The 112472-nt window shown below is 72.4% G+C and carries 104 protein-coding genes and 1 riboswitch (2 of these 105 only partly in view); of the genes, 44 read left to right on the top strand and 60 right to left on the bottom strand.

What is annotated here, in order from left to right; all coding sequences use genetic code 11:
* Positions 1–252 carry the 5' portion of a YncE family protein gene (locus tag ACIP84_RS29895; protein WP_401801961.1) on the bottom strand. 744 nt of this gene lie to the left of the window's left edge, so 252 of the gene's 996 nt are visible here — the first part of the coding sequence; its start codon is at positions 250–252; its stop codon lies beyond the left edge, outside the window.
* A gap of 128 nt (positions 253–380) precedes the next feature.
* On the opposite strand from ACIP84_RS29895, the gene ACIP84_RS29890 reads away from it, so the two are divergent.
* Together ACIP84_RS29890 and ACIP84_RS29885 are read left to right on the top strand one after the other, a co-directional pair.
* The gene (locus ACIP84_RS29890; RefSeq protein WP_401801959.1) at positions 381–1229 is read left to right on the top strand and encodes an alpha/beta fold hydrolase; all 849 of its coding nucleotides are present in this window, start codon (positions 381–383) and stop codon (positions 1227–1229) included.
* Positions 1230–1408: 179 nt separating this feature from the next.
* The gene (locus ACIP84_RS29885) at positions 1409–2089 is read left to right on the top strand and encodes a GDSL-type esterase/lipase family protein (RefSeq protein ID WP_355969653.1); all 681 of its coding nucleotides are present in this window, start codon (positions 1409–1411) and stop codon (positions 2087–2089) included.
* 12 nt (positions 2090–2101) lie between these two features.
* Here ACIP84_RS29885 and ACIP84_RS29880 read toward each other — a convergent pair whose 3' ends face one another.
* Positions 2102–2503 (bottom strand): carboxymuconolactone decarboxylase family protein, encoded by a 402-nt coding sequence (locus ACIP84_RS29880; protein ID WP_401802240.1) that lies wholly within the window; start codon positions 2501–2503, stop codon positions 2102–2104.
* Positions 2504–2559: 56 nt separating this feature from the next.
* On the opposite strand from ACIP84_RS29880, the gene ACIP84_RS29875 reads away from it, so the two are divergent.
* Positions 2560–3099 (top strand): MarR family winged helix-turn-helix transcriptional regulator, encoded by a 540-nt coding sequence (locus ACIP84_RS29875; RefSeq protein WP_401801956.1) that lies wholly within the window; start codon positions 2560–2562, stop codon positions 3097–3099.
* Positions 3100–3121: 22 nt separating this feature from the next.
* Here the strand turns inward: ACIP84_RS29875 and ACIP84_RS29870 are convergent, their stop codons facing one another.
* Positions 3122–4111 carry an aldo/keto reductase gene (locus ACIP84_RS29870; protein ID WP_355969649.1) on the bottom strand — a complete coding sequence of 330 codons (990 nt, stop codon included), beginning with the start codon at positions 4109–4111 and terminating at the stop codon, positions 3122–3124.
* A 210-nt stretch (positions 4112–4321) separates the two neighbouring features.
* The gene (gene thpR / locus ACIP84_RS29865) at positions 4322–4921 is read right to left on the bottom strand and encodes an RNA 2',3'-cyclic phosphodiesterase (protein ID WP_401801953.1); all 600 of its coding nucleotides are present in this window, start codon (positions 4919–4921) and stop codon (positions 4322–4324) included.
* Positions 4922–4954: 33 nt separating this feature from the next.
* On the opposite strand from thpR, the gene ACIP84_RS29860 reads away from it, so the two are divergent.
* On the top strand, positions 4955–5461 hold the full coding sequence (locus ACIP84_RS29860) for a GNAT family N-acetyltransferase (RefSeq protein WP_401801950.1): 507 nt from the start codon (positions 4955–4957) through the stop codon (positions 5459–5461).
* Positions 5462–5536: 75 nt separating this feature from the next.
* On the opposite strand, the gene ACIP84_RS29855 is transcribed toward ACIP84_RS29860, so the two are convergent.
* The 3 genes from ACIP84_RS29855 to ACIP84_RS29845 form a co-directional block, all read right to left on the bottom strand.
* The gene (locus ACIP84_RS29855; RefSeq protein ID WP_401801948.1) at positions 5537–6919 is read right to left on the bottom strand and encodes a signaling protein; all 1383 of its coding nucleotides are present in this window, start codon (positions 6917–6919) and stop codon (positions 5537–5539) included.
* A gap of 242 nt (positions 6920–7161) precedes the next feature.
* Complete coding sequence (locus tag ACIP84_RS29850; protein WP_355969643.1) at positions 7162–8499, bottom strand: MFS transporter; 1338 nt, start codon at positions 8497–8499, stop codon at positions 7162–7164.
* A 26-nt stretch (positions 8500–8525) separates the two neighbouring features.
* Positions 8526–8969 (bottom strand): MarR family transcriptional regulator, encoded by a 444-nt coding sequence (locus tag ACIP84_RS29845; protein ID WP_355969642.1) that lies wholly within the window; start codon positions 8967–8969, stop codon positions 8526–8528.
* Between the two features lie 210 nt (positions 8970–9179).
* Between ACIP84_RS29845 and ACIP84_RS29840 the strand changes: the two genes are divergently transcribed.
* Positions 9180–9434: a hypothetical protein gene (locus ACIP84_RS29840; protein WP_355969640.1), complete on the top strand. Its 255-nt coding sequence runs from the start codon at positions 9180–9182 to the stop codon at positions 9432–9434.
* Here ACIP84_RS29840 and ACIP84_RS29835 read toward each other — a convergent pair.
* Complete coding sequence (locus ACIP84_RS29835; protein ID WP_401801945.1) at positions 9404–10855, bottom strand: NCS2 family permease; 1452 nt, start codon at positions 10853–10855, stop codon at positions 9404–9406. The genes ACIP84_RS29840 and ACIP84_RS29835 overlap by 31 nt on opposite strands.
* Before the next feature lie 150 nt (positions 10856–11005).
* On the opposite strand from ACIP84_RS29835, the gene ACIP84_RS29830 reads away from it, so the two are divergent.
* A complete protein-coding gene (locus ACIP84_RS29830) occupies positions 11006–11341 on the top strand; it encodes a DUF2530 domain-containing protein (RefSeq protein ID WP_401801943.1) in 336 nt (111 codons plus the stop codon).
* Positions 11342–11475: 134 nt separating this feature from the next.
* Positions 11476–13884, top strand: coding sequence for an HAD-IC family P-type ATPase (locus tag ACIP84_RS29825; protein ID WP_401801941.1), 2409 nt, complete (start codon positions 11476–11478; stop codon positions 13882–13884).
* A 14-nt stretch (positions 13885–13898) separates the two neighbouring features.
* On the opposite strand, the gene ACIP84_RS29820 is transcribed toward ACIP84_RS29825, so the two are convergent.
* The 3 genes from ACIP84_RS29820 to ACIP84_RS29810 all read right to left on the bottom strand — a co-directional run bounded on the left by ACIP84_RS29820 (position 13899) and on the right by ACIP84_RS29810 (position 20587).
* Positions 13899–14789, bottom strand: a complete 891-nt coding sequence (locus ACIP84_RS29820; RefSeq protein WP_401801939.1) for a hypothetical protein — start codon at positions 14787–14789, stop codon at positions 13899–13901.
* A 1185-nt stretch (positions 14790–15974) separates the two neighbouring features.
* Entirely contained in the window at positions 15975–19121 is a 3147-nt protein-coding gene (locus tag ACIP84_RS29815) for a sacsin N-terminal ATP-binding-like domain-containing protein (RefSeq protein ID WP_355963814.1), read from the bottom strand.
* A 536-nt stretch (positions 19122–19657) separates the two neighbouring features.
* Complete coding sequence (locus tag ACIP84_RS29810) at positions 19658–20587, bottom strand: DUF3027 domain-containing protein (protein ID WP_355963815.1); 930 nt, start codon at positions 20585–20587, stop codon at positions 19658–19660.
* Positions 20588–21024: 437 nt separating this feature from the next.
* Between ACIP84_RS29810 and ACIP84_RS29805 the strand changes: the two genes are divergently transcribed.
* The 4 genes from ACIP84_RS29805 to ACIP84_RS29790 all read left to right on the top strand — a co-directional run bounded on the left by ACIP84_RS29805 (position 21025) and on the right by ACIP84_RS29790 (position 24700).
* Positions 21025–22404, top strand: coding sequence for an MFS transporter (locus ACIP84_RS29805; RefSeq protein WP_355963816.1), 1380 nt, complete (start codon positions 21025–21027; stop codon positions 22402–22404).
* Between the two features lie 184 nt (positions 22405–22588).
* Positions 22589–23068, top strand: coding sequence for a DUF2771 domain-containing protein (locus tag ACIP84_RS29800; RefSeq protein ID WP_401801937.1), 480 nt, complete (start codon positions 22589–22591; stop codon positions 23066–23068).
* A gap of 7 nt (positions 23069–23075) precedes the next feature.
* Positions 23076–23849 (top strand): futalosine hydrolase, encoded by a 774-nt coding sequence (locus tag ACIP84_RS29795; protein WP_401801935.1) that lies wholly within the window; start codon positions 23076–23078, stop codon positions 23847–23849.
* A complete protein-coding gene (locus tag ACIP84_RS29790) occupies positions 23846–24700 on the top strand; it encodes a 1,4-dihydroxy-6-naphthoate synthase (RefSeq protein ID WP_401801933.1) in 855 nt (284 codons plus the stop codon). The genes ACIP84_RS29795 and ACIP84_RS29790 overlap by 4 nt, the downstream gene beginning before the upstream one ends.
* A 12-nt stretch (positions 24701–24712) precedes the next feature.
* Here ACIP84_RS29790 and ACIP84_RS29785 read toward each other — a convergent pair whose 3' ends face one another.
* A complete protein-coding gene (locus tag ACIP84_RS29785; RefSeq protein ID WP_015035334.1) occupies positions 24713–25096 on the bottom strand; it encodes a cold-shock protein in 384 nt (127 codons plus the stop codon).
* 138 nt (positions 25097–25234) lie between these two features.
* On the opposite strand from ACIP84_RS29785, the gene ACIP84_RS29780 reads away from it, so the two are divergent.
* Positions 25235–25513, top strand: coding sequence for a hypothetical protein (locus ACIP84_RS29780; RefSeq protein ID WP_198955923.1), 279 nt, complete (start codon positions 25235–25237; stop codon positions 25511–25513).
* Between the two features lie 9 nt (positions 25514–25522).
* Here ACIP84_RS29780 and ACIP84_RS29775 read toward each other — a convergent pair whose 3' ends face one another.
* Complete coding sequence (locus ACIP84_RS29775) at positions 25523–26155, bottom strand: HAD family hydrolase (RefSeq protein ID WP_355963822.1); 633 nt, start codon at positions 26153–26155, stop codon at positions 25523–25525.
* Positions 26156–26287: 132 nt separating this feature from the next.
* On the opposite strand from ACIP84_RS29775, the gene ACIP84_RS29770 reads away from it, so the two are divergent.
* Genes ACIP84_RS29770 through ACIP84_RS29760 form a run of 3 tightly spaced genes read left to right on the top strand, consistent with a single transcriptional unit; the run spans position 26288 to position 29216 of the window.
* Entirely contained in the window at positions 26288–27292 is a 1005-nt protein-coding gene (locus tag ACIP84_RS29770; protein ID WP_401801930.1) for a FecCD family ABC transporter permease, read from the top strand.
* Entirely contained in the window at positions 27289–28374 is a 1086-nt protein-coding gene (locus ACIP84_RS29765) for a FecCD family ABC transporter permease (protein ID WP_401801927.1), read from the top strand. The genes ACIP84_RS29770 and ACIP84_RS29765 overlap by 4 nt, the downstream gene beginning before the upstream one ends.
* Positions 28371–29216: an ABC transporter ATP-binding protein gene (locus tag ACIP84_RS29760; protein ID WP_401801924.1), complete on the top strand. Its 846-nt coding sequence runs from the start codon at positions 28371–28373 to the stop codon at positions 29214–29216. Before ACIP84_RS29765 ends, ACIP84_RS29760 begins: the two co-directional genes overlap by 4 nt.
* 117 nt (positions 29217–29333) lie before the next feature.
* Here ACIP84_RS29760 and ACIP84_RS29755 read toward each other — a convergent pair whose 3' ends face one another.
* Positions 29334–30455, bottom strand: a complete 1122-nt coding sequence (locus ACIP84_RS29755) for a hypothetical protein (protein WP_401801922.1) — start codon at positions 30453–30455, stop codon at positions 29334–29336.
* 72 nt (positions 30456–30527) lie between these two features.
* On the opposite strand from ACIP84_RS29755, the gene ACIP84_RS29750 reads away from it, so the two are divergent.
* A complete protein-coding gene (locus ACIP84_RS29750) occupies positions 30528–33053 on the top strand; it encodes a helicase C-terminal domain-containing protein (RefSeq protein ID WP_355963828.1) in 2526 nt (841 codons plus the stop codon).
* A gap of 145 nt (positions 33054–33198) precedes the next feature.
* Positions 33199–34839 (top strand): DNA repair helicase XPB, encoded by a 1641-nt coding sequence (locus ACIP84_RS29745; protein ID WP_030322109.1) that lies wholly within the window; start codon positions 33199–33201, stop codon positions 34837–34839.
* Positions 34840–34918: 79 nt separating this feature from the next.
* Here ACIP84_RS29745 and ACIP84_RS29740 read toward each other — a convergent pair whose 3' ends face one another.
* Together ACIP84_RS29740 and ACIP84_RS29735 are read right to left on the bottom strand one after the other, a co-directional pair.
* Positions 34919–35251 (bottom strand): hypothetical protein, encoded by a 333-nt coding sequence (locus tag ACIP84_RS29740; RefSeq protein ID WP_401801917.1) that lies wholly within the window; start codon positions 35249–35251, stop codon positions 34919–34921.
* 49 nt (positions 35252–35300) lie between these two features.
* Positions 35301–35489, bottom strand: a complete 189-nt coding sequence (locus ACIP84_RS29735; RefSeq protein WP_355963831.1) for a hypothetical protein — start codon at positions 35487–35489, stop codon at positions 35301–35303.
* Between the two features lie 260 nt (positions 35490–35749).
* Between ACIP84_RS29735 and ACIP84_RS29730 the strand changes: the two genes are divergently transcribed.
* The 3 genes from ACIP84_RS29730 to ACIP84_RS29720 all read left to right on the top strand — a co-directional run bounded on the left by ACIP84_RS29730 (position 35750) and on the right by ACIP84_RS29720 (position 38866).
* Positions 35750–37777, top strand: a complete 2028-nt coding sequence (locus tag ACIP84_RS29730) for a HelD family protein (protein WP_401802237.1) — start codon at positions 35750–35752, stop codon at positions 37775–37777.
* Positions 37774–38205: a VOC family protein gene (locus ACIP84_RS29725; protein WP_319311025.1), complete on the top strand. Its 432-nt coding sequence runs from the start codon at positions 37774–37776 to the stop codon at positions 38203–38205. The genes ACIP84_RS29730 and ACIP84_RS29725 overlap by 4 nt, the downstream gene beginning before the upstream one ends.
* An 88-nt stretch (positions 38206–38293) precedes the next feature.
* Positions 38294–38866, top strand: coding sequence for a dihydrofolate reductase family protein (locus tag ACIP84_RS29720; RefSeq protein ID WP_355963832.1), 573 nt, complete (start codon positions 38294–38296; stop codon positions 38864–38866).
* Here the strand turns inward: ACIP84_RS29720 and ACIP84_RS29715 are convergent.
* The 3 genes from ACIP84_RS29715 to ACIP84_RS29705 form a co-directional block, all read right to left on the bottom strand.
* Entirely contained in the window at positions 38863–39777 is a 915-nt protein-coding gene (locus ACIP84_RS29715; protein WP_401801913.1) for an aminoglycoside phosphotransferase family protein, read from the bottom strand. The genes ACIP84_RS29720 and ACIP84_RS29715 overlap by 4 nt on opposite strands.
* Before the next feature lie 243 nt (positions 39778–40020).
* Complete coding sequence (locus tag ACIP84_RS29710) at positions 40021–40719, bottom strand: copper homeostasis protein CutC (protein WP_355963836.1); 699 nt, start codon at positions 40717–40719, stop codon at positions 40021–40023.
* A 52-nt stretch (positions 40720–40771) separates the two neighbouring features.
* Complete coding sequence (locus tag ACIP84_RS29705) at positions 40772–41782, bottom strand: hypothetical protein (RefSeq protein ID WP_401801910.1); 1011 nt, start codon at positions 41780–41782, stop codon at positions 40772–40774.
* Between the two features lie 207 nt (positions 41783–41989).
* On the opposite strand from ACIP84_RS29705, the gene ACIP84_RS29700 reads away from it, so the two are divergent.
* The 3 genes from ACIP84_RS29700 to ACIP84_RS29690 all read left to right on the top strand — a co-directional run bounded on the left by ACIP84_RS29700 (position 41990) and on the right by ACIP84_RS29690 (position 45093).
* Positions 41990–42274: a cation transporter gene (locus ACIP84_RS29700; RefSeq protein ID WP_355963840.1), complete on the top strand. Its 285-nt coding sequence runs from the start codon at positions 41990–41992 to the stop codon at positions 42272–42274.
* A gap of 223 nt (positions 42275–42497) precedes the next feature.
* A complete protein-coding gene (locus ACIP84_RS29695; RefSeq protein WP_401801906.1) occupies positions 42498–44774 on the top strand; it encodes a heavy metal translocating P-type ATPase in 2277 nt (758 codons plus the stop codon).
* Positions 44775–44811: 37 nt separating this feature from the next.
* Positions 44812–45093, top strand: coding sequence for a metal-sensitive transcriptional regulator (locus tag ACIP84_RS29690; RefSeq protein ID WP_401801903.1), 282 nt, complete (start codon positions 44812–44814; stop codon positions 45091–45093).
* A 23-nt stretch (positions 45094–45116) separates the two neighbouring features.
* Here ACIP84_RS29690 and ACIP84_RS29685 read toward each other — a convergent pair whose 3' ends face one another.
* Positions 45117–45284: a hypothetical protein gene (locus ACIP84_RS29685; RefSeq protein ID WP_401801900.1), complete on the bottom strand. Its 168-nt coding sequence runs from the start codon at positions 45282–45284 to the stop codon at positions 45117–45119.
* An 83-nt stretch (positions 45285–45367) separates the two neighbouring features.
* On the opposite strand from ACIP84_RS29685, the gene ACIP84_RS29680 reads away from it, so the two are divergent.
* The 7 genes from ACIP84_RS29680 to ACIP84_RS29650 all read left to right on the top strand — a co-directional run bounded on the left by ACIP84_RS29680 (position 45368) and on the right by ACIP84_RS29650 (position 51444).
* Positions 45368–45760, top strand: a complete 393-nt coding sequence (locus ACIP84_RS29680) for a BlaI/MecI/CopY family transcriptional regulator (protein WP_355963844.1) — start codon at positions 45368–45370, stop codon at positions 45758–45760.
* Complete coding sequence (locus ACIP84_RS29675; protein ID WP_401801897.1) at positions 45757–46674, top strand: M56 family metallopeptidase; 918 nt, start codon at positions 45757–45759, stop codon at positions 46672–46674. The genes ACIP84_RS29680 and ACIP84_RS29675 overlap by 4 nt, the downstream gene beginning before the upstream one ends.
* A 160-nt stretch (positions 46675–46834) precedes the next feature.
* Positions 46835–47314: a GNAT family N-acetyltransferase gene (locus tag ACIP84_RS29670; RefSeq protein WP_355963848.1), complete on the top strand. Its 480-nt coding sequence runs from the start codon at positions 46835–46837 to the stop codon at positions 47312–47314.
* 203 nt (positions 47315–47517) lie between these two features.
* Complete coding sequence (locus tag ACIP84_RS29665) at positions 47518–48378, top strand: class I SAM-dependent methyltransferase (protein WP_355963850.1); 861 nt, start codon at positions 47518–47520, stop codon at positions 48376–48378.
* 286 nt (positions 48379–48664) lie between these two features.
* Positions 48665–49096 carry a transcriptional repressor gene (locus tag ACIP84_RS29660; RefSeq protein WP_355963852.1) on the top strand — a complete coding sequence of 144 codons (432 nt, stop codon included), beginning with the start codon at positions 48665–48667 and terminating at the stop codon, positions 49094–49096.
* Between the two features lie 143 nt (positions 49097–49239).
* Entirely contained in the window at positions 49240–50265 is a 1026-nt protein-coding gene (locus tag ACIP84_RS29655; RefSeq protein WP_401801893.1) for a LuxR C-terminal-related transcriptional regulator, read from the top strand.
* Positions 50266–50391: 126 nt separating this feature from the next.
* A complete protein-coding gene (locus ACIP84_RS29650) occupies positions 50392–51444 on the top strand; it encodes a LuxR C-terminal-related transcriptional regulator (RefSeq protein ID WP_401801891.1) in 1053 nt (350 codons plus the stop codon).
* 118 nt (positions 51445–51562) lie between these two features.
* Here ACIP84_RS29650 and ACIP84_RS29645 read toward each other — a convergent pair whose 3' ends face one another.
* The 6 genes from ACIP84_RS29645 to asnB all read right to left on the bottom strand — a co-directional run bounded on the left by ACIP84_RS29645 (position 51563) and on the right by asnB (position 58887).
* Complete coding sequence (locus ACIP84_RS29645; RefSeq protein WP_355963857.1) at positions 51563–51766, bottom strand: hypothetical protein; 204 nt, start codon at positions 51764–51766, stop codon at positions 51563–51565.
* 217 nt (positions 51767–51983) lie between these two features.
* Complete coding sequence (gene mshA, locus ACIP84_RS29640) at positions 51984–53297, bottom strand: D-inositol-3-phosphate glycosyltransferase (RefSeq protein ID WP_401802234.1); 1314 nt, start codon at positions 53295–53297, stop codon at positions 51984–51986.
* A gap of 200 nt (positions 53298–53497) precedes the next feature.
* A complete protein-coding gene (locus tag ACIP84_RS29635) occupies positions 53498–55063 on the bottom strand; it encodes a class I tRNA ligase family protein (protein ID WP_355963859.1) in 1566 nt (521 codons plus the stop codon).
* 106 nt (positions 55064–55169) lie between these two features.
* On the bottom strand, positions 55170–55916 hold the full coding sequence (locus ACIP84_RS29630) for an SDR family oxidoreductase (protein ID WP_401801887.1): 747 nt from the start codon (positions 55914–55916) through the stop codon (positions 55170–55172).
* Positions 55917–56018: 102 nt separating this feature from the next.
* Positions 56019–56957, bottom strand: coding sequence for a hypothetical protein (locus tag ACIP84_RS29625; RefSeq protein WP_401801884.1), 939 nt, complete (start codon positions 56955–56957; stop codon positions 56019–56021).
* A 112-nt stretch (positions 56958–57069) separates the two neighbouring features.
* Complete coding sequence (gene asnB, locus ACIP84_RS29620; RefSeq protein ID WP_401801881.1) at positions 57070–58887, bottom strand: asparagine synthase (glutamine-hydrolyzing); 1818 nt, start codon at positions 58885–58887, stop codon at positions 57070–57072.
* A gap of 149 nt (positions 58888–59036) precedes the next feature.
* Here asnB and ACIP84_RS29615 point away from each other — a divergent pair, with 149 nt between their 5' ends.
* Positions 59037–59780 (top strand): PIG-L deacetylase family protein, encoded by a 744-nt coding sequence (locus ACIP84_RS29615; RefSeq protein ID WP_355963865.1) that lies wholly within the window; start codon positions 59037–59039, stop codon positions 59778–59780.
* 155 nt (positions 59781–59935) lie between these two features.
* On the opposite strand, the gene ACIP84_RS29610 is transcribed toward ACIP84_RS29615, so the two are convergent.
* The 5 genes from ACIP84_RS29610 to ACIP84_RS29590 all read right to left on the bottom strand — a co-directional run bounded on the left by ACIP84_RS29610 (position 59936) and on the right by ACIP84_RS29590 (position 62679).
* Positions 59936–60244: a hypothetical protein gene (locus ACIP84_RS29610; protein WP_401801878.1), complete on the bottom strand. Its 309-nt coding sequence runs from the start codon at positions 60242–60244 to the stop codon at positions 59936–59938.
* 181 nt (positions 60245–60425) lie between these two features.
* Positions 60426–61055 (bottom strand): LysE family transporter, encoded by a 630-nt coding sequence (locus ACIP84_RS29605; RefSeq protein ID WP_401801875.1) that lies wholly within the window; start codon positions 61053–61055, stop codon positions 60426–60428.
* The gene (locus tag ACIP84_RS29600) at positions 61052–61387 is read right to left on the bottom strand and encodes a DUF2087 domain-containing protein (protein WP_401801871.1); all 336 of its coding nucleotides are present in this window, start codon (positions 61385–61387) and stop codon (positions 61052–61054) included. The genes ACIP84_RS29605 and ACIP84_RS29600 overlap by 4 nt, the downstream gene beginning before the upstream one ends.
* Positions 61388–61518: 131 nt before the next feature.
* Positions 61519–61797, bottom strand: coding sequence for an antibiotic biosynthesis monooxygenase (locus ACIP84_RS29595; RefSeq protein ID WP_355963872.1), 279 nt, complete (start codon positions 61795–61797; stop codon positions 61519–61521).
* A 123-nt stretch (positions 61798–61920) separates the two neighbouring features.
* Positions 61921–62679 carry a DeoR/GlpR family DNA-binding transcription regulator gene (locus tag ACIP84_RS29590; protein WP_401801868.1) on the bottom strand — a complete coding sequence of 253 codons (759 nt, stop codon included), beginning with the start codon at positions 62677–62679 and terminating at the stop codon, positions 61921–61923.
* A gap of 132 nt (positions 62680–62811) precedes the next feature.
* Between ACIP84_RS29590 and ACIP84_RS29585 the strand changes: the two genes are divergently transcribed.
* Entirely contained in the window at positions 62812–63486 is a 675-nt protein-coding gene (locus ACIP84_RS29585; protein WP_401802232.1) for an NUDIX domain-containing protein, read from the top strand.
* A gap of 49 nt (positions 63487–63535) precedes the next feature.
* Here the strand turns inward: ACIP84_RS29585 and ACIP84_RS29580 are convergent, their stop codons facing one another.
* Positions 63536–64699 carry a serine hydrolase domain-containing protein gene (locus tag ACIP84_RS29580; RefSeq protein WP_401801865.1) on the bottom strand — a complete coding sequence of 388 codons (1164 nt, stop codon included), beginning with the start codon at positions 64697–64699 and terminating at the stop codon, positions 63536–63538.
* Positions 64700–64848: 149 nt separating this feature from the next.
* Entirely contained in the window at positions 64849–65391 is a 543-nt protein-coding gene (locus ACIP84_RS29575; protein ID WP_355963878.1) for a GNAT family protein, read from the bottom strand.
* A 76-nt stretch (positions 65392–65467) separates the two neighbouring features.
* Between ACIP84_RS29575 and ACIP84_RS29570 the strand changes: the two genes are divergently transcribed.
* Positions 65468–66214: a dienelactone hydrolase family protein gene (locus tag ACIP84_RS29570; protein ID WP_401801861.1), complete on the top strand. Its 747-nt coding sequence runs from the start codon at positions 65468–65470 to the stop codon at positions 66212–66214.
* A gap of 86 nt (positions 66215–66300) precedes the next feature.
* Here ACIP84_RS29570 and ACIP84_RS29565 read toward each other — a convergent pair whose 3' ends face one another.
* From ACIP84_RS29565 to ACIP84_RS29495, 15 genes are all read right to left on the bottom strand, one after another.
* The gene (locus ACIP84_RS29565; RefSeq protein WP_355963980.1) at positions 66301–66972 is read right to left on the bottom strand and encodes a maleylpyruvate isomerase family mycothiol-dependent enzyme; all 672 of its coding nucleotides are present in this window, start codon (positions 66970–66972) and stop codon (positions 66301–66303) included.
* 2 nt (positions 66973–66974) lie between these two features.
* Complete coding sequence (gene ahcY / locus ACIP84_RS29560) at positions 66975–68372, bottom strand: adenosylhomocysteinase (protein ID WP_401801859.1); 1398 nt, start codon at positions 68370–68372, stop codon at positions 66975–66977.
* Positions 68365–69240 (bottom strand): methylenetetrahydrofolate reductase [NAD(P)H], encoded by an 876-nt coding sequence (metF, locus tag ACIP84_RS29555; protein WP_401801856.1) that lies wholly within the window; start codon positions 69238–69240, stop codon positions 68365–68367. Before metF ends, ahcY begins: the two co-directional genes overlap by 8 nt.
* A complete protein-coding gene (gene metH / locus ACIP84_RS29550; protein ID WP_401801853.1) occupies positions 69237–72716 on the bottom strand; it encodes a methionine synthase in 3480 nt (1159 codons plus the stop codon). The genes metF and metH overlap by 4 nt, the downstream gene beginning before the upstream one ends.
* A complete protein-coding gene (locus ACIP84_RS29545; protein WP_401801851.1) occupies positions 72713–73696 on the bottom strand; it encodes a carbohydrate kinase family protein in 984 nt (327 codons plus the stop codon). Before ACIP84_RS29545 ends, metH begins: the two co-directional genes overlap by 4 nt.
* Positions 73697–73699: 3 nt before the next feature.
* Positions 73700–74923: a methionine adenosyltransferase gene (gene metK, locus ACIP84_RS29540; protein WP_401801848.1), complete on the bottom strand. Its 1224-nt coding sequence runs from the start codon at positions 74921–74923 to the stop codon at positions 73700–73702.
* Complete coding sequence (locus ACIP84_RS29535) at positions 74920–75171, bottom strand: acyl carrier protein (protein ID WP_355963891.1); 252 nt, start codon at positions 75169–75171, stop codon at positions 74920–74922. The genes metK and ACIP84_RS29535 overlap by 4 nt, the downstream gene beginning before the upstream one ends.
* A 13-nt stretch (positions 75172–75184) precedes the next feature.
* The gene (acpS, locus tag ACIP84_RS29530) at positions 75185–75628 is read right to left on the bottom strand and encodes a holo-ACP synthase (protein WP_401801845.1); all 444 of its coding nucleotides are present in this window, start codon (positions 75626–75628) and stop codon (positions 75185–75187) included.
* 1 nt (position 75629) lies between these two features.
* Positions 75630–76529 carry a hypothetical protein gene (locus ACIP84_RS29525; protein WP_401801842.1) on the bottom strand — a complete coding sequence of 300 codons (900 nt, stop codon included), beginning with the start codon at positions 76527–76529 and terminating at the stop codon, positions 75630–75632.
* 42 nt (positions 76530–76571) lie between these two features.
* Positions 76572–77465 carry a diiron oxygenase gene (locus ACIP84_RS29520; protein WP_355963896.1) on the bottom strand — a complete coding sequence of 298 codons (894 nt, stop codon included), beginning with the start codon at positions 77463–77465 and terminating at the stop codon, positions 76572–76574.
* Between the two features lie 25 nt (positions 77466–77490).
* The gene (locus ACIP84_RS29515) at positions 77491–78534 is read right to left on the bottom strand and encodes a class I SAM-dependent methyltransferase (protein ID WP_401801840.1); all 1044 of its coding nucleotides are present in this window, start codon (positions 78532–78534) and stop codon (positions 77491–77493) included.
* A 180-nt stretch (positions 78535–78714) separates the two neighbouring features.
* The gene (locus tag ACIP84_RS29510; protein ID WP_401801838.1) at positions 78715–79563 is read right to left on the bottom strand and encodes a class I SAM-dependent methyltransferase; all 849 of its coding nucleotides are present in this window, start codon (positions 79561–79563) and stop codon (positions 78715–78717) included.
* A gap of 78 nt (positions 79564–79641) precedes the next feature.
* A complete protein-coding gene (locus ACIP84_RS29505; RefSeq protein WP_355963901.1) occupies positions 79642–80181 on the bottom strand; it encodes a MaoC family dehydratase in 540 nt (179 codons plus the stop codon).
* 64 nt (positions 80182–80245) lie between these two features.
* Entirely contained in the window at positions 80246–81451 is a 1206-nt protein-coding gene (locus tag ACIP84_RS29500) for a trans-sulfuration enzyme family protein (RefSeq protein WP_401801835.1), read from the bottom strand.
* A gap of 77 nt (positions 81452–81528) precedes the next feature.
* Entirely contained in the window at positions 81529–82965 is a 1437-nt protein-coding gene (locus ACIP84_RS29495) for an MFS transporter (RefSeq protein ID WP_401801832.1), read from the bottom strand.
* Between the two features lie 187 nt (positions 82966–83152).
* Between ACIP84_RS29495 and ACIP84_RS29490 the strand changes: the two genes are divergently transcribed.
* Positions 83153–83827 carry a hypothetical protein gene (locus tag ACIP84_RS29490; RefSeq protein WP_401801829.1) on the top strand — a complete coding sequence of 225 codons (675 nt, stop codon included), beginning with the start codon at positions 83153–83155 and terminating at the stop codon, positions 83825–83827.
* A 102-nt stretch (positions 83828–83929) separates the two neighbouring features.
* On the top strand, positions 83930–84661 hold the full coding sequence (locus ACIP84_RS29485; RefSeq protein ID WP_401801827.1) for a hypothetical protein: 732 nt from the start codon (positions 83930–83932) through the stop codon (positions 84659–84661).
* A 113-nt stretch (positions 84662–84774) separates the two neighbouring features.
* Here the strand turns inward: ACIP84_RS29485 and ACIP84_RS29480 are convergent, their stop codons facing one another.
* Genes ACIP84_RS29480 through ACIP84_RS29470 form a run of 3 tightly spaced genes read right to left on the bottom strand, consistent with a single transcriptional unit; the run spans position 84775 to position 92423 of the window.
* Positions 84775–85305 (bottom strand): hypothetical protein, encoded by a 531-nt coding sequence (locus ACIP84_RS29480; RefSeq protein WP_401801823.1) that lies wholly within the window; start codon positions 85303–85305, stop codon positions 84775–84777.
* Positions 85305–88523 (bottom strand): hypothetical protein, encoded by a 3219-nt coding sequence (locus tag ACIP84_RS29475; RefSeq protein ID WP_401801820.1) that lies wholly within the window; start codon positions 88521–88523, stop codon positions 85305–85307. The genes ACIP84_RS29480 and ACIP84_RS29475 overlap by 1 nt, the downstream gene beginning before the upstream one ends.
* A 42-nt stretch (positions 88524–88565) precedes the next feature.
* Positions 88566–92423, bottom strand: coding sequence for a hypothetical protein (locus tag ACIP84_RS29470; protein WP_401801817.1), 3858 nt, complete (start codon positions 92421–92423; stop codon positions 88566–88568).
* Between the two features lie 470 nt (positions 92424–92893).
* Between ACIP84_RS29470 and ACIP84_RS29465 the strand changes: the two genes are divergently transcribed.
* Complete coding sequence (locus tag ACIP84_RS29465; RefSeq protein ID WP_401802229.1) at positions 92894–94102, top strand: Cmx/CmrA family chloramphenicol efflux MFS transporter; 1209 nt, start codon at positions 92894–92896, stop codon at positions 94100–94102.
* Between the two features lie 61 nt (positions 94103–94163).
* Positions 94164–94697, top strand: coding sequence for a chloramphenicol phosphotransferase CPT (gene cpt, locus ACIP84_RS29460; protein WP_355963911.1), 534 nt, complete (start codon positions 94164–94166; stop codon positions 94695–94697).
* 18 nt (positions 94698–94715) lie between these two features.
* Here cpt and ACIP84_RS29455 read toward each other — a convergent pair whose 3' ends face one another.
* The gene (locus tag ACIP84_RS29455) at positions 94716–94988 is read right to left on the bottom strand and encodes a DUF4031 domain-containing protein (RefSeq protein ID WP_055600707.1); all 273 of its coding nucleotides are present in this window, start codon (positions 94986–94988) and stop codon (positions 94716–94718) included.
* Between the two features lie 121 nt (positions 94989–95109).
* On the bottom strand, positions 95110–95466 hold the full coding sequence (locus ACIP84_RS29450) for a hypothetical protein (RefSeq protein WP_355963924.1): 357 nt from the start codon (positions 95464–95466) through the stop codon (positions 95110–95112).
* A gap of 111 nt (positions 95467–95577) precedes the next feature.
* On the opposite strand from ACIP84_RS29450, the gene ACIP84_RS29445 reads away from it, so the two are divergent.
* The 3 genes from ACIP84_RS29445 to ACIP84_RS29435 all read left to right on the top strand — a co-directional run bounded on the left by ACIP84_RS29445 (position 95578) and on the right by ACIP84_RS29435 (position 99017).
* On the top strand, positions 95578–96495 hold the full coding sequence (locus ACIP84_RS29445) for a MurR/RpiR family transcriptional regulator (RefSeq protein WP_030321987.1): 918 nt from the start codon (positions 95578–95580) through the stop codon (positions 96493–96495).
* Positions 96496–96521: 26 nt separating this feature from the next.
* Positions 96522–97457 (top strand): N-acetylmuramic acid 6-phosphate etherase, encoded by a 936-nt coding sequence (murQ, locus tag ACIP84_RS29440; protein WP_355963925.1) that lies wholly within the window; start codon positions 96522–96524, stop codon positions 97455–97457.
* Between the two features lie 69 nt (positions 97458–97526).
* Positions 97527–99017 (top strand): PTS transporter subunit EIIC, encoded by a 1491-nt coding sequence (locus ACIP84_RS29435; RefSeq protein ID WP_401801813.1) that lies wholly within the window; start codon positions 97527–97529, stop codon positions 99015–99017.
* A gap of 73 nt (positions 99018–99090) precedes the next feature.
* On the opposite strand, the gene ACIP84_RS29430 is transcribed toward ACIP84_RS29435, so the two are convergent.
* Positions 99091–100614: an alpha/beta hydrolase gene (locus ACIP84_RS29430; protein WP_401801810.1), complete on the bottom strand. Its 1524-nt coding sequence runs from the start codon at positions 100612–100614 to the stop codon at positions 99091–99093.
* Between the two features lie 205 nt (positions 100615–100819).
* Here ACIP84_RS29430 and ACIP84_RS29425 point away from each other — a divergent pair, with 205 nt between their 5' ends.
* Complete coding sequence (locus ACIP84_RS29425; protein ID WP_401801808.1) at positions 100820–101764, top strand: aldo/keto reductase; 945 nt, start codon at positions 100820–100822, stop codon at positions 101762–101764.
* Positions 101765–101775: 11 nt separating this feature from the next.
* Positions 101776–102513: a transporter substrate-binding domain-containing protein gene (locus tag ACIP84_RS29420; RefSeq protein WP_355963932.1), complete on the top strand. Its 738-nt coding sequence runs from the start codon at positions 101776–101778 to the stop codon at positions 102511–102513.
* A gap of 23 nt (positions 102514–102536) precedes the next feature.
* Here ACIP84_RS29420 and ACIP84_RS29415 read toward each other — a convergent pair whose 3' ends face one another.
* Positions 102537–103796, bottom strand: coding sequence for a lysine 2,3-aminomutase (locus ACIP84_RS29415; RefSeq protein ID WP_401801805.1), 1260 nt, complete (start codon positions 103794–103796; stop codon positions 102537–102539).
* 328 nt (positions 103797–104124) lie between these two features.
* Complete coding sequence (locus tag ACIP84_RS29410; RefSeq protein ID WP_355963936.1) at positions 104125–104595, bottom strand: SRPBCC domain-containing protein; 471 nt, start codon at positions 104593–104595, stop codon at positions 104125–104127.
* Positions 104596–104807: 212 nt separating this feature from the next.
* Between ACIP84_RS29410 and ACIP84_RS29405 the strand changes: the two genes are divergently transcribed.
* Together ACIP84_RS29405 and ACIP84_RS29400 are read left to right on the top strand one after the other, a co-directional pair.
* On the top strand, positions 104808–106424 hold the full coding sequence (locus tag ACIP84_RS29405) for a hypothetical protein (RefSeq protein ID WP_401801802.1): 1617 nt from the start codon (positions 104808–104810) through the stop codon (positions 106422–106424).
* Positions 106414–108135 (top strand): hypothetical protein, encoded by a 1722-nt coding sequence (locus ACIP84_RS29400; protein ID WP_401801799.1) that lies wholly within the window; start codon positions 106414–106416, stop codon positions 108133–108135. Before ACIP84_RS29405 ends, ACIP84_RS29400 begins: the two co-directional genes overlap by 11 nt.
* A 105-nt stretch (positions 108136–108240) precedes the next feature.
* On the opposite strand, the gene groL is transcribed toward ACIP84_RS29400, so the two are convergent.
* The 4 genes from groL to thrC all read right to left on the bottom strand — a co-directional run bounded on the left by groL (position 108241) and on the right by thrC (position 112429).
* Positions 108241–109869, bottom strand: coding sequence for a chaperonin GroEL (gene groL, locus ACIP84_RS29395; protein WP_030321969.1), 1629 nt, complete (start codon positions 109867–109869; stop codon positions 108241–108243).
* Between the two features lie 319 nt (positions 109870–110188).
* Complete coding sequence (locus ACIP84_RS29390; protein ID WP_015035246.1) at positions 110189–110392, bottom strand: cold-shock protein; 204 nt, start codon at positions 110390–110392, stop codon at positions 110189–110191.
* 436 nt (positions 110393–110828) lie between these two features.
* Positions 110829–111104 (bottom strand): MoaD/ThiS family protein, encoded by a 276-nt coding sequence (locus tag ACIP84_RS29385; protein ID WP_055642141.1) that lies wholly within the window; start codon positions 111102–111104, stop codon positions 110829–110831.
* 14 nt (positions 111105–111118) lie between these two features.
* Positions 111119–112429: a threonine synthase gene (thrC, locus tag ACIP84_RS29380; protein WP_355963982.1), complete on the bottom strand. Its 1311-nt coding sequence runs from the start codon at positions 112427–112429 to the stop codon at positions 111119–111121.
* Positions 112423–112472: riboswitch (SAM riboswitch) on the bottom strand (it continues 148 nt past the right edge of the window). It overlaps the preceding gene by 7 nt.

Raw genomic sequence — 112472 nt, 5'->3', positions numbered from 1 at the left:
CTGCATGGTCAGGGTCGCGACCGTCTTCCCCGTGCGGGAGTCGATGCCGTAGATCAGGGGGGCGTCCTGGTCGTTGTGCGTCCAGTAGATCCCGGGGTGGGCGCGGCTCGCGGCGAGGCCGCTGGACTCGGTGACGCGGGAGTCCTCGATGGTGAAGTCCCGGTCCGGCTCCTGTCCTTCGGCACGGGCATGACCGGCCGGGAGCAGCACCAGGGCCGCCGCCGCGCCGAGGGCGCACAGAGCAGATCGCATGTCCCCCAGCCTGCCACGACGTGGCCGACGACACCGGACGGGAAGATCGTCCGCCGTCCGGAGACCCCCGCCCGCCCCCGGGTGAAACCCACTTGACCAGCCCCTCGGCCGCTGCCAGGGTCGCGCTCATGCCCACCCCGCAGACCTTCTCCGCGCCCGACGGCACGACACTCGCCTTCCATGTGTCCGGCACCGGCGCCCCGCTCCTCTGCCTCCCCGGCGGCCCGCTCCAGGACTCCGCCTATCTCGGCGACCTCGGCGGACTGACCGCGCACCGGCGGCTGATCCGGCTCGACCTCCGGGGGACGGGCGCGTCGGCCGTGCCGGACGACTCCTCCTCGTACCGCTGCGACCGGCTCGTCGAGGACGTGGAGGCGCTGCGCGCGCACCTCGGGCTGGACACCGTCGACGTCCTCGGGCACTCGGCGGGCGCGAACCTCGCCGCCCTGTACGTGACCCGGTACGCCGAGCGGGTCGACCGGCTCGTGCTCGTCACCCCGGGCACGGCGGCCGTCGGGCTCGACACGGCGCCCGAGGAGCGGCTCGCGGCGGCGCGGCTGCGGCGCGACGAGCCGTGGTTCGGCCCGGCGTACGCGGCTCTTGAGGACGTCACGGCGGGGCGTGGGACGGGCGAGAGCTTCCAGGCCGTGGCGCCGTTCTTCCACGGGACCTGGGACGAGGCCGCGCGGGAGCGGCACGCCGCCGGGGAGGGGCAGCGGAACCGTGAGGGCGCGGGTGTCTTCGCGGGCGAGGGGGCGTTCGACCCGGAGGCGACGCGCGCGGTGTTCGCGGAGTTCGCGCGGCCGGTGCTCGTGGTGGCCGGGGAGGGGGACGTGAACACCCCGGTCCCGACGGCGGCCGCGTACGCGGAGCTGTTCCCGAAGGCGGCTTTCGTCGTCCTGGACGGGGCGGGGCACTTCCCGTGGCACGACGACGCGGAGCGGTTCACGGGGGCGGTGTCCGACTTCCTGCGGTAGGCGTGTCCTGCGGCAGGCGCGTCCTGCGGCTGGCGTGTTCCTGCGGTAGGCGTGTCCTGCGGTAGGCGTGTCACCGGAGGCGTGTTCCTGAGCCCGTCGATCTGCCCCGGCGTTCCGGCGTTCGGCCCGTGTCCCGGATCACGTCGCAGGTCCGGGACGCCGTCCGCGATGATATGACCATGCGTTTTCTGTTCGTCGGCGACAGCATGACCATCGGACGCGCCGGCGACTGGACCTGGCGGTACCGCATGTGGCGGCATCTGGAGTCCACGCTGCCCGGCGGGTACGAGATCGTCGGCCCCCGCACCACCCTCTACGACCCCGCCGTCGACGCCCCGGCCTCGGAGACGTACGCCGACCCGGCCTTCCCCGCCCCCGCCCGGCGCCATCTGGCCGGCTGGGGCGAGGGCTGGCTGCACATGGCGCCCGTGATCGGTGACACGGTCGCGGCGACCGGTGCCGACGTGCTGCTGATCTCGCTCGGCCTGATCGACCTGGGTTTCTACACCAACAGCGAGCAGACCGAGGAGAACGTCCGGGCGTTCGTCGCCGCGGCCCGCGCCGCGAACCCCCGGGTCCGGGCCGTCCTTCTGCCGGTCATCCCCAACGTGCGCGCCGGGTACGACGCGCCCTTCGCCGTCGAGTGCGCCCGCTTCAACGAGCTGCTCGGGAAGGCGGTGGCCGACCTGGACACGGCGGCCTCGCCCCTCCTCCTGGCGTCGATATCGGAGTCGTACGACCTCGACGCGGACACCTACGACGGCACCCACCCGGGGCCCTCGGGCGAGCACAAGCTGGCGGCCGCCTTCGCCGGCGCGATGCACCAGGCGTGGGGCCTGGGCGGCCCGTACGCCGGGTAGCGCGGCCGGGTCTCAAGCGGCCCGGGTGAGGCGGTTCGCGAAGGTGGAGAGCGTGTACGCGCCGATGCCGAGGACGACCTCCAGGGCGTTGCGGCGGGTGTGGCCCGCGGCCTCGAAGGCGGCCAGCTCCTCGTCGCTCACCGCCCCCGCGGAGGCGAGGACCCGGAGGGTGAACAGGCGGACGGCGGCCAGGCGTTCGGCGTCGGGCGCGGGGCCGAGGGCGGCCAGCTTGGCCTCGTACATGTCGACGCAGAGGTGGCACTGGTTGCGTTCGGCGACGGTCAGGACGACCGTCTCGCGGGAGTGCGGGTCGAGGGTGGTGGACTCGAAGGTCTGGCTGAGTTTCAGGAAGCCGTCGAGGGTCTCGGGCGACTCCTTGAGGAGGGCGACGGCGTTGGCGGTACGGGCGGACATGTCCACGGACAAGGCGTCTCCTGGATCGGGCGGATGGAACGCGTAGAATCGACAACATGGTTGACTATGCGGCGAAGGAAAACGTAAACCAGGTTGTCGATAACGGCAAGGGAGAAAGCGCACCCGAGGGCGGCGGCAGGGGCTACGAACTCCCCCTGCTGCTCTTCGGCGGCTTCCGCACTCTCATCGACCGCCTCCACGCCCGCCTCGCCACCGAGGGCCATCCCGACCTGCGCCCCGCCCACGGCTTCGCCATGCAGGCCATCGGCGCGCGGGGCGCCACCGCCAGCGAGATCGGACGCCGCCTCGGCGTCTCCAAGCAGGCGGCCGGCAAGACCGTCGACCGGCTCCTCGCCCTCGGCTACGCCGAGCGGGCCGACGACCCCACCGACGCCCGCCGCAAACTCGTCCACCTCACCCCACGGGGGTACGCGGCCCTCGCCCGCTCCGCCGCGATCTTCGACGAACTGCGGGCCGAGTGGGCGGCGACCCTCGGCGCGGACCGCGTCCGGGACCTGGAGGCGGCCCTGCGGAACGTCGTCCCCGCGGAGACGGCGTTCCGCCTGGACGCCACCAGCTGGCTGGGAGCTCCCTGACCGGCACGACCGGTCAGGACGGTCACCAGGCGAAGGCCTCCGGCGACGGCCCCGGGCCCGGGAAGATCTCGTCGAGAGCCGCCAGGACCTCCTCGCTCAGATCGAGCTCCAGGGCGCGCAGCGCGCTCGCCAGCTGCTCGGGCGTCCGCGGGCCGACGATCGGGCCCGTCACACCCGGCCGGGTGAGCAGCCACGCGAGGGCCGTCTCGCCCGGCTCCAGGCCGTGCTTGTCGAGCAGGTCCTCGTAGGCCTGGAGCTGCGCACGGGACGCCGGGTCGGCGAGGGTGGCCGCCGCGCGGCCCTCCGTGCGCCGCTTGCCCTCGGCCTCCTTCTTCAGGACGCCGCCGAGCAGACCGCCGTGCAGCGGCGACCAGGGGATGACCCCGAGGCCGTACTCCTGCGCGGCCGGGATGACCTCCATCTCCGCGCGCCGCTCGAAGAGGTTGTAGAGGCACTGCTCGCTGACGAGGCCGACCGAGCCGCGCCGGGCGGCGGTCTCGTTGGCCTGGGCGATCTTGTAGCCGGGGAAGTTGGAGGAGCCGGCGTAGAGGATCTTGCCCTGCTGGATGAGGACGTCGACCGCCTGCCAGATCTCCTCGAAGGGGGTCGAGCGGTCGATGTGGTGGAACTGGTAGAGGTCGATGTAGTCCGTGCCGAGGCGCTTGAGGCTGGCCTCGACCGCGCGGCGGATGTTCACCGCGGAGAGCTTGTCGTGGTTGGGCCAGGCCTCGCCGTCGGCGCCCATGTTCCCGTACACCTTGGTGGCGAGAACAGTACGGTCGCGACGGCCGTCGCCCTTCGCGAACCAGGAACCGAGGATCTCCTCGGTCCGGCCCTTGTTCTCACCCCAGCCGTACACGTTGGCGGTGTCGAAGAAGTTGAGCCCCGTGTCCAGCGCCGTGTCCATGATGGCGTGGCTGGTGGCTTCGTCCGTCTGGGGTCCGAAGTTCATCGTCCCGAGGACGAGTCGGCTGACCTTGAGTCCGGTGCGTCCGAGCTGCGTGTACTCCATGGACGCCAAGCCAACTGCTTGGAGTGCGCTCGAAGCAAGGGGGTTCCCACGGGGTGGGCAGAGGGTGCTCCGGGCGAGGAGTACGGGCTACAGGCCGGTCACCGACGCCACCGCGATGATCGCGAACATCAGTACGAGTACGCCGGCCATGATGCGGTTACGGGTCTTGGGATCCACCCTTCGAGGTTACCCGGCCGTTCACCACGGCCTTCACCCCGGCTCCCCGGGCCGCCTCCCCCACCCCGCCCCCTCAAGCGGCCAGCCGCCGACCCTCTCGTACCTGGGCTGCTCGCCCCGCACCCCGCTCACCGGCAGGTTCGACCGCACCAGGACCAGCTCTGCCACCTCCCAGCGGGCGCCCTCGAAGGTCCCCATCCCGTCCAGGAAGGGATGCAGGTCCACCTCCTCCCCCCGCGCGCGGGCCACCGTCAGATGCGCCTGGTAGCGGCGGTGCTCGTCCATCGCGACCCCGGACCTGCGCGCGGCCGCGTCGGCGCGCTCGGCGAGCAGCCGCAGCTCGTCCAGACCACCGGCGACCCCGGCCCACAGGGCGCGCCGCCCGAAGTGCCCGCCGCCGTGGAGTCGCAGCGGGAAGGGCGGTGTGCGGTGCGCGGCGCGGGCGAGCCGGACGCGCAGCTCGGGCAGCAGCTCCTCGTCGACCTCTCCCATGAACGCGAGCGTGAGGTGCCAGCCGGGCCGGGAGGTCCAGCGGAGCGCGTCCGCCCCGGGCAGCCGGTGGAGCCGGTCGACGACGTGTCCGAGTTCGTCCAGCCGCTCGGGCGGCGGCAGGACGGCGGCGAAGAGCCTCATGAGGCGAGTGTGGCAGCGGTTAGCCTCTGCGGCATGAAGATCTCCATCAGGAAGGGCGGGGCGGCGGACCTCCCCGCGATACTCGACGTCCTCGACGGCGCCGTGGTGTGGCTCAACGGCAGGGGGATCACCGCGCAGTGGGGCACCGAGTCGTTCTCCGGCCGCCCCAGGGCGGTGAAGCAGGTCGAGGACACGATGGCCGCGGGTGATCCGTGGATCGCCGAGATCGACGGCGTACCGGCGGGGACGATGACGCTGACCCCGTTCCCCGGGCAGCACATCGCACCGGCGGACGAGCCCGAGGTGTACGTACGGCTGCTCGCGACCGACGCGCGGTTCCACGGCCACGGGGTGGGCGCGGCGCTGCTCGCCCACGCGGCGGAGGAGACGCGGCGCCAGGGTGTCTCGCTGCTGCGGGTGGACTGCTTCGCGGGCAGCGAGGGCCGGCTGGTCGCGTACTACGAAGGCCAGGGCTTCACCCCGACGGAGACGTTCCTGGTCGGCGACTGGGCGGGCCAGGTGCTGGAGCGGCGGGTCTGAGGACCCGCCGCTCCGGTGTGCGGGCGGTCGGGCCCGCTCGCGTGATCAGGCGGTCACGCGGCCGGCCCGGCGGGGTCAGCTGGTGAAGTAGCCGGCGTCGAGCGCGATCCAGCCCTTGAACCCGCGCTCGTCGTAGATGCGCAGGGAGCCGTCGGGGGTGACCTCCCAGCGCACGGTGAGGGGGCCGGTGATGTCTCCCGCGCCGGTCGCCGTGCCCACCATGCCCTGGGTACGGATGGGGTGGAGGTGGTCCGGGAGCGTGAGGATCGTCTCGCCGCTGGTCCACGGGGTGTTGGTGTTGCGGGTCACCCGAAGGCGGAGCTCGACGCGGTCGCCCGTTCGGCGGTACTGCGGCTTGTAGCTGTTGGTGGCCCCGTAGACGTTCTCGTCGTAGGTCAGAGGGGTCCACGGGGTGGTGCTGGAGAGGCCGTAGAGGGCCATGCGTCGATCTCCTTGGGTGGCGAAGCCGAACACGAGCTGCGGCCCGTCGGACGTTCGGCGGACGGTGATGGCTTCGGTCTCCCGGTGCGCGAGATCGAGGGCGGTGCGGTTGAAGATCCGCTCGATCACTGCGCCCGAGGCGACGTCGTAGACGGTCCACCAGGAGTTGCCCGGGGACGGGTTGTCCGCGTCGTAGGCGGTGCCCGCGTTCTGGTAGACGAAGTTTCCGTACAGGCACCAGGACTGGATGCTGTGCTTGCCCGGGAAGTCGACCAGGGTGGTGAAGTCGTGGCGCTTGAAGGCCTCGAGTTCGTAGACGCGGTACTCGGCGGTACCGGCCGTCACGTGGCGCACCGCGATGTGGCCGTGGTCGAGGTCCAGGGAGGGGGTGACCGCGGAGTCCTCGCCGACGGGCTTGAACACCTCGACGGGGCCCTCCTTGGCATCGACGAGGGCGCCGGGCTGGAAGGCGAGTCGGCCGATGTACTTGCCGTGGGCGTTCTTGCCGGGGGCGGCGATGTCCGCGTGGGTCTCCAGCCACAGCCACACGGTGCCGTCGACGTTCTCGACTCCGAACCCGGCGCCGTGGCCGAAGCCCGTCAGGTGCATGACGGCGAGGACGGTGCCGTCAGGCGCGACCTGGTTGACGCACAGGTCTCCCCGCCCGTCGTGGTCCGCGAGGCTGACGACGGTGTCGCCGGCGGAGAGCCTGACCCCGTCGCTGATGCCCTGCACGGCGTAGGTGAGGCCGGTCACCGGATCGAAGGCGACCTGCTGGTGCACTCTCTTGTAGTGGAGCCGGACCTCCCTGCCGAGGAGGTCGACGGGCTCGTCCCTCAGGCTGAACCTGTACCCCGGGGACAGGCCGGGCCCCGCCGGGACGGCGGCCGGCGAGGGGCCGGCGAGGGGCGCGGCGCCGGGAGCGACCTTCGGCGCGGCCGCCCGGGCGGGTCCGACGGAGGCGAGGAGCGGAGTGGCGGCCGCTGTGGTCAGGAGGCTGCGGCGGGTCAGTGACATGTCGGAACGGCTCCGTTCCGACGGCACGAAGGCGCGGCGGTGACCGCCGGCTCCCGCGCCGGGCCGTAGCCCGGTATACGGGCGAAACGCATGGTCATGGGTGTGCAAGCCCCCCCTTTTCAAGATCTTTGCCTGCACGGCGCCGCGATCTTCGCACACAGGTGCGAGGGGGTGAAAGGGGAGACTCGGGGGCCCGCACGGGAGGCGGGGCGGAGGCACGGCCTCCGCCACCGCCCCGGACGTCACGCCGCCGTCGCCAGCCGTTCCCGCGCCACGAACCGCACCTGCGGGTGCCCGTGGCGCCACGCCCAGGCGACCTTGAGGCCGCCCACCCGGGCCAGGACGAGGCCCACGACGACCGCCGCCGCCAGGGAGATCACTCCGCCCGTCGCGAAGCCGACGCGGGCGCCGTACGTGTCGGTGACCCAGCCGAGGAGCGGCGCGCCGATCGGCGTGCCACCGGCGAAGACCATCATGTAGAGGCTCATCACCCGGCCCCGCATGGCGGGGTCCGTCGCCATCTGGACGGCCGAGTTCGCGGTGATGTTGACCGTGAGGCCGATCATGCCGATCGGGACGAGCAGCAGCGCGAACAGCCAGAACGCCGGCGACAGGGCCGCCGCGATCTCCAGGACGCCGAAGACCGCCGCCGCGATCACCAGCATCCGCAGCCGGGTCGAGCCGCGCCGGGCCGCCGCGAGGGCGCCCACGAGCGAGCCGGCCGCCATGAGGGTGTTGAGGAAGCCGTACGCGCCCGCGCCGACGTGGAAGACGTCGCCGGAGAAGGCGGTGAGCCAGATCGGGAAGTTGAACCCGAAGGTGCCGATGAAGCCGACGAGGACGATCGGCCAGATGAGGTCCGGTCGCGCGGCCACGTAGCGCAGGCCCTCCCGCAGCTGGCCCTTGCCGCGCGGGGCGCGCTCCACCTTGTGGAGTTCGCTCGTCCGCATGAGCAGGAGGCTCACGAGGGGGGCGAGGAAGGACAGGCCGTTGAGGAGGAAGGCCCAGCCGCTGCCGACTCCGGCGATGAGGACACCGGCGACGGCGGGGCCGACGAGCCGCGCGGACTGGAAGTTCGCCGAGTTCAGGGAGACTGCGTTGCGCAGCTGGTCGGGGCCGACCATCTCGGAGACGAAGGCCTGCCGGGCCGGGTTGTCGACGACGGTCACCATGCCGAGGAGGAAGGCGATCAGGTAGACGTGCCAGACCTGGATGTTGCCGGAGAGGGTGAGGACGGCGAGCGCGATGCCGCAGAGGCCGAGGGCTGCCTGGCTGACGAGCAGCAGGCGCCGCTTCGGGTAACGGTCGGCGATGACTCCGCCGTAGAGGCCGAACAGCAGCATCGGCAGGAACTGCAGGGCCGTCGTGATGCCGACGGCGGCGGCCGAGCCGGTGAGGCTCAGGACCAGCCAGTCCTGGGTGATGCGGGCCATCCACGTACCGGTGTTGGAGACGATCGCGCCGGTGAAGAACAGCCGGTAGTTACGGATCCTGAGCGAGGAGAAGGTTTCCCCCCGCCCGCGGGTGTCGAGGGTGGGTTTGTGGACGGGTGCGGAGTCTGCTCCGGGTCCCGTACTCAAAGTGCGTCGCCTCCTTGGCGCGTGGATTACAGGTGGGCGAGCTTCTCCAGGACGGGAGCGGCCGCGCGCAGCTTGGCCCACTCGTCCTCGTCCAGACCCTCGGCGAGGGAGGCCAGCCAGGCGTTCCGCTTGCGGCGGGACTCTTCGAGCATGGCTTCGGCCTGCTCGGTCTGGCTGACGACCTTCTGCCGGCGGTCGTCGGGGTGAGGCTCCAGCCGGACCAGTCCCTTGGCTTCGAGCAGCGCGACGATGCGGGTCATCGACGGCGGCTGGACGTGCTCCTTGCGGGCGAGTTCGCCGGGTGTGGCGGAGCCGCAGAGCGCGAGGGTGCCGAGCACCGACATCTCGGTGGGGCTCAGCGATTCGTCGACACGCTGGTGCTTGAGGCGTCGGCCCAGTCGCATGACGGAGGAGCGGAGCGCGTTCACGGCCGCGGCGTCGCCGGCTGTGCCGTGGGACAGGTCAGGCATGTTTGTTAGCCTAACTCATTACTCTTCCTAAATACCAACGGGAACGCGTCGACGTCGCACGGATCACACCCGTGTACCCCCGCACGCCTGCCCCCGCGCGTGAACCGCACGCACGCAGATCACGCTTCAGCATCCATGTATCACCCAAACGAGTGAGTCGGATCCAGAAAGTGACGCAAAGGAGCCCCGGCTGCCCCGACCCTGAACGACATGGGATCGACAGTGCTCAGCCTGCGCATCGACGGTGAGCTGCTCGACCGGCTCAGAAGTCACGCCGCGAAAAGAGGAATGAGCGTCCAGGACTATGTCGTCCGGACGCTCATTCGCGAGGATTTCGACGAGCGGTTCAAGACCGCCGTCGACGAGACGGAAAAGTTCTACGGGGAGGCGGACGGGGAACCGGTGGCCGACACGGCCACCGACACCCCCCGCGATCACGTGAGGCCGAGCGCCGGCATCGCGTAGTAGAAGACGAAGACCGCCGACACGATGTACATGGCCACCGGGACCTCACGACCCCGGCCCGCCGCGAGCCGCAGCACGCTGAACGCGATGAAGCCGATGCCGATGCCGTTCGTGATCGAGTACGTGAACGGCATCATCACCATGGCCAGGAACGCCGGCACCGCGATCGTGTAGTCGCTCCAGTCGATGTCCTTGATCGAACCGGCCAGGATCAGGAAGCCGACCGCGAGCAGCGCGGGCGTCGCCGCCTGGGACGGGACCATCGTGGCCAGCGGCGTGAGGAACAGCGCCACCGAGAACAGACCACCGGTCACGACCGAGGCGAGCCCCGTGCGCGCGCCCTCGCCGACGCCCGCCGTGGACTCCACGAAGCAGGTGGTGGCCGAGGAGGAGGTCGCGCCGCCGGAGGCGACGGCCAGGCCGTCCACCAGCAGGACCTTGTTGATGCCCGGGAAGTTGCCGTCCTTGTCGATCAGCTTGGCCTCGTCACCGACGCCGAGGATCGTGCCCATGGCGTCGAAGAAGCAGGACAGCAGCACCGTGAAGACGAAGAGGACGCCGGTCAGGTAGCCGACCTTCTCGAAGCCTCCGAAGAGGCTGACCTCGCCGACCAGACCGAAGTCGGGCGAGGCGACCGGGTTGCCCGGCCACTCCGGGGTGGTCAGACCCCAGGACGGGACGGTCGCCACCGCGTTGACCACCATCGCCACGATCGTCATGACGACGATCGAGATGAGGATCGCGCCCGGCACCTTGCGGATGATCAGCGCGAGGGTGAGGAGCGTGCCCAGGATGAAGACGAGCACCGGCCAGCCGGTGAGGTGGCCGTCGCCACCGAGCTGGAGCGGGACGGTGGTGTGCGCGGCGTCGGGGATGCGGGAGACGAAGCCCGAGTCGACGAGGCCGATCAGCATGATGAAGAGGCCGATGCCGATCGCGATGCCCTTGCGCAGACCGACCGGGACCGCGTTCATCACGCGCTCGCGCAGACCGGTCGCGACGAGCAGCATCACGACGACACCGGCGAGGACGACCATGCCCATGGCGTCCGGCCAGGACATCTTCGGCGCCAGCTGGAGCGCCACGACCGTGTTGACGCCGAGGCCGGCGGCGAGGGCGATCGGGATGTTGCCGATGACGCCCATGAGGAGCGTCGAGAACGCCGCCGTGAGGACGGTGGCGGTGACGAGCTGGCCGCCGTCGAGCTGGTGCCCGTACATGTCCTTGGCGCTGCCGAGGATGATCGGGTTCAGCACGATGATGTAGGCCATCGCGAAGAAGGTGGCGAGACCGCCGCGGACCTCACGGGCGACGGTCGAGCCGCGCTCCGAGATCTTGAAGTAGCGGTCGAGGCCCGAGGTCGGCTCCTGGGGAGCGGAAGGCTCGGGGGGCATGGCCTTGGCGGTGGCCGTGGTGCTCATGGGGTGGGTTCCTCTTCGGGAGAGACGTCCGTTTGGCGGTTCATACGAAGGAAACCCGCCAGAGGCAAACCGTTTCAGTATGAACACATGAACGAGCGAGCGTCTATCTCCGCGCGTAGATACGATTTCCCGCCACCTAGACTGACCCTCATGGCGAAGTGGACACCGAAGCACGAGGCACCCGAGCCCCTCGAAGGGCCCGTCGTCGCCACCATCACCGGCGGAACGATCCTGTGGTTCGTCCTCTTCCTCGTCCAGGTCCCGTTCTACGGCTGGTTCGACGACCGGGACCTGACCTGGTGGGTGTGGACCTGCCTCGCCGGCGCCGGACTCGGCCTGATCGGCATCTGGTACGTACGCAAGCGGGACGCGGCGATCAAGCGGCACGAGGCGGCGCGGACCGCGGAGGCCGCAGCGGGCACCACGGCCGGAACCGCCGCCGGTCCGGAGTCGCCCCAGGACCCCGAGACGCACCCCGGCACGTAACACCGAGGGGCCCCGGCGCGTAACACCGAGGGACCCCCGCGCGTAGCACCGGGGGACGATTCCCCTCCTCCCCCGGTCTGATCTTCGCCCTTCTCGGCAGGTGAACGGTCGATTCCGGTCGTACCGTCGAAAACATGACTCAGCGGGCGAAGATCGACACCGACGGCAGCGAGGCCGAGGCGGTGGGGCCGCCCGTTGTCCACCGCCCCGCCGGACTCACCTCCGCAGAGGTCGCCGAACGCGTCGCCCGCGGCGAGGTCAACGACGTCCCCGTACGGAGCTCCCGCTCGACCACGGACATCGTCCGCGGCAACGTCTTCACCCGCTTCAACGCCATCATCGGCGTGCTCTGGGTGATCATGTTCTTCGTCGCGCCCATCCAGGACAGCCTCTTCGGCTTCGTGATCATCGCGAACACCGGCATCGGCATCATCCAGGAACTCCGCGCCAAGAAGACCCTCGACGGCCTCGCCGTCATCGGCGAGGCGAAACCCACCGTCCGGCGCGACGGCGTCGCCGCCGAACTCTCCACCTCCGAGATCGTCCTCGGCGACCTCATCGAACTCGGACCGGGCGACAAGGTCGTCGTCGACGGCGAGGTCGCGGAGGCCGACAGCCTGGAGATCGACGAATCCCTGCTCACCGGCGAGGCCGACCCCGTCGTCAAGAAGCCCGGCGACCGGATGATGTCGGGCTCGTTCGTCGTCGCCGGCGGCGGCGCGTTCACCGCCACCAAGGTCGGCCGCGAGGCCTACGCCGCACAGCTCGCCGAAGAGGCCTCCCGCTTCACGCTCGTCCACTCCGAACTGCGTACGGGCATCTCCACGATCCTCAAGTACGTGACGTGGATGATGATCCCGACCGCGATCGGGCTCGTCGTCAGCCAGCTCGTCGTCAAGGACAACAACTTCAAGGACGCGGTCGCCCGCACGGTCGGCGGCATCGTCCCGATGATCCCCGAGGGACTCGTCCTGCTCACCTCGGTCGCCTTCGCGATCGGAGTCGTCCGTCTCGGGCGCAAGCAGTGCCTCGTCCAGGAACTGCCGGCGATCGAGGGCCTCGCGCGCGTGGACGTCGTGTGCCTGGACAAGACGGGCACGCTGACCGAGGGCGGCATGGACGTCACGGAGCTCCGCCCCCTCGACGGCGCGGACGAGACGTACGTCCGCAAGGTCCTCGGCGCGCTCGGCGAGTCGGACCCCCACCCGAACGCCTCCCTCCAGGCCATCATCGACGCCTACCCGGACACGGTGGAGTGGCGGTGCACGGAGGCGCTGCCGTTCTCGTCCGCGCGGAAGTACAGCGGGGCGGCGTTCAGCGAGGGCAACGGCGAGAACTCGACATGGCTGCTGGGCGCCCCGGACGTCCTCCTGCCCGCCGGGGACCCGACGCTCACCGAGATCGACCACCTCAACGAACAGGGCCTGCGGGTCCTGCTCCTGGCGCGGACGGCGAACGAACTCGACTCCCCCGAGGTCGCGACCGGCGCCCACCCGACGGCCCTGGTCGTCCTGGAGCAGCGGCTGCGCCCGGACGCCGCGGACACCCTCGCGTACTTCGCCGACCAGAACGTCGACACCAAGGTCATCTCCGGCGACAACGCGGTCTCGGTCGGCGCGGTGGCCGGAAAGCTCGACATGCCGGGCGCGGCGAACACGGTGGACGCCCGCACGCTCCCCACCGACCGGGAGGAGATGGCGAAGGTCCTCGACGAGAACGCCGTCTTCGGCCGGGTCACACCGCAGCAGAAGCGGGACATGGTGGCGGCGCTGCAGTCCCACGGGCACACGGTCGCGATGACGGGCGACGGCGTGAACGACGTCCTGGCCCTGAAGGACGCGGACATCGGCGTCTCGATGGGCTCGGGCTCCGAGGCGACGAGGGCGGTGGCCCAGATCGTCCTGCTGAACAACAGCTTCGCGACACTCCCGTCGGTGGTGGCGGAGGGCCGGAGGGTCATCGGCAACATCACCCGAGTGGCCACCCTCTTCCTGACGAAGACGGTCTACTCGGTCCTCCTGGCGGTCCTGGTGGTGTGCTCGCAGGTGGAGTACCCCTTCCTCCCCCGCCACCTGACCCTGCTCTCCACCCTGACGATCGGCGTCCCGGCCTTCTTCCTGGCCCTCGCCCCCAACAAGGAACGGGCGAAGCCGAACTTCGTACGCCGGGTGATGCGGTACGCGATCCCGGGCGGCGTCATCGCGGCGGCGGCCACGTTCACGACGTACCTCCTGGCCCGCCACCACTACAGCGGCGAAGGCGCCCTGGAGGCGGAGACGAGCGCGGCCACCCTGACCCTCTTCCTGGTCTCGATGTGGGTCCTGGCGATCATCGCCCGCCCGTACACGTGGTGGCGCCTCGCCCTGGTCACCGCGATGGGAGGCGCGTTCCTCCTGGTCCTGGTCGTCCCCTGGCTCCAGGACTTCTTCGCCCTGAAGCTGGTGGGCACGACACTGCCGTGGGCAGCGGTGGCGATCGCGGGGGCGGGCGGGCTGCTCCTGGAGGTCGCATGGCGCTGGGTGGACCGGAGGTTCCCGGCGTAGGGCCGAGCGAGGGCTCAGGCGGCGGCCCGGCAGTCGGCACAGCCGGCATCCGGGTCGTGACTGCGGAAGGCGCGGTCGCATCCGTCGCAGTTCACGAGCGGTGCGGGCCCGTCGGTCACCGACGGCGGCGGTACGGCGGCCAGCGGAGGCGGCAGGAGCGCGGAGAGCCGGAACTCGACGAACCGGCCCGGATGGTGGATGGGCACATGCGCGGGCGGGAGGGCGGCCGTGAGCGTGCGGAGCACCTGCGCGGGGCTCGCCGACCTGGCCAGCCACTCCTCGACAGACGGGGCGAGCCGCAGGACGTCCCGCCAGGAGAGCAATAACCGGGAGTCGACGGTCCGGAGGCGGGTGAGGATGTCGGCGGCGGGGCTGTGGAGCACGGACGACTGAGGTGGCGCGGGATCCGGGGCGGGGGCGTGCGCGGCCGCGGGGGCGGACTCCGGGGCGGCGGTGTGCTCGGCGGCCGGGGCGGGCTCCGGATCTTGTACGTCCTCGGAGGCGGCGGGCGTCCGGCGCCGCCGGGCCCCACACCCGGGCTTGTCGTACGACAACGTCCGGGTGGCGAACCGTCCCCCGCCGAGCGGCACACGGCGACGCTCCAGGTACCCCTCGGCCACCAGTTCGTTGAGAGCCCGTCGAATGGTGATCTCGCCCTCGCGGAACCGCAGGGTGAGCGTCCTGACGGTGACGTCGGCGCCGTCGGGGAGCGACTGGATGTACACGCCGAGCCCGATCGCGACGGCCGAGAGGCGGGGATGCCGGACGAGGTGGTTCCCGACGACCGTGAACCGGTCGGTGTGCCGGTGCCGTACGCGGATCACCCCGGAGGAAGGCGCGTCGGCGGGAATCGCGAACGGGACGGACTGCGCGGACGGGGCCGCGCTAGACTGCGGATCAGCCATGGGGAAGCGGTACTTCCTACTTGGTCAGGCCCTCGCCAGGATGCCAGTCCTGTCGGGGGCTGATTTGTCATATGCCGCTGTTACGAGGCCGACCGTACCGCACCCACTCGCCACCTGTTCGCCATCCGGACACTCCTTCACCCAATCGTGTGGCCAAGGGAGTTGGGGAGCGGGAGGGGTTGGTTTGGCAGTCCTCTCCCGTTAATTGCAGGGGGTCGAGCAGAACCGAGACGTGGGGACCCACGCCCCGGCCAGAGCGCCCGCCCCTCCAGAACAAGGGTCTCGGGGTGGGCCGGGTGTATGGGCTTCTGGTGGGACCGCCCTCTTTCCGAGAGTCGCTCCTTCCGGTGGTGCGTCAAGGGCGCTCCTTCGTCGCGTCGGCTTCGCCGATTCCGCTGCGCTCCACCCTTGACCCACCACCTCCAGGAGCGAAAACACTCTCGGAGGGCGGTCCAGGGGACCGGGTCCACGCCGGGCTTCGGGCAGTAGTGCTCGCCACGTGCGTGTGCCGGTCGGTGGGTGGGGGCTTGGTTTGCGGCCGGGGTGAGTGGGCTTCCGTCGGTGGGTTCGGGGTGCGCGGTTGTTGAATGGGGCGGCTCGGCACGGCTTAGCGAGTCTCGGTCGCACGTGGTGGGGCTTCAGGCCCCGCTGGTCACTGCCGGTGGGTGGGGGCGTGGACAACTGCGCACTACTCCGAGTAACACCCCCCGGAATAAGCCCCACAAGGGGCGAATCGCCCTTATCGGGCGATGAAAGTGCAAGAAACTCACGCCGACCGCTCCTCACCACCCACCGGGAGTGACCAGCGGGGCCTGAGTCCCAGCCAACCGGCTACCGCGACTCGCCAAGCCGAGCCGGGCCGCCCCATTCAACAACCGCGCACCCAGAACCCACCGGACAGAAGCCCACCCCGCCCCGCCACAAACCAAGCCCCCACCCACCGACCAGCAGACGCAAGCGACGCCCGGCCACTACCCGAAGCCCCGCGTGGCCACGCCCCCCGGCCGCCCTCCGAGTGTGAAAAGGCGGCCTCCGCCGCCGGGTCAAGGGTGGGCGCAGCCCATCGCGCAGCGACGCCGGAGGCGCCCTTGACGCGGTGGTGGAGGCCGCCACACTCGGAAAGAGGGCGGCCGCACCAGAAGCCCACTCGACACCCCCACCCCCAGAACCCCACCCCCGCTGACCTCAGTCGAACCAGCGGTCCCTCGCCAGTTCCGCCGTCCTCGACGGGTCCTCCAGCAGGGCCGCGACCTCGAAGCGGCGCGGCCACTGGCCCGCCGACCAGGCCAGGCCCGCCGCCACGCCCTCCAGGGTGGAGGCGTGGACCACGCCGTCCGCCGTGCGGCGCCAGTCGAGTTCCGTGTCCGCCGCCCGGAGTTCCTCGTGTTCGACGTACGTCGTGGGGGTCGTCGGGCCCAGGAGCGTGCGGACCGAGTCCGGCACCTCGTGCTCCTCGCCCACCGTCGCCACCTCCGCCTCGACCGCCTCGCTCAGCCGCCTCACCTGGAACAGCTCCGCCAGGTCCGCCGCCCGCGCCGGGGACACCGGCAGCAGCGGCACCCCGCCCGTCAGCGGCAGCAGGTCCGGCGCGTCCGCCACCATCGCCTCCGCCGCGTCCACCACGACCACCTCGCCGTCCACCACCGCGCGCAGTTCGTCCGGCAGGGTCACCTGCTCCGGGTCCAGGTCGGCGAGGGCCGTGTACAGCGCGTGGAGCTGGGCGTCCGTGACCTCGCGGGAGGGGTCCGCGAGGCGTGTGAGGAGTTCCGCCGCCCCGCCCGGCTCGTCGAGCAGCGCCGCCACCGACGTGCGGACCCCCAGGGCCCGCAGGACCTGCTCGTCCTCGAAGCCGGTCGCGTCGGCGGAGTCGTACAGACCGATCAGGAGCGGGTCCGTGCCCGCCGCGCGCAGGCCCGCCGGTCGGCGGCCGTCCAGGACGGGGTGGTCGCGGAGCCACCACGCCGTGTACGAGCGCACCGTCTCCGTCGTGCCGTCCGGCAGGAGGATCCGTACGGGCTGGGTGAGGGCGTCGCGGAGCGGGGGCTGCGCCAGCAGGGCCAGCGCCTGCGGCCAGGCGTCGTCGTCGACCAGGTCCAGGTCCCGTACGGCCACGATCTCCGTCGCCACCGGCGGCACCGGCGTCTCCGGCAGCCGGTCGAGGACGTCCTCGCACCACACGTCGACCGCGTCCAGGAGCCCCGCGTCGTCCGGCTCCGGGTAGTCGCCCTCGCGCGGCTCGACCTCGTCCGGGTCGAGGAGCAGGTCGGTGGCGCGGACCAGGGCGAAGGTGGCCAGCACTCCGCAGGCGGCGAGGGGCTGTTCGCCCCAGCGGGCGGCCAGTTCGCCGTCGACGTAGGCCAGTTCGTCCTCGCGCATGACGGCGGCGAACGCCGAGCCCGGCATCACCAGCTCGCCCGCGGGGGAGAGTTCGCCGTCCTCGTCGGGCAGTGCCAGCGCGCCCAGCCAGGGCTCGTCGCCCGGGTCGAGTTCCGCGTCCCGGACCAGGGCGAGGACGGTCTCGACGAGTTCGTCCGCGTCGAGGGTGTCGGCGTCCTCGTCCCAGATCTCGCCCGCGTCGAGGGAGGCCGCGACCGCCGCCCGTACCTGCGGGGTCGTCAGGACCGCGCGGGGCGTGGCGGGCAGGGCGCCCAGCTTCTCCAGGAGCGGGTGGGCGGCCTCGGGGTGGGCGACCTTCAGGCCGAGCCGGGTCAGCTCGGCGGGGGTCCTGTCCTGGGGCAGGAGGACCTGGCGGGGGCCGATCGCCGTACGGATCCGGGCCCCCTCGGCGGTTTCCGCGAGCGGCACCGGGAGGCCGGACAGGCGGTCCGGGTCGACGCCGGCGAGGGAGTCGTACAGGCGCCACCACCACGTCGGGGGGCGGTCCACCCCGGCGAGGCGGTCGATCGCCTCGGTCAGGGGCACGCGGCCGACGCCGAGGGTCCGGAGTTCGGGGCGGCGCTCCAGACCGGCGGGGAGCAGGGTCGGGAACACCTCGGCGAGGACCTCGACCGTGTCGGCGCCCGCGCCCTCCGCGACCTCGGCCTCGATGGGGCGGAGGGCGGGGAGTTCCTCGGTGGGGGCGGCGGGTGCCAGGAACGCGACCCTCGGCAGCCGGTCCAGGATCGCCTCGCGCAGGGCCCCGTCGAGGGGGCCCTTGCCGAGCGGGCCGGGGACGAGGTCGAGCGTGGCGGTCGTCACCGGCTGCCACTCGGCGAGGAGTTCGGCGTACGCGTCGGCGGCGCGCTGCACCAGGAAGTCGGTGAGCCGGCCGGGCGCCGGGTGCCGCCGCGCGGTGTCCAGGGGCAGGGAGGCGATGAGGAGCGCGGGGATGCCGAGGGGTTCGTCGGTGGGTGTGGGGGCGTGCACGACCGGGGTCGTACGCGGGTAGCGCGGGGCTCCCTCCGGGTCCACGGGTACGGCCCAGGTGACGGCCCAGTGGGGGCGCAGGCGCTCCTCGACCGGGCGGTCCTTGAGGAGTTCGGCGTCGAGGGGGCCGCCGTGGGAGACGGTCCGCCAGCGGTGGGTTCCGGTGGCGGAGTCGGTGATCTGCACGTATCCGTCGTCCTCGGAGCGGCGGAGGGTCCGTACCCCTTCCGGGGTCTCCACGACGATCTCCGCGAGCCCCGGAAGGGTGAGGAGGAGCGCGTCGTCGACGGAGGCGAGGAGCCGCTCGGCGAGGTCGAGGGCGGCGGTGTCGCGGAGCGGGAGGACGACGACGGTGTCGTAGCCGTCGGGGGCGGTTCCCTCGGCGGGCAGCGGGAGCCGGAGCAGGGGTACGTGGCCGTCGCGGCGGCGCAGTTCGTCGCCGAGGCCGGGGCTGTACCGGGCGGAGTCGGCGGCGAGTTCGCGGGCTTCGGCGAGGGACCAGCGGACGCCGCCGTGGCGGCCGAGGACGGCGGGCTCGTCGGTGACGGCGAGGACGGCGGCGAATCCGACGCCGAACCGGCCGACCGCGCCGTGGGCCTGCTGCTCGCGCTTGGCGGAGGCGCGGAGGGTCGACAGGGACTCGACGCCGGTGGCGTCCAGTGCGGCGCCGGTGTTGGCGGCGGCGAGGACGGCGGGGCCCTCGGGGTCCGCGGGGTGCAGGGTGAGCCTGAGGCGGCCGGGGACGCCGGCGCGGTGGGCGGCGTCGGCGGCGTTCTGGGCGAGTTCGACGACGAGGCGGTCGCGGTAGCCGCCGAGGGCGAGGTCCTCCTCGGCGTTGGCGTCCTCCCGGAACCGGGCGGGGGACGCACCCCAGGCGTCGAGCACACCCCGCCGCAGCCGGGCGGTGCCGAAGGGATCGGTTCCGTCGGTCGTCGTCCGGACGCTGACGCTCACGTCTGACTCCACTCTGCGGGGCGGTGATGGTGCGGGACCCGGGCCGGGGGCGAGGGTGTGAGCCCTTGGACCTGGGGCCCGAAGGTACCGCGCTCGGGGGCGGGGCTTTTGCCGGGGCGCGGTCGGGGGTGGGGGCGTGCGGGGGTGTGTGCGTGGGTCCGGGGTGCGTGGGGGCGGCGCGTCACGGCGCGACTTCCGGTCACCACGAGCCTCCCTTTGGCCGGGCGCCGACGCGGGCCCCGCTCGCCCGGGCGGTGACCCGGCCCTGTCGCGGGCCATCGCCCCCCGGGCCCCGGCGGTGCCCTCGCCCGGTCACGAGCCTTCGCCCCCGGGGGGCCGCCGGTCTCCCGGGGCCGCGCCCGCACCCTCGCCCGTCGTGTGGGCAATCGTCCCGCAGGGCCCGGGGGTCCCCCCGGACGGAGTCTGGGGGAGGGTGCGGACGCGGGAGGGGCCGGGATCGGCGGTGCCACGACCCCGGTCAGCGGCGGAGGCCGGCCGGGGTCGGGTGGGGAATCGGCCCGTGGGGCGTGGAGTCCGGGGCCGTCGGGTTACGAGTGGCCCAGGTCTTCCGAGGTGGCGTCCGGTTCTGTCGTCGAGCCGGAGTCCTTCGCCGGGCGGAGGGGGAAGGCGTCCGCGCCCATCGAGTCCAGGACCGGCGGCGCCGGCCGCGGCGGCTTCGGCATGATCGCGGCCTCCGAGTGGCCCCCGCAGCCGTACGCGAGGGACACGACCCGCCCGTCCGCCGGGGCGAACTCGTTGGCGCAGATGCCGAAGGTCTGCTTCAGGGAGCCGGCCAGCGGCACCAGGAACGCGCAGGACTCGCAGGTGGCCGGAGCCGCCTGGGCCATCGGCGTGCCGGCGCCGAAGGACTCCTCCCAGCGGTCCGCGGCCAGGTGGAGCCCGTACCGGGAGAGGACCCTGGCCCGGCGCATGCCGAGCTCCTCGGCAACCGCGGCGATCGCGCCCCGCGAAGGGGTACGGGTGACGATCTCGGCGTCCTCGACGTCGAGGTGGTCCGCCAGCTCCTCCGACACCACGGAGTTCGGCGGCGGCGCGTCCTCGCCCGTGTAGCCGGGCTCCAGGCGCAGGTCGTCCGCCTCGGTCGGCAGGAGGTCGCCGGGGCCCATGTCGCCGGGTCGCAGCCGCTCGCTCCACGGCACCCACTCGGGGGCGAGGAGGGCGTCGGACCCGGGCAGCAGGACGGTTTCGTCAAGCGTGACGTTCTTGGCGCGGGAGGCGCGGGTGACCGTCACCGCCCAGCGCCAGCCGCGGTAGCCGGGTTCCTTGGACTCGAAGTAGTGGGTGACGACCCGGTCACCCTCGGCGATCACTTCGACGTGGGCGCCGACGATGCCGGGGAAGGCCGCCTCCTCGGCAGCCTCCCGCGCAAGGTCTACGGCCTCGGCACACAGGCGGTCGGGGATACGCGTGGCTCGCGGGGTACGCGGGGTACCGCTTCGCGTCGTCGCAGCACTCACAGGTCTCGCTTCTCTCCTACGCCGTCTCACGGGTGCGCCGGCCGAGGGGCGGGAGCGAAGCCACGGGCGGCGGGCGGAGCGGACCTGTGGGCCGCATCGACGTCCGCGCACCCGACCTGTCTCGCGTGTCTCGGGCACACCTATCGCCATCCATTCTGCGGGATGCCGAAGAGGCGCGCGGCCGAGAGCTTCCGCCGGTGACGCGCTACGCACGCTACCCCGTTCACGGGCCTCAGCCCACCTGCCCGCCCCAAGTGGCCCGGATCGCGGACGTCCGGGGAGGGGCCGGAGCGCTGTTCCGGGGGTGGACGGGAGGGTGCGAAGGCGGCCCACGCCCCCCTCCTGCCGCCCCTGACGCGGCCGATGACATCGCCCGAAGTCGCCGTCCCCCGCCGCGCCACGGTTCGTCCGGCGCGCCGGTGGGGCACTATGACGGAGTGGCAGCCGCACGGTCCCCCGCACGATCCGAAGATCATGCCGGGCCGCTCCGCCGAGCGGGCCGGAAGGTCGGTCGCGCCCTGCACCTGCCGTTCACGGGGACCGCGAAGGGCATCCGCAAGGCCACGCACGCCCATGGCGCGGGCGAGTCGGGGCTCGGGAAGCTGATCGAGCTGCACGCGGTGAACGGCGCCGGCGATGTCATGATCACCGTCGCGCTCGCCTCCACCGTCTTCTTCTCCGTCCCCACCGACGAGGCGCGCGGCCGCGTCGCCCTCTACCTCGCCGTCACGATGGCGCCCTTCACCCTGCTCGCTCCGGTGATCGGCCCGCTCCTCGACCGCATCCCGCACGGGCGGCGGGCCGCGATGGCCGGCGCGATGCTGACCCGGGCGGTCCTCGCGATCATGATGTCGGCGGCGGTCGTCACCGGCGGCGTCGAGCTGTATCCGGCGGCGCTCGGGGTCCTGGTGGCCTCGAAGGCGTACGGGGTGGTGCGCAGTGCGGTCGTGCCCCGGCTGCTGCCACCGAACTTCTCGCTGGTGAAGGCGAACTCCCGGGTCACCCTGGCCGGGCTGCTCGCGACCGGTGTCGCCGCGCCCATCGGCGCGGGGCTCCAGGTGCTCGGGCCGCGCTATCCGCTGTACGGGGCGTGCGCGCTGTTCCTGCTCGGGGCGTTCTGGGCGCTGCGGATGCCGCCCAAGGTGGACTCGGCGAAGGGTGAGCGGCGGGCGCATCTGCTGACCCACGGCGAGCGGAAGCCGAGTCTGCGGACGGTGGGGCCTTCGGTCCTGCACGGTCTGCAGGCGAACGCGGCGCAGCGGATGCTGTCGGGTTTCCTGATCTTCTTCCTGGCGTTCCTGCTGCGCGAGCATCCGCTGTCGGGGCAGAGCGCCGCCGTCTCGCTGGGGATCGTGGGCGTGGCGGCCGGGGTGGGGAACGCCTGCGGTACGGCGATGGGCTCGCTTCTCCGGGACCGCGGGCAAGGGCCGGAAGTGATCATCGCCACGATGATCAGCGTGGTCTGCGCCACGGCGATCTGTACGGCGATCTTCTTCGGCGGGCTGATGGTGGCCGTCCTGGGCGCGGTCGCGGGCCTCACCCAGGCCTTGTCGAAGCTGTCCCTTGACGCGTTGATCCAGCGGGACGTGCCGGAGGCCGTACGGACGTCCGCGTTCGCGCGCTCCGAGACGGCGCTGCAGATGGCGTGGGTGGTGGGCGGCGGGATCGGCATCGCCCTGCCGCTGAACGGGGCCCTGGGGATGGCCGTCGCGGCCGGAATCCTGGCCACGGGTGCGCTCCTCGCCGTACGGGGGCTGCTCGCGGAGGCCCGGCGGAGGCCGGGGCCGAAGGGCCGGTCGAAGACGCGGGTGGCGTAGGGATCGCGTGCACCGGCCGCTTCCGCACCGCTTGCCCGCCGCTTCCCCGCCGCTTCGTCCCCGCTCCCTGCGTGCTCCCCCGCCGCCACCTGCGCGCTCCTCCGCCGCCCTCGTTCCGGTACCGGACAGCGGCACGCCGTACCCCCGCGTGGCGCGGGCGCGGCGGCCCGATAGCCTTCGGCTCATGACCGTTGCGTTCTTCTCCGGCTCGCGCCGCCGGGCCGCCGTCGCCCTCGGGGCCGTCTCCGCCGGGCTCCTCGTTCTCTCCGCCTGCGACAAGCCGACTCCGATCGCGACCGTGACGGTCGGGTCCGACTCGATCCACTCCGAGGCCGCCTGCTACAACGACGGCGACGCCATCAAGGAGTCACAGATCCAGCAGTGCCTCAACAAGAAGGCCGAGAAGTCCATCACCGTGGCGATGGACGACAAGATCCGCTTCGGGGTCGACCCCGAGATCGCGGACAACGGCTGGACCATCTTCCTCGGCGGCCAGCAGGCCGAGCCCGAGCCGTACAAGAAGACGTACCGGACCATTCCGGCCAGCGCCTTCTTCTCCAGCCAGACCGGCGAGGCCACCGACAACTCGCAGGTGACCATCGTCGAGAACACCGGCAAGAAGCTGACCGGTGTCTGGCACTTCCAGCTGAAGAAGGAATCCTGATCCTCCGGTGGTCCACCGGATCCTGATCGTGACGGCCGTTGCGGCGGAGGCGGACTCCGTCTCCGCCGGCCTCGGCCTCGGCGCCCCCGAGCTGCTTCCGCTGCCGGGGGGTCTCGTCCTGCGTCGGCACACGGACGCGCCGGACGATCGCGTACTGATCGACGTACTCGTCGGCGGGGTCGGACCCGCCGCCGTCGGCGCCTCGACCGGGACCGCGCTCGCGTACGCGGCGCTCACCGGCACCGGTTCCAGTACCGGCTCCGGCACCTCCTACGGTCTCGTCGTCTCCGCCGGGATCGCCGGCGGGTTCCAGCCCCTCGCGCCCCTCGGGTCCGTCGTCGTCTCCTCGGCCGTCGTCGCCGCCGACCTCGGCGCCCAGACCCCCGACGGGTACCTCACCGTCGACGAGCTCGGCTTCGGGCGGTCCGTCCACCCCGTGCCGGAGGCCCTGACCGGCCGCATCGCCGCCGTCCTGGAGGCCGCCGGCCGAACGCACACCGTCGGACCCGTGCTCACCGTCTCCACCGTCACCGGAACCGCCGACCGCGCCGCCGAACTGGCCGGGCGTCATCCCGGGGCCGCCGCCGAGGCCATGGAGGGCTTCGGTGTCGCCGAGGCCGCCGCCGCCTACGGCGCGCCCGTGGTCGAGATCCGGGCCGTGTCGAACGCCGTCGGCCCCCGCGACCGCGCCGCCTGGCGCATCGGCGAGGCCCTGCACGCGCTCCGGCACACCTCCGATCTGCTCAGCAAGACCGTCTTCCTGGAGCTGGAGCCGTCGTGACCAAGCTGAAGATCGCCTACTCGCCCTGCCCGAACGACACCTTCGTCTTCGACGCCTGGGCCCACGGCCGCGTCCCGGACGCCCCGCGGCTCGACGTGACCTTCGCCGACATCGACATCACCAACGGGTGGGCCGAGAGCGGCACCGACGGCCACGACGTCCTCAAGGTGTCGTACGCCGTGCTGCCCTGGATCCTCGACGAGTACGCGCTGCTGCCCTGCGGCGGCGCCCTCGGCCGGGGCTGCGGGCCGCTCGTCCTCACCCGGGAGGACGCGACCGGCGCGGACCTCGCGGGGAAGACGGTGGCGGTGCCGAGCGAGCGCTCCACCGCGTATCTGCTGTTCCGGCTCTGGGCGGCGGAGAAGGTGCCGGGCGGGGTCGGGAACGTCGTCGTGATGCCGTTCCACGAGATCATGCCCGCCGTGCGCGACGGCAAGGTCGACGCCGGGCTCGTCATCCACGAGGCCCGCTTCACGTACAAGGACTACGGGCTGTACCGCCTCGCCGACATGGGCGAGCACTGGGAGTCCACGACCGGTCTGCCGATCCCGCTCGGCGCGATCGTCGCCCGCCGCTCCCTCGGTGCGCAGACCCTGCGGCGGCTCGCCGAGGCGGCCCGTACGTCGGTGCGGATGGCCTGGGACGATCCGGCGGTCTCCCGCCCGTACGTCATGGAGCACGCGCAGGAGATGGACCCGAAGGTCGCCGACCAGCACATCGGGCTCTACGTGAACGAGTTCACGGCCGACCTCGGCGAGCACGGGTACGCGGCGGTCCGCGGACTGCTCACCCGCGCCGCGGCCGAGGGACTCGTACCGCCCCTCGGCCCGGACGCGCTCGCCTTCCCGTAGCGGGCGACGAACTCAGACGTCCAGCTGGTCCGCGACCGCGCGCAGCAGACCCGCGATCTTGGCGCCCTGCGCCTTGTCGGGGTAGCGGCCGCGCTCCAGCATCGGCGTGATGTTCTCCAGGAGCGTCGTCAGGTCCTGCACGATGGACGCCAGTTCGTCGGGCTTACGGCGCTGCGCCGCGGCGACGGACGGCGTCGGATCGAGGATCGTGACGGACAGTGCCTGGTCGCCGCGCTGGCCTGCGACGACTCCGAACTCGACCCGCTGCCCCGGCTTCAGTGCGTCGACTCCGGCAGGGAGTACCGACGAGTGGACGAAGACGTCGCCGCCGTCGTCGCGGGAGAGAAAGCCGAAGCCCTTCTCGCTGTTGAACCATTTGACCTTGCCGGTAGGCACGTCTGTCCTCGTCCTCGTCCTCGTCGGGGGATAGCAAACAGCGGGTCGACCGACCCGCCGGGACCAGGCTAATGGTCCGGAGGCCGGTGACAAGACGTCGCCGATGTGTTCCTTCGGCCTGGGAACTACCCTGGCCGGATGCGTAGTGAAACCCCTGCCGCACAGGCGAACGACAGCGCTCCGGGTGACGGCCTCGTCAAGGCCGGTGTCATCCTCTTCGCCATCGGCGCGGTGGCGACGCTGGTCACCGTGGCTCCGCTGTTCTTGGGGACGGACCCGTTCCCCACGGTCGCGTACACCGTCTCCATGCTCATGGGCGTCGGATTCGCCGTCGCCGCCGCCGGAGTGCTGCGCTCGATCGCGGCTCAGCGGCGGCAGGCGCGGGAGGGTGCGGCCTCGCCGGTTCGGGCCGGATAGCGCCCTCGTTCAGGCCAGGTACCCCTCCCACCAGGCGCGGAAGTCCGTCAGGTCCGTGAGGACGACGTCGGCGCCGGCCTCCGCGAGTTCCCCGGGGGCGCAGGGGCCGGTGGCGACGGCCACCGAGAGGGCGCCGGCCGTGGCGGCGCCGCGGACGTCGCCGATGTGGTCGCCGACGTACACCTGGGCGCCGTGGGCGCGCAGGGCCTCGGCCTTGCCCTCGGCCCACAGGCCGCCGACGAGCGCGTCGGGCTCGATGCCGAGGTGCGCGAGGTGCAGCTCGGCGTGCGGGCCGTTCTTCGCGGTGACGACGATGGTGCGGCCGCCCGCTTCGCGTACGGCCTGGATCGCGTCCCTCGCGCCCGGCATCGGCGCCGAGGGCTCGATCGCGTACGCCGGGTAGAGCGCGCGGTAGCGGGCCACCATCTCGGTGACCTGGTCCGCGGGGACCCAGTGGGCCATCTCGTGCTCCAGGGGCGGGCCGAGGCGGTTGACGACGAGGTCCGCGTCGACGGGGACACCGGACTCGGCGGAGAACGCCTCCCAGGCGGCCTTGATGCCGGGGCGGGTGTCGACCAGCGTCAGGTCGAGGTCGAAGCCGACGGTGAGCGGGGCGGAGGCGTTGTCCGTGGAGCGCGTCATACCGCCATTCTCGGGGAGCCTTCCGGGGGACCTACGGCCCGGGTGCTCGCATATGGCTGCTGCTTACACTGAGCCGAGCCTCACCCGACCGAACCCGCGCCACCCGCTCCCCGCACCACCCGATGGGTCCTGATGCCAGCCGCTTTCCGTTCCAGACGGGTCCTCGCGACCTCGGCGGCTCTCGTCGCCCTGCTCCTCGCCGTGCTCCTGAGCCTCGCCGTCGGCGCCCGGCCCATCGCCCCGTCCACGGTGTTCGACGCCCTGCTGCACGGCAGTACGAGTCCCGACGCCGAGGTCGTGCGGCAGCTCCGGGTGCCCAGGACCGTCATCGGCCTGATGGTCGGCGCGGCGCTCGCGCTCGCCGGTACCGCCCTCCAGGGCATCACCCGCAACCCGATCGCCGACCCCGGCATCCTCGGCATCAGCCAGGGCTCCTCGGTGGGCGTCGTCCTCGCGATCGCCTTCTTCGGGGTGCACTCGCTCACCGGGTACGTGTGGTTCGCCTTCGCCGGCGCCGCGCTCGCCGCGGTCGCCGTCCACGCCATCGCGTCCAGCGGGCGCGGCGGGGCGACCCCGGTGAAGCTGGCGCTCGGCGGGGCCGCGATCAACGCGCTGCTGCTCTCCGTCACCACCGGCATCCTCACCACCAAGGCCTCCGCGCTCGACGAGTTCCGGTTCTGGCAGATCGGCTCCCTCGACGGGCGGGACGCCCAGATCGTCGGCCAGATCTGGCCCTTCCTGCTGCTCGGCGCGGTCCTCGTCGTCTCCGTGGCGCGCGGACTCGACGCGCTCGCGCTCGGCGAGGACGTCGCCAAGGGACTCGGGCAGCGGGTCGCGACCGTGCGGATCGTCGGCGGGATCGGCGCGACCGTCCTCACCGGCGCGGGCGTGGCGGCCGCCGGGCCGGTCGCCTTCGTCGGCCTCGCCGTCCCGCACATCGCGCGGGCCGTCGTCGGCTCCGACCACCGGTGGGTGCTGCCGATGGCCGCGGTCATCGGACCCGTGATGCTGCTCGTGGCGGACGTCGCCGGGCGGATCGTGTTCCCGCCGGGCGAGGTGCCGGCCGGGGTGATGACGGCGCTGATCGGGGTGCCGTTCCTGGTGATGCTCGTCCGCCGCAAGGCGGTGGCGGCGTGAGCACCCTGTCCCCCGTGCGGCCCGCGAAGGGCACGCTGAGGCCCGCCGGGTACGGGCTCGTGCGCGCCGGGCGCGCCTCGTTCCTGGTGCACCGGCGGTCCGCAGTCGTCACCGTGGGCCTGCTGCTGCTCCTGGCCGCGGCCTCCGTGGCGTACCTCTGTGTCGGTGAGCGGTTCGTCGCCCCCTCCGAGGTCGTACGGATCCTCCTCGGGGAGTCGTCGCCGTCGACGTTCGTCGTGGCGGAGCTGCGGGAGCCGCGGCTCGTCGTCGCCCTCGCCGTCGGCGCCGCGTTCGGGGTGGCGGGCGCGCTGATCCAGACCGTGGCCCGCAATCCGCTGGCCAGTCCCGACATCATCGGCATCAGCCAGGGCGCGGGGGCGGTCACCGTCGCCGCGATGACCTTCGGGCTCACCTCGTACACCGTGCTGCCGTACCTCTCGATCGCCGGCGGGGTCGTCGCCGCGGCGCTCGTGTACGTGTTCGCGTGGCGCGGCGGGCTGCACGCGACGCGGTTCGTCCTCATCGGCATCGGGTTCGCGATCGCCCTGCGGTCGCTCACCACCCTCTTCATGACCAAGGGCGACTTCCTCGTCGCCCAGCAGGCGCAGATCTGGATGACCGGCTCGCTCAACGGGCGCGGCTGGGACGAGTCCGCGCCGATCCGCTGGACGCTGCTGCTCATGCTGCCGGCCGTGCTGTGGGCGGCCCGCGCCCAGCGGACCGTCTCCCTCGACGACGACACGGCGACGGCGCTCGGCGTACGGCTCGGGCGGGTCCGGCTGGGGCTCGTCGCGGTGGGGGTCGTGCTCGCGTCCGTGGCGACGGGCGTCGCGGGCCCGGTCGACTTCGTGGCGCTGCTCGCGCCGCAGATCGCCCGCCGGATGACCCGTACGGCGCAGATCCCGCTGCTCGCCTCGGCGCTGACCGGCGCCGCGGTGGTCGTCCTCGCCGACCTGCTCGGCCGGCGGCTCCTGTCGCCGATCGAACTACCGGTGGGCGTCCTCACGGCGGCCGTCGGCGCCCCGTACCTGATCTGGCTCATCGTCCGGAGCCGTACCGCATCCGCAGGAGGCAAGGCGTGAGCAGGCTGACCGCGCGCGAGCTGACGCTCGCCTACGAGGACCGCACCGTCGTCCACGAGCTCGACCTGGCGATCCCCGACGGCGAGGTGACCGTGATCGTCGGACCCAACGCCTGCGGCAAGTCGACCACCCTCCGGGCGCTCGGCCGGCTCCTCAAGCCGGCGGGCGGCGCGGTCCTCCTCGACGGGGAGGAGCTGGCGAAGCTCCCGACGAAGCGGATCGCCCGCTCCATCGGGCTGCTTCCGCAGACGCCGGTCGCGCCGGAGGCGATCACCGTCGCCGACCTGGTCTCCCGCGGCCGCCAGCCGCACCAGGCCTGGTGGAGGCAGTGGTCGGAGGAGGACGAGCGGGCGGTCGTCGAGGCGATGGACCGCACGGACGTGGCCGCGCTCGCCGACCGCTCCGTGGACGAGCTGTCGGGCGGGCAGCGGCAGCGGGTGTGGATCGCGATGGCCCTCGCCCAGGAGACGGACCTGCTGCTCCTCGACGAGCCCACCACCTATCTGGACATCTCCCACCAGGTGGAGGTCCTCGACCTGGTCCGCCGCCTCAACCGGCTGCGCGGCCGGACGGTCGTCCTCGTCCTCCACGACCTGAACCAGGCGGCCCGGTACGCCGACCACCTGATCGCCATGAAGGCGGGCCGGGTGGTGGCGGAGGGGCCGCCGGGGGAGATCGTGACGGAGGAGCTCGTGCGGGACGTCTTCGGGCTCGCGTCGGTCGTGGTCCCGGACCCGGTGACGGGGTCGCCGCTGGTGGTGCCGGGGGCGCCGTGGCATGCGGATGCCGATGCGGACGCGGGCGCGGGCCTGGAGGACGGTGCCGAGGTGCGCGCCGGCTGAACCGGGCAGCCCACCCCGGTCGGTGCCTGAGCCGGGCTCCCGGTCGGTGACCGAGCCGGGCCCACCCGGTCGGTGCCTGAGCCAGACTCCCGGTCAGTGCCCGAGCCAGGCCCCCGGTCAGTGCCTCCTGGACCTCCACAGCAGGAACAGGGCGGACGCGACCGCCGCGCCCCGGAGGACCCAGGGCCAGGTCTCCGAGATCGCCGCGCCCATCGCCTCGCCGCCCGCGGCCACCGGCTCGCCCCAACGGCCCTCCACCCGGCCCCACAGCCAGGCCATGCCGGAGGCAGCGGCCAGGCCCGGGATCACCAGGACGGCGCCCTTGACCTCACCGGGGGTCAGCCGGCGGGAGGCGTACGCGATGAGCCAGCCCGCGGCCAGGGCGACGAGGGAGCCGAAGAGCGCACCGCCGAGCAGGAGGAGCGCGGCGAGCAGGACGAAGGGGTTGGCGAGGCGGAGCCGGGAGCCCGGGGCCGCTTCGGGCCCGGTGTCCGCGTCCGCATCCGGCTCCGCCCCGGGGGCCGGCCGCTTGCGGCGGAGGAGGACACGGGCGAGGCGGCGGCGCTTCCCGGAGGACGGGTCCGGTTCGTCTCCGGCGCCCTCGCGGTCCTCGTCGTCCTCGTCCTCGTCGTCCTCGGCGACGGGTTCCCTGAACAGGTCCGGCCGCTCGACGCCGCCCACGAAGCCGGGGAGGCCGTCGGCGGCGTCGACCTGCCACCAGTCCGTACCGAGGTCGGAACCGGCTCCGGCTCCGGCCAGGCCGAGGGTGCCGGTGGTGTCGGGGGTGTCGGCGACCGCGGCGTCCGGGGCGGGAGTCGGCTTCGGCACCGCCGCCGGGGCCGCTGCCTCGCGGGACCGGCGGCTGCCCGGCACCCACGGGAGGCGCTTCCTCTCGGGCTTGCCCTCGCTCTTCGGCGTCCGCTCCCCCGCGCGAGGCTTCGGCACGGGCTCGCCCGCCGGCTTCTTCGCCGCTGCCGGAGGCGCCGCCGGGGCCGACGGCGGCGCCGCGCCCGGGCCCTCCGCCCGTTCCACCACCTCGTCCGGGGTTCCCAGCGCGCCGAGGATGCCCCGTATCGCCGCCGGGCTCTCCTCGCCGTGCGTGGCGCGGCGGCGGTCGATCTCGTTGCGGAGGGTGGACACCAGCCGCATCCGGTCGCTCGCCGGCAGCTGGCGCTGCTGGGCCAGATCGCCGACCCGGCTCAGATAGTCGTAGACCAACTGGTCGCTCTCGATCCCCACGGTGCCCCTCCACGGCCGGTTCGCCCGGTACGGCCCGACGTTAGCGCCTGCGCAGCGGCTAACGTGGGGCGGATGGGGATCGGTGAGCTCGACCGGGAGGCGCACGTGCCCGAGGTAACTGGCGCCGCCGCGGCGCCCCGCACACTCGCTGAGGCGCTGCGCGCGCGGGGCGACGAGGGGCTCGCCGCGCTGTTGCGTGCCCGGCCCGATCTGTTGAGTCCGGTGCCGAACGACCTGACGCAGCTGGCGACGCGCGCCGGGACGCGGGGTTCGGTGGTGCGTGCCCTGGAGCGGCTCGACCGGTTCGCCCTGCAGACGGCCGAAGCGCTCGCGGTGGCTCAGGACCCGGCGCCGTACCCCGTACTCCTGGGGCTGCTCACCGGCGACGAGGGCGACCCGGAGATCGAGGCGGCGCTGCCGGGTGCGGTGGCGCTGCTGCGCGAGCAGGCGCTGGTGTGGGGCGAGGACGACCGGCTGCGGCTGGTGCGGACGGCGCGGGAGCTGCTCGCGCCGTCGGCGCAGCATCCGTCGCCGACGGGTCTGGGGCCGACGGTGGCCGAGGCGACGTCGGGGATGTCGCCTGGCCGGGTGCAGGAGATCATCGCGGCCGCGGGGCTGCCGGCGACGCACGATCCGGTGTCGGCGGTGGCGGCGCTGACCGGGCTGTTCACCGACCGGGACCGGATGGGGGCGCTGCTGGACACGGCGTCACCGGACGCGTTGTCCGTGCTCGACCGGCTGGTGTGGGGTCCGCCGTACGGCGAGGTGACGGCGAAGCCGGCGGCTCCCGTGCAGTGGCTGCGCGACCACGGCCTGCTGCTTCCGGTGTCGCCGCGGACGATGGTGCTGCCGCGTGAGGTGGCGCTGCATCTGCGGGGCGGGCGGGCGCACCGGGCGCCTGAGCCGGTCGCGCCGGTGCCGGCGGTGCTGCGGGAGTACCGCCCGCAGGTGGTGGACAGTGCGGCGGCCGGGCAGGCGCAGCTGGCGCTCGCGACGGTCGAGGAGCTGCTGAAGTCCTGGGACCGGGGCGGGCCGCCGGTGCTGCGGGCCGGCGGGCTGTCCGTACGCGACCTGAAGCGGACGGCGGCGGCGCTCGACGTGTCGGAGGAGACGGCGGCGTTCTGGCTTGAGCTCTGTTACGGGGCGGGGCTGCTCGCGTCGGACGGTGAGGCGGACGAGCGGTACGCGCCGACGCCGGCGTACGACGACTGGCTCGACCTGCCGCCGGCGGAACGCTGGGCACGGCTCGTCACGCCGTGGCTGACGGCGACCCGGACGCCGGGCGTGGCCGGCGGTCAGGACACGAAGGGCCGGACGCTGTCGGTGCTCGGCCCTGATCTGGACCGGTCGCCCGCGCCGGAGGTCCGGCACCGGGTGCTCGGACTGCTCGCGACGCTGCCGCCGGGTTCGTCGGTGGAGCCGGAGTCGCTGTTCGCGCGGCTGCGGTGGGAGCGGCCGCTGCGGGGGGCGTCGGCCGCGGAGGAGGGCGGCGACCTGCGGTCGCGGCTGGCCCGGTGGGCGCTGGCGGAGGCGGAGCTCCTCGGTCTCACGGGGCGGGGTGCCCTGTCGGGGCCGGCCCGTGCGCTGCTGAACCTTCCGCTGGCGGAGGCGGCGTCGGCCGGGGCGCTGGGCGGGGGCGTGGAGCTGTCGGTCGCGGCGGAGCGGGCGGCGACGCTCCTGGCCCCGCTCCTGCCGGAGGCCGTCGACCACATCCTTCTGCAGGCGGACCTGACGGCGGTGGCGCCGGGGCCGCTGCGGCGGCCGCTCGCCGACGCGCTCGCGGTGCTCGCGGACGTGGAATCGAAGGGTGGTGCGACGGTCTACCGGTTCACACCCGGGTCCGTACGGCGGGCGCTCGACTCCGGGCAGACCGCCACCGACCTGCACGAGTTCCTCAAGGCGCACGCGCGGACGCCGGTCCCGCAGCCGCTCGCCTATCTGATCGACGACGTGGCGAGACGCCACGGCCATCTGCGGGTCGGGGCGGCGTCGGCGTATGTGCGCTGCGACGACGACACGGTGCTGGGCGAGATCCTGGCGGACCGCCGCTCGTCGTCCCTCGGCCTGCGGCGCCTCGCGCCGACGGTGCTCGCGGCGCAGACGGACCCGACGTCGCTGCTCGACGGGCTGCGGTCGATGGGGTACGCGCCGGCGGCCGAGTCGACGACGGGCGACGTTCTGATCACGCGGGCGGACGCGTACCGCACGGGCGCGCGGACGGCCCCGGTGCCGGTGCCGGACGGCCCGCCGGCCCCCGACACGACGCTGCTCGGCGCGGCGGTCAAGGCGATCCGCGCGGGTGACCGGGCGGCGACGGCGGTCCGCAAGGAACCGACGGCCGCCCCGACGGCGGCGGGCGCCCTGCCGCGCACGTCGGCGGCGGAGACGCTGGCGACGGTCCAGGCGGCGGCGATGACGGGCTCGGCGGTCTGGATCGGCTATGTGAACGCGGAGGGCGGCGCGAGCCAGCGGGTGATCGCCCCGGTGCGGGTGGAGGGCGGCTTCGTGACGGCCTACGACCACACGGCGGACGAGGTCCGCACCTACCCGCTGCACCGGATCACGGGCGTGGCGGAACTGGCGGACGACCAGGTGTGACGGACGCGGCCGGGGGCGGGCCGAGGGCCGCGCCGGGGGCCGTGCCGAGGGCCGCGTCGGGGGCCTTCGCAGCATTCACCCCGGTCAGGCACACTGGAGGATTGGCCGTTACGGGAACGGCACGGTGTCGGAAGGACCTGATCACGTGAATGGACCTCTTATCGTCCAGAGTGACAAGACGCTGCTCCTGGAGGTCGACCACGAGCTCGCCGATGCCTGTCGGCGGGCCATCGCGCCGTTCGCCGAGCTGGAGCGGGCGCCCGAGCACATTCACACGTACCGGCTGACGCCTCTCGGGCTGTGGAACGCGCGGGCCGCCGGCCACGACGCCGAGCAGGTCGTCGACGCGCTCGTCGAGTACTCGCGCTATCCCGTCCCGCACGCGCTGCTCGTCGACATCGCCGAGACCATGGCCCGCTACGGGCGTCTGACGCTGTCCAAGCATCCGACGCACGGGCTCGTGCTGACCAGCACCGACCGGCCCGTCCTCGAGGAGATCCTGCGGTCGCGGAAGGTGCAGCCGCTCGTCGGGGAGCGGATCGACCCCGACACCGTCGTCGTGCACCCCTCCGAGCGCGGGCAGATCAAGCAGACGCTGCTGAAGCTGGGCTGGCCCGCCGAGGACCTCGCCGGTTACGTCGACGGCGAGGCCCACCGGATCGACCTCGCCGAGGACGGATGGGCCCTGCGGCCGTACCAGAAGCAGGCGGTGGAGGGCTTCTGGCACGGTGGGTCGGGCGTCGTCGTCCTGCCCTGCGGTGCGGGAAAGACGCTGGTCGGGGCCGGTGCGATGGCCCAGGCGAAGGCGACCACGCTGATTCTCGTCACCAACACCGTGTCCGCCCGCCAGTGGAAGCACGAGCTGGTCAAGCGGACCTCGCTCACCGAGGACGAGATCGGCGAGTACAGCGGTACAAAGAAGGAGATCCGGCCGGTCACCATCGCCACGTACCAGGTGCTCACCACCAAGCGGAAGGGGATCTACCCCCACCTGGAGCTGTTCGACTCCCGCGACTGGGGGCTGATCGTCTACGACGAGGTGCACCTGCTTCCCGCGCCCGTCTTCAAGTTCACCGCCGATCTGCAGGCCCGCCGCCGCCTCGGGCTCACCGCCACCCTCGTCCGCGAGGACGGCCGGGAGTCGGATGTCTTCTCGCTCATCGGGCCCAAGCGGTTCGACGCGCCCTGGAAGGAGATCGAGGCGCAGGGCTACATCGCGCCCGCCGACTGCGTCGAGGTCCGGGTGAACCTGACCGACTCCGAACGGCTCGCCTACGCCACCGCCGAGGCCGAGGAGAAGTACCGCTTCTGCGCCACGACCGCGACGAAGCGGAAGGTGACCGAGGCCCTCGTGAAGAAGTTCGAGGGGCAGCAGATCCTCGTCATCGGGCAGTACATCGACCAGCTCGACGAGCTCGGCGAGCACCTGGACGCACCCGTCATCAAGGGCGAGACGCCGAACGCCCAGCGCGAGAAGCTCTTCGACGCCTTCAGGACCGGCGAGATCAGCGTGCTCGTCGTGTCGAAGGTCGCGAACTTCTCCATCGACCTGCCCGAGGCGACCGTCGCCATCCAGGTGTCCGGCACCTTCGGCTCCCGCCAGGAGGAGGCACAGCGCCTCGGCCGGGTGCTCCGTCCGAAGTCCGACGGCCACCAGGCGCACTTCTACTCGGTGGTCGCCCGCGACACCATCGACCAGGACTTCGCCGCCCACCGGCAGCGGTTCCTCGCCGAGCAGGGGTACGCGTACCGGATCGTCGACGCGGACGAGCTGCTCGCGCCGTAGGACGGCCGCGTGAGCGGTCGCGTGGAGCAGCGGTCGCGTGGAGCCGCGGTCCCGTCCAGCGGTCGCGTAGAGCCGCCGGCTAGTCCATGAGCGCCAGCACGGGGGCCGTGACCGCCAGGACGTACTCGGCGACCACCAGGCCCTTGCGGGGCGCGATCAGGGCCGCCACTCCGGTGAGGGCTCCGGCGAACAGGGTCCAGAACGCCGCCGTGACGAACCCCTTGGCGACGCCGTCCCCCTCGACGGCGTCGCCGAGCACCACCACGACGGTGGCGACGAAGCATGCCGCCAGGAGGAGGAATCCGCAGCCCGCGATGACCCGCAGGGCGCGGGGGCTCGGGGCGTGGGGGTCGGTGAGGTCGGTGCCGTGGGGGCGGTCGGTCAGCGTCGTCGGCGTCGTCGGCGTCGTCATGGGTCGATCACATCAGCCGGCGGACCCGTGGCGGCAGGCGTTCTCGTACTCAGTCGGGGCCGGGCGCGTACTCAGGGCGCGGGTTCCTGACGCCGGCCTCCGGCGGGCCGTAGTCGCCCAGGAGGACGACGCCGGCCGCGGCGCCGCCGAAGGCGCGTATCGCGCGCAGGGCCGTGTGGAGGGGGCGGACCCGGGGGCGGGTCACGGTGGTCACGAGGGTGAAGGTCGTCGCGGTCATGTCTCCATGATGGAATTCGGACATTCATGACACATCGGTCTGGGGGGTGAACCGGGCCGGGGGCCGTGTCCGACGTGAGGCGGACCCCGTCCCCTACGGGATGGAGAAGGGTCGAAACCGTTCGCCCCCAGCCCCGCTCAGGAGTTACACTCGCCAGCTTCCCCGCCTCCCTCCGTGGAGAGCCGCCGCCCGGTCGGTAACCGGCGGCCACCTCGACGTGTCCGCGCACTACCCCCGGAGGCTCCGCCGTGTCCGTGTCCGTGCCCGTTTCCGACGATCCCCTCGCGCGCGAGCGGGCCCACCTGACGTCCTCCCGCGCCGCCCTGCGCGCGATGCGCGAGGACGTGGAGGCGCTCGACATCAAGGACGTCACCGCGAACTGGGTGAACTCGCTGGTGCTCGGGCGGCAGATCGAGGACCGGATCAAGGCGCTCGCGGACCTGTCCCACACCCCGCTGTTCTTCGGGCGCCTGGACTACCTGCACACCACGCAGGAGGGGCAGCGCTTCTACATCGGGCGGCGGCACGTGCACGACGCCGACGGCGACCCGATGGTGATCGACTGGCGTGCGCCGGTCTCGCAGCCGTACTACCAGGCGTCGAAGAAGGACCCGCAGGACGTCGGGCTGCGCCGGCGCTTCGGTTACACGGGCGGCGAGCTCACCGCGTACGAGGACGAGCACCTCTCCGACCCGGAGGAGCTCGAACAGACCAGCCGGCTGCTCCAGGCCGAGATCGAGCGGCCCCGCGTCGGCCCCATGCGCGACATCGTCGCCACCATCCAGCCCGAGCAGGACGGGATCGTCCGGTCCGACCTCTCCGGGACCGTGTGCGTCCAGGGAGGGCCCGGGACCGGTAAGACCGCCGTCGGCCTGCACCGTGTCGCCTATCTGCTGTACGCGCACCGGGAGCGGCTGGCCCGGACCGGGACGCTGGTCATCGGCCCCAACCGGTCCTTCCTCCACTACATCGAGCAAGTCCTCCCCGCCCTGGGCGAGTTGGAGGTCAAGCAGGCCACGGTCGACGATCTCGTCGGCGGGCAGGTCGAGGTGCGGGGCACGGACGAGGCCGCCACCGCCGTCGTCAAGGGCGACGCCCGGATGGCGGAGCTGCTGCGACGCGCGGTGCGTTCGCACGTGGCGCTGCCCAAGGAGTCCCTCATGGTGGTGCGCGGCTCGCGCCGCTGGCGGGTGCCCGCTTACGAACTGGAGGAGATCGTCCAGGAGTTGCTGGACCGTGACATCCGCTACGGGGCCGCCCGCGAGGCGCTGCCGCAGCGGATCGCGCACGCGGTCCTGGTGCGGATGGAGGAGGCCGGCGAGGCGCCCGACGACCGGGTGCAGAACGCCGTCGCGCGCAACACGGCCGTGAAGGCCGTCGTGAAGGAGTGCTGGCCGCTGGTGGAGCCCGCGAAGCTGGTGCTCCGGCTGCTCGGCGACGCGGAGTTCCTGGCGGAGCACGCCGAGGGGCTGTTCACCGAGGACGAGCAGAAGCTGCTGCTCTGGGCGAAGCCCGCCCGGAGCGTGAAGACGGCGAAGTGGTCGGCCGCGGACGCGGTCCTCGTCGACGAGGCGCGGGACCTGGTGGAGCGGACGCACTCGCTCGGCCACGTCGTCCTCGACGAGGCGCAGGACCTGTCCCCGATGCAGTACCGGGCGGTGGGCCGGCGCTGCACGACCGGCTCGGCGACCGTCCTCGGCGACCTCGCGCAGGGCACGACGCCGTGGGCGACGGCGAGCTGGGCGGAGGCGCTCGGACACCTCGGGAAGCCGGAGGCGGTGGTGGAGGAGCTGACCGCCGGTTTCCGTGTGCCGCGTGAGGTCATCGCGTACGCCTCGCGGCTCCTTCCGCACATGTCGCCGGGGCTCGCGGCCGTGGAGTCGGTGCGTGAGAACCCGGGCTCGCTGGACGTACGGCACACGGACGCGCTCGACCGGGACGTCGTCGCGGCCTGTGTCGAGGCGCTGGGCCACGACGGCTCCATCGGGCTGATCGCCGCCGACGCGCGGATCGCCCCGCTCGCGGAGGCGCTGACGGACGCCGGGCTCGCGTACCTCTCCCCCGGCGAGGAGACCACGGCCGAGTCCCGGCTGACGCTGGTCCCGGCCTCGCTCGCGAAGGGCCTGGAGTACGACTACGTGGTCCTGGACGAGCCCGCGGCCGTCGTCGACGGCGAGCCGGACGAGCGGACCGGCCTGCGCCGGCTGTACGTGGCGCTGACCCGTGCCGTGTCCGGGCTGACCGTCCTTCACTCCGCGCCGATCCCGCCGCAGTTGGCGCAGGCGTGAGCCGACCGGGTGCGCCGCATCACGTCGAGGTGTGGGTGGGGGATCTCGCGGTGGCCGAGGCCAGTTTCGGCTGGCTCCTCGGCGCCCTCGGGTACGAGCCCTTCCAGCGGTGGGAGGGCGGTCGCAGCTGGGCGCTCGGCTCCTTCTACCTCGTCGTCGAGCAGTCCCCGGCCCGCACGTCGGACCGGCACGACCGGCTGAGGCCCGGCCTGAACCACCTCGCGTTCCACGCCGGCGACCGGGCCGCCGTCGACGCGCTCGTCGACGCCGCGCCGTCGCACGGCTGGCGGCTGCTGTTCGCCGACCGCCATCCGTACGCGGGAGGCGAGGGCGTCTACGCGGCCTATCTGGAGAACGCCGACGGGTTCGAGGTGGAGCTCGTCGCCGCGCCGGAGAGCGACGCGGACGCGTCGGCCGGCGACCGATGAGTTTCTTCCGGAGCGCCGGTCTATAGGTTGTGTTCGCTGCTGAGCGCCAGGGCTGAGCGGCCGTCATGAACCCTACGGGAGAACCCAGATGCGCACGCTGATCAGCTCCGCCTTCGTCTCGCTCGACGGTGTCGTGGAGGCTCCGGGCGGCGAGCCCGGTTACCGGAACTCGGGCTGGACCTTCAAGGAGGTGGAGTTCGTTCCGGAGGCGTACGCGCTGAAGGGCCAGGAGCAGGAGGAGGCCGGCGCGATGCTGCTCGGCCGGGCCAGCTACGAGGCGTTCAGCGCCGTGTGGCCCGACATGGAGGACTTCGCCCGCTACAAGACGCTGCCGAAGTACGTGGTGTCCACGACCCTCACCGAGGACGACCTGGTCGACAACTGGGGCGAGACCACGATCCTGCGCTCGCTCGACGAGGTCGCCGCGCTGAAGGAGACCGAGGGCGGCCCGATCATCATGCACGGCAGCGCCACGCTGGGCCGTGCGCTGTCGGACGCCGGTCTGATCGACCGGTACCACCTGCTCGTCTTCCCGCTGCTGCTCGGCGCGGGCAAGCGTCTCTTCAGCCAGACGGACAAGGACGCGCAGAACCTGCGGCTCGTCGAGCACGAGGCGTACTCCAACGGCATCCAGAAGAACGTGTTCGACGTCGTCCGCTAGGGGGTGACCGACGCCGCGTACTCCGCGAGTGCCTCGGTGCGGGTGCGGCGGGCGACGGCCGCGAGCACCGGGTTCGTCTCCCGGTAGTAGTGCTCGGTCACCAGGCCCCAGGCCAGGGCCCAGCCGCGCCCCCGCGCCCAGGTCGCGTCGTCGACGCGGGCCGCCTCGCGGAAGAGCGGGCGGGTGGCGGCGGTGAACAGGGTCCAGGCGGGCATCGTGTCGCAGGCGGGGTCGCCCGTACCGACGCCGCCGAAGTCGATGACGGCGCTGAGACGGCCCTCGCGGCCGAGCAGGTTGCCCGGCAGCAGGTCGCCGTGGACCCAGACGGGCGGGCCGTCCCACTGCGGGAGCCGCAGGACGGCCTCCCAGGCGGCCGTGGCGAGGTCGGCGTCGATCAGGCCCTCGGCGCCGAAGTCGTGGATCACGCCCGGCAGGTGGCCCTCCTCCCAGCCGGTGACGTGACCGCCCCGGAAGGACGTGGGCCCGTCGCTCGCGTCGACGGCGCGCAGGGCGGCGCCGAAGCGGCCCAGTGCGACGGCCGCGTGGGCGAGGTCGGTGAGCGGGGCGTCGTAGGTGTCGTCGCCGTCGAGCCAGCGGTAGACCGACCAGGGCAGCGGGAACTCGGCGCTCGCCCCGGCCCGTCCCACCGGGACCGGGACGTCCAGCGGCAGGTGCGGGGCGAGCAGGGGCAGCCAGCGCTGTTCCTTCTCGACGTCGCGCGCGGCGTACGGGACGCGGGGCAGCCGTACGACGAGGTCGTCGCCGAGGCGGTACATCGCGTTGTCCGTGCCCGCCGAGGTGACGCGCCGTACCGGAAGGCCCGCCCACTCGGGGAACCGCCCGGCGACGAGCCGCGCGACGAGGGCGGTGTCGATGTCGAGTTCGCCGGGTCGCGTCGGGGTGGCTGCCATACCGGGGAGGCTAACGAGCGTTCGCCGCCAGAGGCGAGGCATTTTGGCGCCCGCCACGAGCCGGTCCCGGGCCTTACGGGCCGCGATCCGGTCCCGGGCCGCCCCGAGCCGTGCCCCGGGCCGGTCCCGGGCCGTCCCGAGCCGTACCCCGGGCCGGTCCCGGGCCGTCCCGAGCCGTACCCCGGGCCGGTCCCGGGCGCCCGCCGCCCCGAAGCCCCGCCGGCCCCGCCCCCGCCGGAACCCCTACGCGTCCAGCGCCTCGCGCCACGTCCGTACCGCGTCCGCCGAGACGGGGGCGGCCCAGCCCCGGGGGCGGGCCGCGCCGCCGATGTGGAAGGCGTCCAGGCCCGCCGCGCGCAGTCCGGGGAGGTGGTCGAGGCGGAGGCCGCCGCCGACGAGGATCCGGGCCTCGTAGCCGGGCTCGCCCGCGCGGGCGGCCTCGGCCTTGAGGGTGGCCAGGCCGTCGTCGACGCCGGTGGCGGCGCCCGCCGTCAGATAGGTGTCGAGGCCGGGCAGGTCGGCGAGCCGCTTGCGCAGTCCGTCGCGGTCGGCGGTGCGGTCGATCGCCCGGTGGAAGGTCCAGCGGCAGCCGTCGAGGACGGCGATGAGGCGCTCGACGGCCACGAGGTCGGGCTCGCCGTCGGGGGTGAGGAAGCCGAGGACGAACTCGTCGGCGCCCGCCTCGCGCAGGTCGAGGGCCCGGGTCACCAGGGCGTCGACGCCCTCGGGGCCGCCGGCGGCGAAGCCGTCGGTGAGGCGGAGCATCACGCGCAGCGGGATGTCGACGGCGGCGCGGATGGCGGCGAAGCCGGTCCGGGACGGGGTGAGTCCGTCCGCCGCCATGTCGGTGACGAGTTCGAGCCTGTCGGCTCCACCGGTCTGGGCAGCGACCGCGTCTTCCTCGTCGAGGGCGATCACCTCAAGGACTGCACGGTTGCTCATCGAGCCCATTCCTCCATGAATGCGTCTCTACAGGTCTAGTCCAATGACCAGCCTAGCCGTGCGCGTGGTCTCCCGCACCGTGCGTGGCCTCACCGGCTGCGGGTGCGGGCGCCTCGCCGCCGGTCGTGGGCCCGGTCCCGGCCGTGCCCGCCGTCACCGTGAAGGCCGCCGTCCGCACCTCGCCCTCGTGCTGGAAGTCGAGGAACAGGCGGTACGTGCCCGCGCTGGGTGCCGTCGCCGTGAAGGAGACGTCGGGGCCGGGGCCGCCCTCGTTCGGGTGCACATGGAGGTAGGCGAGGTCGCCGTCGCGCAGGGCGACGAGGTGTCCGTACGCCCCGAGGTACGGCTCCAGGTCGGTGACCGGCTTCCCGGCCCTGGTGACGGTGAGCCGGAGCTCGCCGGCCTTGCCGGGGTTCAGGGTGCCGCCGAGGCGGACCTGGTAGCCGTCGACGGTGGCGGTCGGTGCGACGGCGGGCAGCGGCTTCGGCGCGTACGCCCCCGGTACGGAGAGGTCGACGCCGAGTGTGATGCCCCGGGCGCCGGGCGCGGCGGGCTTGAAGTCGGCGAAGGCCTTGTAGCCGCCGGCGCGGGGCAGGTCCGCGACCACCGACCAGGTGCCGTCGGCCGCCTTCACGGGGTGCAGGTGGCGGAAGGTGTGGAGGTCGCGCGAGGCGACGATGAAGTGCAGTTCCCTGCCGTGCTCGGTGGTGAACGCGGTGACCTTCCGGCCGGCCGAGTCCTTGATGGAGAACTTCAGGGTGCTCCTGCCCGCGGCGGGGGCGGGCGTCTCCATGGCCAGGGTGTAGCCGCCCTCGGAGACCTGGAGGCCGCCGGGGGTGTCCGCGGCGGCGGTGTCGGGGGTGTCCGCGGGGGCGCCCTCCTCGTGCCCGCCGTGGCCGTCCGCCGCCGCGCTCTCCGTCGGCGCGGGCGCGGCCGCGTGCTCCCCGTGCCCGGCCTTCTTCGGCTCCTCGACGGGGCCGACGCCCGTGCCGACCCCGTACGCGGCCCCGAAGGTCGCGGCGAGCGCGGCGGCATAGGCGGTGATCTTCACTCCGGTGTTCATGGCTGCTCTCCCGTAGGTGGTGGCGGCGGCGTCGGTAGCCGTTCGCGGCACTTCGGTAACCGTTCGATGCACTTCACCATACCCCTGGGGGGTATCAAGTCAAGCCGGGGAGCTGCTTGCGCGTAATACGGGAGGGGGGTATACATGGAAGGAAGCCGATACCCCCCGAGGGTATCTTGCCCCATCGGAACCGACCGAGGAGAAGCCATGGGCTCCTGCTGCACCCCCGACAACAGCTGCTCGACCACCACGGAGGCCACCGCCGTCGCGGTCGCCGACAGCACCACCACCGTCTACGCCGTCTCCGGCATGACCTGCGGCCACTGCAGGACCGCGATCACCAAGTCCGTCAGCGCGCTCGACGGCGTCATCTCCGTCGACGTCGACGTCGACGGCGGCCTCGTCACCGTGACCACCGGCGGCGAGCCCGACGACGCGGCGGTCACCGCGGCGGTCGACGACGCGGGCTACGAGCTCACCGGCCGCGCCTGACCGACAGCCCCCTCGGCCGCCGTGCTCGCACACCCGCCCGCCCGCGTACCAGCGCCTCCACCCCCGGGGCCGGCGAGTGAGCCGAAGGGGCGCGCCGGGGGAACGGACCCGAGCGCGCGGAGCCTCCCGAGGAACGAGGCAGGCGAGCACGGTCGGGTCCGTGAGCCCGGCTCCAGCGCCCCGGAGGCGGACCGAGCCCCGAAATGAGGAGCAGGAAGAGCTAATGACAACGACGACACCGGGCAGCGCCCAGGTCGAGCTCGCCATCGGCGGCATGACCTGCGCCTCGTGTGCGGCCCGCATCGAGAAGAAGCTCAACCGGATGGACGGGGTCGAGGCCACCGTCAACTACGCCACCGAGAAGGCGAAGGTCACCTTCGACGCCGACATCGACGTCGCCGACCTCATCGCCACCGTCGAGGCCACCGGCTACACCGCCGCCGAGCCCGCGCCCCCGCGGTCCGAGACCCCCGGCGCCCCCGACGGCCCCTCCGACGAGGAGAGGGCCGACGAGGAGCTGCGCCCCCTCAAGCAGCGGCTGATCACCGCCGTCGCCCTCGCCGTGCCCGTCATCGCCATGGCGATGGTCCCGGCGCTGCAGATCGAGTACTGGCAGTGGCTGAGCCTCACGCTCGCCGCGCCGGTCGTCGTCTACGCCGCCTGGCCGTTCCACCGCGCCGCCTGGACGAACGCCCGGCACGGCGCCGCCACCATGGACACGCTGATCTCGGTCGGCACGATCGCAGCCTTCCTGTGGTCCCTGTGGGCGCTGTTCCTCGGGACCGCCGGCACGCCGGGGATGACCCACCCGTTCGAGTTCACGATCGCCCGCACCGACGGCGCCGGGAACATCTACCTGGAGGCCGCCGCCGGTGTCACCGCCTTCATCCTCGCCGGCCGCTACTTCGAGGCCCGCTCGAAGCGCAAGGCGGGCGCCGCGCTCAAGGCGCTGATGCAGCTGGGCGCCAAGGAGGTCACCGTCCTGCGCGGCGGCCGCGAGGTCACCGTGCCCACCGCAGAACTCCAGGCCGGCGACCGCTTCCTGGTCCGCCCCGGCGAGAAGATCGCCACCGACGGCACCGTCGTCGAGGGGTCCTCCGCCGTCGACGCCTCCATGCTCACCGGCGAGTCCGTCCCGGTCGAGGTCTCCGTCGGCGACTCCGTCACCGGCGCCACCCTGAACGCCGGCGGCCGCCTCGTCGTCGAGGCCACCCGCGTCGGCGCCGACACCCAGCTCGCCCGGATGGCCAAGCTCGTCGAGGACGCGCAGAACGGCAAGGCCGCCGCCCAGCGCCTCGCCGACCGGATCTCGGCCGTCTTCGTCCCCGTCGTCATCGCGCTCGCCCTCGGCACCCTCGGCTTCTGGCTGGGCACGGGACAGGGACTGACCGCCGCCTTCACCGCAGCCGTCGCCGTCCTGATCATCGCCTGCCCCTGCGCCCTCGGCCTGGCCACCCCGACCGCCCTCATGGTCGGCACCGGCCGCGGCGCCCAGCTCGGCATCCTCATCAAGGGACCCGAGGTCCTGGAGACCACCCGCAAGGTCGACACGATCGTCCTCGACAAGACCGGCACCGTCACCACCGGCCGGATGACCCTCCTCAAGGTCCACACCGCCGAGGGCGTCGGCGATGTCAGCGAGAGGGACGTCCTGCGGCTCGCGGGCGCCCTGGAGCACTCCTCCGAGCACCCGATCGCCCAGGCCGTCGCCACCGGCGCCGCCGCCAGGGTGGGCACCCTGCCCACTCCCGAGGACTTCGCCAACATCCCCGGCCTCGGCGTCCAGGGCGTCGTCGACGGGCACGCCGTCCTCGTCGGCCGCGAGAAGCTCCTCGACGAATGGGCCATGGCGCTCCCCGCCGGCCTCAAGTCCGCGAAGGACACCGCCGAGAAGGCCGGCAGGACCGCGATCGCGGTGGCCTGGGACGGCGAGGCCCGCGCGGTCCTCGAGGTCGCCGACGCGGTGAAGGAGACCAGCGCCGAGGCCATCAGGCGGCTCCGCGCGCTCGGCCTCACCCCGATCCTGCTCACCGGCGACAACAAGGCGGTCGCCGAGGCCGTCGCCGCCGAGGTCGGCATCGACGAGGTCATCGCCGAGGTCATGCCGCAGGACAAGGTCGACGTGGTCAAGAGGCTGCAGGCGGAGGGCCGTTCGGTCGCCATGGTCGGCGACGGCGTCAACGACGCGGCCGCGCTCGCCCAGGCCGACCTCGGCCTCGCCATGGGCACCGGCACGGACGCCGCCATCGAGGCCGGCGACCTGACCCTCGTACGGGGGGACCTGCGGGCCGCGGCCGACGCGATCCGGCTCTCCCGCAAGACGCTCGGCACGATCCGCTCGAACCTCTTCTGGGCCTTCGCCTACAACGTGGCGGCCCTGCCGCTCGCCGCGGCCGGACTGCTCAACCCGATGATCGCGGGCGCGGCCATGGCCTTCTCCTCGGTGTTCGTGGTCGGCAACAGCCTCCGCCTGCGGGGCTTCCAGGCCGCCGACAAGTGATCCGACGCCGACTCAGCGATGTGACGGGGAGACTGCCATGGCCGGTTACGGACAGCACAAGGAAGACGTCATCAGACGCCTGCGCCGGATCGAGGGCCAGGTCAGGGGCGTGCAGCGGATGGTCGACGAGGACGTCTACTGCATCGACGTCCTGACCCAGGTCTCCGCGATCAACGCGGCCCTCCAGTCCTGCGCGGTGGCCCTGCTCGACGAGCACCTGAGCTGCTGCGTCACGGAGGCCATCGCGCAGGGCGGGGACCAGGCGAAGGTGAAGGTGAGCGAGGCGTCGAGGGCGATCGCCCGGCTGATCCGGACGTGACCTGACGGACTAGGCGGGCGGTGTCAACCGCCCTTGCGTGAGGGACAGTCGGCGGACAGCGTGAGACTCAGCCGGAGACAGAGGCCGAGCAGCCGGCGGAGGAGCACCAGCTCCACCGTTCCGGGAGGACCGGAGTCGCAGACCTTCACGCAGGGGCGGTTCCGCGTAGGCGTCCTCAGGAGGGTCGACATCCCGCCACCGTACCCCTAGGGGGTATATCTGAGCGAGGGGACCGGCCCGTACGATGAGCCGCCCGTAGGGGGAGGGGATGCACGTGCGCCGGCTGGGAGAGCTGGAGGCCGAGATCATGGACCGACTGTGGGCCTGGCAGCGGCCCGCCACGGTCCGCGAGATCGTCGACGACATCAACCGCGGCCGACGGGTCGCCTACACGACCGTCATGACCGTCGCGGACATCCTGCACCGCAAGGGCTGGCTCCGCCGCGAGAAAGCCGGACGGGCCTGGCTGTACGAGCCCGTCCGCAGCCGCGAGGAGTACACCGCGGGCCTGATGCGGGACGCCCTCGGCGACAGCCAGGACCGCCCCGCCGCCCTCCTCCGGTTCGTCGAGGTCATCTCGGACGAGGACATGGACGCCCTCGACGCGGCCCTGCGCGCCGCCCGCGGCGACCACGACCCGCACCCCGGTGGCGGGAGCGGCGTGTGAACGTGAACCATCACGTCCTCGTCCCGCTCGGCCTCGTCGTCCTCACCGGCTTCCTCGTCCCCTGGCTGCTCGTCCGGGCGCGCTGGGCCCAGCAGGCGCCCCGGCTCGCCCTCGGCGTGTGGGCCGCGTGCGGCGCCGCCTTCGCCGCCGCGACCGCCCTGCTGTCGGCCCAGCTGGTCCTGTCCAGCGCCAGCAGCCATCGCCTCGCCGACATGATGTTCGCGTTCCGGCCGCCCACGGTCGAGCAGCTCCTGGGGCTCGACGGGCGGGAGCGGTTCGCCTTCGCGCTGTCCCTCGCCGTGCTCTCGATGCCCGCCGCCGCGTTCGTCCGCCGGCTGGCCAGGGCCCGCCGCGTGCGGGTGCGGCACGCGGGCGTGCTGCGGCTCGTCGGACGGTACGACCCCGCGCTGCGGGCCACCGTCCTCGACGACGAACGCCCCGCCGTGTACTGCCTGCCGGGCCGCTCGCGCCGGGTCGTCGTCTCCTCCGGCGCGGTGGACGCCCTCACACCAGCCCAGCTCGCGGCGGCGCTCGCGCACGAGCGGGCCCACATCGCGGGGCGGCACCATCTCCTCGTCGCCGCGGCGGAGGCCTTCGCCGCCGTGTTCTCGCGCCTGCCGCTCGCCCGGCACGGGGAGGGCTCCGTACCGCTGCTGCTCGAAATGGCCGCGGACGACCGGGCCTTGCGCCGGTGCACCAGGGACGCGCTGGCCACGGCGCTGTACGCGCTCGCCTCGGGGCGGGCGCCGCGGTCCGCGTTCGCGGCGGGCGGCCCGTCGGCGGCGCTGCGGATGCGGCGCATCCTCACCCCGCACAGCGCCGGACATCCCGTCCTGCGCGGTCTGCTGACCATCGCGGCCGCGGGTCTCGCGATGACGCCCTTGATCGTCGCCTGCTGTTCCTTCCCCGGTTAATCGACTCGCTTCAGTACCTGCGATCAGTACGTCCGACCTGCCGAACAGCGCTATTTACTAAGCGAATTCGTAGATTTCGCATCGGTCACGAACAACTGAATTCCCCGCTATTGTGGGTATGTTGGGGTTCGGGCTCGGCACGTCGAAGGGTACAAAACCGATGCAGCTGGCTGGCGTTCGGACGGCCGCGGCCGGCGATGCGACGACGATATCCAGGCTGCTCGCCGACGTCATTCGGAGCAGCTACGCGGGAATCCTGGACGAAATCCCGATGCGGCGACTGATCTCCGCACAATGCGCACTCCCCCGCATACGCGCGGAAATTGAAATTCCCGGGGGCGCGCCCGGCTGGCTCGGCTGGCTCGTCGCGACCGACGCGGAGGGCGCGGTCGTCGGTGTCGCCGCGGGCGGTGTCCCGGTGCCGGGCGAGGGCGAGGTGTACGCCCTCGCGGTGGCGTCCGGCTCCCGCCGCCGGGGGGTCGGTACGGCGCTCCTCGCGGCGGCCACGGACCGGATGCGGAACTTCGGGGCGCGGGACCAGCGGGTGGAACTCCCCGCGGAGGCGGACCCGGCACTGCCCTTCTACACCCACCTGGGCTTCGCCGCGCTCTCCGCCCGGCGCTGGAGCAGAACGCTGTAGCGGCGGCCGCACTCCGGGGCGTGGCAGATCCACGCCATCGCGTGTTCACGCAGCCCGATCCGGTGGATCGGGATTCCTCCCCCAGGTCAGGATGGGTCCAGCGACGCGGGCCCCGGCGGCACGGGTACCTCGTCCGGACGGCATGGACCGAGCGAGCCCCTGGAGGAGCGATGCACACACCGAGCGGCACTTCCCTGCACGTCGTGCCCGCAGCGTTCGCTCCGGTCCTGCCGTCCCGGTACGGCCGGGAGCCGGAACCCGCCCCCGGTGCCGGCGTCCGGGTCACCTCGGACACCCTGCCGGGACTCGAGTCCGTCTCCCCCGCCGACGAGAACTCCGTCTGGCTGCACGACGCCCTGCTCGGCCCCCACAGCGCGGACATCGTCCGGTATCTCAGCCTCGCCCGCTCCACCGGCGGACCCGTTCTGGACCTCGGCTCCGGCGCCGGGCGGCTCGCCGTCCCGTTCGCCCGGCACGGCTTCGCCGTGGAAGCCGTGGACCGGGACGCCTCGGCCCTGGAGCGCCTCGACGGCTGGGCCCGCCGGATCGGTCCCCAGGTGGCCGGGCTCGTCGTCACCCACCGGACGGACCTGACCGAGCTGCGGCTCGACGGCAGCTACCGGCTCGCGCTGCTCGCGGGCGCGATGGTCGCCGCCGTACCCCCGGCACGGCGGCCCGCGCTGCTGCGGGAGGTGGCGTCCCACCTGCAGACGGGCGGGGCGCTCGCCCTCGACTACACGGCGCACCAGCTGCCGGGACTCATCGCGGAGCCGCGGCGGACCTGGGCGTTCCAGGTGCCCCGCTTCGACGGCGTCGACGAGTGGGTGGTGGCCCGGCAGGTCTTCGACCTGCCGTCGATGAGCGAGCGGATCACGTACTACGCGGCGAGGACCGGGAAGCTGTCCACCGAGCGGGTCGTGCTGACCACCGACAAGTGGATCGTCGATCCCGAGCGGCTCGCGGCGGAACTGCACTCGGCGGGCCTGCACATCGAGGGCCGGCGGCGGCACCGGATCGACGAGCGGACCGAGTCCGTCCTGCTCGTGTGCCGGACGGAGGACTGACCGGACGGAGGACTGACCGGACGGACGGCTGACGGGACGGACGACGGTACGGACGGACGGCTGGGCGGACCGGCGGCTGGGCGGACCGGTGGCTGGGCGGACCGGTGGCTGGACGGACGGCTGGGCGGACCGGTGGCTGGACGGACGGCTGGGCGGACCGGCGGCTGGACGGACGGCTGGGCGGGCGGACGAAGAGCCCTGACGAGGTTGACGAGCAAGAGGTACGATGCCCACAAAAGTTTGAGCCGACCAGATGGCGGGCGGGCGGGCGGAGAAGATGGCAGTCGTGGAAGAGCTGACGGGCCGCGAGGCGGTGATCCAGCGCCTGCGCGACGTCGGGCTGCGGGTCACGGGTCCGCGCCTGGAGGTGCTCACGGTGCTCGCCGCCGGCGGCCATCTCGACGTCGAGGCGATCACCGCCACCGCCCGCGAGCGGCTCGGCACCCTGACCAGCCAGGCCGTGTACGAGATGCTGCGGCACTTCCAGGAGACGGGCCTGGTCAGCAAGTTCGACCGGCCCGGCCTGCCCGCGGTCTTCGAGATCTCGGGTCCCGCGCACCAGCACGCCCTGTGCACGGTGTGCGGCCGCGTGGAGAACGTCGCGGCGGCCGCGCCGAAGGCACCCGAGAGCGCCCTTCCGGAGTGGCGCCTGGACGACGCGGAAGTCGTCTTCAAGGGCCTGTGCCCCGACTGCCGGGCGAGCGCCCCCGCCGCCTGAGCCGCAGCCGGGCGCACGCGAGCGGCCGGCCGCCGGGCGCGCACGACGGCGGTCAACTCCGTGCGTGTCGTTCGAATATGTGGCAGGGTCTAGCGGGGCGATTCAACAGGGTCCGCGTGGATCCGAGGGGAGTCTGCTGCGCCGTGTCCAGAAACGCCGCCGTGTCCCGCGCGGGCAGCGAGCAGGCTCTCGCCGTGTACCAGGAGCTCCGCACCCGCCCCGGCACCACCTTCGACCAGGTCGCCGACGGCCTGCAGCTCTCCGCCGAGGAGCGGGAGCGATGTCGTGAGGAACTCGCCGCCTTGGGGCTCACCACCGCGGACCGCTCCGGCGCCCGGACCGTCGTCGACCCCGACGTCGCCCTGCTGCGGCTGCTCCGCCGGGAGCGCGACCGGCTCCAGGAGCGCCTCGCCGCGACCAGCCGCGCGCACACCGCCCTCGAATCCCTCGCCGGACCGTTCCTGCGCGCCGGAGCCACGCCCCGCTCCGAGGTCGAGGTGGAGATCGTCACCGACCCGCAGCGGGTGCTGCGCGAGCTGACCGAGCTGACCGAGTCCGTCCGTACCGCCGTCCACGTCATGCACACCGGGTCCGTACGCCGTGAGGACATGGCCGCCGAGCTGGACCGGGACCGCTGCCGGGCCGCCCGCGGGGTACGGGTCCGCGCCATGTACAGCCGACGGGTCGGCACCGTGCCCGAGATGACGCAGCACCTGGCCGACCGGGCCGCGCTCGGCGTCGAGCTGCGGCTCTCCCCCGTCGTACCGATGAACATGGTCCTCGCCGACGAGAACTTCGCCCTGCTGCCGACGGACCCGCACGACCCGGACTCGCCCACCATCCTGGCCCGCGGCCCCGGCCTCGTCCGCTCCTACCTCGCCCTGTACGAGTACTGCTGGCAGGCGGCGTCCCGGTACGGCGAGGAGCCCGGCGAGAGCGGGGGTGACGGCGACGGGCTGTCCGACCAGCAGCGGGCCGCGCTGCACATGCTGGCGTCGGGCATCAAGGACGAGCAGATCGCCCGGAGCCTCGGGGTGTCGCTCAGGACCGTCAGCCGGCTGCTCTCGGAGGTCATGCAGGAACTGGGCGCGGCGAGCCGCTTCGAGGCCGGGGTGAAGGCGGCGCGGCTCGGCCTGCTCGACGGCGAGGGGCCCGAACAGGGGGCCTAGTACGAGGAGTTCCGGTGCGAGACGGTAGGTGCAGGTACGGGTACGGGCACAGCAGGACGGACTCCCGCCGAGCCGTATGACAAGGTGAGGGCGGGGCGACTCGGAGGATGAGGGGGTCACTTCGCCATGGTCACTGGGGGCGACGACATCGGGGACGGCACGACCGAGGTCCTGCTTGCCGTGTACCAGGAGCTGCGCCGTCGGGGCGTCTCGGACTTCGAGGAGGTCCGCAGGGAACTCGGGCTAGCCGCCGAGGAGTACGAGCGATGTCGCGGCGAACTCCTCACCCTGGGACTGATCGTGCCGACCGGCCAGGCGCACGCCACCGTCACGGCCGTGCGGGACGGCAGCTGGCGTTCCGAGACGGACACGGTGGCGGCGATCGACCCGGAGATCGCGCTGCTGCGGCTCCTGGAGCGGGAGCGTGAGCGGCTGCGGGAGCACCTGGCGGAGGCGGACGAGGCGTACAGCACGCTGGAGATCCTCGCGGGTTCCTATCTGCGGGCCGAGGCGCTGACGAAGGCGGAGGCGCACGTCGAGGCGCTGACCGACTACCGCAGGATCCAGCAGGCCATCGAGGACATCACCGATGTGATGCAGGAGAGTTCGGCGGCGCTGCACCCGGGGACGCCGGGGCGGCAGAACCCGGACCGGATGCTCGACCGGGACCGGCGGCAGATCGCCAACGGGGTGCGGGTGCGGGCCATCTACGGCCGGCAGGAGGCCACGGACCCGCAGATGGAGAAGTTCCTGGGGCAGCGCGCGGAGCTGGGTGTGGAGATCCGTCTGGCCCCCGTCGTCCCGATGAACCTGATCATCGCCGACCAGCAGTTCGCCCTGGTGCCGATCCGGCCCGAGGAGCCGGGCGAGGGCGCGATCCTGGCGCGGGGCACCGCGCTCGTACGGCCGTATCTGAGCCTGTACGAGCACTGCTGGCACACGGCGACGCCGTACGGCAACGAGGCGACGGCCGAGGCGGGCGGCGACGGCCTTTCGGAGCAGCAGCGGGCCGCGCTGCACATGCTCGCCTCGGGGATGAAGGACGAGCGGATCGCGCGCACGCTCGGGGTGTCGCTGCGGACCGTCAGCCGGATGATCTCGGAGCTGATGCAGGAGCTGGGCGCGACGAGCCGGTTCGAGGCGGGGGCGCGTGCGGTGCGGCTCGGCTGGCTGGACTGACCGCCGGAACGGGGGAATGGGCGGAGGTCGTGGAAATACCGGGGCCCCACAATCGTGGCAGCGATTGCGGGGCCCGGCGGCGCGAGAACTTGTCTGGTGAAATGCGCTCGGAATGACGTCAGTTGGTCGGGGTCGGCTTCGGCGGAACGACCGGCCAGCCGTTGTCCTCGGCTACTCCGGCGATGGTCTGCGGGGTGACCGGGTGGTCGATGCCGGAGCCGACGGCGAAGGTGGCGCCGCCCGCGACGGCGGTACAGGCGGCCACCGCGACCAGGAGCTGACGGACGGCCTTGCGGATTCCGGTGTTCTGCGCAACGGACATGATTCCTCCAGGACTTGGAATGTGAATTCCGCCTTCCGGGGGCCCGTGCCGCCGGGCGTTCCCTGAAGACGTCTCCATTCTGTCCCGGCCCCCGAATCGAATCCATAGTTCGTCTCTGCGTGGACCCGCCATGGCGTGGATGCGTCAATCCGCCGTCCCCGCAACGGAATTGACGCATCCGGAGCTCTCCATATCTTTGGTCGAACCAAAAGAGATGCTAGACTTGTGCTACGGCCTTCTCGTTCCTCCAGGAGAGAGGGGCCGACGGGGCAGGGGCGTGCCGCCGCCCCTGCCCCACCACCCCTTCCCCGCCCGGCGACACCGGCCGGCGCGTCTCCGCCCGCGCCTGCCGGTACACCTCGACGGTGCGCGCGGCCGACGCCCGCCAGCTCATCCCCTGCGCATGCCGCACCGCCGCCTCCCCCATCGTCCGCACCACCTCCGGGTGCGCCGCGAGCCAGCCCAGCCGGCGCGCGTACTCCGCCGGGTCGTGACCCCGCACCAACAGCCCCGTCACCCCGTCCCACACCGCCGTCGGCAGCCCGCCCACCGCGGCCGCGAGCACCGGAGTCCCGCAGGCCTGCGCCTCAAGGGCCACCAGCCCGAAGGACTCGCTCCGTGAGGGCACCACCAGGACGTCCGCCGCCCGGTACCAGTCCGCGAGCCGCTCCTGCGGTACGGGCGGGCAGGACCGCAGCACGTCCGTCACCCCCAGATCCGCGGCGAGCCGCCACGCCGACCCCTCACGGGTCGCGCCCGAATGCCCGCCGACCACCGGCACCAGGAGCCGGCGGCGCAGGTCCGGGGAGTCCCGCAGCAGCTCGGCGACCGCCCGTACGAGCACGTCAGGCCCCTTCAACGGCTGTATGCGACCCGCGTACAGCGGCACGAACGCCCCGGCGGGCAGCCCGAGCCGGGCCCGCGCCGCCGCCCGCCCGTCCGCCGGGTGGAAGGTCCGCAGATCGACCCCCGGACGCACCACCTCGGTCCGCTCCCCCACCGCCCCGTACAGCGACCGCAGCGCCTCCGCCTCGTCCGCCGTGTTCGCGATCAGCCGGTCGGCGGCGCCCACCACCTGGCACTCACCCCTCACCCGCAGCTCCGGCTCCGGGGTGTCACCGGCGGCCAGCGAGGCGTTCTTCACCCGGGCGAGGGTGTGGGCGGTGTGCACCAGCGGGACCCGCCAGCCCACCGAGGCGATCCGGCCCGCCTGCCCGGAGAGCCAGTAGTGCGAGTGGACGAGGTCGTACCGCCGCTCCTCCTTGAGCAGGGCCAGCGAGAACGGCACCACCAGATCGGGCATGGCCTCCTTGGGCAGCGCCCGACGCGGCCCCGCGTGCAGATGCCGGACCCGCACCCCGGGGGCGAGCTCGACGAGCGGGGGCAGGCCCTCGCCCCGGCAGCGGGTGAACAGATCCACCTCCGCGCCCTGTTCGGCCAGGGCGCGGGAGAGCTCGACCATGTAGACGTTCATGCCGCCGGCGTCCCCCGTCCCGGGCTGGTGGAGCGGGGAGGTGTGGACGCTGAGCATGGCGACGCGCAGGGACACGAGAGGCTCCTGGGGGGAGGGAAGCCACGTGCCCCTGCGCGTCGCTCGCGCGCGCACGGTCACGCGGCAGGGTGGGGGATCGGACACGGAGGTGCTGGAGTGCTGATGCACTGGGCTGTGGGGCTGGGCTACTGCTCTACTGGCCTACTTAGTTGCTTAGTAGTGGGAGGCCGGAGGGAACGTCAGAATCCGAAGACCGGGCCCGACGGGGGTGCGAGCCGGGTCCCCGGGAGGGGTGCCGTCAGGGCGTGCCAGTCGACCGGGCGGCCCGGCGCCGCCTGGAGCGCCGCCGCCAGCCGGTCCGCACCCTCCGGCATCACCGGCCGCGACCACGCCGACAGGGCCGAGGCCACCGCCAACTGGGCTGCGAGCGCCGGGAGATGGCGGCAGGAGGTGCTGGGCCGGCAGCGTTCGTGGGCGTTGACGTGACCGAAGTCGGCGGCCGAGCGGACCATCTCGTCCAGGACGGCGACCGCCCGGCGCGGATCGAAGGCATCGGGGCCGTACGCCTCACGCAGGTCGTCGACGCCCCGGTGCAGCCGCCGCTCCAGGATCTCCCAGCCGGTGCCCCCGGGCAGCGCCTGCGGGGCGAGTCCGCCGCACTCCTCCCGTACGGCGGCGAAGAGCCGGGACAGCCAGCTGTTCCAGTTCTCGTCCAGCTCGCGGCGGGCGGTGGCGAGCCGCTCCCGGTGGAAGACGGTGCGGCGGCCCAGCGGGCGGGCCTGGAGGACATGACGGCGCAGGGTGTCGGAGCCGTACTCGGTGAGCAGGTCGAGCGCCCAGACGTTGCCCTCCTGGACGCCTTCCTCGATGACGTACGACTCGTTGACGTTGAAGTCCTGCGGCAGCTTGACGTCCTGCGCGAGGAGCAGCACCGGCAGCAGCACGGCGTGGCAGAAGGCGTGCCCGAAGCCGCAGAAGTGGATCGCGCGGCGGGGCAGCGGGCCGGTCACGTCGTAACCGAAGAGGTGCATCGCGGCCGCCTCGAAGCAGCCGTCGATCCGGTGGTCGGGGAAGCCCTCGACGGGCACCTGCAGGCCCCACTCGGCGGGGTGGCCGACGGCGATGTCCGGCAGCCCGTCCTCGACGAGCGACTCGCACAGCGCGGCCAGCCGCGGCGGCAGCCCGGCCGTCGCCCAGTAGTCGGCGAGCGTCTCCCGGAACGGCTCCAGGGGTACGTAGAGCCGGCGGCAGCGGCGGGCCACCGCCGGGGTGTCGCAGAGCGCGCAGCGGGCGCCGATGAGGTCGCCGCCGTCGTTCGGCCGCGCGCACTCGTGGCACATCCCGCCGTCGCTGACCGCACCGCAGTGCGGGCAGGTGCCGGTGGCGTGCGCTCCGTACAGCCAGCGGTCGCACGGCTCGCAGTACGGCAGGAGGCGGGTGCGGGGGGCGATGACGCCCTGTGCGAAGAGCCGCCCGAAGAGGTCCTGCACCCAGCGTCCGTAGCCCTTGTCGCGGCGCGGACGCACGATGTGGTCGAACTCCACGCCCGACCGCAGCCAGTCCGCGGTGATCGCGGCCCGGTAGCCCTCGGCGACCTCCTCGGGCTTGCGGTTGTGGCGCAGCGCCCGGACCTCGACGGAGCTTGCGTGGTCGGCGGTACCGGTGGTGAACCGGACGGCCTCGCCCTCGGCCCGCAGATAGCGGGTGAGGACGTCGGCGGCGACGTACGGCCCGGCGAGATGGCCGATGTGGAGTTCGCCGTGGGTGGCGGGAGGGGTCGCGGTGATCCAGACAGGGGTGCTCATGGGACCTCCTTGACGCTGTGGTGCGGTGGGCTTCAGCGGTCGCGTGCGGCGGAGCGCTGTCGGCGCAGGGCGGGTCAGCGGGCTCGGGCTCGAAGGGGTGGCGGGGTCAGCGGGGCTCGAAGTGGAAGGAGCGGATGAAGCAGTCGCGGGGCTGCTCGACGGCGTAGACGACGCATTCGAAGAGCGCCTGCGTCGTCAGCTTCTCGTCGGGAGCGATTCCGTCCGGGTTCGAGCCGTCCCATTCCGCGAGGCGCGGGTCGGAGGTCGAGAAGTCGGGCGGGAAGAGGGAGAACACGCGGACGCCGGAGGGGCGGAGGCGGCGCGCGAGGATGTCGGCGAACCCGGCCTGGGCGCTCTTCGCCGCCCAGAAGGCCTCGTGGGCGGCGCCGGCGGCCGCGGCGGAGGCGCCCTCGGCGTCGCGGACGGCGACCATGTTGACGATGTCGGGCCGCAGCGAGCCGCGCAGCAGGGGCAGGAAGTGCTTCACCATCAGGACCGTGCCGCCGGCCGTCGACTCGATCGTCTCGACGATCTCGGCGTCACTGGCCGCCTCCAGGTCCATGCCGTCGAGCCAGCGGGCGCCGTTGTTGACCAACAGGTCGACCCGGTCGGTGTGTTCGCCGACGCGGGCGGCGAACTCCCGGATCTCGGCGGGCCTGCTGAGGTCGCAGCCGAAGGCGTGGATACGGTCGCGGGCCGAGCCCATGACTTCGGTACGGGTGCGTTCGGCGGCCTCGACGGTCCGCGCCGAGACGTAGACCTCGGCGCCGAGATGCGCGAATCCGACGGCGAGCGCGCGACCGAAATAGCGGGACGCTCCGGTCACGACGACACGCAGGTTCTCGAATTTCATGTGCGTCTGCACTCCCCACGGAACGGATACCGATACCGATTGCCGGTCCGTTTCAGCGTGGCAGAGGAAGCGGACTCCGGGCCTGGTGAGAGGGGTGCGCGTTCACGCCGTTGCGTGGATACGCCACGGCAGCACGAGCCTTTCCAGGAGCTCGGCGCGCTTGTGGTGGACGCGCACGCGGTCGGGTCCGGTGGAGACGGTGACGGTACCGCCGGGGGTGCGGACCTCGCCCTCCACGGGCGGCACGACGGTCCCGTCGAGCGCACCGGCGGCGGCGAGGGCGGCGGCGCCGGTGAGCGCGAGCCGGGGGTGCCAGCCGCCGACGGTGAGCGCCCGGACGGCGATCCCGCCGGGTCCGGCGGTGAACGTGGCGATCTTGGGAAGGGCGGAGTGGGGCGGATGCCCGAGCAGCCGGGCGGCGTGGGCGCGGAGCCCTTCGAGCCGTTCCCGGAGCCTCTCCTCGGGCAGGTGCCGGGCATCGACGAAGACGTACGGGTTGCCGTACCGGACGAGCGACACGGGGATGTCGTCGAGGACGTCGACGGGGTGGCCGGTGGGGAGGGTGCCGGGGGCGGTGGGGGCGCGGAGGAAGTGCAGGGTGTACGCGTCCCGCCCCGGCTCGGGCACGCAGAGGACGGTGTCGCCGGTGGTCACGGCGCGGACGGTGACGGGCCCGGGGCGACCGTCGGCGACGACGCAGGCGAGGAGGGAATGGCCGCAGCCGGCACGGAAGTCGAAACCGCCGGCGGGGAGGGCCTGGACGAAACGGTGGTCGAGCCGGGCGGGGTGCGTGGCCCCGTACAGGGCGATCTTGCCGATCCCGGCGTAGGGCGTGCCGGCGAGGGCCCGCCGCAACCACGCGAGCTCGCCACCGAGAGCAAGCGCGCCGGGGGGCAGGTGGTCGAGACGGAGGACGAGGGTGGGGCCGGGGGCGTCGTGCGCTCGGACGAGGGCGGCGGTCGTGACGCCTGTGGCGCGTGCGCCACGCCCCACCGCCATCGTGGGCACCAGGGCGTCGGCGTCACCGCCCATCCCCGTCACGGGCGTTCGATCCGCTGGGGCGGTGCGGGGACCCCCCGCCGCTGGGGCGGTGGGGCTCCCCCCGGGCGGAGTCTGGGGGAGGACGGGGGCGGGACGCGGAGGGCCCGGGGGGTCAGGCCGCACAGCCGGTGGGGATGCGCATGCCCTGGACCACCTCCGTCCACAGTTCGTGGACCGCCAGGGCCCAGAGCGCCTGGGCGTCGTGGTGCGACGGCCGTTGCTCGTGGCGGGTGAGGAGGCGCCGCACGCGGTCCGCGCGGACCTTCCCGCCCAGGACGAGGCGGGCCGGGGACAGCAGTTCCCTGACCGTGTCCAGGAGCGGGCTGCCGGGTGCGAGCATCGCGGAGAGCGGCAGGGTGAAGGGCTGCTTGGGGCGGCGCAGGACCGCGGAGGGCAGCAGCTCCGCCCCCGCCGCGTACAGCGCCCGCTTGCCCGTCCGCGCCGCGGTCGGCAGACCGCGCGCGTGCGTCACCACCGCCGGCTGGCAGAACGGCATGCGCGCCTCGACCGCCCACGCCATCGACAGGTGGTCCACACGCCGCAGGTGGTACGCGGGCAGCCGCCAGCGCGTCTCGAAGGCCGTCATCGCGGTGAGCCGGTCCTCGCCGACGGCTTCCGCGGAGCGCAGTTCCTGCTCGATGCGATCGGCCGCGGACCCCTGATCGGCGATGTGTGCACGGTAGTCGGCGGTGTAGAGGTGTTCGCGGAGCAGCCGCGGCGCCGCCGAGAGGGCGTCCGCGTACGTCCCCGCCCAGTCCGTGCCCGCCGGCGCCGCGAGTGCCGCCCGCATCCGGTCGTACCCGCCGAAGAGCTCGTCGGCGCCGTCGCCGGTGAGCGCGACGGTGAAGCCGCTCTCGCGGACGGCGCGGAACAGCGCGTACGTGGAGAGGGTGATGGGGTCGGCGTTGGGCTGGCCGAGGTGGCGGACGGTCCGGGTGAGGAGGGAGCCGAGTTCGTCGGGGTCGACGGCCACCTCGTGGTGCACGGTCCTCGTGCGGCGGGCGACGGAACGGGCGTACGCCGACTCGGAGTCGGGCCATCGCCCCCGGTAGGTGAGGTGGAAGGTGTGCAGCGGCGGTGCGTCGGTCTCGCGGGCGTGTTCGGCGGCGAGCGCGGTGACGAGCCCGGAGTCGAGCCCGCCGCTGGCGATGGCGCAGACGGGCACCTCGGCCTCGGCCAGCCGCCTCACCTCGTGCCTCAGGACGTCCTGGGTGTCGCCGACGGGTGTGGTCCGGTGCGGCCCCCGGCGGCGGACGACGGGTGCGGCGCCGGGCCGTACGAGGGCGGTGGCTCCGGGCGGCAGGACGCTGACGCCGTCGAGCGCGGTGTGCGTGGAGAAGGACGTACGGGTGGCGAGGACGGTGTCGAGGGAGTCGTCGCGCGGAGCGATCCGTACCCCTTCGAAGGCGAGGAGCGCGGGGATCTCGGAGGCGAACCGGGTGGAGCCGTCGTACGGGTCGTGGTGGAGGTGGATCGGCTTCATGCCCATGTCGTCGACGGCGAGGACGAGTCGGGTGCTGCCGGGGCGCAGGTCGAGGACCGCGAGGGCGAACATGCCGTCGAGGTGCTCGGCGAACGCGGGCCCGTACTCGGCGTAGAGCGCGGGCAGCAGCGTGCCGTCGCAGCGGTCGGGGAACCGGTGGCCGCGGGCGGCGAGGGTGCGGCGCAGCTCGGCGTGGTTGTAGATCTCGCCGTTGAGGACGGCGAGGACGCCGGGGAGGTGCGGCAGCCGGTAGGGCTGCTGCCCGCCGCGGGGATCGGTGACGGCGAGCCGGTCGCAGCCGAGGGACCAGCCGGGTCCGGTGAGCACGGCGTGCTCGTCGGGTCCGCCGTGGCGTTGGCGTGCCGATGCGGCGGCGAGTTGCGCCGGGTCGGGGCGGTCGGCGTGGGCCGCCGCTCCGGCGGCGAAGGAGCCGAGAATCCTGCACACAGCGGTCACCCTCCAAGCACGTCACTCACTTACCCAGTTGAACCAATGATTTGAATCTACCAACTTTTTGAATGGCGCGTAAGCGCCATGTCCTGTTCACGCCACGGCGTGGCCTTGCGACGCCCCCGCCGCCCCAACAGGCTGACCTCATGAGGGACATGGAGGACTTCGACCACGCCGCCCGCACCGCGCCCGAATCGCTGCTCGTCGTGGCCGCGCACCCCGACGACATCGAGTTCTGCGTCAGCGGCACCGTCATGCAGTGGATCGAGCGCGGCACCCGCGTCACGTACTGCATCGTCACGGACGGCGGCGCCGGCGGTTACGACGACAGACTCCCCCGCCAGGCGATGGCGGATCTGCGCCGCGCCGAACAGGTCCACTCCGCCAAGCTCAGCGGTGTCGCGGACGTCCGCTTCCTCGGCTACCCCGACAGCTTCGTGGAGGCCTCCGTCGAACTCCGCCGCGACCTGTGCCGGGTGATACGGGAGGTACGGCCGCAGCGCGCGATCATCCCCTCCCCCGAGATCAACTGGGCGCGGGTCGCCGACCTCCACCCCGACCACCGTGCCGTCGGCGACGCCTGTCTGCGCGCGGTCTACCCCGAGGCCCGCAACCCCTTCGCCCACCCCTCCCTGCTGAAGGACGAAGGCCTTGAGCCATGGATCGTCCACGAGCTGTGGCTGATGACCGGCCCCACCCCGAACCAGTACGTGGACGTCACCCCGGTCTTCGAGCGCAAGGTCGAGGCGCTGCGCATCCACACCTCCCAGACGGCCCATTTCGACGACCTCGCGGGCCTCCTGCGCACCTGGCTCGGCGAACACGCGACGGCGGGCGGGCTGCCGGCGGGGCGGATGGCCGAGGCGTTCCAGATCGTGCGCATCGACTGAGCTTCACCCTTGTCGTCACGTCGGGCGGGTGGGAGGCGTACCTCGCGGTGCTGCGCTTCGGAACCCCGGGAGGCCTGGAGTACCTGCCGGCCTGCGCGGGTTGAGGCCGCGCGTTCGCGCACCCGCATCGCCCGCGCACGCTCCCCGGAACGCCCCTACGATCGAGACATGACCTCTCGCCACGGTTCGTCGCTGTCGCTCTGGTCGCGGGACTCGTTCCTGTCCGTCGCCTCGGTCGGGTCGACGCTCTCGATCGGCTCGGTCGGGTCGTTCCTGTCCGTCGGCTCCGTCGGTTCCGCGATGTCGGCCGTCTCCATCGGCTCCTGGGCGAGCGCCGGCTCCCTGCTCTCCGCCCAGTCGTGCGGGTCGGTGCTCTCATGGCGCTCGCGCGGCGGCGTGCTCGCGGCGGGCGCGGCCCTCGCGGCCGCCTTCACGGTCGCGCGAGCCGTGGCCGTGTCGGCCACGGCCCCGGCACCTGCGCCGGGCCCGCTCAGGCCGTCGCGCCGATCTTGTCCTTGAGCGCGGTCAGCAGTCCCTGCGCGAGCCCGATCGGGCTTCACGACCACGTCGGCGTCGATGCGGACGACAGGCTGTGGACGACGGACCGCTGGAGGTCGAGCCGGTCTCGCGCGCTGGCACGCTCGCTCAGGAGCGCGCCACGAGCCGTACCGCCAGGACGACGATCAGCGTGCTCGACGCGAGCACCGTGGTCAGCCGGCCCCGGGCCCCCGTCAGGGTCCGGCCGAGCAGCGTCCCGCCGAGGGCGAGGAGCAGCTGCCAGCTCGCCGAGGCGACCAGTGCCGCGAGCACGAAGGCCGTCCGGTCGGGGAGCGTCGCGGGCGCCGAGGGGCCCGTCGCGAGGATGAGCGCGACGAAGTAGATCACCGTCATCGGGTTGAGGATCGTGATCCCCAGGAACGTGAGGTACGCGCGGGCCGGGCCGAGAGCCGTCCCGTCGTCGCGGGAGGCGAGCCCGCCCGTCCGGTACGTGGAGAGGGCCACGTACGCCGCCCGTACCGCGAGCACCACGAGCACCACGGCCGACGCCCACCGCAGCGGGGTCATCACGGGCGTCAGCAGCGGAACGAGCGCCGAGCCGCCCGCCACCGCGAGCACGGCGTACACGCCGTCCGCCGTGGCCACCCCGAGCGCCGCGCCCGCGCCCGTACGCCAGCCGGTACGGGCCGTCACGGCCACCAGGTACGCCCCGACCGCGCCGACCGGGATCGCGATTCCGTAGCCGGCGAGCAGGCCGGCCACCACCGCGGCGGTCACGCGACGGCGGGGATCGCGCCTCCGGGGGAGCCGGGCTGCTGCTGTCGGCGGTACGCCGAGCCGTCCTTGGTCCGGGCGAGGAAGCCGCCGGTCACGAGATACCGCCGCAGGGCGGAGAAGTCCTCGTGGACGGTGAGCAGGGCCTGGTTGACCTCGGGCTCGCGGTAGTCCCGGTCGGGAGCGAAGAGGCTCTCGGTGAGGTGCGCGAGGAGGGCCTCACGACGGGCCGGCTTGCGCGGGATCGCCTTGAGGCGCCCGTCGGCGGCGAACAGGTCCGCGACCGGGCGGGAAGGACGGGCCGCGTCGGAGGGACGGGAGGGATGACTGGTCATGGCGGAGAAGCCTGACGGCCACGGGGCCGCCCCGCAAAGGGTTTTCGGCCCTCCCCTGCCCGTCCTCCGCCCGTCCCGTACTCGTCAGCGCCCGTCAGCGCCCGTCCGCACCCGGCCCCGCGCCCGTCCCCTCACGTCAGGATGACGTTCACGGCCTCCTGCACCGTGGGCAGGATCGTACGGAGCCCGGCCTGTTCGAAGATCGGCCTCGCCTTCTCCACGAAGGCGAGGAAGGCGTCCTCGGAGTCCCAGAAGTCCACGACCCGCCATCCCCCGGTCCCGTCGGGCCCTGCGGCGTGCGCGAGGAACCCCTCCGCCGGGAACCAGTCGGTGGCCTCCAGGAGCCGGATGGTCTCCTCGTACTGCTCCTGCGTGCCGCCGGGGATCTCGACGGTGACGATGACAGCCATGCCGCTGCTCCTGTACGTGGGGGATTCGGGCGCGGATGCGGGGAATCCCGACCAGCACACCAGCGGGCGGGACACCGCGCACGGCAGCGCGCCCCGAACGGGCGACGCCGCAGCTCCGGGACGTCAGCCGGCGGGGAGGATCTCGACGCCCCGCGCGGCGAGCTGTTCGATCACCGGGTCGTGGGGGTCCGCGTCGGTGATCAGTCCACTGGTCTCGCCCCACGGCAGGACCCGGAAGCGCGAGGCGGTGCCGACCTTCTCCGACGACGCGAGGACGTACGTGTCCGCGGCCCGGGCCGCGAGGGCGCGTTTCATGGCGGCCTCCTCGGCGTCACCGGTGGTGAGTCCCGCGTCGGGGTGCACGCCGGTGACGCCGAGGAGACAGAGGTCTGCGGAGACGTTCTGCGCGGCCTCGACGGCTGCGGCGCCGCACGCGACCGCGGAGTGCTTGTAGATGCGGCCGCCGATCAGGAAGACCTCCACCTGCGGGTGGTCGATCAGGGCGGCGGCGATCGTCGGGCTGTGGGTGATCACGGTGCAGGCCAGGTCCCGCGGGAGGGCGTGGACGACGGCGAGCGCGGTGGTGCCGCCGTCGAGGATCACGGCGCCGCCCGGCCGCACGAGGCCTGCGGCCACCGCGGCGACCTTCCGCTTGCCGTCGGGGGCGACGGACCGCCGGGTCCGGTAGTCCACCACGGCCGGCGAGACGGGCAGCGCCCCGCCGTACACCCGCTGGCACAACCCCTCGCTCGCGAGATCGCGCAGGTCGCGCCGCACGCTGTCCTCGGAGATGCCCAGTCCGGCGGCGACGTCCTTGGCGACGATCTTGCCCTCGCGGGCGAGCAGTTCCAGCAGGTGGTCACGCCGCTCGGCAGCCAGCATCCTCATTCCCTCCTGTTCTTGCACGTTTCTGCAGTATCGTAGCGCGGCATGGACGACCAGCGGACGCCCGACAAGCCCAAGCCCAAGCCCAAGGCCGAGACCGAGGCCGAGGCCGAACCCCTGCCCCTGCACATGCCCGCGCCCCTGCCCCTACCCGGCGTCGACGTCCCCGATCACCGGGGCCGGACCGGGCTCGACCGCGCCGGACGCGACCTCGACCGGAACCCCGGCGTCGTGATCCGCGACGTCGAGCTCACCTCCCGGGGCTGGCACGTCCTGCGACGGACCACCTTCGACTACCGCCGTCGCGACGGGCGTTGGGTCACCGAGCAGCGGGAGACGTACGACCGGGGGAACGGCGCCGTCGTCCTGCCGTACGACACCGAACGCCGCACCGTCCTGCTCACCCGGCAGTTCCGTTACCCGGCGTACGTCAACGGCCATCCCGACGGCATGCTCGTCGAGGCCGCGGCGGGGCTGCTCGACGCCGACGACCCGCTGACCGCGGTCCGCCGCGAGAGCGCCGAGGAACTCGGTGTCGCCCTCGGCCCCCTGACCCCTGTCCTCGACGCGTACATGAGCCCCGGGTCCGTCACCGAACGCCTCCACTTCTTCGCCGGCCCCTACACGCCGGCCGACCGCACCGGGAGCGGCGGCGGCCTGGAGGAGGACGGCGAGGACATCGAGGTCCTCGAACTGCCCTTCACCGAGGCCCTCGCGATGACCCGCGACGGCCGGATCGCCGACGGCAAGACCATCCTGCTGCTGCAGTGGGCGGCGCTGGACGGCCCGTTCGCCACTGCCTGATCCTCCTGACCCTCGCGATCCGCCTGATCCGGTGCGGCCGGGGCCGGGGTCAGTCGACGAGGGCCGCGCCGACCACCTGCTTGATGTGCTGGAGAGGACTGGCCGCCCCGGTCGAGTTCAGCGAGTACGCGACACGGTGCCGGAGGTCCTTGGTGGCGAAGAAGCCGTTGTCCCAGCCCGGCCGGGACCCCGTCTTGCCCCAGACGACCTCCTGGTCGCCGAGCCGGTAGCTCATGAGGCCGCCGACGCTGAAGCAGGCGGGCCCGCCGAAGCAGTTCGTGTTGCCGGCGGCGCTCTTCACCTGCGGCACGTGGAAGACCAGCTCCTGCTGGGCCGGCGGGAGCAGGCGCCCCCGGAACAGTGCGGTGAAGAACCGGTCCAGGTCGGCGGTGCTGGAGATCATGCCGCCCTCCGCCCACGGGTAGGGGCTCTGCTCCGTGACGTCGTGCCCGTCGACGTACACCGTCGCGTGGGGCGAGGGGATGCCCAGGTCGTCGGCGGCGGGGAGGCTGGTGTGGTGGAGGTGGAGGGGCCGGATGATCCGCCGCTCCAGCTCGTCGGCGAAGGAACGGCCGGTGACCTTCTCGACGAGCAGGCCGAGCACGAGGGAGTTCAGCCCGTTGTACTGCTGCTCGGAGCCGGGTGCGGGCGGCGCCTGGTGCGCGGCCGCCGCCGCGGCGAACGACGCCCGCAAGGAGTCCGCGGGCGACACGGAGTCGAACTGCCATCCGGGCCCGTCCTTCGGCCCCGGGGTCGGGGCGGGCATGGGCAGCCCACTCGTGTGGTCGAGGAGCTGGCGGACGGTGACCCGGTCATACGCCTCGGGGAGCAGCTCGGGGACGTACCGTCGCGCGGGTGCGTCGAGTGCGATCCGGCGCTCGGCGACGAGCTGGAGCACGACGGTGCTGGTGAACGTCTTGGTGACGCTGCCGATCCGGAAGTGCGCGTCGGCGGTGACCGGGCCGACGGCGGCTCCCGCCCCGTCCCGTCTGACGAGCGCACCCGCGACGACCGGGTCGGGCATGCGGCCCAGGACGTCCTGGAGGGCGGGGTTCAGGGCGCCCGAGCCCTTCAGCGCCGCCGCCGGGGTGCCGGTGGCGGGCGTGGCACCGGCGCCCGGCTGAGCGGCACCGGCGGAGCCGGCGGTGACGGCCGCGACAGCGGTGACGGCGGCGGCCAGGGCGAGGCCGGTGGCGGCGAGACGAAGGCGCATGGGGTGCTCCGGAGCGGTGGGGACGAGTCGTTCTGACACCCTCAACTCTGGTGCGTACAAGGCTCGCGGCCCATCGGTGATCACCCTGACCGGCCCCCGACCGGCCCCTGACCCACCCCCACCCGCAGACGGGAGTTTGACGACAGGGCCTAGACGCCCGGGTTCGGCTTCCAGTCCTGGAGGAGGAGTCCGAGGATGACCTCGTCGAGGAACTCGCCCATCACCCAGGCCGAGGACCGCAGTACGCCCTCGCGGACGAAGCCGTTGCTCTCGGCGGAGCGGAGCATCGCGGTGTTGTCCGCCAAGGTCTCGATCTGCAGCCGCTGCAGGCTGCGCACGACGAAGCCGTAGTGGCACAGCGTCGCGACCACGTCGGTGCCGTAGCCCTTGCCGCGGGCGGACGGCAGCAGTCCCAGGCCGATGTGCGCGGACCGGTTGTGGGTGTCGATGCCCCACAGGTTCGCGGAGCCGATCAGCGTGCCGCCCTCCAGCTCGACGATGGAGAAGGGGACATGGCCCTCGGCCGTGTCGTCCACGACGAGCCGCCGGTCCTTCGAACCGGGCGTGATCGGCCGCCACGGCCCGGCTTCCGCTCGCGAGGCGTTGACCACGTCGTCGTAGAGCTCGGCCCGCAGGATCGGGATGTCTTCCTCGTGCCGGGCCCTGAGCCCGACCTTGCTACCCCTCAGCATGAGAGCTTCCTATCGGACCCGGTTCGCCGACGGCAAACCAATAAAGGGGCTGATCATGGCTGTTACGGTCGTTCCCATGGCCACCACGACACTGCGGATACCCACGCCCGACGGCCGGGCCGACGCCTTCGCCGCCTTCCCCGACGACGGCCGGCAGCACCCGGGCGTACTGCTCTACATGGATGTGTTCGGTCCTCGGCCTCGGCTCGAGGAGATGGCGCGGGAGCTCGCCGGGCACGGGTACTTCGTGCTCGTGCCCAACGTCTACTACCGGGAGGGGCCGGCGCCCCTCATCGAGCTTCCCGAGCACATCGGCGAGGAGGAGCGGCCCGCGCTCTTCGAGCAGCTCATGCCGTTCTACCTGGCGCACACCACCGACCGCGTCCTCATCGACGCCGACGCCTATCTCTCGTTCCTCGCCGGCCGGCCCGAGGTCGCCGACGGGCCCGTCGGCGTCGTCGGGTACTGCCTGGGCGGCGTCCTGGCGATGCGTACCGCCGCCGCCCATCCCGACCGGGTCGCCGCCGTCGCCGGTTTCCACCCCGGCGCCCTGATCACGGACGCGGCCGACAGCCCGCACCTCCTCGCCCCGAAGGTCACCGCCGAGGTGCACTTCGGGATCGCCGAGGGCGACATGACGCCCGAGGAGTTCGGCGGGCTCAACGAGGTCCTGGAAGCCGCCGGCGTCCGTCACTGCAACGAGATCTACCCCGGCACCGAGCACGGCTTCACCATGGCCGACACGAGCGCCTTCAGCCCGTCCGGGACGCGGCGCCACTGGGACCGGCTCCTGCCCCTCCTCAGCCGCACCCTCACGCACTGACCCCGCCGCCGCGCGGAGGCGCGGGAAGGCTTGGGTCGCGCCTCGGCACGTGGGGCGGGGGCTCGTCAGGGCGGCGGCGGGCACGGTCAGCGGTAGATCAGGAGCTCCTGTTCCGTCGCGCCCCTCAGTTCGTAGCGGGTTCTCACCAGCGGGCGGCCCGCGTAGATGCGGATCAGGGTCGACGCGTCGCCCCTGAAGGTGGCCGGGGGCCGGCCCTCGATCGCGTTGCCCAGGGAGACCCGGGGCAGCGTGCCGTCCTCCAGGACGCCCACCAGGCGCGGGGTCTCGCGCTTGCGGCTCGTCACCGTCAGGAGCGGGAGCGCCAGCTCCAGCGCCTTGCCGCAGTACGCTCCGGGTTCGCCGAAGGCCTCCCGTACGTCGCCCGCGTGGACCCATTCGCCGAGCGCCACCGCGTCGAGCCGGCCGTCCTCGCGTGCGGCGATCACCGGGCCCGCCTCCGTCAGGCCGCGTTCCAGTTCGTCGAGGATGCGGCCCAGCGGCCAGTCCTCGCGTTCGGCGACGTCGCAGGCGTTCGCCTCGGGCAGGAACACGCCCTCCTCCAGGCGGTCCTCGACGATCCTGACCAGGGCCGCGCCGCAGTGGGCGAGGACCTGCCTCGCCGTCCACCCGGGGCAGGCGGTGCGGAGCTCGTACGCCTCCTCGGGTGTCCGGCGCAGGAGCGGCATCAGCAGGTCCCGTTCCGTCCTGAGGAGGCGGTCGGGGAGCCACGGGTCGCGCCCGTCATCGTCCGTACACATCATCAGTAGCGGTAGTGGTCCGGCTTGTACGGGCCCCCCACCGGGACCCCGATGTACGACGCCTGCTCCGGGCGGAGGGTCGTCAGGCGGACGCCGAGCGCGTCCAGGTGCAGGCGGGCGACCTTCTCGTCCAGATGCTTGGGGAGGGTGTACACGCCGACGGGGTAGTCGGACGTCTTCGTGAAGAGCTCGATCTGCGCGAGGGTCTGGTCGGCGAAGGAGTTCGACATCACGAAGGACGGGTGGCCGGTCGCGTTGCCGAGGTTCAGCAGGCGGCCCTCGGACAGGACGATGACGACCTTGCCGTCCTCGAAGGTCCAGGTGTGGACCTGCGGCTTGACCTCGTCCTTCACGATCCCGGGGATCCTCGCCAGGCCGGCCATGTCGATCTCGTTGTCGAAGTGGCCGATGTTGCCGACGATCGCCTGGTGCTTCATGCGGGCGATGTCGGACGCCATGATGATGTCCTTGTTGCCGGTGGTGGTGATGAAGATGTCGGCCGTCTCCACGACGTCCTCCAGGGTGGCGACCTGGTAGCCGTCCATCGCCGCCTGGAGCGCGCAGATCGGGTCGATCTCGGTGACGATCACCCGGGCGCCCTGGCCGCGGAGGGACTCCGCAGAGCCCTTGCCGACGTCGCCGTAGCCGCAGACCACGGCCGTCTTGCCGCCGATGAGGACGTCCGTCGCGCGGTTGATGCCGTCGACGAGCGAGTGGCGGCAGCCGTACTTGTTGTCGAACTTCGACTTGGTCACGGCGTCGTTCACGTTGATCGCGGGGAAGAGGAGCGCGCCCTCGCGGTGCATCTCGTACAGGCGGTGGACACCCGTCGTGGTCTCCTCCGTCACCCCGCGGATGCCGGTGGCGAGGGTCGACCAGTCGAGCGGGCTGTTCTCCAGCAGGGCGCGCATGACGGCGAGTTCCTCGTTGGCGGCCTCCGGCAGCTTGCCGGTCTTCTGGTACTCGACGCCCCGGTGGACCAGGACCGTGGCGTCACCGCCGTCGTCGAGGATCATGTTGGGACCGTCGGCGTCCGGCCAGGTCAGCGCCTGCTCCGTGCACCACCAGTACTCCTCCAGGGTCTCGCCCTTCCAGGCGAAGACCGGGATGCCGGCGGCGGCGATCGCGGCGGCCGCGTGGTCCTGCGTCGAGTAGATGTTGCAGGAGACCCAGCGGACCTCGGCGCCGAGCGCGACGAGGGTCTCGATGAGGACGGCCGTCTGCACGGTCATGTGGAGGGAGCCGGTGATGCGGGCGCCGGCGAGCGGCTGCGTCTCCGCGTACTCGCGGCGGATGGACATCAGGCCCGGCATCTCGTGCTCGGCGAGCGTGATCTCCTTGCGGCCGAAGGCGGCCAGGGAGAGGTCGGCGACCTTGTGGTCCGTGAAGGTGTCAGACATGGACAACGCTCCTCGCGCTCATGATGGTTCGGTGGATTTCCAGGGCCGCCGTCGACCTGTTCAGCGTGATGTGGTGCAGGCCCGGCGCGCCCTCGTCGAGCAGCCGCAGGCCCATCGCGGTCGCGTGCTCGACGCCGATGCGGTACGCCGCCGCCGGGTCGTCCTTCGCCGCCTCCAGGCGGTGCGCCAGGTCCTCGGGGAACGCGGCGTCGCTGAGCTCCGCGAAGCGCCGGATCTGGCGTACGTCGGTGGCCGGCATGATCTCCGGGATGATCGGGGTGTCGCAGCCGGCGGCCGCGACCCGGTCCCGCAGCCGCAGATAGTCCTCCGGGTCGAAGAACATCTGCGTGATGGCGTAGTCGGCGCCCGCCCGGCACTTGGCCACGAAGTGCGCCAGGTCGTCGGCCGGACCCGCCGACCTCGGGTGACCCTCGGGGAAGGCCGCCACGCCGATCCGGAAGTCGCCCGACGACCGCACCAGTTCGACCAGTTCACGGGCGTACGTGAATCCCCGCGGGTGCGGTGTCCACGGGCCGCGCGGGTCGCCGGGCGGGTCGCCGCGCAGGACCAGGACGTCCCGTACCCCGGCGTCCGCGTACGCGCCGATGATCGACCGCAGTTCGGCGACCGAGTGGCCGACGGCCGTCAGGTGGGCGACCGGGCGCAGGGTCGTCTCGGTGGCGATCCGCTTGGTCACCTCGATGGTCCGGTCGCGGGACGAGCCGCCCGCGCCGTACGTCACCGAGACGAAGTCCGGGGACAGGGCCTCGACCCGGCGGATCGCCTCCCACAGCGTCCGCTCCCCCTTGTCCGTCTTCGGCGGGAAGAACTCGAAGGAGAACGTCGGGTCCACGGCGGTCGGGCTCATCTGCGGCCTCCCGCGTTGAAGTAGCCCGCCTCCGGGTGGTGGACGACGATCGCGTCCGTCGACTGCTCGGGGTGCAGCTGGTACTCCTCCGACAGCTCCACCCCGATCCGCTCCGGGCGCAGCAGGGCGGCGATCTTCGCCCGGTCCTCCAGGTCGGGGCAGGCCGGGTAGCCGAGCGAGTAGCGGCAGCCCTGGTACTCGGTGCGGAGCATGCCGTCCAGGGACGCCGGCTCCGAGGAGCCCGCGATGCCCCAGTCGGCGCGCACCCGCGCATGCCAGTACTCGGCCAGCGCCTCCGCCAGCTGAACGGAGAGGCCGTGCAGTTCGAGGTAGTCCCGGTAGGCGTCGGCGGCGAAGAGCTTCGCCGTCTCCTCGCCGATCCGGGAGCCGACGGTGACCACCTGCATCGCGACGGCGTCGATCTCGCCGGAGTCCTCGGCGCGGTGGAAGTCGGCCAGGCAGAGGCGGCGGCCCCGCTGCTGTCGGGGGAAGGTGAAGCGGGTCCGCTCGCCTCCGTCCTCGTCCAGGACGATCAGGTCGTCGCCCTTGGACACACAGGGGAACCAGCCGTGGACGACGGCTGCTTCGAGGAGGTGGTCCGTCTGGAGGCGGTCGAGCCAGGCGCGCAGCCGGGGCCGGCCCTCCGTCTCGATGGTCTCGGTGTCCTTGAGGCCCCACTGGCCCTTGAAGAGGGCGGTCTCGTCGAGCCAGGGGGCGTACTCGGCGAGCTGGATGCCCTTGACGACCCTGGTCCCTAGGAAGGGGGGCTCGGGTACCGGGTTGTCGGTGGCGACGTCGGAGCGGCCGGCCGGCTCGGGTTCCCGGACCTCCGCCGCGAGCAGCGGGGTCTCGCGCCTGGGAACACGGCGCTGCTTGAGCGGGGGCAGTACGGCCCCGGGCACGCCGCGCTTGACGCCCATGAGGGCGTCCATGAGGCGCAGGCCCTCGAAGGCGTCGCGGGCGTAGCGCACCTCGCCCTGGTAGATCTCGTGCAGGTCCTGTTCGACGTACGCCCTGGTGAGGGCGGCGCCGCCGAGAATCACGGGGAAGCGCTCTGCGAGGCCGCGGCCGTTCAGCTCCTGGAGGTTCTCCTTCATGATCACGGTGGATTTCACGAGGAGGCCGGACATGCCGATCACGTCGGCGCGGTGTTCCTCCGCCGCTTCCAGGATGGCGGAGACGGGCTGCTTGATGCCGATGTTGACGACGTTGTAGCCGTTGTTGGAGAGGATGATGTCGACGAGGTTCTTGCCGATGTCGTGGACGTCGCCGCGGACGGTGGCCAGCACGATCGTGCCCTTGCCGACCTCGCCGTCGGCCGTGCTCTCCATGTGCGGTTCGAGGTGGGCCACCGCGGTCTTCATGACCTCGGCGGACTGCAGCACGAACGGCAGCTGCATCTGGCCCGAGCCGAACAGCTCGCCGACCGTCTTCATGCCGTCGAGCAGGATCTCGTTGACGATCTCCAGAGCGGGCCGGGACGTCAGGGCCTCGTCGAGGTCCGTCTCCAGGCCGTTCTTCTCGCCGTCGACGATCCGCCGCTTCAGACGCTCGTCGAGCGGCAGGGCGAGGAGCTCCTCTGTCTTGCCGGCCTTCAGGGACTTCGCCGTCGCGCCCTCGAACATCTCCAGGAAGCGCTGGAGCGGGTCGTAGCCCTCGCGGCGGCGGTCGTGGATCAGGTCGAGCGCGACCTGCACCTGCTCCGGCTCCAGGCGGGCGATCGGCAGGATCTTCGACGCGTGGACGATCGCCGAGTCCAGGCCCGCCTTCACGCACTCGTCGAGGAAGACCGAGTTGAGGACGATCCGCGCCGCCGGGTTCAGACCGAACGAGATGTTGGACAGGCCGAGGGTGGTCTGCACGTCCGGGTGGAGCCGCTTGAGCTCGCGGATCGCCTCGATCGTGTGGATGCCGTCCCTGCGGGACTCCTCCTGCCCGGTGCAGATGGTGAACGTGAGGGTGTCGATCAGGATGTCCGACTCCCTGATGCCCCAGTTCCCCGTCAGGTCCTCGATCAGCCGCTCGGCGACGGCCACCTTGTGCGCGACACTGCGGGCCTGGCCCTCCTCGTCGATGGTCAGCGCCATCAGGGCCGCGCCGTGCTCCTTCGCCAGGGCCGTGACCTGCGCGAACCGTGACTCGGGGCCGTCGCCGTCCTCGTAGTTGACCGAGTTGACGACCGCCCGGCCGCCGAGCTTCTCCAGGCCTGCCCGCAGCACCCCGGTCTCCGTCGAGTCGAGGACGATCGGCAGCGTCGAGGCCGTCGCGAACCGGCCGGCCAGCTCCGCCATGTCCGCGGTGCCGTCCCGGCCCACGTAGTCCACGCACAGGTCGAGCATGTGCGCGCCCTCGCGGATCTGGTCCCGCGCCATCTCGACGCAGTCGTCCCAGCGGCCGTCGAGCATCGCCTCGCGGAACTTCTTCGAGCCGTTGGCGTTGGTGCGCTCGCCGATCGCCAGGTACGCGGTGTCCTGGCGGAACGGCACGTGGCTGTAGAGCGAGGACGCGCCCGGCTCCGGTTCGGGCCGTCGGTCGAGGACGGCCGCGCCCCGCACCCGCTCCACGATCTCCCGCAGGTGCTCCGGGGTGGTACCGCAGCAGCCGCCGACCAGCGCCGGGCCGTACTCGCGGACGAACGCCTCCTGCGCGTCGGCCAGTTCGGCCGGCGACAGCGGGTAGTGGGCGCCGTCGGAGGTGAGGACGGGCAGCCCGGCGTTGGGCATGACCGAGATCGGGATACGGGCGTGCCGGGAGAGGTGCCGCAGGTGCTCGGTCATCTCGGCCGGGCCCGTGGCGCAGTTCAGGCCGATCATGTCGATGCCGAGCGGCTCCAGGGCGGTCAGCGCCGCACCGATCTCGGAGCCGAGCAGCATCGTGCCCGTCGTCTCCACGGTCACCTGCACGATGACCGGCAGGTCCACGCCGACCCAGTCCAGGGCCCGGCGGGCGCCGATGACGGCCGCCTTCGTCTGGAGGAGGTCCTGCGAGGTGTCGATGAGCAGGGCGTCGGCGCCGCCCCGGATCAGGCCCTCCGCGTTCTGCCGGAAGGCCTCGCGCAGCGGCTCGTACGTGACGTGGCCCAGGGTCGGCAGTTTCGTACCGGGGCCCATGGAGCCGAGGACCCAGCGGGGGCGCCCGTCGGCGGCCGTGTGCGCGTCCGCCGCGGCGCGGGCGATCCGGGCACCTGCCTCGGACAGCTCGTACACCTGGTGCTCGATGCCGTACTCGGCGAGCGCGGCCAGGTTCGCCCCGAAGGTGTTGGTCTCGACGCAGTCCACGCCCACCGAGAAGTAGGCGTCGTGGACGGCGGCGACGATGTCGGGGCGCGTGAGGTTGAGGATCTCGTTGCAGCCTTCGAGGTTCCGGAAGTCGTCCAGCGTCGGGTCGGCGGCCTGGAGCATCGTGCCCATCGCCCCGTCGGCCACCACGACCCGCCGCCCGAACTCCTCCCGCAGGGACCTCCGTACGACGGTCACGTGAGCCCCCTCAGACGGGTGACGAGCGTGGCGGCGCAGCCGACGCCGTACGTCGTCCTGATCCGGTCCAGGAGCGGGTCCCGGTGCAGCCGGTACTCCTGCGTCCCCACGTAGTCGAGGACGGTCGCGGCCACCGCGCAGCCCAGCTGCGCCGCGCACCGCTCCGGGACGCCCCAGAGCCACCCGGCGAGGAAGCCGGACCGGAAGGCGTCGCCCACGCCCGTCGGGTCGACGACGGCCGCGACCTCCACGGCCGGCACGGCGAGCGGCTCGCGGCCCTCGCCCCGGATGCGGACGCCGGCCTCGCCGTGGGTGGTGACCCAGGTGCCGACCCGGCGCAGCACGTCCGCCTCGGTCCAGCCGGTCTTCTCCAGGAGGAGCGCCGTCTCGTACTCGTTGGTGAACAGGAACCGCGCCCCGTCCACCAGCTCCCGCACCTGCGCGCCGGCGAGCCGGGCCAGCTGCTGCGACGGATCGGCGGCGAAGGGAATCCCCAGGTCACGGCAGGTGCGGGTGTGCCGCAGCATGGCCTCGGGGTCGTCCGGGGAGACCAGGACCAGTTCCAGCCGGCCGGTGCGCGCCACGACCTCCCGCAGGTCGATCCCGCGCGCCTCGGCCATCGCCCCCGCGTAGAAGGTGGCGATCTGGTTCTGGGCCCGGTCGGTCGTACAGACGAACCGGGCGGTGTGGAGCGACTCGCTGACGCGCACCGAGTCGGTGTCCACACCGTGGTCCTTCAGCCAGACCCGGTACGGCTCGAAGTCGGCGCCGACCGCGCCCACGAGGGCGGGACGGAGGCCGAGGACACCGAGTCCGAAGGCGATGTTCGCTGCCACTCCGCCACGCCTGACCTCCAGGTTGTCGGCGAGGAACGACAGGGAGACCCGGTCGAGCCGGTCGGCGAGCAGCTGCTCGCTGAACCAGCCGGGGAAGGTCATCAGATGGTCGGTCGCGATGGATCCCGTGACAGCGATACGCACGGCCTACTCCCCCGCTGCCTTCTTCAGGGCCTCCACGCGGTCCGTGCGCTCCCAGGTGAACTCGGGGAGCTCGCGGCCGAAGTGACCGTACGCCGCCGTCTTCGCGTAGATCGGCCGCTTGAGGTCCAGGTCGCGGATGATCGCCGCGGGCCGCAGGTCGAAGACCGCGCCGACGGCCTCCTGGATCCGCTCGTCCGGCAGGGTGCCCGTGCCGAAGGTCTCCACGAAGAGACCGACCGGCTCGGCCTTGCCGATGGCGTACGCCACCTGCACCTCGCAGCGGCGGGCGAGACCGGCCGCGACGACGTTCTTCGCGACCCAGCGCATCGCGTACGCCGCCGACCGGTCGACCTTCGACGGGTCCTTGCCGGAGAAGGCGCCGCCGCCGTGCCGGGCCATCCCGCCGTACGTGTCGATGATGATCTTCCGGCCGGTGAGTCCCGCGTCGCCCATCGGGCCGCCGACCTCGAAGCGCCCGGTCGGGTTGACCAGGAGCCGGTAGCCGTCGGACTCCAGGCTGACGCCCTCCTCGACCAGCTCCTTGAGGACGTGCTCGACGACGTACTCGCGCACGTCCGGGGTGAGCAGGCCCTCGACGGAGATGTCGGCCGCGTGCTGCGAGGAGACGACGACCGTGTCGAGGCGGACCGGGCGGTCCCCGTCGTACTCGATGGTGACCTGGGTCTTCCCGTCCGGGCGCAGGTAGGGCACGGTGCCGTTCCTGCGGACCTCGGTGAGGCGGCGGGAGAGCCGGTGGGCGAGCGCGATCGGCAGCGGCATCAGCTCGGCCGTGTCGTCGCAGGCGTACCCGAACATCAGGCCCTGGTCGCCGGCGCCCTGCGCGGCCAGCTCGGCGTCCTCCCCCTCCGGGGAGGCTCCCCCGACCCGGGACTCGTACGCCGTGTCCACGCCCTGCGCGATGTCCGGCGACTGGGCGCCGATGGACACCGAGACGCCGCAGGAGGCGCCGTCGAAGCCCTTCGCCGAGGAGTCGTAGCCGATGTCGAGGACGGCCTCGCGCACCAGCTTCGCTATCGGCGCGTACGCCGTCGTGGTCACCTCGCCGGCGATGTGCACGAGACCCGTGGTGATCAGGGTCTCCACCGCGACCCGCGAGGACGGGTCCTCGGCGAGCAGGGCGTCGAGGATGGTGTCGCTGATCCGGTCGGCGATCTTGTCGGGGTGTCCCTCGGTCACCGATTCCGAGGTGAAGAGGCGGCGGCTCATGCCTGGGCCTCCACCGGGGTCTTGAAGAAGTGCTCCTCGATGGCGCCGAGGGTGCGGATGGACTCGACCTCGAGGGTCTCCATCTGGATCGCCGTGCCGCTCTCCTGCTCCAGGAGGAAGACGAACTCGACGAAGGACAGCGAGTCGATGAGCCGGTTCTCGATCAGGTCGAGGTCGGAGGCGATGTCGTCGCGCTCGGGGTGACGCTCGAGGATCCAGTTCTTCACCGTCTGCAGGCCGTCGGCCATGGGTTGCTCTCCTTTAGCTGCTCATGGATGGGTGTGTCGGCGCGATGATCGGTGCGGCCACCGCCACCGCGTAGTCCACGTCGTGGCTGATGGACACGGTGATCTCGGTGATGCCGGACTCGGCGGCCATATCGGCGGCCGCCCGGTGCAGTTCCACGAGCGGCCAGCCGCCCTCGGAACGCCGCACCACGATGTCCGGCCAGGGCAGGAACCTGCCCCTGACCCGTAAGGTCTTGAAGGCCGCTTCCTTGGCCGCGATCCGCCCGCACAGGCTCAGTACGTCGAGCCCGGAGGAGGTACGGCAGTCGGCGAGCTCGCCGGGGGTGAGCATCCGCTCGAAGAACCGCTCCCCGTACTGGGCGAGGAGCCTGCGGACACGGTTGACGGACACGATGTCCATGCCGAGGTTCGCCCACCCCAGGCCGCCCGCCGGCGGGGCGGCGGGACGGGCCGGCACGTCAGATCACCGGCCCGGCCGCGCCACTCGCCCCGGCCCGCGTGCGGGCGTTCGCGTCGAGCACCGCCTCGGTCGCCGCCTGCCAGCCGCCGTGGCGGCGGGTCAGCGCGGACAGCCAGCGTTCGAGGCCGAAGGCGACGCAGCTGGTGAAGGCCGGTCCGCCGGTCGACTCCAGGGTGATGGCGCAGCGGTCGCCGAAGAAGTTCCGGTGCGTGTTGACCGAGGCGATCGCCAGGTCCTCGTACAGGAACTCGTACTTCACCGGGGTGAGGCGCTGGAGCAGCGCCTTCGAGCCGCCCTTGTCGAAGAAGGGGTCGCAGGCGGCCTCCCTGCGCAGCGGCAGGTCGAGCGCCGCGGCGAAGGACCGGATGCGGGCGGTGAAGTCGGCGAGGTGCGCCTCGGCGTGCTCGCGCGTGCCGATGGCGACGATCTCCCGCATGCGGAAGCCTAGTTGGCGTCGCATGCCCTCGTAGTGGGTCTCCTTGCGGAAGCACCAGGAGCAGATCGTGACGAGGGTGTCGTCGGCGACCCGGGTGCCCTGGTGGTCGAGGTAGACGGCGTAGCAGGACGCGGAGGGCAGTCCGAGGCCCGCCGGTTCGAGGGCGGCGGCGGGCCACTGCCCGTGCTCGCGGTCGAAGGTGGTGGTGAGGCGTCCTTCCAGGTCGAGCGGGGCGGCGAGGACGGCCTGGTGCGGGAAGTTGTCGTAGTAGTCCAGCTTCGCCAGGTCGGCGGCCGGCAGGAGCGGGGGCATGGTCATCGGGCGGGCGCCCGCGGCCACGCCCCAGCTCTCGAAGGTGTCGTCGAGGAGCCGCAGCAGGCGGGTCCCCTCCGGCCCGAGCGAGGGGAGTCCCCTCGTCGAGCCCACGTTCTCCCCGCTGTGCGCGGGGGTCGTCACGGTCATGATCTCTTCACCTCTCGGGTGGGAGGTTCCGGTCCCGGCCGCTCAGACGACGGGCAGGGTGTCGTCGGAGAAGATCCCGGTCTTCAGGAAGAAGGCGAGCGGCTTGCGGATCGCCTTGCGCTCGTGGGGGCGGCGGCTCTCGTCGGCGACCAGCGCGTTGCGCAGGGCCAGCGGATCGGGGATGCCGGCGTCGCGGTACACGTGGGGGTTGTAGAGGGAGTTGACGCTGTAGACGACGTACCGCTTGAGGTACGCCTCCACCTCACGGACCCGCTCGGCGCTCACCGCCTGGCACATCCGGCCGTACAGCAGGGAGACCAGCTCGCGCCCGAAGGCGATGTGCCGGGACTCGTCCTGGTGGTGGATGCGGTTGACCTCGCGGATGGTGTGGCAGAGCGAGGTGTCCTTCGCCATCCGGGAGTTGTAGTGGTCGACGAGCTCCTCGAAGAAGAGGATGCGGGTGAAGACGAGGAAGTTCTCGACCTCGGGCTCCCAGGCGGCGTCGGCGCGCATGGCGGTGGAGCCGTAGATCTTGTGGCCGTAGCGGCGGCAGAACTCGGAGAAGAACCACATGTGTTCGTTCTCCTCACCGATGAAGTGGTGGAAGAAGTCCGAGGGCACCTCGAAGCCGGGCATGTGGATGCGGCCGACGACCTCGATGAGGAGCTCGCGGATGCCGTGCACGTTGAGGCTGTAGAAGTTGACGGACTCCCACTTCGACAGGCGCTGAAGCGTTTCCTCGCCGAGGGCGTCGTAGTGCCGGGTGCCGTAGACGGTGAGCAGCTCCGGGGTCATCCAGAAGCGGTTCTCCTCCAGCGTCTCGGGCCACTGGAAGGTCTGGTACGGGTTGTAGTAGTCCTCGACGGAGCGCTCGCTGAGCCGCTCCAGGACCTCCATGAACCGGTCGGTGACGGGCAGGGGGGCGGTGGCGCCCATGATGGTTCCTCCAGGCTTCGGTCGTTCAGGGCCGGACTTCGTAGACCGCGTTCACCGGGGTCTCGGTGGCACGCCGCCAGCGGGTGAAGCCGGCCTCCTCCGCGATGGCCCGGAAGGCCTTCTCACCGGAGTGGTTGCCGAGTGCGTGCGGGCCGCGCTGGGCGACCGCGACGGGCAGGCACATGACGGCGGACAGGGCCATGAACATGCGGGCGGCGGGCGTCTGCACGTCGATGTCCTGCGGGGAGACGTTCGACTCGACGAGCATCCACGTGCCGTCCGCGTCCAGGGACTTGTGGACGTGCTGGGCGGCGGCGACCGGGTCGCCCATGTCGTGCAGGGCGTTGAAGAAGCAGACCAGGTCGTAACCGGAGCCGGGGTAGTCGTCGGCCGAGGCGACCTCGAAGACGACCCGCTCGGAGAGGCCCGCCTCCTCGGCGAGCTCCCGGGCGATCGAGATGGCCTCCTCCGAGTAGTCGAAGCCGTGCACGGTGGCGTGCGGGAAGGCCTTCGCGATGAGCAGCGTGGTGTGGCCGACGCCGCAGCCCACGTCGGCGACGGTGCCGCCGGCGGCGAGCTTGCCGGTGACCTGGTGGAGGGCGGGCAGCCAGTCGGCGACGAGCTTGTGCTCGTACGTCGGCTGGAAGAAGGAGCCCATGCCGGTGTCGAGGGCCGCGTCGTGCTCGGCCCAGCCGACCCCGTCACCGGTGCGGTACGCCTCCACGAGCAGGTCCTCGGTGGCGTACAGCGCCTTGAGGGCGGTGAAGAACCCGGCGGCGTACGTGACGGCCTTCGGGTCCGCGAGCACCTCGACGTGGTCCGCGGGGAGCGTGTACGTGAGGGAGCTGGGGTGCCGCTCGACGTATCCGGCGGACAGCTGGGCGTGCAGCCACTCCTCGATGTACCGCTCGTTCGTGCCGGTCGCCTCCGCGAGCGCGGCGGAGGTGAGCGGGGCCCGTTCGGCCAGCGCCCGGTAGAGGCCGAGGCGCTGTCCGAGGGAGACGGTCAGGCCGCGGACGGCCGCTCCGGCGTCGGTGATGACCCTCTGGTGGAAGTCGTGGGCGCTCACGCGGCCACCTCCTCGTAGCCGTTCCCGCCCGGCAGGTCGCACGTGCTGTGCCGGCCCGGGGGACGACCCCCGGACCCCCGGTGGGCGCTCACGCGGCCACCTCCTCGTAGCCGTTCCCGCCCGGCAGGTCGCACGTGCTGTGCCGACCCGGGGGACGACCCCCGGACCCCCGGTGGGCGCTCACGCGGCCACCCCCTCGTATCCGTTCCCGCCCGGCAGGTCGCACGTGAACAGGAAGGAGCGGGGCACGCGCGGGACCGAGCGGGCCGGTACCGGGTAGGGCCAGCGGCCGAAGTCGGCGCCGTCCTCACCGGGCTGCCTGACCTCGCGTACGGCCCAGCCGCAGTCGGCGAGCAGCGCCTCGGGCTCCTCGGTGCCGAAGAGCCACGGGTTGCCGTCCTCGTCCAGGGCCTTCATGAACCCGCGGGCGAGCGGGTTCTCCAGGGCGGCCTTCGAGATGACGTCGCCGAGCAGCACGGAGCCGGGGGCGGCGTGCGCGGAGAGCGTCGACATGAGGGTCCGTACGGCCTGCTCGGGGAGGAAGAAGAGCAGTCCCTCCACCACCCACAGGACGGGCTCCTCGCTCTTCCAGCCCGCCTCCTTGAGGGGGCCGGTCCAGTCCTGGGTGAGGTCGACGGGGACGGTGATCCGGTCGCGCCCGGCCGGCTTCGGCTCCTTCGCCAGCATCTCGGCCTTGGCCTCAAGGAGGGCCGGGCGGTCGAGCTCGTAGACGGTGACACCGTCGGGCCAGGGCAGCCGGAAGAAGCGGGTGTCCATGCCGGCGGCGAGGAGGACGACCTGGCGGATGCCCCGCTCCTCCACGGCCCGGATGATGGCGCGGTCGAGGTAGGTGGTGCGGATGGCGAGGAACGGCACGGTGCCGCCGCCCGCGTAGCGCTCGAGCAGTTCGAAGCCGATCTGGTCGGCGACGGTGCGCGCGTAGGGATCGGCGAACAGCCGGTCCTCGCGCTCGGTCTCCAGGGCGCGCGCGGCGGCGGTCCACTGGGCGGTGCGGGATACGGCCTCCACAGGAGGTCCCCCCTTCACTTCGGTGGATGTACGGGCATACGGACGGCCGTGTTCGGGGGCCCGACGAAGGACGGTTCGTCAGGCGCTCATGACCGGGACACAGGTCTTGGCCGGTCGCCCACAGGCGACGGGGTCCTCGGCCGCGGGCATCGACGACAGATGGTCGGCCTCGGAGTCGGCGGGGCGCCGGCGGAAGATGCTGTGCAGGATCATGCTGAACACGGCCGTCCCGTCGGAGGCCACCAGAGTGCACCGCGGTTTCACGGTGCCGGTGGCGGGATGGAACGGCGACGGGGTGGAGCCGAGGATCTCGACGCGCGCGGTGAGGACGTCGCCCGGGCGGACGGGCCGCAGGTAGCGGACCTCGTCGATGCCGGGCGAGCCCATACAGGCGCTGTAGGCGAGCAGTCCGTCGACGTAGCGGCGCATGAACATCGCCTGGGTGTGGAATCCGCTCGCGATCAGTCCGCGGAACGGCGACTGCTCCGCGCGCGCGGGGTCCGTGTGGAAGGGCTGCGGATCGAAGCGCCTGCCGAACTCCAGCACCTCCTCCGCCGTGACGGTGACGGCGCCCAGCTCGTGGACGTCGCCGGGCCGGAAGTCCTCGAAGTAGCGCATCGTGCGCCCCCCTTGACCTAGGAGTGGTGTTTCCCTGGCACACACCAATCTACGAATCAGTCATTTATTTTGTCAACCCAAAAGAAGACCCCAAGAGGCTTTGTCCGAGGGCCTGTTCGGCATCGGCCCACAGGTCCTCGACGTCCTCGATGCCGACCGACATCCGCACGAGCCCGGGGGCTATCCCCGCGGCCTCCAGGGCGGCCCCGTCGAGCTCCCGGTGGGACGTGGACGCCGGATGGGTCACGAGGGTCTCCACGCCGCCGAGGGAGAGCGCGAGCCGGGCCACCCGTACGCGCTCGATGAAGGCCCGGCCGGCCTCCCGGCCCCCCGTGAGCTCGAACGACAGCAGCCCGCCGCCGCCGTCCAGCACCGTGCGGGCGCGCTCGTACGAGGGGTGGCCGGCAAGCCACGGGTAGTGGACGGCCGAGACGCGGGGGTGGGCGGCGAGCCGCTCGGCGAGGACCGCGGCCCCGGCGCAGTGCGCGCGCATCCGCAGCGGCAGGGTGGGGATCCCGCGCAGGGTCAGCCAGGCGGCGAACGGGTCGGCGCAGGCGCCGAGTTCGACCGTGCGGGGCCAGATCCGGCGGCGCAGCTCGTCGTCGGCGAAGACGGCGGCGCCGCCGAGGACGTCCGAGTGCCCGGAGAGGTACTTGGTGGTGGAGTGGACGACGATGTCGGCACCGTGCTCCAGGGGGCGGCACAGGACGGGCGAGGCGAGGGAGTTGTCGACGAGGCCGACGACGCCGAGGGCGCGGGCCGCGGCAAGCAGTCCGGGCAGGTCGGGGACCTGCCCCGTGGGGTTGGCGATGGTCTCCAGGACGAGCAGCCGGGTGGCGGGGTGCGTGGCGGCGGCCTCGAACTCGGCCGGGTCGTCGCCGGAGATCCGTACGACCTCGATCCCGTACCGCTCGGCCAGGTCGGCGAGGACGGCATGGGTCCCGCCGTACAGGCAGCGCTGGGCCACCACGCGGTCGCCGGGGCGCAGCAGGGCGAGCAGGACGCCGCTGACGGCGCCCATCCCGGAGGCGAACGCGATGGCCCCGGCGCCGCCCTCAAGACCGGCGAGGGTCTGCTCAAGGGCCCGTACGGTCGGGTTGCCGCGGCGGCTGTAGACGTACGCCCCGTCGGGTCCCGCCATGGCGTCGGCGAGCCCGGCGGCCGACTCGAAGGCGAAGGCGGAGGACTGCACGAGGGGCACGGAGAGCGGCCGGCTGCCGGGCGGGAGCGGCTCGTTGACGACGTGGACGGCGCGGGTGCCGAGTTCCATGGCATTCCTTCCCTGGTACGGAGAAGGGGCCGCCCGACGTCCGGGAGGGACATCGGGCGGCCCCTCGGGGGCGGGCGTCAGGCGGTGACCTTCTCGCCCTGCGGCGCGGGGGCGGCGGCCTCGGACGCGACCGCCTTGTCGCTCTTCATCACGAGGAGGGTGATCACACCGCCGACGGCGGCGATGACCGCGGCGCCGACGAAGGCGGACGAGAAGCCGTCCGTCAGCTTCGGCAGGTTGCCGAGCTGGTCGGCGCCCTGGGACATGGCGACGGCGGTCAGCGCGGCGAGGCCGAGGGCGGAGCCGACGTTGTAGGTGGTGTTGACGATGCCGGAGGCGAGACCGGCCTGCTCCTGCGGGGCGCCGGACATGGCGGTCATCATCGTCGGGATGTAGGCGAGGGACATGCCGAGCGCGGCGACCAGCGAGGCCGGCAGGACGTCGACGAGGAAGGAGCCGGTGGGCGGGACGGCGGCGAGCCAGACCAGACCGGCGGCGAGGACCAGCAGGCCGCCGGCGATGAGCGGCTTGGCGCCGACCTTCATCATCAGCCGGGCCGTGATGGCCGTCATGAAGATCATGAGGAGCACGGTCATCGGGAGCAGGGCGGCACCGGACTCGAAGGCGCCGAAGCCCAGGACCTGCTGGAGGTACAGGTTGAGGAAGTACCACATCGGGATCCAGGCGGCGCCGAGCAGCGTCATGGCCAGGTTGGCCGAGCCGAGGCGCGGGACGCGCCACACGCTGAGCGGCATGAGCGGCTCGCTGATGCTCTTCTGGATCACGAAGAAGAGGATCAGGAGGGCGGCGGCGCCGATCAGCTGGAGGATCGTGCCGGTGGAGCCCCAGCCGACCTCGGGGGCGCGGACGACGGCGAAGACGGCGAGCGCGAGGCCGGCGGTGACGGCGACGGCGCCGAGGATGTCGACGGAGCCGCGGCGGGACTCGACGTTCGGCAGGAGCTTGGTGGCGGCGAGGGTCGCGAGGCCGATGGGGATGTAGACGATGAAGACCCACTGCCAGCTCATCCACTCGGTGAAGACACCGCCGAGGAAGACGCCCGCGGTTCCGCCGGCCGGGGCGGCGGCGCCGTAGAGCGCCATCGCCTTGCCGAGCTCCTTAGGGTCGTGCATGAAGAGGATCATCAGCAGGGTCATGGCGGAGGGCGCGATGAGCGCGCCGCCGACGCCCTGGACGGCGCGGCCCGCGATCTCGACCCAGGCGGTCTGCGCGGCGGCGGCGAGGACCGAGCCGGCGATCATGACGGCCCAGCCGGCGACGAAGATCCTGCGGGCTCCGACGAGGTCGGAGAGGCGTCCGCCGAGGAGCAGCAGCCCGCCGAAGACGATCACATAGGCGTTGAAGATCCACTGGAGCTCGCTCTGCGAGAAGCCCAGGTCCTTCTGCATCTCGGGGAGCGCGACCCCGATGATCGACGTGTCCATGATGACCATGAACTGTGCGGCGGCGAGCACGACAAGTGCCCACCAGCGCCGGGGATTGACGGTTGACATTGCCCTGACCCTTCACTCGCTGCGGCCCCCGAGCGGTCCCGACCGGGACTCGGGGCATACCCCTAGGGGGTACCTTTGCACAGCACCGTAGCATACCCATGGGGGGTATGTAAGAGTGAGGGGAAAGCGCTGCCGAGGACACGGGGTAAGCGGGCCTTCCGGCCCGCGAGCCGGGCAGAATGCCCTCATGACCGCCGAGGAACACCCCGAGCTGCTCCAGCGCTGGAACTCCACCCTGCACGCCGCCCGCGCCGGCCGCGAGGGCCCCGACCCCGCCCCGTACGGCCGCAACCTGCTGGCCCGATGGGCCGAGCCCCAGCGCCGCTACCACACGGTCGACCACCTCCGGGCGGTCCTCGCCCGGATCGACGAACTCACCGACCAGGGCGGCGAGGGCGGGGAGTTGGAGCTCGTACGGCTCGCCGCCTGGTTCCACGACGCCGTCTACCGCCCCGACCGCTCCGAGAACGAGGAGCGCTCGGCCGTCCTCGCCGAGAAGGCGCTCACCGAGGCCGGACTCACCCCGCACGAGGTCGCGGAGGTCGCCCGCCTGGTCCGCCTGACGGTCACTCACGACCCGGCCCCGGGCGACCTCAACGGCGAGACCCTCTGCGACGCCGACCTGGCGATCCTGGCCACCGACCCCGATACGTACAGGGGGTATGCGGCGGCGGTCCGCGAGGAGTACGGATTCGTCCCCGACGACGCCTTCCGCGCGGGTCGCGCGGCGGTCCTCCGCCAACTCCTCGACCTGCCCCGGCTTTTCCACACCCCTTACGGGGCGGCGGTCTGGGAGGGGAAGGCGCGGGAGAACCTGGAACGTGAACTCGCTGAACTTGCCGACATGTCAGGTACGGGGTGAGCACGAACACCGGCCGACGCCGAAATGTGACAAGGAACGACTTCTACCGCCGGTAAGATCATTTTCGTTTGTCTTCACCCGCGAGAGATGCCAGGAAAGCACATGAAACTGCGAAGGGCCCTTCCGATCGCCGCCGTATTGCCGGCCCTCCTCGCGATATCCGCGTGCAGCGGGGAATCGAAGGATTCCGGCAACGGGAAGCCGAAGACGAGCGCGAAGAGCTCCCCCGGCTCACCGAGCGCCGAGGAGAAGGCCGACGCCGAGGCCAGGCGTATGGGGGCCATGGCCCCGCAGGCCCTAGAGAAGGCGACCCTCTCCGGCACGAGCAACGGCTTCGAGATCAAGAAGGTCGCGCAGGCCGACGTCGAGGCAGGCCGCGACTTGAAGGCCGACAAGGCCGAGTGCCAGCCGCTCGCCAGCCTGGCCGGCGGCTTCACCCACCTCCCGGCGGTGAGCGTGGAACACCGCTCGCTGGAACCGACCGAGGCGAAGAACGCCACCGTCGGCTCGATGTGGCTGGCCTCCCACTCGCCGAAGAACGCCCAGAAGGTCATGACCGACCTGCGCACCTCCGTCAAGGAGTGTCCCGGCGGCTTCAAGACTCTCGGCCTCACGTACAGGGCGGTCGAGCCGGTGAAGGCGCCCGCTCTGGGGGACGAGGCCCTCGGCTACCGCATCACCAATGTCATCGGCAAGCAGAGCGTCACCATGACGTTCACAGTGGTGCGGAAGGACGGCGTGGTCGCGGTCTTCTACGGCGTGAACATGCTGACCCCGAAGAACAGCGCGATGCCGGAGGCGATCGTCAGAGCACAAGTGGAGCAGCTGGGCTGATCCGCCACCCGTCGTGGGCCACGAGCACGACGGACGGACGAGCACGACGGAACGCGAAGGAGGGGCCACCCCAGCGGGGTGGCCCCTCCTCGTTCCGTCACGGAATCGAGCTGCTAGGGAGCCCAGACGAACGGCCGTCCGGGCTCGGGGCCCGTCGGCCGTCCGGCGTTCAGCTCCATGAGCCGGTCGTACGCGCCCTCACCACCGAGCCGGATGCCCAAGGGGTATCCGGGGTCGGCGAAAAGGCATCCACCGTCCTCGAAGCGGAATTCGAGGCATTCGTACTCCGTCCCGGGATCCCCGGCCACTGAAACAGACGCTCCAGGCAGCACCCCCCGGATCCGAGTGACGCGCAGCGAGTCGTGTGCGTCCGTGAGGACGTCCAGACCGCGCGAGTCGAAACAGAACTCGTCCTCGTCGTCGAGCAGGGCTTCGGGAATCCCTGGTTCGGTGACGAATTCGACCGTCATCCTACCTTCGTCCTGGACCGTGGCGAGTTCAACGAACCCGTCCTCCAGTTCCAGAAAAACCGAGACCGGGAACGGCTTGAACAGCGGATGCTCCCGATCCCTGTCGATATACCCAGGGACCAGTACGTCCCGGACCGGGCCCCGGACCATTCGGTCAAACAGTGAATTGCTCATCACAGCATCACGATACCGAGGTCCATACCCGCACCGGACTGGAGCAGGGTCCACCACTCGCCGTTCGGCTTCACGATGAGCGTCAAACCACTGCCGCGGAACACGTGTGCGGCAGGCTGACCCGCCTTGAGCGTGCCCATACCCACATACTTGACCTTACCGCTAGTGATCAGCTCGAACAGGTCGCTGAGCAGTTCGGCGCCCTCATCGTCCTTCCACTTGGGGTAGGTCTTCCCGAGGAACTTGCCGAGCATGTCCTTCTTGCTCTTCCAGTGCTCCTTGAAGGACGCACCGCGGGTGAGCCCCTTGAAGCAGGGCACCTCCGGTTCGTCGGAGGCTGCAGCCGCCCTGTCCGAGATCCCGCTGAAGGACGCGATCGACATGGTCGCCCCCTTCACCAGACAGTGCGGCGGCTTGTGACCGTCCTTCCGCACCTTCTCGATGATCTTGCGCAGCTGGTTCAGCGTGCGCTTGCCCCACTCCGCCTTCTCGAAGAAGCGGGCGATGCCGGAGACGACCGTGGCGATCGCCTTGGTGACCGCGGGAAGTTTGCCGACGACGGCCACCAGGCTCGCCACGTTCACCAGCGTCCACAGACAGCTCTCCACATCGCCCTGGCCGAGGCAGCGCTTGAGATCGTTGACCCCGATGAACTCCAGGAGAACGTCGGCGCCGTTGGCGATGACCCAGTCGATGACGCTGGCTCCGACCGCCTGGAGGGCTGCACGGTAGTCGTCCACGCACTGTTGACCGCACTCGGCGAGAAGAATCTGCTCCTCATCGGCCGTCATCCCAGGCCAGGACGAGGAACCGCCCGTCACCGGGGTGCTGCCGTTCTCCATCGCGGCCTTGCGCTCGGCCTCGATCTCCCGGCGCTCCTCCTCCTCGGCATGCGTCGCGGCCGTCTCGGCCTCTTCGGCGTACTCCTGGGAGTTGGCAGCCGAGGCCTCGGCCTTCGTGGCGTCCTGCTCGGCCTTCGTGGCTGCGCCCTCCGCCATCGCGGCGTCCGCGCTCGCGGCGGTCGCCGCCGACCGCGCGCTGCTCGCATCCTTCTCCGCCTCGGTGGCGGCGCTGTCGGCGGCTACCGCGTCGGATGTCGCCTCGTTCGCCGCGAAGGACGCGTACATCGCATCCTCGCCCGCCTGCATGGCCCAGCCGTCGGCCCGCTCGGCGGCGGCCTGCGCGGCCTTGGCCGCCTTTTCGGCCTCCGCCGCGGCGATCTGGGCACGCTTGGCCGCCTTTGCCGCGCGTTCCGCGTCCTTGGCCGCCGCCGCTGCCGCCTCGGCCGCCAGCTTGTCGTCGACCGCCGCCTGATCGGCAAGACGCTGTGCCTCCGCCGAGTACGCCGCCGCCTGGACCGCTTTGGCCTCGGCGGCCTTCGCCTGCTGCTCCGAGAGGGTCAGCGCGTTCTGGCCGGTGAGGACCGCGAACGCCGCCGACGCGTCGGTCTCCTGGTACGGAGTACCGATGCCGATGGCCTCGTTGGCCGGCTTGATCACCTGGGTCGCGGTGTCCCGCGCCGCGCTCGCCGCCTGGGCGGTGGCGTACGCGTACCCAGCCGTCTTCGCCGCCCACTGGGCGGTCATAACCGCCTCGGTGTGCGCCGCCGCGGCCTCCTTCTTGGCCAGAGCCGCCGCAGCGGACGCCTTCTTGGAGTCGGCTTCGGCGTCCTTGGCGTTCTGCGCCGCCGCCTCCGAGGCGTCGATGGCCTCTGCCGCGGCCGCGTGTGCCGCCGCGGCGGAACCCACGGAGGTCATGTACGCCGACCACGCGCCCTCGGAGGCGGAACGGGCCCGCTCCGCCGCGCCATTGGCCACGGTTGCCGCGGAACGGGCGTTCTTCGCCGCCGTAGTGGCGGTGTTGGCCGCGGTCCACGCCGAAGCGGCCGCCGACACGGCCACGTCGGCCGCCGCACGGGCATCGGTCGCCGCCTGCCGCGCCTCGCCCGCCGACGCGCTGCCCTCGGCGGCGGCTGCGGCCGCCTCGAGCGCCGACGCGCGGGAGAGCGCGGCGTTCTTGGCCCGGTCTGCCTTCACGGCGGTGTCCCGCGCAGCCTCGGCGCGGCCCTCCGCACCAAGCGAGTCCTCCAGGTGCGCGAACGCACTCTGGCCCGCTGCTACGGCGCTGCCGCGTGCCGTGGCCGCGACGCCCCGCTGCTCCTGAGCCGCCTGTTCGGCGACATTCGCCTTGTCCCGCTCCGATTCTGCGGTGGCACGGGCAGCGGCCGCGTTGGCTCGCTCCATCTCAGCGACAGCACGCTTGCTCTGCGCCGTCGCCGCCGCCTGCTTGGCCTCCTGTTCCTCGCGCTCCGCGGTGGCCTGGGCCTCCTTGGCGATCTTCAGATTCGCCTCGGCCTCGGCCGCGTTCCGGTCCGCGCTGTCCGCCGCGGCCTTCGCCTGCGCGGCGGCCTCCTGGGCGGCGATGCGGTGGAACTCGGTCTTCACGGCGTGCGTCTGGGTCTGTGCCAGGGCCAGCAGCGTCTGGGACGTCGAGACCGTGGCGTTCGCCGCGTTCAGCGCCGTCTCCGTCGCCTTCGCGGCGGCCGTGGCGGCCGCGCCGGAGGCGCGGGCGACCTGCACCGACTGCTGGGCGTACATCAGGCCCCGGCCGCGCGGCGCCTCCGCGGCGTCCGCGATGGCCCAGGCGTCCTGCTGGGCGGTCACCGCACGCTGCGCGGCGGCGGTGGCCAGACCGGCCTGCTCCCGGGCCGTGGTGACGAGCGTCCGGACCTTGCCGCGGGCCTTCTCCAGGTCGGACTTCGCCTGGTCGAAGAGGGCCTGCTTGGGCTTGAGGATGTGGTCCGGGTCGGCCGCGAGCTGGTCGTGCCAGTACTTCTGCCAGCGCAGGATCTGGTCGGCGAGCCACGCCTGGCCGATGGCCTCGATCATGTTGTCGGTGGCGGCCTTCGTCGCCGCGGCGGCGTCGGCCTCCGCCCGCATGATGATCGTGCGCTGCGTGTTCTGGCCGGCGTACTCCGTCTCCCACTCGGCCGAGGCCTGGGAGACGACCTCGCTGAGGGCGTTGCGCGGGTCGACCGGGTCACCGTGGTTGCACGTGGCCCAGGCCTGCTTGAGGTTCTCGACCTCGACGCGGAACGCCGCGGTGCCCTCGGTGACCTTCTTGGCGGGGAAGCCGCCGTGCCGCAGATAGGTGGCGATGTCCGTGGAGGTCGTACCGCCGAAGAACTGGTTGTCGGTCGTACTGGCCGACCGCAGCATGGATTCCGCCGCGAAGTCGTGCCAGTCGTCCTTGCCCCGGTTCTATGCGGTGATCTCCCGGGCCTTCGCCAGGGACTCGGCACTCGGGTTGGTGTGCCCGTCCCAGCCGAGACGGGCGGACAGCTTCGGCTGCGAGGCGTGGGTGAACGCCATGATCTCCGCGCCGAACTGCGGTGCGTGCAGCGTGATCCCGTCGTCGAACGAGCTCATCGCGTACGGCCGGTTGGCATCCTCCAGGACGGCCTTGCGGGCCGCGATCGCGTCCGCGTACTCGTACGCGGCCGCCTTGTCCTGGCTGGTCGCCTGGCCCAGGGCCATGAGCTGCAGCCAGCTGAGGTCGCCGATGACCTCGTGCAGCTGGGCGTTCGACCCGGACAGGCCCTGGATGGCCACGGCCTTCGTCCTGGCGCCGCCCGCGTGCAGGGCGACTCCGGCGAGGCAGCGCTCCAGGCGCGGGGTGCCGCGGACGCTCTTCAGAACGGCCGTCAGCTCGTTGAGGCGGCGCAGCGCGTCGTCGGCCTCGCGGAAGATCTTCCGCATGCCGTCGGAGACCTTCTCGATCGCCAGCGCGAGCGCGGGTATCCGGCCCACGATCACCGACGACGAGGGCATGTCGACCAGGGCCCAGAGGCAGTCGTCCACGTCGGACGAGGCCAGGCACTTCTTGACCTTGGCGGCGTCGAGCTGCTCGAAGAGGATCTGTCCCCCGTTGGCGGCGGCCCATTCGACGACGTTCACGGAGACGGCCGCGAGGCCCTTCCGGTAGTCGTCGACGCAGGTCTGGCCGCAGGCGCCGAGAAGGATCTGCTCCTCCCGCTCACCGAGCGCCGGCCAGTTGGAGGCACCGCCCTCGATGGGCGTGACGCCTTCAGCGAGGGCCTCCTCGTGGGCGGCCTCGTTCCTCTCCCGCTGCTCCTGCTCGGCCTTCTTCGCGGCCTCCTCGGCGGCGGAGCTGTCGCCCGCGGCGTCGGACGCCTTGTCCTCGGCCTCCTTGGCGGCCTTCTCGGAGTCGGCGGCCTTCTTCGCGGCCTCCTCGGCGGCCTCGGAGGACCGGCCGGCCTTCTCGTTCGCCTCCGCGGCGTGCTTCTCCGCGTCGGTCGCCTCACGGGCGGCTTCGGCGGCGATACCGCTCACCGCGCCGGCGGTGGATCGGGCGCTGAGGGCGTCCGTCCCGGCCTGCTCGGCGTGGCCGGCGGCGGCGTCGGCGGCGTCCTTCGCACCCTTCTGGGCGTCGGAGGCCTGGGTGGCGGACGCCTGGGCCCGGGTCGCGGCCTCGACGGCGCGCACCGAGTCGCTCGCGGCGCGGGCGGCGGCCTCGGCGGCGAGCTTCGCGTCACCGGTGGCCTGCGCGGCGGTCTGCTGCGCGGACTCCGCGGCGGCCGCTGCTGCGGTGGCCTTGGCGGCGGCGGCGGCCGCCTGCTGCTCGGCGGCCGTCTTCGACGACTGTCCGACCAGTACGGCGAACGCGGCCGCGCTGTCCTTCTCCTGGTACGGGCTGCCGAGGGCGACGGCCTCGGCGGCGGAGGTGATCGCCTCCTGGGAGGCGTCCCGGGCGGCGAGCGCGGCCTGAGCGGCGGCATGGGCGCGGCCGACGACGGTCGCGGCCGACTTCACGGCCTCGGCGGCACTCGCGCCGGCGGCGTCCGACTCCCGCTGGGCCTTCCTGGCCAGTTCGGTGGCGTTCTCCGAGGCGGTCGCCGCGTGGTCGGCGCGGATCGCGGCGTCCTGCGACGCGTCGAGGGCGGTGGCCGCGGCGGCGTGCGCCGTGGAGGCCTCGCCCTGCGAGGCGTAGAAGGCGGACCAGGCCGTGGCGGCAGTGGTCTTGGCCCGCTCGGCGGCGCCCTCCGCCGTGGTGGCGGCGGTGCGCGCGGAGACCGCGGCGGCGGTCGCCTGGTCGGCGGCGGTCTGCGCGGCGGTCGCGGCCTGGACGGCCTCGTTCGCGGCCGTGCGGGCGGCGGTGGCCGCCGCCCGCGTCTCGGCGGCGGCGGCGCTGCCCGCGGCGGCGGTCGCGGCGGCTTCGAGGGCGGCGGCGCGGGCCGCGGTGGCCTGCTTGGCCCGGAGCGCGGCGGTCGCCTTCTCGCGTGCGGTCTGCGCGGCCTTCGCCTTCTCGTCGGCGAGCTTCCGCTTCGCCGTGGCGTCGGCGGTCGCCGTCCCGGCAGCCGTTCCCGCGCCGGTGGCGGTGGCCTGCTGGGCGGCGGCCTTCTCCTCCGCGGCCTTGGCCTTGGCCCGCTCGGTGGCGGCCTTGGTGCGGGAGGCGACGGCCGTGGCCTTCTCGGCCTCCGCCTTGGCACGCTCGGAGGCGGCCGTGGCGGCGGCGGTCTTGGCCTTGTCGCGCTTCTGCTCCGCCGTCGTCCGCGCAGCCTTGGCGGTGTCTGCGCTGTCCGCGGCGGCCGTGGCGTTGGCCACGGCGCTGTCGGCGGCGGCCTTCGCCTGGGCGGCGGCCTCCTCGGCGGCGACCCGGCGGAACTCCGTGGTGAGCGCCGCCGACTCGGTCTTCGCCTTGGCGAGGAGCGCGTCACTGGTGGCGACGGTCGCGTTCGCGGCGCCGAGCGCCGTCTCCGTCGCCTTCGCGGCGGCCGTGGCGGCGGCCGCGGAGGCGCGGGCGACCTGCACCGACTGCTGGGCGTACATCAGACCCCGGCCGCGCGGCACGTGGGTCGTGTCGGCGACGGCCCATGCCTGCTGCTGCGCCGTGGTCGCCTTCTGGGCGGCGGCGGTGGCCTTGGCCGCCTGGGCCTTCGCCGAGGTGGCGAGGGCGGCGACGTTGGCGCGGTAGCGGGCGAGGTCGGCGTCTGCCCTGTCGTACGCGGCCTGGTCGGGCTGGCCCGGATAGGTGGGGAAGGGCCAGTCGGCCAGCGTGTCCTGCCAGTTCTTGCGCCAGCGCAGGAGCTGTTCGGCGAGCCAGGCCTGTCCCAGGGCCTCGACGAGATCGTCGGTGGCCTCGCGGGTGGCCGCCGAGGCCTCGGCCTCCGCGCGCATGATCGTGGCGCGCTGGTCCGCCTGACCGGCGTACTCCAGCTCCCACTCGATCATGGCGGCCATGACGAGCTCGTTGAGCTTGCGCGAGGGGTCGTACGGGTTCGCGTAGTCGCAGGCGGCCCAGGCCTGCTTGAGGTCCTCGACCTCGACGCGGTACTCGGGCGAGTCCTTGACGGGCGATACGGTCGGGAAGCCGCCGCGCTTCAGGTACGACGCGATGTCGGTGGAGGTTCTGGAGCCCCAGCCGACCTGGCTGTCGCTGAGCATGCTCCTGGACGCCCAGTCGTGCCACTCGTCCTTGCCGCGGTTCTCCTCGGCGATGACCTTGGCGCGGGCGAGGGCTTCGGGGCTGGCCTTGCTGAGGGTGTCGTCGTCGAGGTGCTTGGCCATCTCCCGCTGGGTGCCGATGGTGAAGTTCCAGACGGCGTCGCCGAACTTCGGCGCCCACCAGTCCAGCCGGTGGTCGCCGGCGTCGTTCTTGGCGTACACCTGGTTGGCGAGGGACAGGGCCTCGTCGCGGTCCCGGACGGCGTTGGCGTAGACGCCGCCGGCGTCCTCGTCGGCGTCGGCGGCGACGTCCAGGGGGCTGTCGAGCCACCAGTCGAGGTCGTCGCCGAGGACGGTGTCGAGGTCGGTCTCGGTTCCGGCCAGGCCCTCGATGGCCTTGGCCTTCAGCAGGGGGCCGCCGATGCGCAGCGCCTGCGCGCCCTGGCAGCGGTCGAGGCGGCGCTCGGCGCCGATGCTGTTGCGGTACTGGGTGGGGTCGTCCTGCTCGGGCTCGGTCGCGGCGGCGACCGGCGAGCTCTGGATCATGCCGACGAGGACGGCGGAGGCCGTCATCATGGCGGTGGTCGCGGTCGCCTGCGTCAGGGCGGCCCGTATGCGACGGCGGCGTCTGCCGACGTCTCTGAGCAATGACATGTTCTGCCTTGCAATCTCACGATCGTCCGGCAGCACTCTGAGCATGGGCATGGCACCCACGGGCGCGGCAGCCCACCAGGCAGAGTTCCCCCCTGGTCACGACAGTGCCGGCACGCTCGCCCCCCACGACCGGCGCTGCCGCTTACTCCGCGACCATGTCATGTCCCGCGCCGCACGTGAAGATCAAATAACCTTCACGAAGGGCACACAGGCTGCCACTCCCGGTCAAGACGGGCGCCTGGTTGATCGTCTTGTTACCGGGCGTAAACCAGCGCGGGGGCGGCCTCCGTCCATATGCCGAGATCCCCGGCGCGCCGGGAATGACAGGCACAAACCCCGGGTTGACCCATGTCATGCCGTCTTCCTCCGCCGAGCCCACGCCCCCCGCTCCCGAGCCCGCCGCACAGGACTTCGAGCCCGCCGCACAGGCCCCCGAGCACGCCCCCGCGAGCACCGGATCCGCCGGCCGCATGCCGCTGGCCGTCTACATCCTCGGCCTGTCCGTCTTCGCGCTCGGCACGAGCGAGTTCATGCTCTCCGGACTGCTGCCGCCCATCGCGGAGGACATGAACGTCTCCATCCCCCGCGCCGGGCTGCTCATCTCGGCCTTCGCGATCGGCATGGTCGTCGGCGCGCCGCTGCTCGCCGTCGCCACCCTGCGGCTCCCCCGCAAGACCACCCTCATCGCCCTCATCACCGTCTTCGGCCTCGGCCAGATAGCCGGCGCCCTCGCGCCGAACTACGCAATCCTCTTCGCCTCCCGCGTCATCAGCGCCCTCGCCTGCGCCGGATTCTGGGCGGTCGGCGCGGCGGTGGCCATCGCGATGGTCCCGGTCGGCTCGCGCGCCCGCGCCATGGCGGTCATGATCGGCGGCCTCTCCATCGCCAACGTCCTCGGTGTCCCGGCCGGTGCGTTCCTCGGCGAGCACCTCGGCTGGCGCTCCGCCTTCTGGGCGGTCGGCCTCGCCTCCGCGATCGCCCTCGTCGGCGTGGTGACCCGCATCCCCCGCATCCCCCTCCCCGAGACGAAGCCCCGCCTCAAGAGCGAGGTCGCCATCTACCGCGACCGCCAGGTCCTCCTCTCGATCGTCGTCACCGCCCTCGCGGCCGGCGGCGTCTTCTGCGCCTTCTCCTACCTGGCCCCGCTGCTCACCGACGTGTCCGGACTCGACGAGGGGTGGGTCTCCGGCGTCCTCGGACTCTTCGGCATCGGCGCCGTGATCGGCACGACGATCGGGGGCCGGGTCGCCGACGCCCACCTCTTCGGCGTGCTGCTCACCGGCATCGCCGCCTCCACGGTCTTCCTGGTCGCCCTGGCCCTCTTCGCATCCAGCCCGGCCGCCACGATCGTCCTGACCTTCCTCCTCGGCGTCTCCGCCTTCTACACGGCCCCGGCCCTCAACGCCCGCATGTTCAACGTCGCCGGCGCCGCCCCCACCCTCGCGGGCGCCACCACCACCGCCGCCTTCAACCTCGGCAACACCGGCGGCCCCTGGCTCGGCGGCACGGTCATCGACGCGGGCCTCGGCTTCGCCTCGACGGCCTGGGCGGGCGCGGCGATGACGGTCGTCGGCCTGGCGACGGCCGCGGTGGCCCTGAAGCTCCACAGGTCCCCGTCCCGCGTGGTGACCTCCGGCATCCCGCAGCCCGAGAAGGCCGTGCCGTCCACGTCCCGCTGACGCCCCCGGCATCGGCCGAAACCCTTTTCGTACGGCGCCGTCACCGCCGTACGGTGGCGCGATGACCACCCAGATCATCATCCTCAACGGCGGTTCCAGCGCGGGGAAGTCCGGCATCGTGCGGTGTCTCCAGGCCGTACTCCCCGACCCCTGGCTCGCGTTCGGCGTCGACTCGCTCATCGACGCGATGCCCCTCAGGATGCGGAGCTCCGACGACGGCATCGCGTTCGACGCCGACGGCGGAGTGAACATCGGGGCCGACTTCCGCGCCCTCGAAGGCGCCTGGGCCCAGGGGGTCGCCACCATGGCCCGCGCCGGCGCACGCGTCATCGTCGACGACGTCTTCCTGAGCGGAGCGGCCGCCCAGGACCGCTGGCGGGCCTTCGTCGGCGACCTCGACGTGCTCTGGGTCGGCGTCCGGTGCGACAGCGCCGTCGCCGAGGGCCGCGAGGTCGCGCGCGGCGACCGGGTCGCCGGAATGGCCGCGAAGCAGGCGGACATCGTGCACCGGGGCGTCGACTACGACGTGGAGGTCGACACCACCCGCACCGAATCGCTGGAGTGCGCCCGCGTCATCGCGTCCCACGTCGTCTGACCCCCACCGCGGCCCCGGTCAAGAGGGCGCCGGTCGGCCCTTCGGTCGTCGCAGCCCCGCCGCCGTGAGGCGCCGCAGCAGTTCCTTCGACCCGACCTCGACCGCACCGCCGGCCACGGCGTCCGCGTACCGGTCGGAGGGTATGTCGTAGTGGTCCCGCTCGAAGGCGCGGGGCGGGGCGCCGATCGAGGCGGCGAAGGTGTGCAGCTCCTCGAAGGAGACGTCGCTGACCAGGTGCGACCACATCCGGCCGTGGCCGGGCCAGGTGGGCGGGTCGATGTAGAGGGTCACGCCGGAACCGCCTTCGCCTCGGCCCGCCCGCTCACGTCAGCCCGCCCGCTCAGGTCAGCCCGCCCGCTCACGTCAGCCCGCCCGCTCACGTCAGCCCACCCTGTCACGGCAGCCCGCCCGCTCACGTCAGGCCGCCCACCGGCGCCACCACGACGCCCTGCTTCCCGCAGACCCAGTGCGGGTCCGGCCCCAGCTCGGGCTCCACGTCCAGGGCGTGCGGGTCACCGGTGGAGCAGACCGGGCAGAGGGGCCAGCGGCCGTACCGTTCGAGCAGGGCGTCCTGGACGTCCTGGGCGACGAGACCGGCGACGTACGCCAGGCCCTCCGGCCACTGCTCGACCCACCAGCGCCGGTGGGTCACCGAATCCTCCACCATCGACACCACCTCGGCGGCGGCGACCTCGCGGGCCACCAGGTCGGCCAGTACCAGGGCGCGGGCGGCGTGCAGCGCCTGCTCCACGGGGTCGATGTCGTCCATGCACCCATTGTCACCCGGGGCCAGCGCACCCTGCGAAGGGCCGAAGGTCCCGCCCCGATCCGGGACCGACGAGGTCTTGTCGCACCCCCCGTCCGAAAGTATCTTTCAGATGTGACCAATGAAGTGAAGGAAAGTTTCACGGGTGACGCGCCCCCCGCCCCCGCCGCGCTCGCGGCCAAGGTGCGGACCCTCGCGCCGTCCATGACCCGCTCGATGCAGCGGGTCGCCGAAGCCGTCGCCGGAGACCCCGCCGGCTGCGCCGCGCTCACGGTCACCGGCCTCGCCGAGCTCACCGGCACCAGTGAGGCGACCGTCGTCCGCACCGCCCGCCTCCTCGGCTACCCCGGCTACCGCGACCTCCGGCTCGCCCTCGCCGGACTCGCCGCCCAGCAGCAGTCCGGCCGCGCACCCGCCGTCACCGCCGACATCGCCGTCGACGACCCGATCGCCGACGTCGTCGCCAAGCTCGCCTACGACGAACAGCAGACCCTCGCCGACACCGCCGCGGGACTCGACACCGTCCAGCTCGGCGCCGCCGTCGCCGCCCTCGCCACCGCCCGCCGCATCGACATCTACGGCATCGGCGCCTCCGGCCTCGTCGCCCAGGACCTCGGCCAGAAACTCCTCCGCATCGGCCTCATCGCGCACGCCCACAGCGACCCGCACCTCGCCGTCACCAACGCCGTGCAGCTCCGCTCCGGCGACGTCGCCATCGCCATCACCCACTCCGGCTCGACCGGCGACGTCATAGAACCGCTCCGGGTCGCCTTCGACCACGGGGCGACGACGGTCGCGATCACCGGCCGCCCGGACGGGCCGGTCACCCAGTACGCCGACCACGTCCTCACCACCTCCACCGCCCGCGAGAGCGAACTGCGCCCCGCGGCGATGTCGTCCCGGACCAGCCAACTCCTGGTCGTCGACTGCCTGTTCACCTGTGTCACACAGCGTACGTACGAGACGGCGGCCCCTGCCCTCGCCGCCTCGTACGAAGCCCTGGCGCACCGCCACTCACCCCGCACCCGCTGACGACCACAGCACCGAAAGAGCCGCACGTGTCTGCTACGTACTCCGAACTCCGCGCCCAGCTGGCCACCCTCACCACCGAGGCGTTCCGTCCGGAACTGGCCGAGATCGACCAGCTCCCCACCGCCGAGATCGCCGCGCTCATGAACGGCGAGGACGCCACCGTCCCCGCCGCCGTCGCCCAGCAGCTCCCCGCCATCGCCGCCGCCATCGACGCCACCGCCGAGCGCATGGCCCGCGGCGGACGCCTCATCTACATGGGCGCCGGCACCGCGGGCCGTCTCGGCGTCCTCGACGCCAGCGAGTGCCCGCCCACCTTCAACACCGACCCGAGCGAGGTCGTCGGCCTCATCGCCGGCGGCCCCTCCGCCATGGTCAAAGCGGTCGAAGGCGCCGAGGACTCCAAGGAACTCGCCGCCGAGGACCTCACCGCGCTCGGCGTCACCGCGGACGACACCGTCGTCGGCATCTCCGCCTCCGGCCGCACCCCGTACGCCATCGGCGCCGTCGAGCACGCCCGTGCACACGGCGCGCTCACCATCGGCCTCTCCTGCAACGAGGACAGCGCGCTCGCCGCCGCCGCCGAGCACGGCATCGAGGTCGTCCCCGGCCCCGAGCTGCTCACCGGCTCGACCCGGCTCAAGGCCGGCACCGCCCAGAAGCTCGTCCTCAACATGATCTCGACCATCACGATGATCCGGCTCGGCAAGACGTACGGAAACCTGATGGTCGACGTCCGCGCCTCCAACGAGAAGCTCCAGGCCCGCTCGCGGCGGATCGTCGCCCTGGCCACCGGCGCGCCGGACGAGCAGATCGAGACCGCCCTCGCCGCCGCCGACGGGGAGGTGAAGAACGCCATCCTCATGATCCTCGCCGACATCGACGCCCCCACGGCCACCGAGCGGCTGAAGGTCTCCCGGGGCCACCTGCGCGCGGCGCTGCACGCGACCGGCCCCACGCCGTAACCCCCAGGGGGCGCCACCCCGTCGGCCCCTCCCCCAGAGGCACCCCTCACAGCAAGGCACCACCGCACCATGAGCACAGACGACAAGAACCGCGCCATCGCCGCCGCGATCCTCCCCCTCGTCGGCGGCGCCGAGAACATCGGCTCCGTGGCCCACTGCATGACCCGCCTCCGGCTGGGTCTGCGCGACCGCTCGCTCGTCCAGGACGAGGCCCTCAAGGCACTGCCCGCCGTGATGGGCGTGGTGGAGGACGACACGTACCAGATCGTCCTCGGCCCGGGCACCGTCGCCCGCGTGACCCCGGAGATCGAGGCCCTGGTGGCGGCGGCCCCGCAGCCGACGCACTCGGCGGAGGACCTCGCGGCGCAGGGCGCGGCCCTGAAGGCGGCGCGGAAGGCGAAGAACGCCACCCCCTTCAAGCTCTTCCTCCGCAGGATCGCGAACATCTTCGTCCCGCTGATCCCCGCGCTCATCGGCTGCGGCATCATCGCCGGCCTCAACGGCCTGCTGATCAACCTCGGCTGGCTGCCCGGCGTCACCCCGGCGCTCGCCGCGATGGCGAGCGGCTTCATGGCCCTCATCGCGGTCTTCGTCGGATACAACACGGCGAAGGAGTTCGGCGGTACGGCGATCCTCGGCGGCGCGGTCGCGGCGATCATCGTCTTCCCGGGCGTCGCCAAGATCGAGGCCTTCGGCCAGACGCTCTCCCCCGGCCAGGGCGGTGTGCTCGGCGCGCTCGGCGCGGCGATCCTCGCGGTGTACGTGGAGAAGTGGTGCCGCCGCTGGGTGCCGGAGTCCCTCGACGTCCTGGTCACCCCGACCCTGACGGTCCTGATCTCGGGCCTGGTCACGATCTTCGGCCTGATGTTCGTGGCCGGTGAGATCTCCACCGCCATCGGCGAGTTCGCCGACTGGCTCCTCGCGCACGCGGGTGCCGGAGCGGGCTTCGTCCTCGGCGGCCTGTTCCTGCCGCTGGTGATGCTGGGCCTGCACCAGGCCCTCATCCCGATCCACACCACGCTCATCGAGCAGCAGGGCTACACGGTCCTCCTCCCCATCCTGGCGATGGCGGGCGCGGGCCAGGTCGGCGCGGCGATGGCCGTCTACCTGAAGCTCCCGCGCAACGGCTCGATCCGCCGCACGATCAGGTCCGCGCTCCCGGCCGGCTTCCTGGGCGTCGGCGAGCCGCTCATCTACGGCGTCTCCCTCCCCCTCGGCCGCCCCTTCGTCACGGCCTGCGTCGGCGGAGCGTTCGGCGGCGGCTTCGTCGGACTGTTCAGCATGCTGGGCGACACGGTCGGCTCGACGGCGATCGGCCCGTCGGGCTGGGCGCTCTTCCCGCTCCTCGACGGCGACAAGGGTCTGGGCGAGACGATCGCGATCTACGCGGGCGGCCTGATCGTCGGCTACCTGGCGGGCTTCGTGGCGACGTACTTCTGGGGCTTCAGCAGGGAACTCCTGGAGGAGTTCAACGTGGACACGGAGACGGAGCAGGCGGAGGTGACGGTGGCGAAGGGCGGCCCCGCGCCGGAACGCGAGCCGGAGCCGGCCAAGGTCTGAGCGAAGGCGAGAAGGAGCCCGGCCGGAAGGATTCCGGCCGGGCTCCCGCGTCTCCGTGGGGTACGGGGGAGGCTTAGCGGCAGAGAACGTCCCCGTCCGGGCGGACGCCCTCGGTGAGGAAGCGGGTCACGGCCCGGTCCCCGCAGGCGTTGCCGTTCCCGAGGTAGACCCCGTGCCCGCCGTGGTCGACGGAGACGAGCCGGGCGCGGTCACCGAGGGCGCGCCGCATCCCCATCCCTTTGGAGTGCGGGGTGGCGGGATCCCGCAGGTTCTGGATCATGAGGATGTTGGAGGGCCCGCGGTCGGTGATGCGGACGGGCTTCTCCGCAGCGCCGCCCTTCCAGAAGGAGCAGGGGGTGATGTTCACCGGCATCCCCGCCGTCAGCGGGAACCGCTCGCGGTTCTTCGCGACGGCCCGCTCGTGCGCGGCCACGGACGCGGGCCAGTTCACGTCGTTGCAGATCACACCCACGGTGATGGCCGCGGCGTCGTCCGGCATCGCGCCCGCCAGCTCACGCGGCAGCACCGGCCGGCCCTCCGGGTCGAGCGCCTCCGTCACCAGCTGCGCGAAGGACGGGAAGAAGCCGTCGGAGTAGAGCGCGAGCTGGAGCGACTGGAGCAGCATCGAGCCCGTGAGCGGAGGGCCCGGCTTCGCGGGCTCGCCCGGCGCACCCGGCAGCACGGAGGCATGCGGCTCCCGGTCGAGCCGGCCCGCCAGATCCATGACGACCGCCCGGACGTCCTCGGGCCGCTCCGCGAGCCGCACCCCCTCGACCGCCCGGTCCGGATGCGCCGCCCAGTCCGCGAAGTCGGGGAACCGGTCCTCGGCGCCCTGCGCCAGGCCCTCCAGCCAGCCCCGGGCGACCCGCTTCGGGTCGGGGTCGTTGCTGCTGTCGAGTACCCAGCGATCGGTCCGCCCCGGGAACTTCTCGGCGTACGCGGCCGCCACGTACGTCCCGTACGACACGCCCCACGCCGACAGCTTCCGCTCGCCGAGCGCCTTCCTCAGCTGTTCCAGGTCCCGCACCTGGTTGGCGGTGGTCAGCCCGCGCAGCATGGCACCCCCGTTCCGGGCACAGGCCTCGGCGGTCCGCTTCGACCGGGCGACGTTCTCGTCGATGCCGCCGACCGCGCTCGGCCACGACCGCAGCGTCATCATCCACCGGTCGCCCTCGTCGAGCCCGCACCGCGCCTTGGCCGAGCCGCCGATGCCGCGCGGGTCGAACGCCACAAGGTCGTACGCCCCGTCCATCTCCCGCGCCAGAGCGGCGCCCTTCTGCGCCAGCCGCTGCACCCCGGAGCTGCCGGGCCCGCCGGGAATGACCATGAGGGTCCCGCGCCGGGCGTCGGGGCGGGTGCCGGCGATCCTGGACACGGCGAGCTGGATCCGCGGCCCGTCGGGATCGGCGTAGTCGAGGGGTACGGAGAGCTTGGCGCACTGCTGCCCGGGAAGCGGTTTGACGGCAGGGTCGCACACCCCCCAGTCGAGGCCGGCGGCGGAGGCGGGAGCGACGCCGCCGGCGGCGAGGCCGAGCCCGGCGACGAGGGCGACGGAGAGACCGAGGAGGGAAGCGTGACGTCCGTGATTCGCTGTCATGCTCACAGCCTGTCGAAGCCGGAGCCCCCGCCCCATCCGGCAGGCACGCGGCCCGGAGGTGGGGCCAACCCCCGCAGACACGGGGGGTGTTCGGCCAGAGGGCGCGGGATAGGGCACAGGAGAAGGGGGAGGCCGGAGCCGAGACGCCCAAGCGGAATCCCTTATCCGATGGCGGTCCCCCGTCCCCTCGGGAATCATCCCCCGCATGACCACCACCCCCACGTCCACCACCCCTCCCACCCTCGCCTCCGCCGCCGGTACCTGGGTCCTCGGGGACCTCACGGTCAACCGCATCGGATTCGGTGCCATGCGGCTGCCCCAGCGCGGCGAGGCACTCGTCGAGCACGCCGTGCCCCGCGACCGCGACGAGGCGATCGCCGTGCTGCGCAAGGCCGTCGACCTCGGCGTGAACCACATCGACACCGCCGCCTTCTACTTCTCCCCGCTCCGCTCCGCCAACGAGCTGATCAGCAGCGCCCTCGGCGGGCCCTACCCCGACGACCTCGTCATCGCCACCAAGGTCGGCCCCTGCCGCGACGCCTCCGGGGCCTGGGGCACCCACGCGCGCACCGCCGCCGCCCTGCGCGGCCAGGTCGAGGAGAACCTGCGGCAGCTCGGCCGCGACCACCTCGACGTCGTCAACCTCCGTATCGTCGGCACCGATTCGATCGCCGAGCGCTTCGGCGCCCTCGCCGAGCTCCGCGAAGCCGGCCTCGTCCGCCATCTCGGCGTCTCCAACATCACCCCCGAGCAGCTCGCCGAGGCGCAGGCCATCGCCCCCGTCGTCTGCGTGCAGAACATGTACGGGATCGGGGTCCGCCCCGAGTACCAGGACTTCGTGCGTCACTGCGGCGAGCAGGGCATCGCCTTCGTGCCCTTCTACGCGATCGCCGCCGCGGGCCGTCAGGGCGGAGCCACCGCCCCCGAGAGCCCCGAGGTCCTCGCCGTCGCCGAGGCCCACGGCGCGAGCCCCGCCCAGATCCGGATCGCCTGGACCCTGCACCAGGGGCCGCACCTCCTCGCCATCCCCGGCACCGGCGACCCCGGCCACCTCGCCGCGAACGTCGACGCGGGCGCGATCCGGCTCACCGACGAGGACCTGGCCCTCCTCGGCGGACTGCACCGCGAGCCCGCCGCCGACGCTTCCTAGACTCCACCTCCATGACGCACACGCCGAGCCGCCCCACCCCCGCCCTCGCCGCCGACCTCGCTCCCACCGGCACCCTCCGGGCCTCCATCAACCTCGGGAACCCGGTGCTCGCCCAGGGCACCCCCGAGGCGCCGTCCGGGATCACCGTCGATCTGGCGAGGGAGATCGGGGCGCGGCTCGGGCTCGCCGTCGAGCTGCTCTGCTTCGACGCGGCGCGGAAGTCCTTCGAGGCGATGGCCGACGGCCGGGCCGACCTCTGCTTCCTCGCCGTGGATCCGGCGCGGGAGACGGAGGTCGCGTTCACCGCCCCGTACGTCGTCATCGAGGGCGTGTACGCCGTCCCCGTCGGCTCCCGCCTCGCCACCGTCGAGGACGTCGACGCGCCCGGCGTCCGGATCGGCGTCAAGCAGGGGTCCGCGTACGACCTGTTCCTCTCCCGCTCCCTCACGCACGCGACGGTCGTGCGCGGCGCGGAGGGCGTCGACACCTTCCGCGCCGAGGGTCTCGACGTGGGCGCCGGGATCCGCCAGCCCATGACGTCCTACGTGCGGGAGCACCCCGACGTCCGGCTGATCGAGGGCCGGTTCATGCAGATCCGGCAGGCGGTCGGCACGACGGTCGACCGCGCGCCCGAGACGGTCGCCTTCCTCCGCTCCACCGTCGAGGAGCTGAAGGCCGACGGCTTCGTGGCGGACTCGCTCCGTCGCGCCGGCCAGGACACCGGGCTGCTCGCCCCGCCCGCGGCCTGACGCCGGCAGCGACGGGACCCGCTTCACCCCACGACGTCCGCAGCCGTCAACGGCTCCCCCGGGATCAGGATCCGGTCCCGGAGCCCGTACGGGGTCAGCTCGTCCCACCACCTCGCCGCCGGGTCGAAGCGGGCGTGCGCCACGGCGCCGGCCAGCGCGGGATCGCGGGCCCGGAGCGCACGGAGGGCGAAGGCCGGCCCCTGGCCGAGGCCGACGACACCGTCCACGGCCAGGGCGCCCAGCTCCGTGGACATCACAGGAGCTCCGACGACGGGCACGAGCCCCCGGCCCCGCTGCCGTACCGCCGCCGCGTGGACGTCCAGGACCTCCGCGAGCGGCAGCCCGAAGCAGCGGCGGGCGCCCGAGCCGCGCTCGACGAGCATGCGGTACGGGACGAGGCCGAGCGCGGTCTGCTCCCGCCACATCCGCGCCCAGACTCCGGCGTCGTCGTTGACATGCCGGAGGACGGGGCCCTGGGTGCGGATCGCCGCTCCCGTCGCGAGGACGCGGGCGAGGGCCCGGCGGGTCGGCGCCGGGTCGAGCTCCCGGGGGTGGGTGAGGTGGAGGAGCAGCGAGAGGCGGCGGCCGGCCGCGACGACCCGTTCGAGGACGCGGAGGAGGTCGTCGGCGTCGGCGAGGTCGTCGCTCGCGAAGCGCTCCGGCGCGTGGATCACGGCCCTCGTCCGGATGCTGATCGTCCGCACCCGGGGCGTGGCCAGGAGCGGCGAGAGGTACGCGTCGAGCTCAGCCGCCCGCATGGCGAGCGGGTCCTCGCCGTCGAGGACGACGTCCGTGATCTCCGGGTGCCGGGCCAGGCGGGCCGTCATCGCCTCGGGCCCGCCCCGCGCCGGACCGCCGGCGTCCGGGGGCCGGCGGAAGCAGGACGCGCAGGGGGCGGGGCAGCCGCGGCGCCGGTCGGGGAGGACGAGCAGGGTGCCCGGATAGGTGTGCCGGACGGCCTCGGTGTCCCGGCCGGCCGGGTGCGGGTCGAGTCGTTCGCGCAGGCCGTCGACGACGAGCCGCAACCGGTCGCGGTCGCCGTCCCGCAGGGTCTGCTCGACGGCGGCGAAGTCCGCGGGGGCGAGCAGGTCGCGGTGGGGCACGAGGAGCCGGTAGAGGGGGTCGTCGGGGGCGCGCGACCAGTCGATGAGCTCGTCGGCGGCGTGGGAGCCGACCCGGAACGGCAGCACGCGGCCGACGACGTCGGCGTCGTGCGCGAGGGCGGGCCGCCCGGTGCGGTCGGCGATGAGTCGGGCGAGGCGGTGACCGGTGAGGACGGTCACCCGTTCCCCACCACCGGCACGTCGGTCGTCTGCACGGTCGTCGCCTCCTCGAAGGCCTCACCGATCGCCGGTGCGGCGCACCCCGGACGATGATGGGGAGGGGAGACCCCGGCCGCCAATGGCACTAGCGGTGGCCCGACGTGGGGGCAACGGAGGAGTCCGGCCAATCGCGCGCGACACGTACCGGACAGCACGATGTGACGCGGACATCCGTTCTCCACCCATCCGTCCCGCTTCGCACCCGAGGCCTTTCAGCCTGGCGTAAGCCCGCGGCATCTGCCAGATTGGCGCCTTTCCTCCGGGAGGAACGGGTGCGCCGGGCCGGCCCTCACATCGACCTCAGGTGTTCCGCGAGCCGGTCGTACTGCTCCCGGACCCCCGCCTCCATGCCCGCCGCCAGCGACTGGTCCCTGATCTCGTTCGACGGCCAAAAGGACGTGCTGGTCAGGGCCGTGCCGCCGTCCGGAGTCGAGTCGAACGTGAGCGTGACGCGGACCGGCTCCCCGTCCGGCATCTGCTCGAAGACCTCCGTGTAGTCGAGCCGCTCCACCGGTACGACGTCCTCGTACATGCCGGAGAAGACGATCTGCTGACCGTCCGGGGCGGTCTGGCCCCAGCGCCACGCACCGCCCACCCGCAGATCGATGTCGACGACCGTCGTGGTCAGTCCGGACACCCCGTACCACTCCCGTACGTGCGCGGGGACCGTCCACGCCTCCCAGACCCTGGCCGGCGGGGCGTCGAAGGTCCTGGTGATGACCAGCTCGCGATCGGCGGGTGTCGTCAGCAGGGTGACCATGGCCTCGGCCCTTCCACCGTGTCCTTTTCGGTCTCTTCCAGGATCACTCGGGCACGCCCGGCCGGCCACTCCCGGAAAGGGAGTGAACATGTTCAACAGGTGAGCGCTAAAGTTCTGCCACGCGGCCGCCCCCGATCACGGGCGACGCCGCCATCACAGACCTGTGGGGGGTCCCTTTGCCGCGCTCAACGCGCAGGCTTCCGCACGCCTTCGTGCGTGCCGCAGCCGTCTTCGCTCTCTCGGCGGGCGTCATCGTGCCCGCCGTCGTCCACGCCCCGACCGCCTACGCGGATGCGCCGCTCCTGTCCGGCAAGACGCTGGACAACGGGCGCTACCGCGTGGATCTGCCCGCCAACGCGCTCTGGATCAAGGTCAGCGTCCTGGCCTCCACCGACCCTGGCGCCGCCGTGCTCGCCTCCACGGAGGCGCTCACCACGGACAACATCCGCTGGGAGACGGAGGCGCCCTTCACGCTCCCGCAGGGCACCGCCTTCCAGGACTACCCGGTACGCGTCGAGTACCGGATGCCCGGCGGCACCACCCAGCGGACCGCCGGCGCCACCTACAGCTACCGGCCGCACGTCGGCGTCACCGACCTGTCCTGGGACCGCGAGAACACCAGCTACGACCAGCGCCAGGCCGTCCTCTCCGGCAGGACGACCCTCTGGGACCCGGCCACCGGCGCCCGCACCACCGCGCCCGCCGGCACCCAGGTGGCGATCGCCCTCAACGCGCAGGACGGCACCGGCAGGGTCATCCGCTCCACCGCCACGACCCTCGCGGACGGCACCTTCTCCGTGACGGTGACCCCGGGCGGCTGGGTCTCCGGCACCGCGACCGTGGTCACCGCCGGCACCGGCAACGACCCGGACGACGCCGCCTTCGTCCCGAACCTGGGCGTGGAACGGCTCCTGTACCGGATCAGCACCAACGTCAACAAGTACCGCGTGCTCGCCGGTACGGACGTGCGGGTCAGCGGGCACGTGGAGCGGTACACGCCGACCGGCTGGAAGCCCTTCCCCGGCGCCTCCGTCGTCGCGACCGGATCACAGCCCTACGGCTCCAACCCGGCGACCGTCCTGGGCAGCACCACGTCCTCCGCGACCGGCGCCTTCTCCTTCAACGCGCGGCCCCAGTACAGCACCGAATTCGTGTACACCTCGCTGCGGTACTCGCCGTACTTCGACGACGCCCGCGCCTACGCCAAGAGCGACATCGTCGTACCGCAGCAGTTCTCGTACTCCCCGCACACGATCACCCTGGACGAGTACGGGAAGCTCACCGCCACGGGCGGGTTCGGCTCGGCCTACTGCCGCAACGGGCAGCCCGTGCAGCTCCAGGTCTCCTTCGACGCCGGTCGCAGCTGGCGCGTCATGCGCAGCGGCATGACCGACAGCGGCTGCTCCTACCGCTTCACCACCCAGGGCTACGAGAGCGCCCTCTACCGGATCCACCACCCGGAGACCAACGAGCTGGTCGCCAAGGGCAGTACGTCCCTGAAGCGGGGCCGCACGCCCACCCGCTTCTCCGCCTTCACCATCAGCCCCACCCGGCCCACCGTGAACGGCAAGATGACCGTCTCCGGCACCGTCCAGCGCAAGGTGGGCGGCGTCTGGAAGCCGCTCGCCGGAGCCAAGCTGACCCTGGTCTACAAGCCCAGGAACGAGAACCAGTGGTACTGGGTGACCAAGAGCATCACCACCAACAGCAGCGGCCGGTTCAGCTACCGCGCCACCGCCTACGGCGACGGCTCCTGGGCCGCGTACCTCAACACCACGGGCACCTACTTCTACAGCGACACGAAGGCGATCTACATCGATGCGCGCTGACCTCCGCCCCTCCCGCGCCCTGACGGCGGGCCTGGCCGCCGCAGCCCTCGCCGCGACGACCCTCGCCGTCACCGCCGCGCCCGCCACCGCGGCCGACCCGCTCGTCGGCATCGGCCGGGCCCTCACCGACGACACCCAGCGCGGCATCTTCCAGGTCACCGCCTGGACGGACGCCCCTCAGGCGAAGATCACCAAGGTCTCGGCCCAGGTCCGGCAGGGCGACACCGTCCTCGTCGACATCCCGACGCTCGCGGGCGTGACCGATCCCTGGAACCCCTCGGCCCAGGCCACCACCTTCCGCCTGCCCGACGCGGCCGTGCTGAAGCTCGTCGAGGACGGCGGCCGCATCCCGGCCCTCGGGACGTACGCCATCGACGTCACCGCCACCGACTCGCTGGGGAACAAGCAGACCCGGACCGACGCCGGACAGCTCGACTTCCGGCTCCGCCCCGAGATCACCCTCGTCCCCACCAAGCCCACGTACGCCGACCGCAACGCCCGCCCCTCGGGCACTGTCGTCGGCATCCAGCCCGGCTCCGGGGACCGGGTCGCACTGGCCGACCTGCCGGTGACCGTCAAGCGGCTCGACCCGCCGCGGGACGGGACGCAGAGCCCGCCCCGACAGGCGGTCACCGACGCGGACGGCCGCTTCACGTCGCCACCGTTCCCGATCTCCAGCGCGGACCTGAACATCCCGAACCTCGCCTTCTGGGCGACGGTCACCGCCGACACCTCCGAGCTCCACGGCACCGTGACGGATCACCTCAGCGTCTACCAGCACGAGTCGCGCAAGGTGGCCGTCACTGCCACCGCCGACAAGAAGCGGGCGCTCGACGGGGAGACCGTGACCGTCAGCGGCCGGATGACCGACCCGGCCGCGGCCGGCGCGCCCGTCGCGAACCACGAGGTGCGCGTGCGGCTCGGCGGCCCCACCTGGGGAACGGGCTCCAGCACCGTCGTCCGGACCGGGACGGACGGCCGGTTCACCGCCCGGCTCATCGCCGTCGCGGGCAAGGAGTCCGGCGGCTTCGCGGTCGAGTCGCCCGACCGGTACGTGGAGTTCCCCGCGCACTACGGCGCCCTGGCCATCCCCCTCGACTCCCGCACCGACCTCCGCACGTACGGGCTCTCCGCCGACGGCCGGGTCACGGTCTCCGGCACCTTCGGCGCCCGGTACGAGGCGGAACCGAACTTCACGACGGCCCAGTTCGTCCGGCTGGAGCAGCTCGTCGGCGGCGCCTGGAAGGCGATCGCCTGGGGAAACGTCAACTCGGCCTACTACAACGAGTTCACGGCCTCGGCGGCGAGCCGGGGCGGCACCTTCCGTCTCCGGCACCTCACCACCGACCAGTTCGCCGAGTCCAGCACCGGCACGCTGCGGCTGACCCGCATCGACACCCGGATCGTCTCCCTGAACGCCGGCCCCGAGCCGGTCGCGAAGGGCGGGTACGTGACGGTCACCGGCGGGCTCCAGCACTACACGGACAACAAGTGGCGCGCGTACGCGAACGCCCCGGTCGTCCTGCAGTTCCAGCCGCGGGGCTCCACGACGTGGAAACAGGTGGCGACCGGCCGGTCGAACGCGAGCGGCAACGTGTCCCTGAAGGCCAAGGTCACCGGGGACGGCAGCTGGCGCCTCCGCCACTACGGCGACGGCAAGCACTTCAACACCCCGGCCTCGGCCGGCGGTGACTACGTCGACATGCGCTGACCGCGGCGCTCCCCAACGCCCGAGGGCGGCACCCCCCTGCCGGGGAGTGCCGCCCTCGTTCGTGCTGAGCTTCGCGTTCAGCGATGAACCACCGATCCCGGAGGATCAGAAGTCCATGTCACCGCCCGGCATGCCGCCGCCGGCCGGCGCGGACGCCTTCTCCGGCTTGTCGGCGATGACGGCCTCGGTGGTGAGGAACAGCGCGGCGATCGACGCGGCGTTCTGCAGCGCGGAGCGCGTGACCTTCGCCGGGTCGATGATGCCCTCGGCGATGAGGTCGACGTACTCGTTGGTCGCGGCGTTCAGGCCGTGACCGACGGGCAGGTTGCGGACCTTCTCCGCCACGACGCCGCCCTCGAGGCCGGCGTTGACCGCGATCTGCTTCAGCGGGGCCTCAAGGGCCAGCTTCACGATGTTCGCGCCCGTGGCCTCGTCACCCGCGAGGTCGGCCTCGAGCTTCTCGAAGACCGAGGAGGCCTGGAGCAGGGCCACGCCACCGCCGGCGACGATGCCCTCCTCGACGGCCGCCTTCGCGTTGCGAACGGCGTCCTCGATGCGGTGCTTGCGCTCCTTGAGCTCGACCTCGGTCGCGGCACCGGCCTTGATGACCGCAACACCGCCGGCGAGCTTCGCCAGGCGCTCCTGCAGCTTCTCGCGGTCGTAGTCCGAGTCGCTGTTCTCGATCTCGGCGCGGATCTGGTTCACGCGACCGGCGACCTGCTCGCTGTCACCGGCACCGTCGACGATGGTGGTCTCGTCCTTGGTGATGACGACCTTGCGGGCGCGGCCCAGCAGGTCGAGGCCCGCGTTCTCCAGCTTCAGGCCGACCTCCTCGGAGATGACCGTGCCGCCGGTGAGGATGGCGATGTCGTTCAGCATGGCCTTGCGACGGTCGCCGAAGCCCGGGGCCTTGACCGCGACGGACTTGAAGGTGCCGCGGATCTTGTTGACGACCAGGGTCGACAGGGCCTCGCCCTCGACGTCCTCGGCGATGATCAGCAGCGGCTTGCCCGACTGCATGACCTTCTCCAGGAGCGGGAGCAGGTCCTTCACCGAAGAGATCTTGGAGTTGACGATCAGGAGGTACGGGTCGTCGAGTGACGCCTCCATACGCTCCATGTCGGTGGCGAAGTACGCCGAGATGTAGCCCTTGTCGAAGCGCATACCCTCGGTGAGCTCCAGCTCCAGACCGAAGGTCTGGGACTCCTCGACGGTGATGACGCCTTCCTTGCCGACCTTGTCCATCGCCTCGGCGATGAGCTCGCCGATCTGGGTGTCGGCGGCGGAGATGGAGGCCGTGGAAGCGATCTGCTCCTTGGTCTCGACATCCTTCGCCTGCTCGAGCAGGGCGCCGGAGACGGCCTCGACGGCCTTCTCGATTCCGCGCTTGAGGGCCATCGGGTTGGCACCGGCGGCCACGTTGCGCAGGCCCTCGCGGACGAGCGCCTGGGCGAGAACGGTGGCGGTGGTCGTACCGTCGCCGGCGACGTCGTCCGTCTTCTTGGCGACTTCCTTGACCAGCTCGGCGCCGATCTTCTCGTACGGGTCCTCGAGCTCGATCTCCTTGGCGATGGAGACACCATCGTTGGTGATCGTGGGGGCGCCCCACTTCTTCTCGAGGACGACGTTGCGACCCTTGGGGCCGAGGGTGACCTTGACGGCGTCAGCGAGCTGGTTCATGCCGCGCTCGAGACCGCGCCGGGCCTCCTCGTCGAACGCGATGATCTTGGCCATGTGAAGTGGTCCTCCCGGACATGGGGTGGATAACGCTCCAGGACCGCGCCGACGCCCGCGACGGACGGCCTCCGCAGCTCCGCGTGGTTCCTTGCCCCACCCGGCCGGCGGCCTCGTCTGCCCGATCCTCGTAGCACTCTCACCTTCCGAGTGCTAACGCCAATGATTAGCACTCGCCCTATGAGAGTGCAAGCGACTCTCGAGTTTCGGGAGGTGGACGGGGGGCGCGAGAGGGGCGCGGGAACGCGCGAGGGGCCCGCTTCCCCTCAGGGATGCGGGCCCCTCGACGTCGTTGCGTCGGTGGCCGATCGCGCCGCGCTCAGACGGCGAGCTTGACCATGTCCGCCTGCGGACCCTTCTGGCCCTGCGAGATCTCGAACTCGACTCGCTGTCCCTCTTCGAGGCTGCGGTAGCCATCCATCTGGATCGCGCTGTAGTGGACGAAAACATCCGCACCACCGTCGACCGCGATGAAGCCGTAGCCCTTCTCCGCGTTGAACCACTTGACGGTGCCCTGAGCCATGCCTAACTCCCCTATTACTGGCCCTTGCGCGGGACCCGCACTTCGCGGAACCCGGGTCAGACCCTGCGCCGGAACGCGTCGACCGCGGCTGAATGTATCTGCCCAACTGCCCTCTGCAACAGGTCAATCGAGCGAGAATTCTGGGCGCCACGGAAAGGCGAATTGGGGAGATTCCCTTGGATGACCGGGCAAGTCGGGCCCGGCAAAGCGCGCAGAAGGTACACAACGCGCACACACTTTGGCTGCTTCTTGTCGCGCGGGGACGCATTCTCATATGCGCCTGGCATGAGCAGCGGAGGGGACTTCCCCAACTCTACCGCGCTCAACCATGCAGAATTGCCCCTTCCGCTTTATGGCGCGGAAGGGGCAATTAAGAAAGACGGGGACAACCGGTGGGCCCGCGAAGGCCCACAGCCTCCGGCACCGAGTTCGACGGTCAGCCTCCGGCGACGGCCGGGATGATCGAGACGCCGGCGCCGGCCGGGGTGGCCGTCTCCAGGCCCTGCTCGAAGCGCACGTCGTCGTCGTTCACGTAGACGTTGACGAAGCGGCGCAGCTTGCCCTGGTCGTCCAGGACGCGGGCGGCGATGCCCGTGTGGTTCTTCTCCAGGTCCGCGATGACCTCGGCGAGGGTCGCGCCCTCGGCCTGGACCTCGGACTGACCGCCCGTGTAGGTGCGGAGGATGGTGGGGATGCGGACGTTCACGGCCATGTCTTCGAAACCTTTCAGAGGGCCAGGCCGGCGTCGCGGAACGCGTCCAGGCTCGGGCGGATGGTGACGGTCGCCTGAGAGGTGTCGGCCACCGCGTCCAGGGTCTTGAGTCCGTCGCCGGTGTTGAGGACGACGGTCGTGAGGTTCGGGTCGATCAGCCCGTTCTCGACGAGCTTCTTCGTGACGCCGACGGTCACGCCGCCCGCGGTCTCGGCGAAGATGCCCTCGGTCTGCGCGAGCAGCTTGATCGCGTCCACGACCTGCTCGTCGTTCACGTCCTCCACGGCGCCGCCGGTGCGGCGGGCGATGTCGAGGACGTACGGGCCGTCGGCCGGGTTGCCGATCGCGAGCGACTTGGCGATCGTGTTCGGCTTCTGGGGCCGTACGACGTCGTGGCCGGCCTTGAAGGCCACCGACACCGGGGAGCAGCCCTCGGCCTGCGCGCCGAAGATCTTGTACGGCCTGTCCTCGACGAGGCCCAGCTTGACGAGCTCCTGGAGACCCTTGTCGATCTTCGTGAGCTGGGAGCCGGAGGCGATCGGGATGACGAGCTGGTCGGGGATGACCCAGCCGAGCTGCTCGCAGATCTCGTACGCCAGCGTCTTGGAGCCCTCGCCGTAGTACGGGCGGAGGTTGACGTTGACGAAGCCCCAGCCCTCGCCCAGCGGGTCGCCGATGAGCTCGGAGCAGAAGCGGTTGACGTCGTCGTAGTTGCCCTCGATGGCGACGAGGTCACCGCCGTAGACACCGGCCATGACGACCTTGCCCTGCTCCAGGTCGTGCGGGATGAACACGCAGGAGCGGAAGCCGGCGCGGGCGGCGGCGGCGCCGACGGCGCCGGCCAGGTTGCCGGTGGAGGAGCAGGAGAGGGTGGTGAAGCCGAAGGCGCGGGCGGCCTCGATGGCCTGGGCGACGACCCGGTCCTTGAAGGAGTGGGTCGGGTTGCCGGAGTCGTCCTTGACGAAGAGCTTGCCGGGGGCGACGCCGATCTCGCGGGCGAGGTTGTCGGCCTGGACGAGCTTGGTCCAGCCCGGGTTCAGGTTGGGCTTGTCGGCGACGTCGGCGGGGACGGGCAGCAGCGGGGCGTAGCGCCAGATGTTGGCGGGGCCGGCCTCGATCTGCTTGCGCAGTGCCTCGGGGTCACCGGTGGGGAGGTCGTACGCGACTTCGAGCGGTCCGAAACAGAGTTCGCAGGCGAAGATCGGGCCGAGCGGGAAGACTTCACCGCATTCGCGACAGGAGAGTCCGGACGCGGGACCGAGGTCGACCGAGGTGGCGGGGGTAGCAGTCTGTACAGCCATGGAGGCGAGGCCCTTTCTCCTCATCTTTCCCATGACGAATTTTTCGTCATGAGACGGATTTGGCACC

This window comes from Streptomyces sp. NPDC088707, assembly GCF_044752725.1.
Lineage (GTDB): Bacteria > Actinomycetota > Actinomycetes > Streptomycetales > Streptomycetaceae > Streptomyces.
Note: the sequence above shows the minus strand (reverse complement) of the source record. Positions and strands in the feature narration are given on the sequence as shown.

Bases quoted from the DNA above. Each gene is read 5' to 3' on its own strand.
- ACIP84_RS29890 (WP_401801959.1), top strand. From the start codon at position 381: ATGCCCACCCCGCAGACCTTCTCCGCGCCCGACGGCACGACACTCGCC.
- ACIP84_RS29885 (WP_355969653.1), top strand. From the start codon at position 1,409: ATGCGTTTTCTGTTCGTCGGCGACAGCATGACCATCGGACGCGCCGGC.
- ACIP84_RS29880 (WP_401802240.1), bottom strand. From the start codon at position 2,503: ATGTCCGCCCGTACCGCCAACGCCGTCGCCCTCCTCAAGGAGTCGCCC.
- ACIP84_RS29875 (WP_401801956.1), top strand. From the start codon at position 2,560: ATGGTTGACTATGCGGCGAAGGAAAACGTAAACCAGGTTGTCGATAAC.
- ACIP84_RS29870 (WP_355969649.1), bottom strand. From the start codon at position 4,111: ATGGAGTACACGCAGCTCGGACGCACCGGACTCAAGGTCAGCCGACTC.
- thpR (WP_401801953.1), bottom strand. From the start codon at position 4,921: ATGAGGCTCTTCGCCGCCGTCCTGCCGCCGCCCGAGCGGCTGGACGAA.
- ACIP84_RS29860 (WP_401801950.1), top strand. From the start codon at position 4,955: ATGAAGATCTCCATCAGGAAGGGCGGGGCGGCGGACCTCCCCGCGATA.
- ACIP84_RS29855 (WP_401801948.1), bottom strand. From the start codon at position 6,919: ATGTCACTGACCCGCCGCAGCCTCCTGACCACAGCGGCCGCCACTCCG.
- ACIP84_RS29845 (WP_355969642.1), bottom strand. From the start codon at position 8,969: ATGCCTGACCTGTCCCACGGCACAGCCGGCGACGCCGCGGCCGTGAAC.
- ACIP84_RS29840 (WP_355969640.1), top strand. From the start codon at position 9,180: ATGGGATCGACAGTGCTCAGCCTGCGCATCGACGGTGAGCTGCTCGAC.
- ACIP84_RS29835 (WP_401801945.1), bottom strand. From the start codon at position 10,855: ATGAGCACCACGGCCACCGCCAAGGCCATGCCCCCCGAGCCTTCCGCT.
- ACIP84_RS29830 (WP_401801943.1), top strand. From the start codon at position 11,006: ATGGCGAAGTGGACACCGAAGCACGAGGCACCCGAGCCCCTCGAAGGG.
- ACIP84_RS29825 (WP_401801941.1), top strand. From the start codon at position 11,476: ATGACTCAGCGGGCGAAGATCGACACCGACGGCAGCGAGGCCGAGGCG.
- ACIP84_RS29820 (WP_401801939.1), bottom strand. From the start codon at position 14,789: ATGGCTGATCCGCAGTCTAGCGCGGCCCCGTCCGCGCAGTCCGTCCCG.
- ACIP84_RS29800 (WP_401801937.1), top strand. From the start codon at position 22,589: ATGACCGTTGCGTTCTTCTCCGGCTCGCGCCGCCGGGCCGCCGTCGCC.
- ACIP84_RS29780 (WP_198955923.1), top strand. From the start codon at position 25,235: ATGCGTAGTGAAACCCCTGCCGCACAGGCGAACGACAGCGCTCCGGGT.
- ACIP84_RS29775 (WP_355963822.1), bottom strand. From the start codon at position 26,155: ATGACGCGCTCCACGGACAACGCCTCCGCCCCGCTCACCGTCGGCTTC.
- ACIP84_RS29770 (WP_401801930.1), top strand. From the start codon at position 26,288: ATGCCAGCCGCTTTCCGTTCCAGACGGGTCCTCGCGACCTCGGCGGCT.
- ACIP84_RS29750 (WP_355963828.1), top strand. From the start codon at position 30,528: ATGGGGATCGGTGAGCTCGACCGGGAGGCGCACGTGCCCGAGGTAACT.
- ACIP84_RS29740 (WP_401801917.1), bottom strand. From the start codon at position 35,251: ATGACGACGCCGACGACGCCGACGACGCTGACCGACCGCCCCCACGGC.
- ACIP84_RS29735 (WP_355963831.1), bottom strand. From the start codon at position 35,489: ATGACCGCGACGACCTTCACCCTCGTGACCACCGTGACCCGCCCCCGG.
- ACIP84_RS29720 (WP_355963832.1), top strand. From the start codon at position 38,294: ATGCGCACGCTGATCAGCTCCGCCTTCGTCTCGCTCGACGGTGTCGTG.
- ACIP84_RS29715 (WP_401801913.1), bottom strand. From the start codon at position 39,777: ATGGCAGCCACCCCGACGCGACCCGGCGAACTCGACATCGACACCGCC.
- ACIP84_RS29710 (WP_355963836.1), bottom strand. From the start codon at position 40,719: ATGAGCAACCGTGCAGTCCTTGAGGTGATCGCCCTCGACGAGGAAGAC.
- ACIP84_RS29705 (WP_401801910.1), bottom strand. From the start codon at position 41,782: ATGAACACCGGAGTGAAGATCACCGCCTATGCCGCCGCGCTCGCCGCG.
- ACIP84_RS29700 (WP_355963840.1), top strand. From the start codon at position 41,990: ATGGGCTCCTGCTGCACCCCCGACAACAGCTGCTCGACCACCACGGAG.
- ACIP84_RS29695 (WP_401801906.1), top strand. From the start codon at position 42,498: ATGACAACGACGACACCGGGCAGCGCCCAGGTCGAGCTCGCCATCGGC.
- ACIP84_RS29690 (WP_401801903.1), top strand. From the start codon at position 44,812: ATGGCCGGTTACGGACAGCACAAGGAAGACGTCATCAGACGCCTGCGC.
- ACIP84_RS29685 (WP_401801900.1), bottom strand. From the start codon at position 45,284: ATGTCGACCCTCCTGAGGACGCCTACGCGGAACCGCCCCTGCGTGAAG.
- ACIP84_RS29670 (WP_355963848.1), top strand. From the start codon at position 46,835: ATGCAGCTGGCTGGCGTTCGGACGGCCGCGGCCGGCGATGCGACGACG.
- ACIP84_RS29650 (WP_401801891.1), top strand. From the start codon at position 50,392: ATGGTCACTGGGGGCGACGACATCGGGGACGGCACGACCGAGGTCCTG.
- ACIP84_RS29645 (WP_355963857.1), bottom strand. From the start codon at position 51,766: ATGTCCGTTGCGCAGAACACCGGAATCCGCAAGGCCGTCCGTCAGCTC.
- mshA (WP_401802234.1), bottom strand. From the start codon at position 53,297: ATGCTCAGCGTCCACACCTCCCCGCTCCACCAGCCCGGGACGGGGGAC.
- ACIP84_RS29635 (WP_355963859.1), bottom strand. From the start codon at position 55,063: ATGAGCACCCCTGTCTGGATCACCGCGACCCCTCCCGCCACCCACGGC.
- ACIP84_RS29630 (WP_401801887.1), bottom strand. From the start codon at position 55,916: ATGAAATTCGAGAACCTGCGTGTCGTCGTGACCGGAGCGTCCCGCTAT.
- ACIP84_RS29615 (WP_355963865.1), top strand. From the start codon at position 59,037: ATGAGGGACATGGAGGACTTCGACCACGCCGCCCGCACCGCGCCCGAA.
- ACIP84_RS29600 (WP_401801871.1), bottom strand. From the start codon at position 61,387: ATGACCAGTCATCCCTCCCGTCCCTCCGACGCGGCCCGTCCTTCCCGC.
- ACIP84_RS29595 (WP_355963872.1), bottom strand. From the start codon at position 61,797: ATGGCTGTCATCGTCACCGTCGAGATCCCCGGCGGCACGCAGGAGCAG.
- ACIP84_RS29590 (WP_401801868.1), bottom strand. From the start codon at position 62,679: ATGCTGGCTGCCGAGCGGCGTGACCACCTGCTGGAACTGCTCGCCCGC.
- ACIP84_RS29585 (WP_401802232.1), top strand. From the start codon at position 62,812: ATGCCCGCGCCCCTGCCCCTACCCGGCGTCGACGTCCCCGATCACCGG.
- ACIP84_RS29580 (WP_401801865.1), bottom strand. From the start codon at position 64,699: ATGCGCCTTCGTCTCGCCGCCACCGGCCTCGCCCTGGCCGCCGCCGTC.
- ACIP84_RS29575 (WP_355963878.1), bottom strand. From the start codon at position 65,391: ATGCTGAGGGGTAGCAAGGTCGGGCTCAGGGCCCGGCACGAGGAAGAC.
- ACIP84_RS29570 (WP_401801861.1), top strand. From the start codon at position 65,468: ATGGCCACCACGACACTGCGGATACCCACGCCCGACGGCCGGGCCGAC.
- ACIP84_RS29565 (WP_355963980.1), bottom strand. From the start codon at position 66,972: ATGTGTACGGACGATGACGGGCGCGACCCGTGGCTCCCCGACCGCCTC.
- ahcY (WP_401801859.1), bottom strand. From the start codon at position 68,372: ATGTCTGACACCTTCACGGACCACAAGGTCGCCGACCTCTCCCTGGCC.
- metF (WP_401801856.1), bottom strand. From the start codon at position 69,240: ATGAGCCCGACCGCCGTGGACCCGACGTTCTCCTTCGAGTTCTTCCCG.
- metK (WP_401801848.1), bottom strand. From the start codon at position 74,923: ATGAGCCGCCGCCTCTTCACCTCGGAATCGGTGACCGAGGGACACCCC.
- ACIP84_RS29535 (WP_355963891.1), bottom strand. From the start codon at position 75,171: ATGGCCGACGGCCTGCAGACGGTGAAGAACTGGATCCTCGAGCGTCAC.
- ACIP84_RS29525 (WP_401801842.1), bottom strand. From the start codon at position 76,529: ATGACCGTGACGACCCCCGCGCACAGCGGGGAGAACGTGGGCTCGACG.
- ACIP84_RS29520 (WP_355963896.1), bottom strand. From the start codon at position 77,465: ATGGGCGCCACCGCCCCCCTGCCCGTCACCGACCGGTTCATGGAGGTC.
- ACIP84_RS29505 (WP_355963901.1), bottom strand. From the start codon at position 80,181: ATGCGCTACTTCGAGGACTTCCGGCCCGGCGACGTCCACGAGCTGGGC.
- ACIP84_RS29500 (WP_401801835.1), bottom strand. From the start codon at position 81,451: ATGGAACTCGGCACCCGCGCCGTCCACGTCGTCAACGAGCCGCTCCCG.
- ACIP84_RS29495 (WP_401801832.1), bottom strand. From the start codon at position 82,965: ATGTCAACCGTCAATCCCCGGCGCTGGTGGGCACTTGTCGTGCTCGCC.
- ACIP84_RS29490 (WP_401801829.1), top strand. From the start codon at position 83,153: ATGACCGCCGAGGAACACCCCGAGCTGCTCCAGCGCTGGAACTCCACC.
- ACIP84_RS29485 (WP_401801827.1), top strand. From the start codon at position 83,930: ATGAAACTGCGAAGGGCCCTTCCGATCGCCGCCGTATTGCCGGCCCTC.
- ACIP84_RS29480 (WP_401801823.1), bottom strand. From the start codon at position 85,305: ATGAGCAATTCACTGTTTGACCGAATGGTCCGGGGCCCGGTCCGGGAC.
- ACIP84_RS29475 (WP_401801820.1), bottom strand. From the start codon at position 88,523: ATGCTGCGGTCGGCCAGTACGACCGACAACCAGTTCTTCGGCGGTACG.
- ACIP84_RS29470 (WP_401801817.1), bottom strand. From the start codon at position 92,423: ATGTCATTGCTCAGAGACGTCGGCAGACGCCGCCGTCGCATACGGGCC.
- ACIP84_RS29465 (WP_401802229.1), top strand. From the start codon at position 92,894: ATGCCGCTGGCCGTCTACATCCTCGGCCTGTCCGTCTTCGCGCTCGGC.
- cpt (WP_355963911.1), top strand. From the start codon at position 94,164: ATGACCACCCAGATCATCATCCTCAACGGCGGTTCCAGCGCGGGGAAG.
- ACIP84_RS29450 (WP_355963924.1), bottom strand. From the start codon at position 95,466: ATGGACGACATCGACCCCGTGGAGCAGGCGCTGCACGCCGCCCGCGCC.
- ACIP84_RS29435 (WP_401801813.1), top strand. From the start codon at position 97,527: ATGAGCACAGACGACAAGAACCGCGCCATCGCCGCCGCGATCCTCCCC.
- ACIP84_RS29430 (WP_401801810.1), bottom strand. From the start codon at position 100,614: ATGACAGCGAATCACGGACGTCACGCTTCCCTCCTCGGTCTCTCCGTC.
- ACIP84_RS29425 (WP_401801808.1), top strand. From the start codon at position 100,820: ATGACCACCACCCCCACGTCCACCACCCCTCCCACCCTCGCCTCCGCC.
- ACIP84_RS29420 (WP_355963932.1), top strand. From the start codon at position 101,776: ATGACGCACACGCCGAGCCGCCCCACCCCCGCCCTCGCCGCCGACCTC.
- ACIP84_RS29410 (WP_355963936.1), bottom strand. From the start codon at position 104,595: ATGGTCACCCTGCTGACGACACCCGCCGATCGCGAGCTGGTCATCACC.
- ACIP84_RS29400 (WP_401801799.1), top strand. From the start codon at position 106,414: ATGCGCGCTGACCTCCGCCCCTCCCGCGCCCTGACGGCGGGCCTGGCC.
- groL (WP_030321969.1), bottom strand. From the start codon at position 109,869: ATGGCCAAGATCATCGCGTTCGACGAGGAGGCCCGGCGCGGTCTCGAG.
- ACIP84_RS29390 (WP_015035246.1), bottom strand. From the start codon at position 110,392: ATGGCTCAGGGCACCGTCAAGTGGTTCAACGCGGAGAAGGGCTACGGC.
- ACIP84_RS29385 (WP_055642141.1), bottom strand. From the start codon at position 111,104: ATGGCCGTGAACGTCCGCATCCCCACCATCCTCCGCACCTACACGGGC.
- thrC (WP_355963982.1), bottom strand. From the start codon at position 112,429: ATGAGGAGAAAGGGCCTCGCCTCCATGGCTGTACAGACTGCTACCCCC.